Genomic DNA, 115,343 nt, shown 5'->3' with positions numbered 1-115,343 from the left:
CGTCGTCTGTGTAATGAGGCGTTTGAATACAGCTACATCCGTAGTATTGAGGTATGCTTTCGCATCATTAGCGGTCTCAAAGGATGCATCCCCAAGGCTCACCGTTGGAAAGTAGTTGTAACCAAACCACACTTTATTGATTTGGTACCGCTCTGCCATGGCAAGGTCCATATGCCCTGCCCAGGTAGGGTCAGATGTATAGGACACATTCGGTACCCCTAAGTTCGCATTCGGCCCGATGACGAGGTTGAATCCCATGTCGTGCATTTCGATAGCCGAACGGGTCGCTAAATTGATAATCCGTTCCATCGGTAATTGGCCCCAACGATTGGGCTCTGGCAAGCGCAAGAAACTTTCATTAGAACGCAACACCTTATCTCGATTGATCGCGATATATGGCGTTACCATGCTTGCCGTTGAGGCCGTTTGCATGATGTCGTTTGTGAAAGCTTTCACTTGGTTTTTATTATTTAGATTTTCATTGGTTAGCATAACGCCGCTCACACGGTATTTCCTGATGACGTCCTTTTGAGACTGTCCTACCGTACTGCCATGAAGGCTAATCATCATCAGCTGGCCTATCTTGTCCTCTTGAGACATAGCCCCGAGCCAGGTATTTACCTTCTCAGGGACAGGCTTGTCTGATTGCATGACGGCTCGATACGATACAGTTCGTACCTCTTCCTGCTCTGCCTGACTCTCATGCTGGCATCCTGCAGTGCCGATGGCGGCGACGATCAAGGCCATGCCACATAGGGCACGCCGTAAAAACAAGTTCATCTCTCCACAAAACTCCTTGTAATACTCTCTTACATGTTACCTTTCTATATATTATACACTATATAATTCATCTTTTCCTCATGTGAAAGCTAGTTTTCTATATCAATTTATCATAATAAAGTTATAAAGTAATAGTAACAATTAATATACGAGGCAATCCATTGATATGAAATAACTATGATAGTACATACAGTCACAATATCGTGTCTTATGAGATCCATACATATAACATATACAAAACTATAAGAAGGTTATACATAAAAATCCTACGAATCGCATGTAAGGTGACACTTAGTAGTCAATATCTACACAAGTATCAAGTCACTCATGACCCGTAGGATTTATTTCTATTTAGTTAGTTACCCATATACCAGTCTAACTATACTAATGTATCGATGTATTCATCGCCGAAGTACATTCGAAACGACTTGTACTGAGTAAATTAGCTAATTTGTAATGCTATTAACCCTTGTATTTAGGGGATGTTGGGCATGTTTCAGGTGTTACGTCTTTGCGATCACCAAGCACCGCGCTGCGGTCTGTGTAATGTGTATGCAAAAGTTCGTGTGCCTTATGGCCCAATGGTTCGCCTAAGAAGTCTTTGTACAATGCTTGGATTTCTGGGTTTTCATAAGAAGCAACCCATTTGTAGTTCGCATCAGCTTCGTAAAGGCCGCCGATACGAGCTTCCTTAGTTTTAACTGCTTGAGGCAATTTAGTGCGCGGTTGACCGCCACCACCGATACAGCCGCCTGGGCAAGCCATAACTTCGATGAAGTCATAGTGTTTGCCATTTTCTTTTAAAGCATTCAAGAAGTCACGAGCATTTTTACCGCCATGAACTACAGCAACGGACAATGTTACATCATCACCCAATTGTACAGTCGCTTCTTTTACGCCGTCCATACCACGAACTTCCTCAAGATGAGTCAATGCGTGTGGAGGTGGCTCATTGCCAGTCACAAGTTTGTAAGCTGTACGCATAGCTGCTTCCATAACACCACCAGTGTTACCGAAGATGATGGATGCGCCAGTTTCCATACCGATCAAGTCATCGAATTGGGAATCTTCAATAGCATTGAAGTCGAGGTTTTCCTCTTGAATCCAACGGATGAACTCACGAGTTGTGATAGAAATATCTGTATCCATACCAATGGAATCGTCGTTGTGGTAACGAGCTGCAGCGTTTTCTTCTTCCCGTTTTGTTTCTGCTTTTTTAGCAGTACAAGGGTTTACAGATACAGACACGATGTTATGAGGATCGATGCCTTTTTTCTCTGCAAAGTATGTTTTAATCATAGCCGCTTCCATAGCGATACAAGAACGTGTGGAAGACAAGTTAGGAAGCAATTCTGGGAAGTAGATTTCCGCAAAGCGTACCCACGCTGGGCAGCAGCTTGTGAACTGAGGAATTTGGCCGCCTTTGTTAAGACGATCTACAAGCTCAGATGCTTCTTCCATGATGGTTAAGTCCGCACCAAAGTTAGTGTCTACTACATAGTCTGCACCAAGTGCACGCAATGCACCAACCATTTTACCTTCAAGGAAAGTACCTGGTTCATAACCGAAGCCTTCACCGATAGCTACGCGAACCGCTGGAGCTGTTTGGATAACCACGATTTTTTCAGGATCTGCAAGAGCTGCTTTCACCTTTTCAAGCTCGGATTTAGCATGCATGGAGTCGAATGGACATGCAGCCGCACATTGACCACAGTGGATACATACAGGCACATCGCCGTTTGCATCAAGATCATAGTAATCGAGTACGCTCATTACGTCCGCACAAGCGCGACGGCATAACGTACAGTTTTTACACTTGGAAATGTCGTGATAAATGGATGGATTGTCGAGCGCAATCGGCACACGTTTATCGATAAATTCGTATTGAGACATGAGGACCTCCTCTAACAAACTAAAACTATCAAACCTTTTGGGAAATATCAGCAAAACTACGGAGCACTGTGCTCAAGGCGTACTTCCACATCTTACCTCTAGTATACGCTATGGTGAAAGTTTATACTATGTAGAAATGTTACACTTTTGTGCAAAATTATGGTCCATCATCCCTCTCTAGATAATATTGCCCATGACATTATGAGTAACATTCTACATGACATTGCGGGTGAGTATATTTCAATAAGATAGAAATTACATAAATGCGTAATAATATTCCCATTGTACCACGAATGGGTAAATAATTCACCAACTTTTCAGGAATTAAAATAAAAGAAAAACGCGCGTCAATTTAAATCAGAACCACCCGTAAAACGGGTGGTTTGCTCACGGGCTATAAGCCCGTAGTACTAGGCCAGCGTCTAAAGGCGCTGGCTTTCACTACGTTCAAGCCGCATAGCCATTGACTCGTAACGTTCCCCTTAAAGGGGATGTGTATTACTTGCTACCCTTAAAAGGGTCCTCATATTCTTTTACACTAAGCTTATCTTTCATTTGGTCATGTAACTCTTGCTCACGTATATATTTCTTTACTGTAGCCTCATTTAAACCTACTGTACTAACATAATAACCCTCGGACCAAAAGTGTCGATTTCCAAATTTATACTTTAAGTTTGCGTGTTTATCGAACATCATTAGTGCACTTTTCCCTTTTAAGTATCCCATAAAAGATGATACTGATATTTTAGGTGGGATTAATACTAGCATATGCACATGATCAGCCATAAGCTCCCCCTCGATAATCTTGACGCCCTTATATTCACATAAACGTCTCAATATTTCACGTAAACTATTTCTGTATTGATTATATATAACTTTACGTCTATACTTAGGTGTAAATACTATGTGGTATTTGCATAACCATTTTGTGTGCGCAAGGCTCTGTGTCTTTGTTGCCATATAAAATCACCTTTCTTTTGCATATAATGCGGCTTGAACACCTACATTATACTTAAGCAAGGTGATTTTTTTGTATAACTTTCGTTGCCGCACCCGCATAGCGGGTGGTTTAATGATTCGCGACTACATCGCGAACCAGTCTAAAGACAATAATAAAAAAACGCACGCCCTCTAATGAGAACGTGCGTGTGTGAAGCTTTCACAAAGAATCATAACCCTCTGCAAATCAGATTATTTGTCACCCCAGATAAGTGTGTACACAGCATATGCAGGAGTACCTTGTTCAACCTTACGAGTGGACTTATTAGGTTGTTCCTCTTTCACAACATAACCTTGAGGGTTGTAAAGAGTAACCTTAACGTCTTTTACTTCGCGTTTTTTGTGGTTGAACTCTTCAGTTACGATGTAGTGGTAACCTTCGTAATCCATAGCTTTGATGTCCAAAGTAGCTTTTTTGTCATCTTTTTTAACAGAATCATTATCAATAGACCAAGTGATACCGTTGCTATCAGTACCAACAGTGTACCAATTTGCCGCATCAACACTACCAATACCACCAATGAATAAAGCGCCTGCTGCCAAAACAGCTGCCAATGTTTTTTTCATATTTTTACCTCTCGAATTAAATACAAGAATATAAAATCTAGTATATTCAATGAAAATAAATATTTTATGAAAGACAAACGTGCTCAATTATTAGAGCTTCATAAACCAAATATTCCCTTAAACATAAAATTATTCCCTTAAATTATACCATAAAATAAGGGAATAAGTATGGGGGAAAGATTTCCTCATCAGGAAATGAGAAAACGGGTGGATATATCCCTAAGGGCGACTTAGGTCACTATTTCCCCTACGCAGTTTTGAGTAAATTTAATCATATGTGCAGAAAGGTTTCTATCTCTTTGAGACCGACTTAGGTCACTACTCCCAAACACAGATTTAGAAAGATTTCCTCATCAGGAAATGAGAAAACGGGTGGGATATATCTCTAAGGGCGACTTAGGTCACTATTTCCCCTACGCAGTTTTGAATAAATTTAATCATACGTACAGAAAGGGTTCTATCTCTTTGAGACCGACTTAGGTCACTATGGAGGTCGATAAGAGATAGAACCCTTTCTACTAGTCGAGGAAATTTACCAAATCAAGTGATACACGTGATCTAGGTTACTTCCTTCTTGTATTTGTACTTTTGTATTTGCCAATGTTTCAGAGCCAATCATATAGCCTTGTGGGTTATATGTAGTCACATCTATGAGCTGTACTGTTTTATCAGCACGGTTAAATGTCATTGTGTAAATGGAATGATCTCCATTTGGGTCTACGATCTTCAAGCGCAATGTAGCACGAGCATCGTTTTTATCAACAGAGTCATTGTCGATATAACCAGTACGACCATTTTGATCCGTATCAAGAGCATACCAACTTTCAGCATGAGACACGCCCACACCAGCGCTAAACAATAAACCGGCTACCGCTAAAAAAGCAAACCATTTTTTCATAACCATTCTCTCCTGACTATAAAATTCAAATAACTATGCAATCTGCATACCATAAATTCCCTACGACTTCATTATAACACCATAATTGCATATTCCTAATAAAAACTCTATAAACTGCATAATTAAAATAAATTCCCTAGGAACGTCTTGCAAGACTCCTATGGTATTAAATAATCCAGTACTTTTAACAGCTGATATTCGCGCTGTAAGGTCAGCAAAAACATAGAAAGCCCCGAACTGTTCTGAAAACGACTTAGGTCACTATGGAGGCTTTCAGGATAGTTCGGGGCTACATATACGTTCTGAATATCTAAATAGACAGAGCGAATATCAGCTTCTATTAAATTGTCGGATTATTTACCCCATAGGGCTTGCATAACTTCCGCACCCATGGTATCATCTTCAATTTTTGTAGGTTTTTGTGCTTCTTTGCTGGACAATAACGCTACGCCTGCAGCGCTGTATACTGTTGTATCAAGCTCTGTCCATGTTTTTTCTTTACGGTCAATGCGTACTGTGTAGATGTATGTGAAGCCTTCTACATTGTTAATTTTAACAAGTACTGTAGCCGCATCATCTGTTTTGTATACAGATGCATTATCGATGAACCATGCTGCATCGTCAGCATCAGCATCGATATAGTACCAATCAGCAGCACTAGCTTGACCAAAGCCGCCTAAGAATAAAACCCCTGCTGCAAACATAGCAGCTAACCATTTTTTCATATCTAAACTCCTTAACGCTAGAGACGACCATCTAAGATGGCCGCCCATAGTTTCTTACATATACTATTAATACAAATTATTCTGCTTCTTCGTCTTCGATTTCAGCACCTGGAATAACAGCAATACTAGCTACTTTATCACCTTCATCGAGGTTTTGTGTTTTCACACCAGAAATAGCTTTGCCTTTCTTCACAGCAATATCGTTCATGTTGAAGCGGATGATTTTGCCTTGTTCAGAGATAAGCATAACTTCATCATCATTATGAACTACTTCTACAGCAACTACGTCGCCTGTTTTGTTCGTAATCTTGAAGTTCTTAGAGCCTTTACCACCGCGTTTTTGCAATGTGTAAGCTTCCGCATCATTGCGTTTACCGAAACCTTCTTCGGAGATAGTAAACACTTGAGCTTCGCTTTCATCAGCATTAAGAACACCAGCGCCTACCACTACGTCGCCGGTATTGAGTTTAATACCGCGTACACCGTGAGCCGCACGTTTCATGAGACGTACGTCGCTTTCACTGAAACGAATAGCAATACCCAATTTAGTACCGATCAAGATATCTTGGTTGCCAGTCGTTACGTTGACGCAAATCAAGTGATCCCCTTCGTCGAGGTTGATAGCATTAAGACCAGAACGGCGGATGTTGCGGTATTCTTCGATAGCTGTACGTTTTACAACGCCGAACTCAGTAACCATGAATAAGTTTACATCTTCATGGATACGTTCAAGGTCAATCATAGTTGTAACAGATTCACCTACAGCGAGTGGCAACACGTTAACCATAGCGGTACCGCGAGAATTACGGGAACCTGCTTCTGGCACTTCGTATGCTTTGAGGCGATATGTACGGCCAGTGGACGTGAAGAACAACAATGTATTATGCGTGCGAACATGCATAATTTGCGTTACATAATCGTCTTCCTTCGTCTTCATGCCGATAACGCCAGCGCCACCTTTATGTTGGTTGCGATATACGTTCGCATTCATGCGTTTGATATAACCTTGTTTAGTCAAGGTAATAACCATCTCTTCATCAGCGATGAGGTCTTCTACATCAAGGTCGGACGTATCGATAGTGATTTCAGAACGACGAGGGTCGCCGTATTTCTTCTTCATATCTTCAAGTTCTTCTTTGATGATTTGACGTTGACGCGCTTCGCTAGCCAAGATAGCTTTCAAATCTTCGATCAATGCCAACAATTCCTTGTATTCTTCTTCGATTTTTTCGCGTTCCAAGCCTGTTAAACGGCGTAGACGCATGTCGAGGATGGCTACTGCTTGTTTTTCTGAAAGCCCGAATTTTTGCATCAATGCGTTACGCGCGATTTCGTCAGTTTGGGAACTGCGGATTGTAGCAATAACTTCATCGATGTGGTCGAGAGCGATCAACAAGCCTTCCAAGATGTGAGCACGTGCTTCTGCTTTATTAAGCTCGAATTGAGTACGGCGTACGATTACATCGAGGCGATGATCTAAGTAATAACCCAATACTTCTTTCAAATTCAATACGCGAGGATGACCATCCACGAGGGCCAACATAATTACGCCGAAAGATTCTTGAAGTTGAGTGTGTTTATATAATTTGTTAAGCACGATATCTGGTTGCACGTCAGCGCGCAATTCGATAACGATGCGCATACCTTGACGGTCAGATTCGTCGCGAAGTGCTGTGATACCATCGATAACCTTATCGCGGCTCAAGTTTGCAATCGTTTCGATAACGCGAGCCTTGTTAACTTGGTATGGAATCTCAGTCACTACGATTTTATGCTTGCCCTTGGACATTTCTTCAATGGTTGCACGAGCGCGCATTTTTACGCTGCCACGACCTGTGGAGTACGCTTTTTTAATGCCTTCCCGGCCCAAAATGAGCGCCCCAGTCGGGAAGTCTGGACCTTTGATTTGCGTCATCAATTCGTCCACAGTTACATCTGGGTTATCGATGAGCATAGTAAGACCATTACATACCTCGTTAAGGTTGTGCGGCGGAATATTTGTCGCCATCCCTACGGCGATACCGCTGGAACCATTGATGAGAAGATTTGGGATCTTCGCTGGCAATACAGTAGGTTCTTGCAAGCTTTCATCATAGTTCGGCATGAAATCAACAGTTTCCTTGTCGATATCAGCAAGCATTTCTTGAGTAATTTTTGCCATACGTACTTCGGTATAACGCATCGCAGCGGCACTATCGCCGTCGATGGAACCAAAGTTGCCGTGGCCGTCTACCAAGAGGTAGCGCGTATTGAAATCTTGCGCTAAACGAACCGTTGCGTCGTAAACGGAGCGATCACCATGTGGATGATATTTACCGAGTACGTCACCGACGATACGAGCGGATTTCTTGTATGGTTTATTTGGCGTCATGCCTGTTTCGTGCATCGCGTACAAAATACGACGATGTACTGGTTTCAAGCCGTCACGCACATCTGGAAGAGCACGCATTACGATTACGGACATCGCATAATCGATATAAGCGTTCTTCATTTCTTTATCAATCTGAACGGGATGAATATTCCCGTGGGACCATTGTTGGTCTGCCACAATCTCACCTCATTTTACTAACACTGATTATAATACATCATAATATTATAGCATTTTTAGGGGTTTAAAGCTATATTTGATAAGTTTAAAGACAATAAATCACCTAGTAACCCGCATGCTTTATCATATGATCTAAAACTTTAACAAAGTCTCGTTCTACAGCTGACGTATCCTTACCAGTACTGCCAATGCCTGTTAGCATAGTTTCTTTCCAGTCATTTCTTGCCATATACCTAAAACCTATCAAATACTGGGCTTTTGTTTTATCCGCTTCCCCTTTTGGTAAATAGTAAATACCAACGCTTCTGTCAGCACGAGGATGTAATAGTGCTGGATTATCTTGCGGTTTATACTCGCTATATATGAATTTCATAAAGGTTAGAATATCTTCACCCTTTACAGACTTATCTACAAAGATAATTTCATTGGATCTAAATAGAGGTATCTGATTAGTACCTGCTACACGTGTTGCTTCAGATTTCTTTAGCTTTAAAACTTCCTCATGTGTGGCCATCCGCAGACCATGTTGCTTAGCACGTTCCACCAAAGCAGCGTTCAAATGAATTAAATACTCTTGTGAATAGGCAAAATTAGCATTCGTGTATCTTTCACCACCTGGAACCGGCAAGGTTGGACGTTGCACCACAGAATCAGCAGTAAAGGTAAAACCATTGCTTTCATCATAAAAGACATACACATTCCGCTGGAACGGTTTTTCCTGTTCCACTACAGAGGACTGGAGAACAAGGTTAGGATGAACAACAGCGAACTCCTTTTCCACGCTAGACTTGATATCCTCTGGCGTCGCAGGATCACCATTTTCCGTGGTCCACACAAAAGAACAACCGCTCAATAAAAATGTACAAATACACACAACAACTAATGATATATACCTAATCAACTGCTTCATAGATACACCTCTCCCTGACCTATTTTCCTCGCACAGCCTGTTGTATTTCCCGATCAACAACGGTAATTATATCTCGTTCAATCTGCTCAGAACTCTTATCTTGATAACCAACACCACTCATTAAGGTATCTCGCCAATCTTCCCGCCCTCTAATTTTAAAACTTATTAGGTACAAAGCCTTGCTCTTGTCTGTTTCACCATTTGGTAAATAGTAAAAGCTAACCTTACGGCCATACACGCTACTTACTAAGGTCTCGTCACCATTAGGTCTATATAGAGAATATATGTCTCTTAACATACCCACTACACCAGCACCATTCGATGTTTGATTAAGAAATATAAAATCCCCTTCCTCAAACAAAGGAACCGTACTATTATCCTCTTTTCGCATAATCTTAGCATCCATTAGCGCTTTGCGCTCCTCATTATTAGCTACCTGAAATCTATACTTTGCAGCAAACAGTGCTACCTCACTATTCAAGCGATCTAAATAAGCCTCTGCATACCTATACTCTGCGTTCGTAACCCGTTGACCACCAGGAATAGGCAACTGAGGAACCTCAACAGAAGCATGCGCAGTAAAGACAATGCCATTATTCTCATCAAAAAACGTATATTCATAGTGCTTATAAGGCTTTGTAGTAACAACCTCAGAAGCCTGCAACACTAGACGAGGATGATACGACGCAAAACGCTTCTCAACCATTGCCTTAATATCATCCGGCGTATACGGCTCAGCATCGAGCGTCGTTAACCGCGAAGAAGTACAACCACCCAATACAACACTACAAACACACACAAAAACCAACAACACAAACCTAACAAACACAGGCATACACAACCACACCTCTCTCTTTTCCCCATTTGTATCAAGTATTCATATCAAATATGCAGACACAATCATTGATACCATCAGCTGATTGTTGATACTCTACTTCACACCCTTTCCCCATCAGGGGCCTCGCCCCATGCGAAAGGAAAAGTGCTTTTGTTGTTGGGACTAGTCCACATATAGGGTTGTAAAAAAGTTAGACACTTATGAATGAGCGACTTAGGTCACTATGGAGCGAAGGAATAAGTGTCTAACTTTTTTAACTAGTAAACCACTATGTGACGGGGCCCCAACAACAATCACTTAACTAGCGCATCCAATTTATTCATACGATAGTTTTCTATTACATCCATAAATGCTTTGTTATGAATAGGATTTTCCCTCATCCCAAATAGGTGGCTTTTGCAGTCGCAGTCAGAGCAACCAAATTTAGGCACGTCCCATTCAGCAACGCCACGGACCGCATCAGCGAGGGCGCATTCTGCATCAGCCCGGCTAGTTCGTATCGGCAGGCCTGCTATCATTTCGCAGTGACCGCGGAAGTAGTCTAAGTGCCAGTGCATTTTCTTGCGTTTCCGTTTATGGCGCTCAATGCGTTTCGTTAAGTTCGCTTTTGCAGAGCCAACGTACATATAGTATCCCGCCTTGAAATGCATCATCCCTTTAGAGCCGATTTCAAGGTCAAGATCGTGATCAAGGTGCATGACCATCACGTACACGCCGCTATCATGAGCCTCTGTATCGAGGATGGTACTCGGATAGGAACATTCTCGTGTTACATTTGGCATGGTGAAAGTCTCATCCCAGGTCACAGCAACGGCTTTCCAGTCTAAGGAAGGAGCTACCTCTTTAAAGGTACGAGCAAATTCTAAATCCGTGTGGTAATCTGGTAAGAACCACTGCGCTCTATCCCATTGCACGAGGAATAGAACCCCTGTGTGGTATCCTTCGTTTTGCAATTCTTTTAAATGTAATAAATGCTTACGGCCTCGTTCTGTTATGGCATCAGGGAACATGGCGCCCGTTTTAGAAAATAACGTACAAGACTTAACCTCTAGTAAAAACTCATCGCCCTTATCATTGGTAAGGAGCAAGTCAAAACGTGATGATGTACCATGTAGTTTAACCGTATACTCTCGTCTTACAACGCGCCATTCCTCCCAACCAGGGATCAGCTTATTTTCGATCAAATGCTGCGCTACATCGTTACTGTAATTTGTGTCGAGCATAATCACGACACCATCGCGCTCGATGCCTACAACGCGGTACTTTGTCTTTGCATCAGGCTTATCGTGAGGCACGATGTACATCGTTACACCGGCGAATAAGAGCTCCCACATGCGACCAGGATTTGGTAAATGCGCGAGTACGCTTTCACCATTTAAATCTAAGGTCACCACAAAACGGTTCGGGCGACCAGTATATGTTGCTTTCAAAATTGTATCGTAAAGGACCTTCATTGTATCTCCTATATCAGTAATATTCTATATGTCTATTATACGCTATTTTGTTACAGGATAAGAATCCTATACATCGTACTATGAAAGACCTTACGTTAATGGGAACCTCTAACAAGTGCTATAAGCCCTTAAAAACTTACAAAAAAGAGGTATTTAAAAACTTACCAAAATATGGCTCAATAATTCACCACAGTTACAGGATCATTGTTTCGGTATTTGCGATTACTACGTTGATAATCACGCTCTAACAAGTTATGTAGGGCTTCTTCTAATAAATTCCAAAAACTATCAGTATCTTCCGTTGGTATACCAAGAACAATGGAGCTCCCTTTGGAATAGGTAATACATGTTGAGGTTATGTTATCAATAATTGGCAAATACACAATAATCACACCACATGCTGCTAACATGTCCTTCAAAGGCTCTTTCACACCAATTAAAGGTTCACTAGAAAGGTCCTTAATTTTTGGTATAAATGTTCTTAGTAACTCCGCATCGTAAGGATTGACCTCTACAAAACGAGCCCTTCCTTTCGTGATTTGTACCAATGTATAAATTGCACTCTTTTTATCAGGCTCCATATCCTTAATATTTTCATATACTAAGGGCATAACCATGTCATTAGCTACATTTTTTAAAGAAGCTACCTCAAAAAACTTTTGTAGATTATTAACCTGCTCAGCTACCTTTTTTGTTTCTGGCACGATGCCTAAACGTGCGAGTTTGGCATAACCAAAAGGTTTAGCAAAGTTGATTTCTTCATCAATAGAATTCTCATACTCTACTTTTAATATCTTTTCTCTGTAATTAGCTTCTAATCCATTCCAAAAACTTGCCTCTACACCAAATACCCGTTCAAGACGCATTGCTACATCCTGTGTTAGTGGGACTTCACCATTAATGAGCTTACTGATGTGCTTCTCACTCATATCCATTCGTGTAGCTAATTCTTTTTGCGTCATATGCCTATCTTCTAAAACCTCTTTTATTGTCATTCCAGGCGGTATAGCAATAAAAGTTTTACTCTCATATATCTTCATATGTATATCTCCTATACTAATGATAATCTACAATTTCTTGAATCTCTACTACGTGAAACATTCCATCAATATGTATAAAAATAAGTCTATAAGGGTGTACTAAATCCATAGCATATTGAGTTTTGCGATCTCCAACTAACTTATGGCACCGTCCCACACCATTTAAAATCAAAGACTGAATAGATGTAGCAAAACGAAGTTGATCAATTCTTAAATGAATTTTACGTGCCATCTCACGTCCATATTCTCGCCTAGCAGTATTTGCATCTGTACAAACTGTTTCTAACTTATTATTCTTATATCGTATATCCAATATGTCACCGACTCTCTCAAATCATAGTGAATGGTTGATACAATATAAATGGCCATTTATAACAATTTACCTAGTAGGTTAATTCTATTATACTCTCTCAAATACAAATGTAAATATACAATTTACCAATTAGGTAAATTATTTTATAATATCTAGTATTATAAATCATATATGCTATTAATAATTAATATTGAAATTTTTCATTTTTGTAGCTTAGGTTACATTATTACATGTTAAAATAGTTTATACTAGGAACATCAGGTCAGTATTTAATACCCGTACTGATCGTTACGCCGGGTTTTGGTGAGGCATCGCCTAGTTGATCTCATCACGCTGTACGTATACGTGCGAAGCTTTCACAAAACCCAACGGCGTATATAGATTACATATAAAGAATTACATAGATTAACTAAGTAGTTTAGGCCACTATTCTCCGCAGAGAGGGCTCGAGAAAGGATTTACAATGGCACAAATCGCAGCAAATTTACAACGCATTAAAAACGGCCAACGCCGTTATGCAATTACACCTCGCGTTCCAGCAGGTTTCATTCAACCAGAACAATTACAAAAATATATCGACGTAGCGAATGAGTTCGGCGCTGTTCTTAAATTGACTGGTAGCCAACGCATTATGATTACGAATTTAAAAGCAGAAGACGTAGATAAAGCTTGGGAAATGCTCGGCATGGAGCCAGCGTACACTGTTTCTAACCGCGTGCGCAGCGTAAAAATCTGCCCAGGTACTACCTTCTGTAAACGCGCTAAACAAGACAGCGTACATCTTGGCATGCAAATTGAACGCAAGTATTTGTCTCAAGAAATGCCAAGCAAAATGAAAATCGGCGTGTCCGGTTGTCTTAACTCTTGTACTGAAAGCCGCATGAAAGATGTTGGTATCATCGGTACTGTAGAGGGTTGGAATGTGTACGCTGGCGGTAGCGGCGGCGCGCATCCACGCATCGGCGACCTCATCGCAGAAGTAACAACTGAAAAAGAAGCTCTTGCATTGGTAGATCGTATCATTGCATACTATAAAGAAAACGCACAAATTGAACGTATGGGCGAATTCATTGACCGCATTGGTTTAGAGGCTTTCAAAGAGGCTGTATTGGGCGACCTTGAAGGTGCTCCAGCTGAAAGCAAATCCGATGAACCAGCTGTGTTCTTGCCTGGTCATGGTAATGATCCAGAACCAGAAGCACCACGCCTCGAAGCAGGTGCTCCTATTACACCAGACACAATCATTCGCGACATCGTGGATACATATCCAAATGTTGTGCCTGTATTACAAAGCATCGGCATGGGTTGCCTTGGTTGCCCATCTTCTACAGCTGAACCATTGTGGCAAGCTGCAGAAATCCATGGTGTTAATGTATACGATTTAGTTCAAAAATTAGAAACTGCACGAAAAGGAGCTTAATATGTCCGCATTCTTAGGTCACATCCATTATTGGTTATATCGTAAAATTCAATTGCTCGTTGAGCGTGAAAACTTGATTTTAGAAAAAACAACTAAGGTTGTTGATGATTTGGCAGAGGAATTACACTCTATTTCCGTAGATACTTACGGTGAGCCAATCAATCCTAGCATCCCACTAGAAAACATCATCGACCATGGCAATATCCATGGCTGGTTGTCCAACCAAATCAACATCGCTTCCGTTCGCGAAGCAGCTTTCATCAAAGATTTGCTCGATACAAACTCCGGCGACGAAGCCGTACATGTAGTAACAGCAATTCTTGATGCATTTGCTGTCCAAGGTCAAGCTTGTGGCGTTGTGGCGCAAGACAATCTTGAGGAACACACTGCACCTGCTATTTACAATGCACTTCAAAACTTCTATGTAAACGGCATGCCTTGTGACGGTGGTGACCAAGTTGTTTCTGAAAGCCCAGATGAATTTACATGGGTTGGGGATCACAGATTACAAGCAGGCTACTGGCGTACAGCGGGCGTTGACCCTAAGTTCATGGCATTAGCGTACCAAACATGGTTCGAAGCCTTTGTAAAAGCGGTAGATCCAAACTTTGAACTTGTAACGACTGAAGAAAACGGTACACGTTTATATTCCATTCGTAAAAAATAATTAATAAATACATAACATTCCGTTTGTTTAGACACTATAAACGAACGAAAACGAGCAAAAAAACGAACGTAAAATTTTACGTTCGTTTTTTCATGTCTGAAATTTTCTATATATTTTACAAAACTGTAGCTATAGGCACAGCATTGATAAGCAATATCATTTATAATGTAAGCATAAGGTAATTACATAAGTTCATTTAATTAAGTAATAGCGTCAGCTTTCAAAACATAAAAAGCTAGAATTAGGAGGTCTATTATGGCAGGCACAGTTAATCAAGAATTAGGTTTATTATTCCAAGGTCCTAACTATGTAATCGTAAAAAAAGGCGGCAAAGCTGGTGAACAAGTTGAAAAACACAACCACCCAGAAGCAAACGTAATTTTTACAGTAGTAAAAGGTAAAGTACAAGTATTCCTTAACGAAACTGAAGAACATGTACTTGTACCAGGCCAAGTATTAGAATTCAACGGCGACAACTACATCCAAGCAACACTTGTTGAAGACAGCGAATTCGTAGTAAATCTTATTCACAAACCTGAATAAAAAAGGAGCGCTAAGCGCTCCTTTTTTATTTAATTCATCAATCAGAATTAATACCATTGATGTTTTTTATATGTTTCTGCAGTTATATGAAAAATAAGTTGCTTATAATCAGCAGCATTAACGGCAATAACATCCATGTCTCTTCCATCAAATAAGTTTATATCAAATTCATATGCCTTTGATGCACCTTCATTGGCTTCAACCCCTTTAAAGTCCATCATCTTACCATTATAAATTTTACCATCTTTTTTTATTACTATATTTCCTATATAAGAAGGCACTCCCCACATAGGATTTGAATAAGTATAAATATAAACTTTATCAGCACGTGCCTCTAATTCGGCTTTTAATTCCTTCGAAAACGGAATAAATGTCTGTTTTTCTACGTAAATACCATGCCTATATAAACTATAAGGAGTAGAGATATATGCCATAGTAGGAGCCGCATATAATTGCTTTAGCCCACCAGGCTCTTTCCTACCTAAATTATAATAATCTTTTTTCCCTTTTTTAAACTCTGCTTCCGCTTTCAATTTATCGCTCTCTGATAAGGTAGATAAAATTGTTTTACTACCAGGCTCTGCAGAATATCTCATTATATTAGTCGAATCATGATTTATATTTTGATCTAAATTTTCTGCAAAAGAGGTATTCATCATTAAAAACATCGACATAAGTAATAGTATTCTTTTTTTCATAATATTCTCCCCTACAAAATATATTATTAAAAAATTTTATTATATGCTTTTTCAAATGCATATGCGGCTGCTTTATAAAAAGGACCGGCATAAACATAATCGGCAGTAGCATAATTATTATCATCTAAACTACTAAAATCACTATCTATTCTGCCATCTAAATCATACACTTTATCAAGTTTAAAAGAACCATTAATTCCAGACTCTTTACGTTTAGCACTTATCAAATACGGTTTAGCCTCATTAAAAGATAACTCATATAATCTTTGTTTTTTAGCTATACCTTCAATAGAATAGTTATAATTATAATTAGCAATAAAATCGGATAAAGTTATTGTACTATCATTATAATCAACTAAATATGCTTGATATTTCAACGTATAATAAGGTGGATTATAACGTAGACTTTGAACAGAACTCAAATTCATATACAAATCCTGTGTATTTGTTGAATAAACTAATTTATATTGATTTGAATGTTGTAAATCATATAATGACACTGCATATGATATAAATGAAATAGAACTTAATATACATATTAAGAAGAAACACCTAACAAAAAATCGCTTAAACATAAATATCCGCTCCTTCTAAGTATTATGGTTAGTATATCAGTTATCACTAAATAATGCTTAAATCAGCTTTAAAAACTTCATTAATTTTTCATCTTCAAAAATAGTAAAAATAGAGACTAGCTGATATTTTGAATCAACTAGTCTCTATTTTTATTTGTTGAAATTATCCAACACCGTATTTCTCATAATATTTATAGCAAATTGTAGATTTCTAGTATTTAATCAAAAAAGTTATATTTAATAAGTGAAGTAAGTTCATATCGTTTTGTATGGCCCGGTGCAGGCACACAGTCTGGATGAGGGTATCCTATAGGGAAGATGGCTACAGGTATAATAGTATCCGGCAAGTTATATGCCGTGCGTACTTTAACTGGATCAAAATGAGCAATCCAGGTTGTTCCTAAGCCTATATCCGCCACGGTAAACATGAGGTGAGAACCTACAATACTAGCATCTACAACGCCTAAATCCGCATCATCGTATTCCCGTTTCCAACTCACTGTTTTATCATAACAAACAATAATCGCCAACGGCGCATTGAAGTGACCATTAGTGCAGTCTTTTAGTTTGTTAATACTATCTGTCGTATTCAGCACAAGTAAGCGTTGCGGCTGATAATTATGAGCCGTAGGTGCTAATCTCGCTGCCTCTAACAAGATATCTAATTTCTCTTGCTCAACGGGCTTCGTATCAAATTTTCGTACTGAATACCGCTCTGTGGCTAATACTTTAAAATCTTTCATTAGAACTCACTCCTTATTTGAAATAAGCTAATCTATTTTAAAGAAAACACCTATATAATGCTTACAATATGTTATCTCTAACAGACTACTTCTGTTAATATATTTCTCTATCTTACTATAAAATTCCTTTAAATCCAAAAGCCCCTTATCTGAAACCAGACAAGGGGCCATTTCATATTATTTTTTTAGCCGGTATTATTTTTTTAGACGGCTAATTACTTCGTTAGTAATGTTTTCGATTTTGCTGTTAGCGTCAGCCGCACGGATTGTGTATGGATCATCCAATACTACATCCATTTTTTTCTCAACGCGAATGGATTCAACAGCATTGTGAATTGCTTGCATCATAGGTTGTGCAATTTTGTTGATTTCTTCGTTTTCTTTTTGAAGCAATGGAGCTACGGATTTGTTGAATTCAGCTTCTGCTTGAGTTTGATCTTGAATTTTTTCAATTTCTTGTACTTTTTTCTCAATTTGTGGACGGTATTGAGCGTCTACTTGTTGCATTTTCATATCTAATGCACCATAGCCAGGGTAGCTATTTACTACTTGGCTCATATTTACTAAGCCAATGTTAGCAGCACTTGCTACTGCAGCAGTAGCAGACATAGCACCAACGATAGCTAAGGTAGTTAATTTTTTAGATAATTTCATCTGAAATCCTCCTCGAAATAAAAGTGTCACTATACAATCCAATAGTGTACTATTTTTACTATAACAAATCTCGCTAACTTTCACAAGACTATGTTACATAGCATAATAAAGCCCTATGAACTGCTTATGAAAGTCTATAGAAGTTAAAATAATACCCACAGGCACGCCCTGAAGCTATAATCGCAGTCGTTACGGACATATTCAGAGCACACATGTGGGTATTACGGCTTTCACCTAGTATTTATAATTCGTCGCCGAATTATTGTTCATCGTTCAAATAAATGTATTTATCGGATTTCAATTTGGACACGAGGTCAGGCACCAAACCGATAAGACGATCGAAGCTGCTGCTGTAAGGATTGCCTTTAATGTTGAACAACTCGATGCGTTCACCTTTAATAACGAGGATAGCGCTTGGTTCCATTTTGGCACCGCCGCCACCGCCACCACATTCGTGATTTTTGTTAGCAGTGTTGTGGTTTGTACCAGTACCGAAACCAAATGTTACGTCTACGAATGGAACAAGTGTAGTATCGCCGATTTGCACAGCTTCGCCTACTACAGTTTCCACCTTAATCATATTTTTGAATTTCTCGAATAGGACTTCCAAATTCTCTTTTACATTACTGTTCTCCATCACAGTACCTCCGCTTTTTGTGAAAGTATCATTGCTATATCAGCTCATGTACTTAGTTGACTTAATATATCCTTACGCTGTTTGACCTTGTTCGGCTTTCAGCTTTTCTAACTGCTTAGCTTCCTTCCGTTTAACCCAGAAGACGCGAGCACCTTCACCCAATAGGGAACGCATTGGTTTAGATAGTAAAAATCTTGTGCCATGCCAAGCCATGACAGCTAAAATGATGCGACCTTTAATATGACCGCTACCTTCACCGGCCCAGTTTACATAATCGAGCTCGATGTTCTCAGCTTGTTCTGGCCAAATGCTATATAGCATAGATGCTATAATCCCCATGCGATATGGGTCACCGATACCAAATCGACCTTCTATGGCCACATCGCGTGGTTTAGAGTGGTCATAGCATCGTTTTGAAACAAGGAATAACTGGTGCCATAATTCTGTATTTGTTACATGTTTCATGAACCAGAATGTAGGAATTTTAGACTTAAATGATGCCACCGGATCGTTTGGATCTGGCTTTTCAAAACGTTGTTTCACCGTCGTTTTGAGGTCATTCACCTTCGTAAATACCTTTTCCTTAATGGAACCGTCACTGTTGAAAGTAACGCGACTTACCGTTTCATCATCACTTTGAATATGGGATGTTGGGTCTTGCTGAATGGAGTCATACCGATCAGCACGAGCTTGTGCATCCATATCCTTAGAAGCTTGTTCAGGACGTTCTATGCGCTCATTCGACTTTTGAGAAGTCCCAGCCCCTGGCGCTTCTTCATCATTAAAGGTAGCGTCAGAACGCTGAGCGCTCTTCAAATCATCAAAGCTAGTACCACTAGAGCTTGCAGAAGGACCTTGTCCGCCCCCTTGCATCGCTTTGGCGAAGGCTTCCGCTTGCGACATGTCGCCATCGTCGTCCATCACCTTTTGGTATTCTTCGTCTACGCGATTTTCAAGCCATTCTTCATAGTCTTTCACAGGACCAATCTTGAGCATGCCCAAAATGTATAATTCCTTAAAAAATGGTTTGTCCTGCAAATACGCTAGATGCAGTGAAAATACACGCCACAACCATTTGACGCGCACCTCGCCACGATATGGCGATCGTCCGTTGATTTCGATGCTATATGTGATTGGTGTCAGTAGGATAATCAAGATGAGTGCTGCAATGATGGCCACAATAACGAGGGCCACAATAGCCACTGTACTCAACCACATCACCTCCTTAGGTGTACCTATGATTAGTTTTCAATACCTTTTCGAGCCATTACGCCTTGAAGGTAGTAATGTTTGACCTCTTTCATTTCCGTTACAAGGTCTGCCTCATCGATTAATTCTTGAGGAGCCCCACGGCCCGTAAATACGAGTTCCGTTTCTGGATGACGAGCATCGAGCAAAGCCTTTGTCTTATCCCATGTAATGAGTTCAAAAAAGAGTGCCATGTTGTATTCATCAAGAACGACGAGATCGTACTCACCACTGCTGATAGCAGCTAGTGCACGTTCGTAGCCTTTTTCGATGAGCGCTACATAATCCTTTGGCGGATTGCCAGATTCAAAGACAACGACTTCATCGCCCCATTTAGCGAGTTCGTCCTTGCTCTTCATCCCTTCTTTGATGATAAAGAATGGCTTGCCCACGGTTTCCAAGGTTAAATTCTTTAAGGTAGGTAAAATAGTATGTTCACTATATACTTTAGATTTCATAAATTGCAAAAAGAGGACTTTCTTGCCAGCGCCGATGGCACGGATAGCTAGACCGATAGCAGCGGTCGTTTTGCCCTTGCCTTCGCCGGTATAAACTTGTACATAGGCCTTCATAGATATACCTCCGTTCATATACTTTTATTTTACAATATATATATACAAAAGAAAAGAAAAAGAACTTGCTATTAGTGCATTTGCACGCATAACAAGTTCTTTGTCTTATGAATCATGTTTAATTTTAGTTACTAATTGGTAAGAAGATCATAGGGTCTGTAGGAGATCCATTGAGGCGTACCTCGTAGTGAACGTGAGCGCCTGTACTTTTACCAGTACTGCCCATCAAGGCAATTGTTTGACCTTGTTTTACGCTCATACCTACAGTTACCAACACAGCACTATTATGGCCATAACGCGTTACGAAGCCATTACCGTGGTCGATTTCAACGAGGTTACCATAACCGCCTTCTGTATAACCTGCAAAGGTTACAACGCCCGCAGCAGTGGCCACGATTTGTGTACCATAGTCATCCGCAATATCTACTCCTTCGTGGAATGCACCGATAGCGCCCGTTACAGGGTCCACACGGCTACCAAATGGAGAGGTAATAACGCCCTTGCTCGGCCAGATACTTGGTGTAGTGTTATTCGTAACACCACCAGAGCCAGCAGAGAAGTTAATAGATTGCATAGCCATAAGGTCTTGCGCCCCACCATCACGAAGGATATTACGCATTGTATAGAAGCTAACTAGCAATTTTTGTGCGTCCTTGTCCATTTTGGACAGACGAGCTGATAATTGTGCCGCTGTCAGCGTCTTTACTTCGCTTTCATCAGCGGCTGGCTGCTTTGGGTCGCTACCGTCCCCGCCACCTTGAGATGGTGTGCCAGATTCAGCGCCCTTCAGCATTTGCTTGTTTTCTTCGCTAATTTGATTTAAGTTTTGAATTTTCTTATCTAAAACATCTGTCTTTTGTTGTAACAATTTTAGCTGTTCAGATTGTAATTGTGTCTGTTGACGTAATTGCACTACCTCAGCTTGGCGCACGATGCCCCAAATGCCGAGAACCAATGCGGCGATAATTATAATAGAGCTTACAATAGCTGCAACCTTCGCCTGCTTGGTTGTTAATGTCAATATGCAGTTGTCACCATTTCTTTCAACTTTGTTTGAAATAAATGCCGGTACTTTCAATACAAACCTTCCTTATTTAGAAACGATGGCGCTCGTTAACGCTTCCTCATTGGTGCGTTCGCCCAACGCTTCGTTCAAACTCTCTAATTCTTCTTGTGAAAGACTTACGAGACTTTTACCTTTCACAATGGGTTTACTAAAAATACGGGATTCATTACGACCGTAAATACTGGAGATACAGATGCCGTTATTGTTGCCATCAAGCAATGTAAGCGCAAAGGACAAATCATTACCGATATTTTCAAAGGCATTATATTTAATAAAGCCAATTTTTTGTATCGTATTGCTTTGAATATTGCGGATTGCCGCTTGCTCGGTCATCATGGTCTCAAGACCCTTTGCAGCATCGCGAATTTCGCTAACCTCTACAGATAATTTACGTTCTAGGCTCGCACCATTGTCTCCTTGCATAAAGAAATCGTATTTCTTTTTAAGGCTCCCTAAGCGAATGTGCAAGATAATACAATACACTAACAACGCTATAACAAGGACGATGGTTGCCATGCCAATCCACGGTTGAATCGATTCGAACATGTATATTCCTTCCTATACAATCATTCAAACTCCAACACTTAATTATACCATTCTTATTGTGAAAGTTAAATGACTGCATGCAATTTAATTTAATATGTGTAGTTATAAATTAATTATATCTACCCTTTTATTTCGTCAATAAATGGGCTTATCGCTCGTTCTAGTATACCATGTAGAGCGGCTATGAGTACACCGTAATTTACGATTGGTGTGCCTTGTACAACAGCACATTCAATACGTCGTAATACCTCGCGGCGTGTGAGCATACAAGCACCACAGTGGATGATTAAATCATACTGAGATACGTCTTTTGGGAAGGCTCCCCCACTTGTAAATTCTAACTGTAAATCTGTATGACCTTGCTTCTTTAGCAGATTAGGAATTTTTACAGTTCCAATATCATCACATTGACGGCGATGTGTGCAACCTTCACTAATAAGCACCTTAGAACCTGGTTTTAAATTTTTAATCGCCTCTACACCAGCTACTAAGTCCTGTAATTTTCCTTTAAAGCGGGCCATCAAGATGGAAAACGACGTCAACGGAATTCTACGAGGTGTTAGCTCATCAACTCGATCAAAGGCTTGAGAGTCACAGATAACCATCTTAGGTGGGTTCTTAAGAGAATTAATCATAGCTGGTAACTCTTCTGTTTGGCACACTAGCGCCAAGCCTTTATAGTCGAGAATTTCTCGAATTGTTTGTACTTGTGGCAAAATGAGACGGCCCTTTGGCGCTGCGCTATCAATAGGACATACGAGGATGATTGTATCCCCCTCTTCTACTAAGCCCTGTAATAAAGTTTGATCACCTTCTACATCAAGTGGTGTTAATCCGCCCAGAAGATCGAGTAACTCTAAACGTTTAACCTTAGATGTAAAATCAGCAGAACCAATGACAGTAGCTAATTCAGATAATCCCTTATGAGTTTCTACATAAGTAAATGCATCTGTTTTATTTTCTATGTTGTTTTCTTTATCATTTTCTTTGTCAATTTCTGCATTGATTTCATTTATAAATAATGCAATAGGCACATTATTTTGTTTTAATAGGCTTAACCAATGCATATCATCAGCAGTTGGTTCTTCATCGGTACGAAGTACATAAACAGCAAGGTTAATCTTCTTCACAACCTCTTCTGTTTTCTCCATCCGCAATGTACCTAATTCAGTTGTATCGTCTATACCAGCTGTATCGGTAATCACCACAGGTCCTAGTGGTAAAATCTCCATAGATTTGCTCACCGGGTCTGTCGTTGTCCCTGCTACTTCAGATACAAGGGATACAGGCTGATCTGTTAACATATTGATCAATGTAGACTTACCAGCATTACAGCGGCCGAAGAAGCCGATATGTACGCGGTTTGCTTTAGGTGTTTGTTCCATAGTCTATCCTTGTTACTTAACATATATATTATTAAATATCTAACTAATATTTCTAATAATATAACTTATTATATATAATATATCGCTTATATATAATATATCACTTTATATAATTATAACCCTTAAATACAGTAAAAGCGCAGTCCGTAGACTACGCTTTCACCGTGGATTGTAAATTGTATTTATATTATACAGAATTGTTATTGATTTGTCATTACTTAATTTACATAATTCGATATCAAATTTAGTATACCGATTATGTTATTTAATAAAAAACCCACTATATATAGTTATTACGTAGTAATAAAGAGTACAAGATTATATATTACTAGTGCTTTTGCTGAGCAATTATACTCTAAATTCTACAGTTTCAGTATCATTTGTATGGTCTTGACCATCCATATAAGCAATGAGTCGTTCTAATTCTGTTTCAGAGGAGAAGGCAATTTCAATCTTACCTTGAACCTTTTTACCAGCACGGAACTTAATGTTTACAGGAGATCCCAAGCTTAGTTTTAAACGGTCCATAAGAGCACGTACCTCTGCAGTACTTTGCGGCTTAACAGCCTTTGTTTTAGGAGTTTTATTTTGCATAGACTTTACAAGAGCCTCTGCTTGACGTGCACTTAATTCGCCCTCTTTAATACGTTCAGCAGCTTCAATTTGTTGTGCAGCACTACGCAACGCCAGTAATGGACGTGCTTGACCTACTGTTAAGTCACCTTCAATAAGATCTTTTTGTACAGAATCGCACAACTTTAACAAACGAACCATATTTGCAATATAAGAACGACTGCGACCTAAACGAGCAGAAATCATTTCTTGCGTTTGTTTATAAGTATCCATTAAACCTTGGTATGCCATAGCTTCTTCAATAGGATCTAAGCCTTCACGTTGTAGATTTTCAACGAGGGCTACCTCTGTCATTTCTTCTGTATTATATTTCTTTACAATAACTGGTACTGTCTCTAGACCCGCAATAATAGCCGCACGGTAACGACGTTCACCAGCTACAATTTGGTATTTATTCTTTTGTTTACGTACTACAATCGGTTGAAAAATACCAAGATTTTTAATAGATTCAGCTAATGTAGCTAAACTATCCTCATCAAAGCTTTTACGAGGTTGCTCTGCATTGGGAACTAATTCGGAAATTGGTAGTTCATGAATCTCCTTTTCAGGTAGTACAGATTCTACAGTATCCACCTTCATTAAGTTTCCAAGGCCCTTCCCCAAGCCAGATGATTTACTTTTCTTACTTTTAACTTCTCTAGGCATAACTAACCTCTCTCACCTTACATAGTGACTATATCAATTTGTAACACTCTATTATTTAATTATTTAGCTTTTGAGGCTTTAATTACTTCTTTAGCTAATTTAGTATATACGTCAGCACCCTTAGATTTTGGATCATATACAATAATTGGTTCACCATAGCTTGGAGCTTCGCTAAGACGTACATTGCGAGGGATAATAGTCTTATATACTTTATTGCCAAAGAATTTTTTCACTTCATCAGCAACCTGAATAGATAAATTTGTACGACCATCAAACATAGTTAACAAGACACCTTCAATTTCAAGGTCTTTATTAGATGTTTGTTGTACAATTGTTATGGTTTTTACTAGTTGACTAACCCCTTCTAGTGCGTAAAATTCACTTTGAATTGGAATTAAAACGCTATCTGCTGCTGTAAAAGCATTTAATGTTAGCAAACCAAGGGATGGCGGGCAGTCAATAATAATAAAATCGTATTCGTCACGTACTGGTGCCAATGCTTTTTTCAACATTGTTTCACGTGAAACAACGGAAACGAGTTCCACTTCTGCACCAGCTAATTGAATTGTTGCAGGCGCTACAAATAGCTTTTTAAGCATTGTAGGCTGAACAATATCAGTAATAGGTTCACCATCGATTAGAACATCGTGTACACAGAGTTCTAAATCATCTTTTTCAATGCCTAAACCAGAGCTAGCATTACCTTGTGGATCCAAATCAACAAGTAATACTTTTTTACCAGCATCAGCCAAACAAGCGCTCAAATTCACGGATGTTGTTGTTTTACCAACACCGCCTTTTTGATTAGTAATAGCTATAACTTTGCCCACTTAATTCACCTCACATGTTCGTTCAAAATATTTCTTTTTAATTATAACATAAAACAACGATAATTACGGTAATTACAAATCAATTTCTCGAAAAATATCTATAATTTTATCTATTAAACACATCATTTAATAATATACATAATCAAATATTAGCAAATAATATGATATAACCTCATTTTGTATTCTCAAAATTCTTAATAAAAATCCTAATTGTTTCACGTGAAACAATTTACTTTTAATTTTTTAAAACGATTTTGAGTTAAATATATACATAAATGTTTCACGTGAAACATTTATGTATAATCAAAAATTTACAACTTGCTCCGTATATAATTCTAGCAAAAAAAATTATGTTAAAAAATTAAGCTTGGCATATAAACATATACCAACTAATTAAAATTACACAAAAATTTTTCACGAATATTTTGCTTTAAAAACAACTAAAAAAATGCAATTAAACTTATTAAATTAAATAAGCCAATAAAGATATCTAAATTATCATAACAACTGATCGCGAAATTTAATTAAACGTTTCAACTAATAATTAAAAATCAACACCAAGACACAATTTAATATACTGAGTAAAATTTACAAACAAAACGATTAAATTGTTTCACGTGAAACAATCTAATATAAAGTAGTAAGATTATTAAGTAAATATAACAGCGCAAAATCTCTATAACATTATCATTAATAACTTTTAGGATTAAAATACAATTTGATATAGCTTCAAGTTATATCAATATACAACTAAATTATATGAGAATACAGGTCTTATAAGCTTTGACAGGCATTATCGATATCTATATACTATTAATTAGATAGTAATTATATTTATAGGCGTAAAATCAGTAAACTTTAAGTTTTAACTGATCTATATACAATATACTAAAGATTAAGTACACGCTCTACGGATACGCAGAGCTTTTTATTTTTGAAGAGGAGGCGTTTCCATGCCCATTTATAACGGAATGCTTCCTGCAATCGATAAAGCAGAAGTAAAACGATACGCAGGACTTCGTCATGCAGAGGATTTTCCGCAACAATATGTGGACGAAGCATGTAAAGAAATTCAATTATTAGCTACACCTAAAGGTGTATATCAAGAATACGATTATGATGCTGAAACAAAGACAATTTTGAGCAATCCACCGCTTAAGATTGAAGGTTCCATCATTGAAAAACACTTAGAAAAGTCTACAAAAGTCTATGTATTAGGCGTAACAGTAGGCGAAGATGTAGAAATTCGCAGTGAACAGTTATTCAAACAAGGTAATTACACTGTAGGTTTGTTACTTGATGCAGCGGCTACAACAGCAGTAGAACAAGTAGCAGATCAAGTAAATGAAGTTATCAATACAATTGCAAAAAAACAAGGCTATAAACCAACATGGCGTTTTAGCCCTGGATATGGTAACTGGCCATTAGAAATTCAACCACAACTAGCTAAAATCATCAAAACAGAGATGATTGGCTTACAAGTAACAGAGAACTATTTATTGTTCCCACGTAAGTCTGTAACAGCTATCATTGGTTTGATGCCAGCTAACGAAGACATCAAAACAAAACGTGGTTGCACATCTTGTTCCCAAAAGGATTGTGCATCTCGTAAACTACCAGAAAAGGCAACTGTAACGTCTAATAACGAAGGCGAAGAGGGCTGTAACAAAACAACAGCTGAAGCCTCTGGTATCGCTATGAAAGGCCAACCAACAGAATAATGTTTCACGTGAAACATTGTAAATTTTAGGATGATAAAGGAAGATGTTTATGTATATATTTGACGGTGCTATGGGCACAATGCTTCAAGCTGCAGGCTTAGAAGAGGGCTATTGTCCAGAATTATTTAACGTAGAAAAACCAGAAGTAGTAAAGAATATTCACGCTCAATACTTACAACACGGCAGTGATGTTATCACTACAAATACATTTGGTGCTTGTGGTCTTAAATTAGAAGATTACGACTTACAAGATCGCGTAAGAGAAATTAATATTGCCGCTGTAAAGGTAGCAAAAGATGCTATTGCAGAGGTTAAACCATCTGCTCGTGTAGCTGGTTCTATGGGTCCTACAGGTCGTTTCTTACAACCATTAGGCAATATGAGTTTTGACTCTATTTATGACACATACCGTGAACAAGCAGATGCATTGATTGAAGGTGGCGTAGATTTCATTATCATTGAAACTATCATCGACGTACAAGAAATGCGTGCCGCTTTATTAGCATCTCTTGACGCTCGTGAAGCAGCAGGGAAGACAAAAGAAGATGTACAAATCATCTGTCAGTTTTCTTTCAGTGAAGACGGTCGTACCATTACAGGTACGCCACCTGCAGTAGCAACTACTATTGTAGAGGCTATGGGTGCTGATATTATCGGTATTAACTGTTCTCTTGGACCTGAACAAATTACACCACTTATTGAGGAAATCGCTAGTGTTACAAACTTGCCAATTAGCTGCCAACCAAATGCAGGCATGCCTCAATTAATTAATAAACAAACTGTATTCCCACTTACAGCAGAAGAAATGGGTCCATTGATGCTTCCAATCGTAGATGCAGGCGCAACCTATGTAGGTGGTTGCTGTGGTACAACACCAGCTCATATCCAATCTATTTCTGACGCTGTGAAAGCACATACACCTAAAGAACGTGCTCATATTGAACCTAAAACAATCATTACGAGCCGTACTAAATTGTTAGAATTAGGTCACAACACAAAACCACTTATTATTGGTGAACGTATCAATCCTACAGGCCGTAAAGTGCTTGCTCAAGAGTTACGCGATGGCTCTTTCATCCGTGTAAAACGCGATGCGTTAGACCAAGTAGAAGCAGGTGCCGACATCCTCGACGTAAACATGGGCGTAGCAGGCATGGATCAAACTCCATTGATGGAGCGTGCTATCTTCGAATTATCCATGCTTGTTGAAACTCCATTATCTATCGATACATTGGATCCAGTAGCTATGGAAGTAGCCCTTAAAAACTACCCAGGCCGTGCTCTTATCAACTCCGTAAATGGGGAAGAGGAGTCCATCACACACGTTATGCCATTGGCTAAACGCTATGGTGCTGCATTGCTTTGCTTGCCAATCTGCAGTGGTGACTTACCTGAAAAAGCAGAGGACCGCGTTGCTTTAGCTGAAAGCATCGTAAATCGTGCTTATGGTTATGGTCTTCAACCACACGACTTATTACTCGACCCATTGGTGTTAACACTTGCCAGCGGTGAAGATAGTGCACGCCAAACATTACGTACATTACAGCTATATAAAGAGAAATTTGGCTTCCCAACAGTAATGGGCTTGTCCAATATCTCCTTCGGTATGCCACAACGCCCTTACTTGAACGGCCAGTTCTTAACAATGGCTTTAGCATGTGGCTTAACAACACCAATTATGAACCCTCTAAACTATCCAGCGAAGAAAGCGTTCGTATCTAGCACTACATTATTAGGTTGGGACCCAGGTTCTGCTCAATTCATCAAAGAATATGGCTACGAAGACGAAACAAGTGCTCCTGGCAATGCTGCTCCAAAAGGTCCTGAAAAGAAATCCTTCGATAGCAATGATCCACTCGCTAATATCCGTGCTTGCGTAGAGCAAGGGGAAAAAGAGGCTATTATAGATCTTGTAAAAAAAGCCTTAGCTGATGGAATTGATCCATTAGACCTTACTAAAAAAGGTCTATCTGAAGCGATGAATGTGGTAGGGGATAAATTCGGTTCTGGTAAATTATTCTTGCCACAAGTAATGCTCGCTGCTGAAACGATGCAAGCTGCTTTCAACACCATTAAAGAAATTATTCCTGCTAGTGAAAGTTTAGATAAAGGTACAGTCGTAGTAGCAACAGTTAAAGGCGATATTCACGATTTAGGTAAAAATATCGTAGCGGCCTTACTTGAAAACAATGGTTATAAAATCGTCGACCTTGGTAAAGACGTTGATCCAGAAGTCATCGTTCAAGCTATTAAGGACAACAAAGCCGCTCTCGTTGGTATTTGTTCCTTGATGACTACAACAATGCCTCAAATCGACAATACTATCGCTGCTATCCGCGCTGCAGGCCTTAATACTAAGGTTATGGTTGGTGGTGCTGTAGTATCTCAAGACTACGCAGACCAAGCGGGCGCAGATATCTACGCTAAAGACGGTATCGCTGCCGTTAACCACGCAAATGATTACTTTGAGACATTAGAAAAATAATTTCTGATTTACATGACACAAAACAAGGTGAAGGCTCGTCTTAAAAACTTATTTTAATGGTGAAAACCACTTAAAAGATTAAACAAGATAAGCTTTCACCATATGTATAGATCAAGAGGTACATGATGACATTAAGAGAGAAACATCAACAAGGGAAATTCACCATTACTGTTGAATTAGACCCACCAAAGAGCAGTTCTGCTCAAAAAGTATTTGATCAAGCAGCGCGTTTAAAAGGGAAGGTTGATGCTATTAATATCGCTGACAGCCCTATGTCTAAGATGCGTATGAGCCCAATTTCCTTGTCCTATTTATTGCAACATAATGAAGGCATTGAAACTATTTTCCATCTCACATGTCGCGACCGCAACATCATCGGCTTGCAATCCGAATTACTTGGCGCTGCAGCACTTGGCGTAAATAATATCTTAACCCTTACTGGTGACAAACCAGATAATGGAGACCATCCATTTGCACAATCCGTTTTCGAAGTAGACTGCATGGGCTTACTAAATATCGCTAAAACTTTGAATTCTGGCAAAGACTTAGCAGGTAATGACTTAGATGAGCCTACAAACTTCTACATCGGTGCAACTGGTAACCCCGGTGCTCCAGATTTAGAAATTGAACGCCAAAAATTGGCTGCCAAAATCCATAATGGTGCGCATTTCGTACAAACACAACCAATTTACGATTTAGAACAAGCAAAACGCTACATCGATAAGATGTCTGAATTCGATGTACCTATTATGCTCGGTTTAATTCCACTTAAAAGCTTCAAAATGGCTACATATCTACACGAAAAAGTGCCTGGGATCAACCTTACTCAAGAAATCCTAGACCGCGTAGAAAAGGGCGGTAAAGAAGCGGGTACAGAAATCGCTATCGAAACATTGGAACAAATCAAAAAAATTGCTGCAGGCGTACATATTATGCCTTTAAACGATATCGATACAACATTACATATCATTGATCACGTATAAGATATCGCTTAATAGGCAATGGGAAAGAGAAAGAGAAAGAGGATGCAAATCTAAGATTTGCATCCTCTTTTGTATAGGTATCAATTGTTTTCTATTATCAGCTATAACGAGATAGCACTAATAAGTTATACTAACGGTTTGTCTTTAATTTCTTTTGGTTTACGTGGGTATTGTTTAGGTGTTTTACCTGTTTTCTTAATGTACAGGATTGCTCGTTTATCATCCAAGGTTGGAAGTGTATCAGTACGTACTTCTTCAATCTTTGCTTTTAATGTGCTAAGGGCTTTATTGGATTCTCCCACTTCTTCTTCGTAGATAGCACCTTTTAAGGCAATAACGTAGCCACCTTCTTTAACATATGGCACAGTCCATTCTAAGAGAATAGGTAAACGTGCCACTGCACGACTCGTAGCGATATCGAAGCTTTCACGGTAATCTTGATGACTAAGATCCTCTGCACGGCCATGTAAAGTAGTACAGTTCGTCAACTGTAGCTCATCCATAACGGATTCAAGGAAGGTAAGACGTTTTTTCAAAGAATCAAACAGCGTAACCTTAAGGCTACGGTCATAGATTGCCAACGGAATACCAGGGAAACCAGCACCAGTGCCAACATCGATGATAGACATGCCTGATTTAATGATATTTGGATCGTAGCAGGAGAGGGAGTCGATCATGTGCTTCACTACAACCTCTTTCATATCTGTAATACCGGTGAGGTTGAGATATTTATTTGTTTCAATCATGCGCGCGTAATACACATAAAAATCCTTCGCCTGCTCTTCCGTACAAGGCAAACCAAATTGGCTCATTTGCTCCATCATATATGAAACAAATTCAGACTCACGTGCAATAGGCACATCGTATTTTTCTTTCATAAGTACTCCTAATAAATTATCAGATATTTATATGATTGTAAAAGTAAACAACACATAGTTAGAAAATCTCATGTCATATGGTAGATCATATAAACAAATCCAGGTAATCATCAATATATAAGATAGTAGAATAGTATTTCTTATTTCAAACCCTATAAAACTCAGAAATTTGCGTTCTATGGCGTTTTTAACCTATTTTATATAAGTTTATATACGAAAACTAATAAAATGACTATATAAGCGAAATATTTAAGTCATTTTTCTTTATATTATAGCATATTCTCAATTTATTCTCATTTACAAACCAAAAATATAGGACCTGCGTAACACAAAATAGGGTAGGCGAGAAATGTTATACCTGCATTATCATTTAAAATAATTAATTGAGAAATCGGTCCATCTTTTTTTCAATTTCATCATTCATCTTTTCAGTAACCAAAACTCACGGTTTATTTCTAATTTATCATCATGAACTTTTCTTCACATATGGATTATTTTGTCTATTCTGAATGTACACTTGATGTACTTCTCTAGTGTACATATTTTAGTTATAGAATAATATATACTTTATAAATATACATATAAATATACAAATATTTACTGATATAGATCTCTATTACATATATAAAATAAAACTTGCTACTTGCTAATGAACTTATTTATAGATTACACTACCATTAATAGGGAGGTGGTACCCATGAAACAGAAATGTATGTGGCTATTATTTAAAATGGGCTTATCATTATTTACTCCAGACTATATGAGCAAAGGTCGAGAAATAGATGAACATCAAGAACGTGAAGCTCTATAACAGAAAAAAGCTAGTTAATCGTAACGATTAGCTAGCTTTTTCGATTATATGATTGCTTATCACAATTATTTACTTCGATTGTATTGTTCTAGTTGGATCAACAGTACAGATACATCCGCCGGGGATACGCCAGAGATGCGGCTTGCTTGGCCGATGGAGTGAGGGCGGATTTTATTAAGCTTTTGTTGAGCTTCAAGGGAGATGCCCTTAATTTGTGTGTAATCCCATTCTTTTGGAAGAATTTTTTCTTCTAATTTACGAACCTTGTCGACTTGGTCCATTTGCTTTTTGATATAACCTTCATACGTAATGGAGATATCAACAGCTTCTTCTACGTCAGGAGTATAGCGTTTTAAACCAAATGCATCGGCTACGATAGCGTAGGAAAGTTCATTACGTTTTACTAAATCATAAGCATGAATACCTGTTCTAATAGGTGCTGTACCTAAACTTTCAAGCAAAGCTTGCGTTTCCTTAGATGGATTTACAGGTGTATTTCGTAACATATCCATTGCTTCGTCAATAGCAGCTTTCTTTGCTGTAAATTTAGCCCAACGATCGTCTTTTACAAGACCAATAGCACGACCTTTTTCAGTAAGGCGCATGTCTGCATTATCTTGGCGAAGCAATAAACGATATTCACTGCGACTTGTCATCATGCGGTATGGTTCATTCGTACCTTTTGTTACAAGATCATCGATGAGAACACCGATATATGCTTCGGAGCGAGCAAGGATAAAAGGTTCTTTACCTTCAAGCCATAAAGCAGCATTAATACCAGCCATTAAGCCTTGTGCAGCGGCTTCTTCATAGCCAGATGTACCATTGGCTTGACCCGCAGAATAGAGGCCTTCAATATGTTTCACTTGAAGTGCTGGTGTCAATTGCGTTGGGTTCAAGCAATCGTATTCAATAGCATACGCAGGGCGCATGATTTCTACATGTTCAAGGCCTGGAATGGTGCGAAGGAATGCATATTGTACGTCCATAGGAAGGGAAGTACTCATGCCTTGCACGTACATTTCGTTTGTACTAGTACCTTCTGGTTCTACGAATAATTGATGGCGTTCTTTATCGGCAAAGCGCACTACTTTATCTTCGATAGAAGGACAGTAACGAGGGCCTACACCTTCGATTTTACCGCTATACATAGGGGCACGGTGAATATTGCTCGTAATGATTTCGTGCGTTTCTTTGTTAGTATAGGTCAACCAACATACGTCTTCATTGCGATTAATCCATTCATCCATAAAGGAGAAGGAGTGATGATGTGTATCGCCTTCTTGAACCTCCATATTTTCAAGGTTAAGCGTGCGTTTATCTACGCGAGCTGGCGTACCAGTCTTAAAGCGCATTAACTCAATGCCATTGTCGAGCAAGGATTGAGAGAAATGTTCTGCTACGCGTTGACCATTTGGGCCACCTACATAATCGATATCGCCGATGAGGATTTTACCTTTCAAATAGGTACCTGTACAAAGAATAACAGCCTTAGCGCCATAGAATTCGCCAAGTTCTGTTACGATACCTGTTACCTTGCCGTCCTCAACCTTAAGCTCCGTTACCATGATTTGCTTAACATTGAGGTTCTCTGTATTTTCAATGGTTTGTTTCATCAAATGTTGGTATTTGATTTTATCAGATTGGCAGCGCAAGGAATGCACTGCAGGGCCTTTACCCATGTTGAGCATACGCATTTGAATAGCCGTAGCATCTGCGTTAATACCCATTTGACCGCCTAAAGCGTCAAGTTCATAAACAAGATGGCTTTTACCAGGACCGCCAACGGCAGGATTACATGGCATAAGCGCAATGTTATCTAAACTGATAGTCGCCATCAACGTGCGATGACCCATGCGGGCAGCAGCAAGAGCCGCCTCACAACCAGCATGACCACCACCGATGACGATGACATCATAATTATCTACTGTGTACATATCAATTGAATTCCTTATATTTGTTACTTATTGTGAAAGTTTAAATCACTTACCAAGACAAAATCGACTGAATAGTTCGTCGATCATGCTTTCTCGGATGGTATCACCTGTGATGTCGCCTAGTAGTTCCCAGGCGCTGCGCAAATCGGTAGCGACAAAGTCCACCGGCATGCCCATGTCGATGGAGGAGAGGGCTTGTTCGACTTGAGCTTTTGCTTGTTCCATGAGGCTGATGTGGCGCACGTTACTGATCATGGCGTTGTTGTCTTGTTTTACACGACCGCCGTAGACGAGTTCTTGCACCCATTTAGAGAGAACTGCAGAGCCTTCGCCTTCTTTAGCACTGATGCGTTCGATAGCTGTAAAATTACCATGTTCTTTAATATTTTCGTCTGTAACAACTTGTGCCACATCGGACTTATTGAGGAGTACTATGGTGTTCAAACCGCTAACAGAGGTCAAAATTTCGATTTCTTCAAAGGTTAATGGAGTAGACCCGTCGATAACGCAGAGCACAATGTCTGCTTTATTAATATAATCACGAGCACGCTCCACGCCGAGGGCTTCTACCGTATCTTGAGTATCGCGAATACCTGCCGTATCGATGAGGCGTAGAGAGATGCCTTCTACGGTCATATATTCTTCAATACTATCCCGCGTCGTCCCTGGAATATCCGTTACAATAGCGCGGTTTTCACGCAAGAGAGCGTTCATAAGGCTCGATTTACCTGCATTTGGACGACCTACAATAACCGTCGTAATACCGTCGCGAATGAGGCGTCCCGTATTCGCTGTGGATAACAAATCATCCATAGCTTTCAAAATAGGCTGTAATTGATCGCGAACCTCTTGGCTCGTTACGTCCTCAATATCCTCCTCAGGATAGTCGATGGTTACCTCTAAATGAGCAATCATGGCGATGAGCTGTTCACGCACATCTTTTACAAAGGACGAAACGGTACCGTCTAGCTGAGATACAGCGAGAGAGAGGGAGTCCTCTGTTTTCGCTTCAATAATATCAATGATCGCCTCCGCTTGGGTGAGGTCGATACGTCCGTTCATAAAGGCGCGCTTCGTAAATTCGCCGGCTTCAGCCATACGCACATCGTGATTTACGAGCAATTTTAAGATTTGTCGAACCGGCACAATACCGCCGTGACACTGAATTTCTACCACATCCTCTGCGGTGTAAGAATGAGGGCCTTTCATTAATAACACAAGAACCTCGTCGATGGTCTTGTTCGTTGCAGGGTCCACAATGGTTCCGTATTGTATCGTTCTATTTTGGCGGTCCATCAAAGGAACGGTGCCAGCGCTCTTGAACAGGCTATTTACAATAGGAAAACTATCCTTGCCGCTAACACGAATAATACCAACCCCGCCGATGCCGGGCGGCGTCGCAATGGCCGCTATTGTATCATCTATATACATACATATCTCCGTATTTCGATTATCTAGTATTTGCTTTTGTATATGTTCTTCGCCTGTGAAAGTTAAACTAAACTAATCTTTGCATGCGAAGATTAACTTAGGTTAGCTTTCACCATAACCTAAAGAATAATGGGGGCAGCCCTCAAGCAACCGAGAATATCAGTCACTTGAAAGCTACACCACTATATTATTTTTTGTACGTAATCACAACGTGACGGAACGGTTCGTCCCCTTCACTGTTAGTAACAACGTTTTTATCCCCTTGAAGGGCAGTGTGAATGATTTTACGTTCAAAAGCATTCATCGGTTCTAAGGAAACCTTTTGACGGTTGCGTTTTACCTTAGAAGCCAAGCGTTTCGCGAGATTCACCAATGTTTCTTCTCGACGAGAACGGTAATTTTCCACATCTACAACGATGTGGCAGTGGCCAGATACATCCTTGTGTGCCACGAGATTTGTTAAGTATTGAATAGCATCCAATGTTTGACCATGTTTACCGATCAAAATACCTAAATCTTCGCCGTGTACTTGGAATGTAATCTTATCTTTCGTCATCATTTTTTCGATAACTACAGTGAGGCCCATTTGTGTAAACATATCATCGAGGAATTGTTTACCTTTTTCAGCAATTTCTTGTTGATCTTCTTTTGAAAGTTCCTTTTTAGAAGGTTTTTCTACGACATCATCTTCAGAAGTTTCAACTGCTGTATCTTGTACTTCTGTTTCACTTGTTGCTACTGGCTTGGAAGCAACAGCTACAGATTGTTCTTCTACATGAGCTACTTCTTCTTGCGTAGCAGTTTTAGCTACAGATGTGAAGAATAAGCGAACAACTGCTGGTTTACGACCAATGCCCAAGAAGCCATTAGAAGGTTGTTCCAAGACTTTAGTTTCTACCAATTCTTGGCCATCTTCAGCCAATTGAGCTACGCCTTTGGCAATGGCATCTTCAATGGTTTTAGCAGATACATCGATAAATTCCATAGTGTCTCCTATTTCTTAGCTTCTAAGCTTTTGTAAATGAAATGTTGTTGCACAAATTGGAATACATTGGATACGATCCAGTAAATAACTAATCCAGATGGGAAGTTAAGGGAGATGTAACCAATGAATAAAGGCATAAAGATTGTCATAATCTTTTGTTGTTGCGCAGCAGCACCAGTTGCACCGCTACTAGTTTGCTTGGACATAATCCATGTAGATAATGCACTCAATACTGGCAAAATGTACATTGGATCTGGTTCGCCAAGACTAGGAAGCCATAAGAATTGTACATAGTTTTGATCGTATGGATAGCCTTGTAAAGCATAGAAGATAGCGATCAAGAATGGCATTTGCACCAATAGAGGCAAACAACCAGCCAATGGGTTAACGCCCATTTCTTTGTACAATGCACCCATTTCCGCTTGAAGTTTTGCAGGATCGTTTTTGTATTTATCTTGCAATTCTTTCATGCGAGGCTGTAACTCTTGCATAGCCTTCATGGATTTGATTTGTTTTACAGTAAGTGGTGCCAAAACCGCTTTAATAACGATTGTTAAAAGGATAATAGCCACACCGTAGCTTGGATAGCCTACCATTTGAGTTAATTGGAACGCATAGGTTACCAATGTAGTCATCAATTCAACGATAGGGTGGAATATACTACTTAAGAATTCCATTGTTTCTCCTTTTTCTTACAGTCCGAAACCGTCCTTTGCGCATCCATATATCGTTATGGTATGGTCTAAATTTCATCCATACAGATGCTCAGGTATTTCCAAAACTATGCTAGATGTTTTTTGTGAAAGTTGCTTTCACAGAACGCAAAACCAGCCTAAACCCTCGTGGGTTAAGGAACTGGATCGTAGCCACCCTTGTGGAAAGGATGGCAGCGAAGAATGCGTTTTAAACCCATCCAGCTACCTTTCAAAGGACCATATTTTTCGATGGCCTGCAAAGTATATGTGGAACATGTCGGATAATAACGGCAACATCCAGGTTTTAAGGGAGATATGGCAAGCTGATAAAACCTAATTAAAAGTCGTAAAAGCATTGTTATACAGCGTTTCATGGAAACCTCCATATACACAAAAAAGGACCAAAGCCTTCTAACTTGTGGTCCTATTTATCATTTTGTATCAACAATTTGCTTTTTCGCAAAAGATACAAAATTTCCTTTTCCGCTTTTTCGTAGGTAGCGTTTTTCAGAGGGCCACGTCCAACAATTACGATATGATACCCTTCGCGTATGGAATGTTGATTGAGGCGATACACCTCTTTCATGAGCCGTCTAGCTCGGTTGCGCTCAACAGCACAACCAACCTTTTTGCCGGTTACAAAACCAATGCGCGTAGATTGCTTCGCCACGGGCATACGATAGAGTACACACATACGGCCTACTTCGTATTTACCGTGCTTATACACAAGGCGATATTCATTATTGTGCGTCAGTCGTCTTGCTTTATCGAGGCAATAATCCATATGCATTGTCCTTAAGTCCTAAGAATAGAAAAACTTGGCAGCAGCGCCAAGTTTTTTCTCCTGCCTAACAGCTATTATATTATGCAGATAAGCGTTTTCTGCCTTTTGCACGTCTTCTTTTTAAAACGAGACGGCCACCGATAGTTTTCATGCGTTCACGGAAACCATGGGTACGTTTTCTCCAAAGAGTATTTGGTTGGTAAGTACGTTTCATTAGTAAAACACCTCCTCGTCATTTTGTATTGTTTTACTTATACCATAACAGGGTAATTATAGAGTTAAAACGTAAATTTGTCAATCATTTAGGGCTATTCTGAAAGACTTTTATCATAGATTTTACTTAAATCCGATAGAACTTAAAACTGATACTACTTTTATAGGGGGAGGAATAGATGTGGTTTTCTCCCTCCATACTCATCGTAAGTCGGTCAAAAATCCACATCTATTCCTGCTCCTAACACACTCTAATGACTACTATAACACCTACCACCAGTATAAAAAGTAGTATCAGTTTTTATATCAAACCTAAAAGTCTTTCAGAATACGGATCTAAGATTTAACAAACCTTCCCTTTTAACCTCTTGAGGAGAAAGGGAAAATTGATGTAAACGTAACATCAATATCAGCAACACAAGAACTCACAACTCTAATATTTTTTATATAAAACAAATTTATGTTTTGATCTCTAGTTGGAGGAGGGGGAGGAATAGATGTGGTTTTCTCCCTCCATACTCATCGTTTCGGTCAAAAATCCACATCTATTCCTGCTCCTAACGCACTCTAATGACTACTATAACACCTACTATCAGTATAAAAAGTAGTATCAGTTTTTATATCAAACCTAAAAGTCTTTCAGAATACTGATCTAAGATGTAACAAATCTTACCTTTTAACCTCTTGAGGAGAAAGAGGAAAAATTGATGTTACGTTTCCAAATGATTAGGGCTCCTTCATCGATCCATACTAACCGTAAAGTCGCTCAAAAGGACCCTATATTCTCTCCCTAAGACAACCCTAATTTTACCTTACACACCACTACACGATGTAAACGTAACATCAATATCAGCAACACAAGAACTCACAATTCTAATATTTTTTATATTAGACAAATTTATGTTTTAATCTCTAGTTGGAAGGAAGAGAGGAATAGATGTGGTTTTCTCCCTTTTCCCTTTACGCCATATGAAATTACAATTTGTTTTATGAACAGGATTTTATTGTTTAGTAACGATGATTAGATAGTTTCTAGATTACTTTTCCACAGTTATTATTTATAAACATGGTTATCTATCTTTGTAAGAAAGGGGATTGATACTAATTTTTAAGCGACTTGCGTCAGAATGGAGCGAGAAAATTAGTATCAATTCCTTCCTAAAAGTAATCTAGAAACAAAGATAAAAATAAGTGGATAAAAATTAGATTTATAAATCATCGTTACTTAGTTAAAAATAGTTCATATACAAATTGTAATTCCATAAAAGTAGTTTCACTTCCTCCCCCAAAAGTAATAGATATACCCATAAAAATTTAAAATATACATTATAAACAGTTTATAAAAGTTATCCACAGATTGAATGACAAATTACTTATTTTTTGGTACAATCATAACTGAAATTAGGAAAAAGTATATATTTTTATAAGTTTTTGTTGGATAACTTTTAAGGTTATCCACATTTTTTCTCTTTTGACCTGTGTAATCTATAAAGTCAGTTATTATCTGGTTGGAAGAGAATTTTATTTTCACTTATTCACAGGTTGTGCACAGGTTATTCACAGGAATAACATGTTTTTCCACAGCTTTCACAAGAGTTATACACATTATTCCTAAAGTTATACACATTTATCGCAATAGTTATACACAAGAGGCACGTCATGCAGTCATTTGATTTGAATAATATATGGGAACATATATTGCAAGAGGCGAAAAAGAACATGCAACATTTGCCTGACGCGTTGTACTTGCGCGTCACGTCATCGTTGATTCCCATGTCTCTCGAAAGTCATTCGATCCATATTGGGGTCATGCAAACATTTGTAAAAAACTTAATCGATCAGCAGCCACAGATTAGCAAGGCTTTGCAGGATGCTATTACTACGGTTATAGGTTCTCATCGTGATATGGTGTTATTCGATTTCAATCAAGAAAGTGTAGATACTACCTTTGTTGATGAAAGTCTCATCGATGATGCACCTGTAGTGGCTCCGCCGATGCCATTACCTCCAGTAGTAGAGGAGAAAACGCATCAAGAGGAGTTCTACAAACCAATTTATCAAGAGCCGGTCTATATCGATCGTGCTCCAGCGCCTGTGGAAATCCCAGATGAACCAATGGTAGCGCCTAGTAAAACTGTTGAAACTACAACACCTACATTACAGTCTGATAATGTACCTGTAGATTTATCCTTATCTAATCTAAACCCAGCGTATCGCTTTGACAACTATGTAACAGGCAACGCGAACCGCATTCCATTTGGGGCTGCTCAAAATGTAGCCGAATATCCTGGTGGCGACTATAATCCGCTCTTTATCTATGGTCCTTCAGGCCTCGGTAAAACGCATTTGATGCACGCCATCGGCAATGCCATCAAGGAAAATCATCCACACATGAAGGTTATGTCTATTACGAGCGAAAACTTTATGAACATTTTCGTCGAAACATTACAGCGTAACCAAGGTAAATTGTTCCGCAACACGTTCCGCAATATCGACGTGCTCATGATTGATGATATTCAGTTCCTTGAAAGTCGTGAAAGTACGAAAACCGAGCTATTTAATACGTTCAATGAGTTATTAAATAACAACAAACAAATCGTACTTACTTCTGATACAATGCCAAACGATATGGAGCAATTCGAAGACCGTCTCCGTTCTCGTTTCCAAGCTGGCTACATTGCAACAATGGAAAATCCAGATTTAGAAACGCGCATTGCTATCTTTAGATCCTTACTCGAAAGAGAATATAAGAAAAATCGCGTTATCCGTATCGATAACGACTCCATCAACTACGTGGCACTTCAATTCAGCGAAAACGTCCGCGTGTTGCAAGGTGCTTTCACAAAATTAATCGGTACTGCATCTATCGATCAACGTCTTGAATCTATCGATTTAGAATACACTAAACAAGCCTTGGCTGGCCTCGTTCACACAGAAGAGGTTAACATGGTGACTATTGAAAGTATTCAGAATTTTGTAAGTTCTTATTTCAATATTAAAAAGCAAGACTTGCTCGGTAAGAAGCGTAAAGCACAGTTCGCATTCCCACGGCAAGTGGCCATGTATCTCTGCCGCGATATGATCAATGAAAGTTATCCGCAAATCGCAGCTGCGTTCTCTCGTGACCATACAACAATTCTCCATGCGTACGATAAAATTACGAAGGAAATTGAACGAAACGAAGAAACTAAGAACATGATTTCTGAAATTAAACAGAAATTAACAACCTGTGGATAACTCTGTGGATATATTGTGCGTAACTTTGTGGATATCCTAAAAACCGTACTCCGCTGTGAGTATGTGGATAAGTGGTTACAAACTATCAACATAGTTATACACAACCAAGAAATCGCACAGTTAGTAGCGCCAATTCACTTTTACACATATGAACAGGCCCCTACTATTACTACTACTAAAACTAACAAACAATCAAAAAACCAGTAGAAACAGATCTATCGCAGAATATCTATAGAGCATCTACGGTAGCAAATATAGAATATTACAAACAAGAGAAATAGTTATCAATGCTTCTACATTATATGAAAATAGTACATACAAACAATATATATATAATGTAAAGCAATCTACAAATCTAATAATACTAATAACAAACAGACAAATTATAAAGGAGTAACATATGCATATTACATTCCCAAAAGCAAATCTCCAAAAAGCAATCAACGTATTGCAAAAGGTATCTCAAAATAAAACAAGTTCCAACTTACCAGGTGCTATCTATATGACAACAAAAAATGGTCAAGTAGAATTGCAAGGTAATGACTTTGAACTAGGTATTCGTTTAACAATCGACGGCGACATTAAAGAACCTGGTACATTAGTTGTAGGTTCCCGCTACTTCCAAGAATTAATTCGCAAATTACCAGGCGATACCATCGAACTTTACAAACCAGAGGATGGTAATTCTTTAACAATCACTTCTGGCTCTTCCGAATTCAACTTAGTAACATTGCATCCAGATGATTTCTCTTTAGTTGAACAAATTCACGACCAAGATCATGTGAACATCGATAGCTTTGCTATGAAAGAACTCATCGATTTAACAAACTACGCAGCTGCTACTGACGAAGATCGTCCTGTATTTACAGGTGCTCTTCTTGAAATCAAAGAAAACGAAGTAACAATGGTTGCTACTGATACACACCGCATGGCTGTTAAGAAAATTACCATCGATGAACCAGCAACTACGCCAATGCGCGCTATCATTCCTACAAAAACATTGGCTGAAGTATCTCGTTTATTACCAACAGATAATCCAGCCATGATCAACATCATTTGGAACCGTACACAAATCGTGTTCAACTTTGAATCTATTTACATCATTTCTCGTTTGATCGAAGGTACGTACCCTGAATATGAAAAGGTAATTCCTTCCCAATTCGATTCTAGCGCTGTTATCGACCGCCGCGAATTCGCTGGTGCTGTTGACCGTGTATCCTTGTTGGCAAAAGATATCAGCTATAACGTAATTCGTTATGATTGGGCTGAAAGCAATGTAACATTGTCTACTCAAAATACTGAAATCGGTATGGCAAAAGAAGACGTAGCTGTTGAATTTAAAGGTACACCGTTTACAATTTCCTTCAACGGTCGCTACATCTCAGACATCTTGCGCCACAGCACAGGCGACAACATTCACTTGTTCTTAAAACAAAATGGTCCTGTTGTTATTCGCCAAGACAATAATCCGAACTATACATACGTAGTAACACCAGTTCGTACGAATGCATAAAGTAGGGCAGTAGTCAATGGAGGAGCTTGCGACGACAGGGACACTGCATCACTTTGTTCCGAACGTAAAATTTTCTAGGCTACAACGTAGCCTAAAGAAAATTCACAGTGAGGAACTGTACTCTGGTACTAAATAATTAATAATATTTTATGTTGATGTCTATTATTATTTAATTGATAATTTAATCAACGTATTGTATATTCTAGTGAATTAATATACATATTTTTATTAGGTAATGATGATTAAAAGTCATCGTTACCTAATTCCCATATAGTTATAAATTGTCCACTATAGGAGGACGTCATGAAAGAGCAACAGCAGGTACCCATTCATACGGAGTACATTCAAATTGATCAGTTGTTGAAGTTAGAAGGTATCATCGAAACAGGTGGTCAAATTAAATCCTTTATCGAAGAAGGTATTCTTACTTTGAATGGTCAGGTTGTCACAGAAAAGCGCAAGAAGTGCCGCGTTGGCGATGTGATTTCTTGTGAAGGTCTCGATGTAGATCTCGTAATTACCCAAGAGGAGGCATAATCGGTGAGAATTGACTCACTGCAATTATTCCAGTTTCGTAATTATAAGGATGTAACGATTCAGTTTAATCCGGAGATTATCGTTTTGCACGGCACTAATGGGGCTGGTAAGACGAATATTCTTGAATCTATCTATGTGGGTACCATTGGTAAAAGCCATCGGACCAACGATACGTCAGATATGCTCATGTTCAATGCTGAGGAAGCTGGCATTGTAGTAAAGTTCGAGAAAAAGGATACGCCACAAAAGGTAAATATTAAGTTATTCCGCCAAGGTCCTAAGGATATTCGCTTAAACGATACTAAAATATCTCAAAAGGAACTGATTGGTACATTAAATACAGTTATATTCTGTCCTGAAGATTTACAACTCATCAAGGGAACTCCGTCGGGACGTAGACGTTTCCTCGATATGGAAATCTCTCAGACTAGCGCTACGTACTATCATCAGTTGATGCAGTATAATCGATTATTACAGCAGCGCAATGCGATCCTTAAAGAATATAGAGGGAAGCAAAACATTCCTCTTGAAGAATGGGATTTACAGTTAGCTGATATGGCGAGCTTTATCGTAAAGAAACGATTAGAAAGCTTGAAGAAAATTAACCTTCTCATCGATTTGATGAATCGTAAATTAACGGGTGGTCTCGAGAATTTGACCATCGGTTATGAACAGCCTTATATGGACAATGGTTCATTAGAATATACAAAGGAAGGATTTTACGAGCGCATTAAAGCAGCGTTGCCGCAGGATCGTCATCGGATGACTACTAGCGTAGGTCCTCACCGCGATGATTTACGATTCTTCTCTGATGCGATGGATTTAAAGAAATTTGGATCCCAAGGGCAGCAACGAACTGCTGTATTATCCTTAAAGTTGAGTGAACTTGAGTTTATCAAGTCCGAGGTTGGAGAATACCCAGTTCTGTTATTGGATGATGTATTGAGCGAACTTGATGAGTCGAGACGAGCGAATTTATTGCAGTTTATTCATAAACGTATTCAAACATTTATTACTACTACAGATATTCACGATTTTAAAGATTTGAAATCTGTTCAATTTATTTCTTGTGAAGGGGGAAAGGTTCAGTATGGACAGCCTTGATCTTTGTTTACCAAAGGCCTTATCAAAACTGAATTTACTGGAACAATATAAATTAAATACCCTCGTTCACAAGTGGCGTGATGTAGTGGGCGATGTCATTGCGGATCATACGAAAATTGTATCTATCAAGCCTCCCGATATGGTTATCAGTGCAGATAACTCCATGTGGATGCAGGAATTACAGATGCAAAAACGACGTATCATTGAGGCTGTTAACAAGTATTACCATCAAGAGGTGATCAAAGATATTCGCTTCATTATGAAACGGCAGAGCTATGTGAAAGCTAATACTGATACATCTATTTCATTGCCTGATGAACAGATTATTACAAAACGTATTAATTTCGCAGACATCGTGCTTTCAAAAGAAGATGTAGATGCCATTGATAAGTCGTTAGAACAAACGGATAACGAAGAATTACGAGCTGCTTTCAGAAAAGTACAAATTACGGCTCGAAAGCGTGAAATCTATTTAGAGCAGCATGGCTATCATCGTTGTGGTCGATGTGGCATGCATATGCAATCTAAACGGGACATCTGCCCTACTTGTGAATATGAATTGCATCGAAAACATATTAAGGACATTAAGTCGGTTATTAGAAAGTACCCGTACTTTAAATATAGTGATTGTCAGCAATTCATACAATGTACATTCCCAGATTTTGCAGAAGCGATGCGAGAATCCATATACTTTTACCTAGATAAAATTTATAAAGGATCCATCAATCGCCGTCATATGTATATGGTGGCTATGCTCATCACCCATAAAAAGCCTGATGAGCTAACGGATCAACATGTTATCAATTTGTGCAATAAATATCGGTCTAAGTTCCTTGCTGAAGAAGAACAGCGCAAAATTGATGCCCTTAATGGGACATTAGAAAAGTAGAGGGGGCATTCCTATGTACGTTCATATTGGGGATACCGTTTCCGTGCCTATTGAATCCATCATTACCATGGTGCACGCCAAGGGCGGAAAGTCCCATAAAAGTCCTATTCATCACTATGAAACGCTAGAGTATATCGCCATGGTACCAGAGGAGCAAATCAAGACCTATGTGGTCACTGATGATTGCGTTTATGGATCTGGTATTAGCATTAAGACTTTAATGAGACGAATTGATGAGTTTTATAGTATAATAAAGAGATAAGATTTATTCTGTACATGTGTTGTACCAAATTTCAATCCAGTACAGTGTGATAGATTGTTAGGAGGAGTTTGTTTCATGCCTGAAGAAAATTATGGCGCTCAGAATATACAAGTTCTTGAGGGTCTTGACGCGGTACGTAAACGCCCTGGTATGTACATTGGTAGTACGTCCATTCGCGGTTTACATCACCTCGTTTATGAAGTAGTAGATAACTCTGTAGACGAAGCGCTTGCAGGTTACGCTACACATATCGAAGTATCCATTAATGAAGATAACAGCATCACTGTTGTCGATGATGGTCGTGGTATTCCTACAGGGATGCATGAATCTGGTATGTCTGCGGTAGAGTTAGTATTAACAAAATTGCATGCTGGCGGTAAATTTGGCGGTGGCGGCTACAAGGTTTCTGGTGGTCTTCACGGCGTAGGTATTTCCGTAGTAAATGCGTTGAGTGAATGGACTAAGGTTCAAGTAGCTCAAAACGGTATCATTCAAGAGATTACATTCGCTCGTGGTCATAAGACTTCCGAGTTACATGAAATCGGCAAAGCAGAAGGTACTGGTACTACAGTTATCTTCAAGCCAGATGCTGAAATCTTTGAAACTACAGTATTCAACTTTGATACATTGAAAATTCGTTTACAAGAATTGGCATTCCTTAACAAAGGTCTTCGCATTACATTGAGCGATTTGCGCCAAGAGGAACCTCGTGTTGAAAGCTTCCACTACGAAGGTGGTTTGAGTTCTTTCATTGCCTTCTTGAACGAAAATAAAGAAGTAGTAAATCCTACTGTTATCGACATTGAAAATACAAAAGACGACGTAGTAGTAGACGTAGCGTTGCAATATAACGATAGCTACAGCGAAAATTTGTTGTCCTTTGTAAATAACATCAATACTGTTGACGGTGGTACTCACCTTTCTGGTTTCCGTGCTGCCTTGACTCGTACACTCAATGATTATGGCCGTAAATCTGGCTTGATTAAGGAAAATGAGTCCAACCTTTCCGGTGAAGACGTACGTGAAGGTTTGACAGCTGTTGTATCTGTAAAAGTATTGGAACCTCAATTTGAAGGCCAAACAAAAACTAAACTTGGCAATAGCGAAGTTAAAGGTATTACAGATGTTATCGTATCTGAAGGTCTTAAGACATTCTTCGAAGAACATCCTCAAGATGCGAAGAAAATCATCGAAAAAGCAACAATGGCAAGCCGTGCTCGTGAGGCAGCTCGTAAAGCCCGCGATTTAACTCGCCGTAAAAATGCGTTGGAAGTATCTAGCCTTCCTGGTAAATTGGCAGATTGCTCCGAAAAAGATACATCTATGACTGAAATTTATCTAGTCGAAGGTGACTCTGCGGGCGGTTCTGCAAAACAAGGTCGTGACCGTCGTTACCAAGCGATTTTACCATTGCGTGGTAAGATCCTTAACGTAGAAAAGGCACGCCTTGATAAGATTTTAGCTAATAACGAAATTCGCTCCATGATTACCGCTTTCGGTACTGGTATTGGGGAAGAGTTCGATATTACAAAATCCCGTTATAACAAGATTATCATCATGACAGATGCGGACGTTGATGGCGCTCATATCCGTACCTTGTTATTAACATTCTTCTACCGTTATATGAAACCATTGGTAGAGGAAGGTCATATCTACATTGCTCAACCACCGTTGTACCAAATCAAGAAGGGTAAATCCCACTGGTATGTATACTCTGATGCAGAGCTTACAGCTAAGCTTGATGAGGTAGGTCGTGATGGTATCACAATCCAACGTTATAAAGGTTTAGGTGAAATGAACCCTGAACAATTGTGGGAAACTACCATGAACCCAGAAAACCGTACGATTTTACAAGTTAGCTTAGAGGATTCCATCGAAGCTGATAAAATCTTTACAGTTCTCATGGGCGATAAGGTAGAACCTCGTCGTAAATTTATTGAAGATAACGCAAAATATGTGCGTAATCTAGATTTATAAGAGGTGACCCATGGCTGAAAATCAAAATAATAATGTAGAGTTTACCTCTAATAAAGATCAACATTTAAAACGTTCCCTAAAAGCGCGTCATATGAATATGATCGCTTTAGGTGGCGCTATCGGTACTGGCTTATTCGTAGCCGGTGGTGAAGTGGTAAGTACAGCAGGCCCTGGTGGTGCGCTTGTAGCTTACGGCCTCATCGGTATCATGGTATACTTCCTCATGACATCTCTTGGGGAAATGGCTACGTACTTGCCAATTCCAGGTTCCTTCGGGACTTATGCAAAACGCTATGTAGACCCTGCCTTTGGTTTTGCCTTAGGTTGGAACTATTGGTTTAACTGGGCTATTACATTGGCTGCTGAAGTATTAGCAGGGGCACTGATCATGAAATATTGGTTCCCTGATGTGCCTGCCATTGTATGGTCTGCTCTGTTCTTGTTCGTTTTATTCGGCTTGAACTATTTATCCACACGTTCCTTTGGTGAAAGTGAATATGTATTCTCTAGCATCAAGGTTATTACTGTATTCGTATTCCTGTTCTGTGGCTTCATGCTCATCTTTGGCATTGGTGGCACATCTCCAGGATTTGCGAACTGGACAGTAGGGGAAGCACCATTCGTAGGTGGCTGGGAATCCATTCTCGCTATCTTCATGGTAGCTGGTTTCTCCTTCCAAGGTACTGAGCTTATCGGCGTAGCTGCTGGTGAAGCAGAAGACCCTGAAAAGAATGTACCAAAAGCGATTAATACAATCTTCTGGCGTATTCTATTGTTCTATATCGGTGCTTTCACAGTTATCGGTTTCTTAATTCCGTACACTGATCCAAATCTGTTGAATTCTAGTGTAGAGAATGTATCTATTTCTCCATTCACACTCGTATTTGACCGCTTTGGTTTTGCCTTTGCTGCTAGCTTTATCAATGCTATTATCTTAACGGCAGTACTCAGTGCTGGTAACTCTGGTCTATATTCTTCTACGCGTATGCTTTACGCACTCGCTAAAGAAGGTCAAGCACCTAAGATTTTTGCTAAGCTTAATAGCCGTGGCGTTCCAGTGCCAGCGTTAATCTTAACGACAGCAATCGGTTTATTTGCATTCCTTACAAGCTTCATCGGTGAAGGTACTGCATATACTTGGATTGTTAATATTTCCGGTCTTTGCGGTTTCATCGCTTGGGTTGGTATTGCTGTTTCTCACTATCGCTTCCGTCGTGCCTTCATTGCACAAGGTAGAGATCTTAGTGAATTACCTTACAAAGCGTGGTTGTTCCCAATTGGCCCAATCTTGGCGTTCATTCTTTGCGTCATCATCATTGCTGGTCAAAACTACTCCGCTTTCACAGGCGATACAATCGACTGGTATGGCGTATCCGTTGCGTACATCGGATTGCCAATCTTCTTCGCAGTATACTTAGGTTACAAATACATCAAGAAAACAAAACTTGTTCCATTGAAAGAGGTTAACCTAGACCGCGATTTTGATCGATAAAAACATATAATTAGACCTGTTCATTATGAATGTAGTGAATAGGTCTTTTTTTGTGATTGTATTTCTGTGAAAGCCTTGCTATAATAAATCAAAATATATTGTAGTCAATTAGAGAGGATACAATTATGATTATTACTACAACTATGCATATTGAAAATAAACCTGTACAAGAGTACAAAGGTATCGTATTTGGTGAGGTCGTAGAAGGCCGTAACTTTGTGAAAGACTTCATGTCTGGCATTCGCGACATCGTTGGTGGCCGTAGCGGTAGCTATGAAAACTCCTTGATGAATGCACGCCAAGCAGCGCTTGATGAAATGTCTCAACGGGCTTCTAAATTGGGTGCTAATGCTGTTATTGGCGTATCCTTCCAATACAGCACAGTAGGTGCAGAAAATGGTATGCTCATGGTTACATGCAATGGTACAGCTGTTGTAGTTTAATAGGTAATAGACTATAAGTTTCCATGTATTATTGTAACTAAAAACAGCAGGGTGGTAGCCCTGCTGTTTTTTTATTTTATCTTGTACCAGCTTGCATACATGACTGGTAATACGATAAGTGTTAGCACTGTTGCCACTAGTAGGCCACCGCTAAAGGCGATAGCAAGTGGGCTCCAGAATACAGATCCCATGAGAGGAATCATGCCTAAAATCGCTGCGATAGCAGTGAGCATGATAGGGCGGAAACGAAGTGTAGCGGAGTTGATAATCGCTTCACGAGGTTCTTGTCCTTCTGCCTTGTGGATTTCGATTTGGTCTAACAAGATAATGGAGTTACGAATGATCATACCCGAAAGGGCGATGATACCTAGAATAGCCATAAAGCCCAATGGCGTTCTTGTAATATTCAGAGCCAATACGACGCCGATTAATCCGAGAGGGGCTGTGAGCAAGGCCATAAACATGAGGGCGATACGCTTTAATTGGAACATGAGGATTGTCATGATCACAAAGAGCATAATCGGCATTGGTGTTAACAGATTTTGTACAGCTGTTACGCTCTTTTCTGCGGCCCCATCAAGTTCAATGGTATATCCTGTAGGCAAGGAATCGCGAATGTCTTGTAAGGATTTATAAACCTCTTTTGTTTTCGCATTGCCTAAGACACCTGCATTTACATTAGCGTGAATGCTGATGGTTGGCATCATGTTGCGATGCCAGATAATACCATCCTCTTGGGTCATGGAGATGGTTGCAATTTGGCTAAGAGGTACGTAAGAACCATTACCTGTTTGAATTGGTAAGGAGGATAGAGCACTTAAATTGTGTTGTTCATTATCTCCTAAACGGAATGTAACAGGAATTGTTTGGTTACCTTCGTAGTATTCACCAGATTTTGTACCGGATAATAAACTTTGCAAGTGTAAGGATACGGCATAGCTATCGATACCAAGTAAACGAGCCTTGTTAGGATCGATATGAACATTGGCTACTGGTTCCGTATCTGGCCAGTCAAAGGCTATGTTATGCAAATCTTTATCGCCTTGCATCTTGTCTTTTACCTTGTTGGCAATTTCTTTTACCACCTTTTGATCAGGTCCAGATACGCGGAGCATAACTGGATATTTGGATGGTGGACCAATTTGTAAGAATTGCGTATTAACAAGGGAAGATGGGAATTCTTCATTTAAGTATGGCGTCAATTCAGCATATAGTTTATCGCGATCCTCTAAGGATTTAGTAACGATAACGTACTGCAAGAAATTGTTCCGTTGCAATTCCGGTTCCAAGGTGAGGACGAAACGTGGAGAACCTTGTCCAATATAAGATGTAAAGGTTGAAATATGTTCGTTACCTTGTAAATGTTCGTCGATGATCTTCGCTTGATTTGCGGTGTACTCGATGGATGAACTTTGAGGGAATTGCATGGATACGATGATTTCATTACGCGTTGATGATGGGAAAAATTCCTGTTTTATCAATGGTAGTGAAAGTAGTGATAACACAAAGGCACCTAAGGTGATGAGTAATACTACCTTATGATGACCTAAGGCCCAATGTAACAGTCTTTCAAACTTGTCATAGAATGTAACACTAAGATTATGCATGATATGGTCTCGTTTGGTCCATTCTGATTCAGGTTTTGGAGCTTTGTTTTCGATGATTTTATAACCGAGAACAGGGCTGACGAGAACAGAGGCGAACCAAGATAGGATGAGCGCCATAAATACAACGATGGATAGAGATTTTGTAAACTCTGCTACCATGCCTTCTGCGAGTGCTAATGGTAAGAAGCCAGCACAGGTAATGAGCGTACCAGATAGCATAGGGAATGCTGTCGATTGATAAGCAAAGGTGGCAGATCTAAAGTGACCCCAACCTTCTTCGAGCTTAATGCTCATCATTTCTACAACGATGATGGCATCGTCTACGAGGAGGCCTAGAGCCAGTATTAATGCACCTAGACTAACCTTGTGCAGATAAATGCCATTTTCATACATCAAAATGAATGTGGTAGACACAACGACTGGAATAGTGAGGGCTACGACCACACCTGTACGCAAGCCAAGAGATGCAAAGCTTACGAGCAATACGATGGCGATGGCTTCAAATAAGGATTGTGAGAAGTCCCCAATGGATTCCTTAACAATATGTGGCTGGTTAGATACTTGATCGAGTTCAAGGCCTGCAGGGATGGTTTTCTTCAACTCTGCTAGCTTTTTATCGATAGCTTCACCAAATTCCACATTGTTAGCCCCAGCATCCATGGAGATGGCAATACCGATAGCTGGCTTGCCTTCATAGTAGAATTGAGGATTGCTAGGATCTTGGTAGGTCATAGTTACATCAGCCATGTCGCCAAGGCGCAAGGTTTGATTATTGATGCGAATTGGCATATCTTGTACGGCTTGCGGACTATCGAATAGGCCGTTCACGCGGAGATATACATTATTCGTATCCGTCGTAATCATACCAGCTGGAACCATCATACTTTGCTGTTTGATAGCCGTTAATAGTTGTTGTGTACTGATTTTATAGGATGCCAGTTTATCCTTATTAATCGTTACATTAAGGGTTTGTTGTTGAACCCCAATGAGGCTGATTTTCTTAACGTTTGGAACAGATAACAATTGACGTTTTAAGTCTTCTGCTTGTTGACGCTTTTCTTCATAGGAGAATTCATCGCCGCTAATGGCGTAGATAATGCCGTATACATCATCAAATCTGTCGTTGATAGTCGGTCCTTGAACACCTTGTGGTAATGACTTCCATTCATCGTTGATCATGTTCCGCGCTTCTTCCCAAGCGGGACGGATTTTATCGGATGGTAGATTTTCTTTCAGATTAATATAAATAACTGATTTGCTGCCATCTGTGAAAGATTTTGTATAATCGACGCCAGGTAGGTCGCGCAGTTTTTCTTCTAATTTGTCCGTTACCTGATCCGACATTTCTTGTGGGGAAGCCCCCGGCCAAGCAACGCCGACTACCATGGTGCGCATCGTAAAGTCTGGGTCTTCCATACGTCCCATATGGTTGTATGAAAAGATACCAAAGGTGAGGAGCACAGCCATGAAGTAGTAGATAATGGACTTGTGTTTTAAAGCCCATTCGGCTAAGTTAAATTGTTTCATTGACTCACCGCCGTCCCTTCTTGTAATTGTTGGGTACCAGCAGTGATGACAATGTCACCCTTAGCTAAGCCAGATGTGACGATAACTGAGTTTTGACCAAAATCACCAGTCTTGATTGGCACGAGATGAGCCTTTTTATCGCGGATGATGTAGACCGCATTGTTGCCGTTTGAGTCTTTTACAAGAGCCGTCAACGGAATGGTGATATTGCTTGTATCCGTCGTAGTTAGATTTACGTTAACTGTCATACCTAGCTGTACTTCACTAGGTGCATTTTGCAAGGCAATTTTTACTGTATACGTTCTTGCTACTGGATCTGGAACTGGTGAAATCTCACGCACAACGCCTTGAACCTTTACATCTGGTAACGCCCAGAAGGTAATCGTAGCAGGGCTACCGACGTGAATCTTGCTCATTTCCTGTTCTGGAAGAGCGATGACCGCTTCTGGATCACGACCAACTGCTAAGGTGCCTACATTTTGACCAGCCGCTACGACTTGGCCAGATTCAAGAGTAAGAGCCGTAATAATGCCCGTATCTGGAGCCGTTAAGCTAGTGTAGCTATTTTGATTGCTACTCAAATTAAGGCTTGCTTGAGCCTGTTGTAATTGAGCAGCTGTGGCATTTAATTGGTTTTCCGCTTGGTCTAATTGCAATTTACTAATCGCTTGTTGCGCATAGAGTTCGCGGTATCGATTAGCATTAGTTTCTGCTAATTCATAAGCCGATTGAGCTGCTTTTACGGCGCCTTCTGCATTTTGCATTTGTGCTGCCGTATCAGAACCATTGATTTGAGCGATAACTTGGCCTGCTTCCACCACATCACCAACATTTACAAATTTGTTGATAACGCGGCCTCCAATTTGAAAGGCTAGTTTAGTTTCCGTTTTATTATGGATAGTACCTGCATAGCCAGCACTCGTAGTGCCTGATTCTTCACCGATGGTGATGGTCCGTACCTTGAGAGTAGTATCCTCAGGTGGCTTTTCTGATCCGCAACCACTTATGATAGAGGTCCCGATTAAGAGGGCTCCTATGGTTGCCATGACTCTTTGATTCATAGAATCTCTCCTTTTACTACACACATAAGCCCTATGACACATAACTACACAATGAAATGATCATAGGACTTTATATTTTAATGGACCTATTTTAGAATAATGACTAGTTTTAAATTAGATGTTATTTCTAGATTAGGTCTAAATATATATTTTATACAATTTAATAATACTATATTTAAATATATAATTCTAGTGTATTTGTAGAAATTTGTAGGAAATAAGAGAATTATATAGTTATTTCATATATTTGTTAGTATATTTTGAAAGTATGCCTATTTATTTTAAAATCACTGGTTGTTAGGTTGTAATAAAAAAGTGAGTCCTCCTTAGAGAACTCACTCTTTTTGTATATAATCTAGTATGTACTAATATCTATTTACTTATCCGTAATTATTAAAGAACAATCATTAATAATGGTAAGCTAATAAATCTTAATTTTTTTCTTCTTCTTGTTCTACAATAGGTTCTTCGTAGGTAACAAGGATTTTATCGATACGGGTATTATCCATGTCGATGACTTCAAAGGTATAGCCATTCCATTTTGCTTTGTCTAATTCTTTTGGAATGCGACCAAAGAGAACATTTAAGAGACCACCCATTGTTTTGTACAAGTCTTTTTCTTCGCCTGGTAATTCTTCATCGATGTGGAAGAATTCTTTAAACTCATCTACGTCGAGGAGGCCATCTACAAGCCAAGATCCGTCTTCACGTTCGACGATTTTGTTTTCTTCTTCCTTAATTTCTTCTTCACCGGAAGGCATGAGGCCTACGATTTCTTCCATAATGTCATGTAAGGTTACAAGACCGCTGAAACCGCCGTATTCATCGAGAACGATGGTTTCATGAACGCCTTCTGTACGGAGTACGTTCAACAATTTCATGAGTGTAATGGATTCTGGAATGAGTAATGGTTCTTTCAAACAAGATTCAATAATATCATGAATGGAACGTTCGCTAGGACGTTGCATGATTTGAACTAATACGTCAGATACGGTAACGAGACCTTTTAATTCGTCCAAGGAATCGGTACCTACAGGAATACGGTAATGGTTGGCATTTTTGAGGACTTCCATAATTTCGTCCTCTGTACCGTTAAGGTCGATCCATTTGAGCTGCGTACGAGGTGTCATGATGTCACCAGCGTTCATATCTGCCAAGTGGAAGATATTTTCTACGAGGATAGGTTCCTCTTCTTCGTAAGCACCCATGGCAACACCTTCGGTAAGCATTTTGTTGATTTCAGACTCTGTAACAGGCGCCTCTTCTTTCACAGTAACGCCTAGTAATTTTAAAAGGAATTCTGTGGAAATGCCGAGGAAGCTAACGATAGGTTTTAATGCTACCGATAACCAGTAAATAGGTTTAGATACTACAACGGCAATGCTTTCAGGACTATTTAATGCTAAACGTTTCGGCACGAGCTCGCCAATAACGAGGGATAAATAGGTGATGATAGCAACGATGAGGAAGGAGCTAATAGATGCAGCATAGGGTTCGATGCTTGGAATGCTTGCCACTAAGATATCCTCTAAAGGACCAGAGAAGGTAGCACCAGAATATAAACCTGTTAAGATACCAACGAGGGTAATACCAATTTGAATGGTAGAGAACATCTCGTTTGGATTTTCTGCTAATTCAAAGGCCTTTTTAGCACGATCATTGCCTGCTTCGGCCATTTCCTCTAATTTTCGTTTCTTTGCATTGACGATGGCCAGTTCCGTCATAGAGAACAAGCCATTCGCGATGATTAATACGACGATAATTATAAAATCTAAGGTCAGATCACTGTCCATGTAAATAGATACTCCTTTTTAATGACATATAATTCTGCACATGAGAATAATAGAAATATTACTCTTTAGTATACCATATTAGAATCAATAAATGTTTGACATAATAAAAGCACCCTAATGGGTGCTTTTATTATGTCACTACATCTGCAAGTGGCTAGATGGTTACTTCCGTCAGTAACTAGCACAAAAAAAAGGAGGGCCACCACCCTCCTTTTTTGTTTGCGTGAAAACGTGTCTCACATTGACTTCCTTTGTCATATATTATAATACATGATTGCCTTTAATTTGTAAATATGGCGCTAATAAGGGTATAGTATGTATATAAATTAAGATTAGTATTAATTATTAGGCCATATAAATTGGACCTCATGATAGGATTAGGTATATGACAAGTGAACAGGAATGGGAACAGGTTTTACAAATAAAGACAGCTGGCCGTGATGATAGTCGGTCTGATACGGAGCATCATCCGTATGAGCCGACGGATTATTGTGTGCTTGAACGCTTGGCGAATAGTGGTCATATTCGCAAGAAAAATACCCTCATTGATTATGGTAGTGGCAAGGGCCGTGTTAGTATTTTTATGGCGTACCAAACGGGTTGTCATTCCATCGGCATCGAATACGATGAACGGCTCTATGAAAAGGCTCTAATTAATGGTGAAAGCCCAGCAGCCCGCAATCGTGTGAGCTTTGTTCATGGTGATGCGGCGCTTTATGAATTGCCAGATCAAGCAGATCATTGCTTTTTCTTTAATCCCTTTGCGCTCCATACGATTAAGCGGGTATTAGGAAATATCTTTGATTCTCTGTATCATCATCCTCGTGAAATTAAGCTATTTTTCTACTACGTAAACGAAGAGGTAGAAAACTTCTTGAATAACCATGTGCGATTGGAACAGGAAGAACCCATTGATTGCAGTGATCTCTTTGAAGAACGTGATGTAAAAGAACGAATTTTAGTGTATTCAGTCAATTTATTTTAGGGGTCTTTCACCTAGATTATTAAGGAAAAAGCAGATAAATTCTGATATAATAATATATTAGAGATTATAAAATCAAATTATTTTTTATGGTTCTATACATTGATTCGTATGCACTAATGTAGTGGATAGGGCTGAGTGTATTGAAGACTGGAGGTACCCGTGGAAATCATCGATACAGCATTGATTGAACGTATTCGCAAGGCCTTAATTAAACGATATGATCGAGATCAACAAATTCAACAAATGATTGAAGAAATTGGTGCCGAAGAGGGACTCAATGAGTCTGAATTAGCTATCGTTTACCAAGCTTATTTAGAGGTTAAGGAACGCGTATACTACACATCCTCTCTCGTGGATTTGTGGAATCAAATTGAAGAGGTTCAAAAACGGATGTCCATGTTGCATACCTACGATTCTCTTGAAGAGGATTTGTTTGGTAATGTGTTAGGCGACGATCAAGAAGATATCATCATTGCTGATAAATCGTATCTTGGCAAGGGTGTTAGCCATACTAACGATGTGTACGCTATGGAACAGGTCCAATTGTCCGATATTCCTGCACAGCACGATTCTACAGTGGGCATGAACCATATTAAATTGAGCGAATTACATTCTATGGGTGGTCTTTTTACAGGTTCTGGTGAAAGCTCCAAACATGAGATGTCTGACCTTGATGAAGCACTTGTAGAGCATATGGATGTAAATTCACTAGATGGTGTGGAAAGTTTAGAAGTCCGTCACTTAGATGAAGAAAATCCATTTGATGAGGAAAACTCTGTATTACTTTCAAAATCTAAAGATACAGAAATATCCCATACAAATAAGGATGCATCTAGTAAAAAAGATGATATAAATGAAAATGATATGTCCTCTATTGATCCATATACAGCAGTAAATGCTTTGTTATTCGGCAAAGCTGGCCTAGATTCTGATAAAGCCAATAAGAAGATGGAAAAGCTTCTTAAAAAGCAATTGAAACGCGTAGATGATGAATGGGCGCGTATCAATGGGACTGACGAAAAGTCTAAAAAATCCAAAGAAGATAAGAAATCTAAGGATGACAAGAAATCCAAAGATGATAAAAAGTCTAAAGAGGATAAAAAGGATAAAAAACATAAAAAGTCTAAAAAAGATAAACATTCTAAATCCGAAGATAAGTTAAAGAAAAAGAAAGACAAGGCTGAAAAGAAGCTTAAGGTCTTAAATGACAAGTTAAAAACAGTCTTCTTATCTGATACTTTCAGTAAAAAAGATAAGAAAAAAGACAAGAAAAAGGATAAAAAATCCAAAAAGGATGGATCCGAAAAAAAGTAGAAACGATAGTTTCTGTATGGAATAGTAAAGCCTCTAAGAAGGCTCAGGAGAGTACTAGTGCTGAGAAATCAGCCAGTACTGGGACTATCGACCGCGGATGCGGTAAATGTAAAAAATGTAAGGGGCCGAAGTGTAAAAAGTATTGTTAGTAGTATTTAGATATTACTAATGGAATTGAATAGTTAATAGTTATAGAAAGTTTTTAATAATATATGGGCGAACAATTCTTTTTATCTCTTCAGCAGAATATAAAATTATTTTTATGGCTTCCAATTCTTTGTGCTATATTTAGAGCTATTTTTATCTATGTATATCATCCTTATGAAAATCTTAATGGAAAAGGAAAAATCATAAGTAAATGCTTTACCTTTGGATTTTGGTGGGGCATGGATATCAACGCGTATCAGCTATTGATTTTGCTTGTGCTCGGTACATTGCCATTCTTGGCCTTTCCAGATTACTACATGACGGCAGCCATCGTCCTCAATACGGTGTTGAGTTGCATTATTTATGCTGCCTTTGCCGGTAAGATGCAGTTCTACAAGCACTTTAATGATACGTACAACTACATGTTGCACTATGGTAAACATGCAGATAAGAAAAACCTCATCGATATCTTCTTTAATCAAGACAAGGGTTGGTGGGTGCTCGCCGGATTCATTCCTGTGGCGGCCATTAGCTATGGTGCTAGCACATTGTTATCTGCGATTCCGTCCATTCCGTATCCTTATTTTGAAAGCAACATCGCAGCCGGCGCGAGTGCCTTTGGGTTCTTGGTAATCTATGTGGTGATTTACTACTGGCTTCATTATGGTGGTACATTGAATCACCGCAATAAACCGGAATGGGATGTAGTGCCAACCATCGTTAAGGAGGATATCTTCTTTGCGAAGGCCACCATCGACGATTTAGAGGCTCTCAAATTGGTTCGTAAAACGCCGTTGACGGCGGCCCAAATGAAATCGGATGAGGAACTCGTAGAGGATGTGAATCATCTCATGCCGCGCAGCGATTGGCAAATGTTGGACAATCCATTACATGCCTTTAAACGCGTAGCAAAAGGTGCTCGCATTACTAAACCTAAGCATATCTTTTTGATTGTTGGTGAAAGCATCCCTCAGTGGTCCATGGATCCGTTGTATATGAATTTTAATATCTGTCCAGGTTTGCGTCGTTTTGCAGCAGATACACATACGGCTCGTGTGCCTAATTTCTTACCTGCTGGTAATGTGTCGCGCCCTTCTATTTCAAGTCTCATGAGCGGTATCTACGATAGCGGCATGGAATTGAATGAAAAGGAAATTTTCTGGAACAATACATTGCCTACGGCTCTGGCAGCACAAATGAAACGATTAGGATACCAAACCATTTACTGGTATGGTGGTAACTCATCGAGTGGTAACTTTACGAAATACGGCAAGGCTCAAGGCTTTGACCGCATTGAAAATGCTACCGAATTCTGTGGTCCTAATGTACCACAAACATGGCTTGGCGTATACGATCATGTATTCCTCGAAGAGGCGGCAAAACGTATTGTGGATATGGACGAACCGACATTCCATTTTGTATATACTACGACTAATCATGGTCCCTATAAATTGGAAGATAAGTACCTTGATTTTGATGCCCATCGTGATTTGCCTGGCGTTGGCGATGATATTTTGAATCGCAAGGATGGCAATAAGGGCTTAGCTACTTACAAATATTGCGATAAGGCTATTTTTAATTTCGTTGACGATATGAAAGTGAAGTTCCCAGATAGTTTGTTCATCGTAACGGGTGACCATTCCAATCTATTTGGTCAGTTTAATAATACATCCTTCTTGCATCGGGATTATACGATGCGTGAAATTCGCAATACCGTGTTTTACATGCAACATCCAGAGCTTTCACAAACATCATTATCCGCATCTATCGGCACGCATCTAAGCATTATGCCAACCATCATAGAGGCCATCGCGCCGAAAGGGTTCGAATATTATGCAGCGGTGCCATCCGCATTCAATGAACAACCAGATGTGCACGTAACGCCATACCAATGGATCACAAGCGACATGGTAGGGGACGTGCACGGCGACTATGGACAATACCAAACATACACGGCGGAACCATCCGAATACATCCGCCCAATCGACAATCACGCACAGGACGCAGAATATTGGCGCTCCTTATCGGCGTGGATGATGAAATTTTATGCTAATGTACAATAGGGGAGACATACATGGCAACACTAACGGTCATTATTTTGGCTAAAAATGAAGAACAACATATGAAAGACTGTATCGCATCTGCACAATTTGCTGACGAGGTCCTTCTTATCGATGACGGCAGTACGGATAAAACGGTAGAGATTGCTGAATCTATGGGGGCTCGCGTCGTACATCACGCAATGAACGGCGATTGGTCCCAACAACGACGCTTTGCCGTCGAAGAGGCTCGGTCCGAATGGATTTTCTTCCTCGATGCGGATGAACGCATTTCGCCAGAATTGCAACGAGAAGTACAAGAGGTATTGGCTAAGGATGAGAAAAAAGCATACTGGATTGAACGGTCTAATGTGTTCCATCACAACAAGGCCACTCATGGCGTGTTGCGTCCCGATTATGTGTTGCGATTTATGCCAAAAGAAGGCACGAATATAGAAGGATTTGTACACGAAACCATATCTAGTACCTATCCAGAGGCTAAACTACGTGGCAAAATGTACCATTATACCTATGATAATTGGCACCAGTACTTCAATAAATTCAATAACTATACGACATTAGCGGCTAAGAAATATAAGGAAAATGGGAAATCCTGTTCCTTTGTAAAGGATATTCTTATCCGTCCAAGCTGGGCTTTTTTCAAGGTGTACATTTTAGATAGAGGTTTTTTAGATGGAAAAATAGGATTTATCCTATCCGCGAACCATTATTTCTACACCATGATTAAGTATGTAAAACTATACTATTTATTGAAATCTAATGGGAAATTATAATTTCTGAATAATAGACGAGTGTGAGTATGAGAAAGGAAGGACCACAATGCGCGTAGCCATTTTGGAAAGTATCATTATGCCTGCCGGTCATGAGGTGGAATTTGACCGCATGATCATCAATGAATTAAAACGCCAAGGTCATGAACCGGTATTGATGGTGCCGGAGAACTTTACCTTTAAGGTTGATTATGGCGTTGAGGTTATCTATCTTGAGGGCGGAGAGGTAGTGACCTATGCAGGTGCATCGAAATGGAAAAAGCCGTTCTTGTCTCTATTGCGTGAACGACGCCGTCGTGCATGGTTTACTTCGGCTGCTAAAAAGTTAGAGGAACATAATTGTGATGCATTGATTATTCCAACCTCTACATATCGCTATATAAAGGCTCTATTGGATACGCCTCTCAAAAATGCAAAGGTTCCTGTTCATTTTATTTTCCATGGTATTGGCAAGGGTGAAAACGTACGGTTCTTGAAACAAGCGGAACGTGCCAATCGATATCCAAATATTTACCTAGATGTTATCACCTTGCGCGACGATATGCTGCGTAGTGATCTATCTCGCGTACGTCCTATCTTGCCTCCTGTGTTTACGCCATCCACGGGCGAAACGCCAACCTTCTCTACACATACGCCACTTCGTCTTGGATTTTTCGGACAATTCCGTAAGGAAAAGAATATTATTCCTCTATTGGATGCTTTCAAAATGGCTACCTTTACAGGTCCCGTAGAACTCTTGGTACAAGGGGCAACCGCAAAACCTGAGGACGGCGAACTATTTGATGCCATCGCTGACGAATATAAGGATGTGCCAGGGCTTTCATTCCTACATGCGAACCTCATCGGCCCCGATTGGGACAAGGCTCTACTCGATGTAGATGCCATCTTGATGCCTTACGGTGCCGAACGGTATCGCTATCACTGGAGCGCCATGCTCTACACGGCTATTGGGTTTTATAAACCCGCTTTGGTGTCGCCTGAAATTAACCCTGAGGTGCTTCGCGATTACCATGTTGGTGAAAGCTTAGACATATCCTCGGTAGATACGATTCGCGCTGGATTAGAACAATTCGTAAACAAAATGATTGAACATCCAGATATATATGAGGCAGGTTTGGTACAAGCCAATGAAGACTTTGGACATAAACGGATGATCGATTCGATTATTAATGTATAGAATAAGTAAGGAGAGTGTATGTTTCAATATATAAAGGACCAATGGGCTAATGGTCGAGCTATTTATGGGAAAAAATCGTGGCGTGAAACACGTCGCGTAATCTTGCATTTCTTGCGAACTGTAGGCCACAAGCAAGAGATGATGGAATACAAGGCTTTTTTTGAAAGCTACGTACCAGATCAACATATTTTAGATAAACAAGAAGGTCTGTATGAGTTGATGAGCCGTATTTTCTTGTTTAAAGAATCAACATTGCGTGAACGCATTGATGCGGTAAAGAATCACTTTACAGCATTAGAAGATGTATTTACGCCTGAGACCATCGAAATGCTATATAATCCTGAGGAACTAAAACCGGAAGGATTAAAACAAGGCATTCTACTTTGGGAAGATGCTGATTTAAACATGACGGCACACCTTAACTTTATGACCGGTCAACGTAAGGAAGGTTTATTTACCATTCTGTTACAACTAGGAGACCAAGGCGTATACCATGCGAATATCCGCCTTGGCAAAGGTCTAGAAGGGGAACCAGCATTGTGGATTGGTACCATCCAAGGGTATAAAGATGGTCTCGATAACGCAAAACATATTACAAAGAAAATGTTTGGCTATCGTCCAAAAAACTTTATTGTATTTTTGATTCGGGAACTCGTTAAATACTGTAAAGTGCAATCTATGTACACCGTATCTGACGAAGGTTTCTACGCTAATACACACATAGTGCGTGGCCATAAGGCAAAGGTAGCTGAACTCGATCCATTGTGGGAAGACATTGGCGGTACAGTTACACAAGATCCACGATTCTTTAAAATACCATTGGAAGAGTACAGAAAACCGATTGAAGAAATCAAATCACAAAAACGTAGTCAGTATCGGAAGAGATATGAACTATTGGATCAGTACGAAGAACAAATTAAAGAAAATTTAAAGGCGTATTTAAAATAGAATATTGTAATGTATAAAACTTCTACTATTAAATGAAATTGATTATATAGTAGAAGTTTTTTTATAGGATTAAAATTTAAGTGATTAGATACATTTTAATAAATGAATAAAGTATGAGTTTATGCGTAATTAAAGGTCCATATATGCTATAATAAATGTAATTATTATAGTCAGTAAACACCTTTTAATTGCTATACATATGGGGTTTGATAATGAATATTTTACTAGTAAATACGACTAAGATGGTTGGAGATACAGGCGGATTAGCAAAAGTAACCAGTGCTTTTGCTAATGAAATGTATAAACGAGGACATACTGTATCAGTTATTTATGCTGATGAACGTAGTGGTGATTTTTTCTTTCCTATAGATGAGGATATAAAGTGTTATGATGTACGATTACAGAATGGAAAACGAATCAAATATCCGATTTCATTACGTTTAAAACGTGAGTTTTATCGATTATTTAGTAAACAAAAAGCTCGTACTGTAAACAGTGATTTCTTTTATAAATATATTTGCCCTTATATGGGAAAGATAATAAAAGGTATTCAGCCAGATATTATTGTTTCATTCACGCCAGGTACTTCTAAAAGTTTAATCATTGATTTAAATTTACAAGATAAAGTTCCTATTATTACTATGAGTCATGGTAATCCAGAAGATTATTTTGATTTTTATCCTGTTTTGTCTTTAGAAGCTGTAAAGAAATCTGATGTAAATCAAGTGCTATTACCATCATTTAAAAAAGTATTAGAAGGACATCTTCCTAATAATAAAATTGTGGTTATAGGAAATGTAGTACCACAATTTAATAATCAAGTAGACTTAACAAAACCAAAAGATGTACATAAAATTTTATTTATAGGTCGTTTGGCAAAGGGACATAAGCGACCTCACTTATTAATTGAAGCTTTTTCTAAAGTGGCAGATCAATTTCCAAATTGGATTGTTGAATTGTGGGGGGCTGATGAAAATAAAGCCTATAAAGCACAATTAGAATTGATGATAAAACAGGCAAATTTATCAGATAGAATTCTATTTAAAGGTATTACTAAGGATGTGGAATCTGTTTTATCAACAGGGGATATATATGCCATGATGAGTGCATCAGAAGGTTTTGGTTTATCTATGGCTGAAGCGATGGCTAAAGGGTTACCGGTGATAGCTTGTGATACATGGCTTGGTGTATCAGATATGGTACAAGATGGATATAATGGAATCTTAGTAAAAGATAATCCTACAGATATAGCGCTAGGTTTAGAAAAGCTTATGGGGAATTCTGAATTATGTTCTGCATTGGGAAGACAAGCAGTAGATTCGATGAAACGATTTGCACCAGATATTATATGGTCTCAATGGGAAAATCTATTATTCAGTATGATAAAAAAATAGGAGTTGCTTAGTATAATGAATGAACCAATAAAGGGGAAAGAACTCAAATCTGTATTATTGAAAACTTTATTACGATTTAATGAGTTTTGTACAAAGAATAATATTAAATATACGATTGCTTATGGAACAGCATTGGGGGCTATTCGACATAAAGGCTTTATCCCTTGGGACGATGATATTGATGTTATCATGATGCGCCCAGAATATGAAAAATTTGAAAAAGCTTGGAAACAATATATATTAAATAGTACAGATCGTTATAAACTATGGCCTGAAATGGATGAAGAGAATTACTTTATGGCATTTTGTGCTAAGTTTTTTGATACGGAAACTGTTTTATATGAACATTTTTCAAAGGGAAAAGTAGTTGAATATGGTGTGTATATTGATATTTTTGTATTAGATCATATTCCTGTTGAAAAAAATGAACAACGTAAATTATTTATGGATGTTAGATTCTATTGGAAATGGATTCAACACTTTCAACGGCACTTTAAAAAGTGGAATAGATTCGTACGTAAATACCATTTACCATTACCTAATTTAGATACGATGGCAAAAAAGTTGATGGAATGTAAGAACAAATATAATAGACAATTAACACCTGTTGTATCATTGACACAAGATTATCAAAAGAAAACTGATTTTAATAAATCTATTTATAAATATGATTGGTTTAAAGAATTTATAGAAGTAGAGTTTGAAAATAATAAAGTACCTATTATTAAAGAATATGATGATATGCTAAAGCAAACATACGGTGATTATATGAAGTTACCGTCAAAGGAACAACAAGTAGGTCATAATGTTGAAGCGTATTGGAAGTAATATTATATATTGGTTATATTAATTAGGGAAAATAAATGAATATTTGTATTGTAACTAATCATAGAAATAGTGCTATGTTTTCTAATAATTTGATAGAGGCAAATCATCAGTTAAGTAATAATACTTATATATTTGAATTAAATTATAATAAAAATATACAAGATGAAAGAAAACGTTTATTGGAGTTTATAGATAGAAATAATATAGAATTAGCATTATTTCTTAATGATTTTCGTTTTCCAAATAAGTTATATTTTATTAATGAAGATATAGCTAAAAAGGTTGATTGTCGTTTATGGGTTTGGGATTCTATTCATGATGTACAATCATTGGGTAATCATATTAATTTATATTCAAATATTTATTCTATTGAGATTAATGATGTAATTCAATTAGAAAAATATTGTTCTATTACTGCACATTATTTACCTTTATATGCAGGTCCAGAATTTTATTCTTCGCCTAGAGAGGTAACAGATGTACAAGATTTGGATATCTTTTTTATAGGAACTATTGCAGGATCTAAAAAAAGATTAGAACTATTAGAAGCAGCTGCTAAGGTAGCTTATGAGAATAATTATAAGATGTTAGTTTTAGGTCGTGTATGGCATAGTCATCATTGGTATCAGGAAATTATAGGTAAATTTAAATTTGGTCTTAAATACCCTTACTTATCTAAAGTAGTCAAAAATAAGGTGCTATCTCCAGAAGAGGTTATTAAATATTATAAACGAACCAAAATTAATCTGAATATTCATATAGAAGGTCATACTTGTTATAATTGTCGAACCTTTGAGGTAATGGGTAATAATAATTTTCTATTAAGTGATATCCAAAATAAGTATGATTTACAGTTAGAGGAATTAGTACATTTTGATTGTTATAGTGATACTAATGAATTAGTTGAGAAGATAAAATATTATCTTGAACATGAACTTGAAAGAAATAAAATAGCTTATTCGGGTGGTTGTATTATAAGAGAAAAATATAATTTGACAAATGCATTAAAATTAATTTTTTCTTAGAAGAAAAGAGAAGGGTTAGTATGAAGGGGATTATTTTAGCTGGTGGATCAGGGACACGTCTATATCCACTAACATTAGTAACATCTAAGCAATTATTGCCTGTTTATGATAAACCAATGATATTTTATCCATTATCTATACTTATGTTAGCAGAGATTAAGGATATCTTGATTATATCAACACCGCAGGATTTACCTAATTTTGAACGCTTATTAGGTGATGGTTCTAGATATGGCATTAATTTACAATATAAAGAGCAACCATCCCCAGATGGATTAGCACAAGCTTTTATTATTGGTGAAGAATTTATTGATGGTGATTCTTGTGCCATGATTTTGGGCGATAATATTTTTTATGGTGCAGGGATGAGAAAACAATTGCAAGAAGCTGCACAGGCCACGAGTGGTGCGACTGTATTTGGTTATCATGTAGAAGATCCAGAACGATTTGGTGTTGTTGAATTTGATGAAAATGGATTAGTAAAATCTATTGAAGAAAAACCAAAACATCCTAAATCAAATTATGCCGTTACAGGGTTATATTTTTATGATAAAGACGTTTGTAAATTGGCTAAAAAGGTAACACCATCTGATCGTGGAGAATTAGAAATTACAGATTTAAATAAGATGTACTTAGAACGTGGTGATTTACGTGTTCACACACTTGGTAGAGGATATTCTTGGTTAGATACAGGAACTGTGGATTCTCTTAGTGATGCATCCGAATTTGTTCGAGTTATTCAAACACGGTCTGGTATTGAAATATCTGCATTAGAGGAAATTGCGTATCGTAATAAATGGATTAGTAAAGAACAATTACTAGAAAGTGCAAAGCTATATGGCAAATCACCATATGGTAAACATTTACGGCGTGTAGCAGAGGGGCAAATACAAGGATAGGGGTTGTATAGTATGGGAATTAAGATTACCGAAACAGGTATCCCAGGACTTGTGATTATTGAACCACAAGTCTTTGGCGATCACCGAGGATTCTTTATGGAATCATGGAATAAGCGAATTATGGAAGAAGCTGGCTTATTTTATAATTTCGTACAAGATAATCATTCATCATCTACTGTAAAAGGCACATTGCGTGGTATTCATTTCCAATATGGGGATAAGGCACAAGCAAAATTAGTACGATGTGTCCGTGGTGCAGTACTTGATGTAGCAGTTGATCTTCGCAAGGATAGTCCTACCTATAAGCAATGGTTTGCTATTGAACTTAGTGAAGAAAATCAAAAACAATTTCTAATCCCTCGAGGCTTTGGACATGGTTTTGTAACCCTAACAGATCATGTTGAGTTTATGTATAAAGCAGATAACTATTACGCTCCAGAATCAGATGGTGGTATTCGATGGAATGATCCTATATTAGCCATTAATTGGGGTATAGAAAATCCTATCCTATCTGAGAAGGATACCAAATCTCCATTCTTTGATGAATTAGAAAATAAGATATCCTTTACAATGGCAGATAGTAGACAATAGGGTGGTGTGCATATGAATATTATTGTAACTGGTGGTGCTGGATTTATCGGTGGTAACTTTGTACATATGATGGTAGCGAAGTATCCAGAAGACCATATTATATGCGTTGATGCACTAACCTATGCAGGTAATTTAGAAACGTTAGAACCCGTAAAAGATAAGTCTAATTTTTCTTTCGTGAAAGCAGACATTGCAGATAGACAAGCTATTTATAAAATATTTGAGCAATATAAGCCAGATATAGTTATTAATTTTGCAGCAGAATCTCATGTGGATAGAAGTATTGAGAATCCGGAAATATTCTTACGTACGAATATTATGGGAACTGCTGTATTAATGGATGCTTGTCGTAAATATGGAATTCAGCGATATCATCAAGTATCCACAGATGAAGTGTATGGTGATTTACCACTGGATCGACCAGATTTATTCTTTACAGAAGAAACACCGATTCATACATCGAGTCCATATTCATCATCTAAAGCATCTGCTGATTTATTAGTATTGGCCTACCATAGAACGTATGGTTTACCTGTAACAATCTCACGTTGTTCGAATAACTATGGACCATATCACTTTCCAGAAAAATTGATTCCATTGATGATTATTAATGCTTTCAATAATAAACAATTACCTGTATATGGGGATGGAATGAATGTACGCGATTGGTTATATGTAGAAGATCATTGTGAGGCCATTGATTTAATCGTTAGAAAAGGTCGTGTAGGAGAGGTTTATAATATTGGTGGACATAATGAACGTGCTAATATTGATGTAGTAAAAACAATTTTATCTACATTAGGAAAAGATGAATCGTTAATTACTTATGTCACAGACCGACCAGGGCATGACCAACGGTATGCTATAGATCCTACTAAAATCAATGATGAATTAGGATGGTTGCCAAAAACATCTTTTGATGAGGGAATAAAGAGAACTATTCAATGGTATATGGATAATCAAGACTGGTGGAAACATATAATTAGTGGGGAATATAAAAGAATAAATTAAGGGTAAGATGTTATTATGAAAAAAGTTATTACATATGGAACATTTGATTTGCTACATTATGGGCATATTAACTTATTAAAGAGAGCAAAACAAATGGGAGATTATTTAGTTGTTTGCCTTTCTACAGATGAGTTTAATAAGAATAGTAAAAATAAAGAATGTTATTTTAGTTATGAGATTCGAAAACAATTGTTGGAGTCAATTCGCTATGTTGATTTAGTTATTCCTGAGAATAATTGGGATCAGAAAATTGATGATATTAAAGAATTTGGAATTGATACGTTTGTCATGGGAGATGATTGGAAGGGAAAATTTGATTTTCTAAAAGATTATTGTGAGGTAATTTATTTGCCTAGAACAAAAGAAATATCGACTACAAAGATAAAGAAAGATTTGGAAAAAAATAGAGTATAGATAAATAGTAAGATAGATACTATTATTAAGTTTAAATAGTAAAAACTGTTAATAATCATAATATTTATAGAGGAGTAGTAATCATGACAATTCAAGTATTAAAACCTAAATATCATGTAGAAGAATGTTTAAATGAAATCAGAGAATGTCTTGAAATAGGTTGGACTGGTCTTGGTTTCAAAACAGTAGAATTTGAAAATAAATGGAAAGAATATACTGGTCATGAGAATGCTCATTTCTTAAACTCTGCTACTGTTGGATTACATTTAGCAGTAGAAATCTTAAAAAAAGAAAATGGTTGGGAAAATGGTGATGAAATCATAACTACACCAATTACTTTTGTATCTACGAATCATGCTGTTTTATATGAAAAATTAGTACCTCGTTTTGCTGATGTAGATGAATATCTTTGTTTAGATCCTGAAGATGTAAAACGAAAAATTAATGATAAAACTAGAGCTGTTATTTTCGTTGGTTATGGTGGTCGTGTTGGTCAATTAGATAAAATTATTGAAATTTGTAAAGAACATAATCTTAAGTTAATACTTGATGCGGCTCACATGGCTGGTACTCGTGTGAATGGACAAATGCCAGGTACATGGAATGGTGTAGATGTAACTGTCTATTCATTTCAAGCTGTTAAAAATTTACCAACTGCTGATAGTGGCATGATTTGTTTCCATAATAAAAAATATGATGAAATTTGCCGTAAATTGACATGGTTAGGTATTAATAAGGATACGTATGCTCGTAATAGTGGTACAAAGGGTTCTTATAAATGGAAATATGATGTAGAGTACCTTGGTTATAAAGATCATGGTAATTCGATTATGGCTGCTATTGGATTAGTGGAACTTAAGTATTTGGACGAAACAAATAAATATCGCCGTGAATTAGCTAGATACTATGATGAGATATTTAAAAACGAGCCTAAAATCCAAATTATAGGTGCACCACATGCTGATGAATGTTCTTATCATATCTATGAAATTGCTGTAGATAATCGAGATGGTTTACTTGAATATTTACAAGAAAATGATATCTATCCAGGTGTTCATTATCGTGATAATACAGAGTATGAAATGTACTCTTATGATAATGGTAAATGTCCTAATGCGCATAGAATGTCTAATAGAATTATTACAATGCCACTTCATATGTATTTAACAAAAGATGATGTGAAAATGATTGCTAATAAAGTTATTGAGTTTGTGAATGCATAAATAAGGAAATCATGGATGAGTTAGTAGAAAAATATGGGATTACGGAATGGGAAAAACTCTATTTGGAAGGTATACGAAAAATTAGAGGGACAAGTAATCCTCCTGAATGGTTATATAAATATTCAAAAAAGAAATATGGCTGGAAAGATAATTTAGCTAGATATTGGTTTGATAAATATATTGGTATACCAATTGGAAAATTCACATATGGCTATCGTTCTTATCATGAAAGAGAAATGCATTCAATAGGCAGTTTTTGTTCGATAGGTATTGATCAACATCTTGTTCAAAATGGTCATAATATTAATTATGTAAGTACATATGGAAATTTTCTTGATTATAAGAAAGATATGCCTAATGCGGATAGAAGTATTAGAATTGGTAATGATGTATGGATTGGAGCTCATAGTATTATTAGAAGTGGTGTAACTATCGGTGATGGATCCGTTATAGGAGCAGGTAGTGTTATTACAAAGGATGTAGAGCCATACACAGTTGTTGTAGGTAGTAATCGAGTTATAAAACAACGATTTTCTGATAGTATAGTCGAATCTTTATTATCCATGAAATGGTGGAAATGGGATGATGATAAAATCTTTGAAAGTATGAAGTATTGGTCTAAAATTGAAGAGTTTATAGCAAGGTATAAATAAAAGGTGAAGCCCTCTATATTTACATAATAAGTAAATGTAGAGGGCTTTATTAGTATTTTATTAATTAAAAATGATTTATCTAGCAGATTATGTAAATATCAAAAGACATTATATTCATCAGAATTTGATAAATTAGTGCGATTTAATTTGTATAATATAGATTATAGAAAGAATGAGACTGTTCAGTATATATTAGATTGTTGTAAATAACATCTTAGAAATGTGCTAAATGATAATACAAGAAATATGATAATATGATTTGTTGAGTGTTTGAATTTATAATTATAAAATATCAACTATATTATAATTACGTAAATGCAACTAGGGTTCAATATATTTCTTAAATGCAAGGTGGTGATATAGTGCTAATAGATTTTACTTTCAAAAATATTCGATCATTCAAAGACGAAGTCACCTTTTCTATGGAGGTAGGTGAAGGTATTACGGAGTGTGTAGAGGTGAATACAGTCTGATTAGGAAATACAGAGGTTGTTAAGTCATCATTTATATTGGGTGGCAATGCATCTGGAAAATCTAATGTGATTAGAGCTTTTCAACTACTTAGAGATATTATTGTTTATGGTACATCTTCTGAGTTAGAGACTTTACCTATTGATACTTTTGCTAATGGAGCAGGTAATATCTATTTCAAAATTTGATTTATTAAAAATGGAAATCTATATTCTTATGAATTAAACTATGATGCTAATAATATTAATGAAGAGTGCTTAGTTGTAAATGATGATATCATTTTTAATAGAACTATAGATAATATCATTATGCCGTCATCAATAAAGAGCTTAAATGGTGTATTAAGAGCTAATCAGCCTTTACTATACTTTGCTAAAAGTAATAATGTTTCAGAAGTTAAAGAGGCATATGAATGGTTTGCACAAGATATTCTTGTACTTAGTTTAAGGAATACTGATTTATGTAACCAACATCTATTTTTGCCATTATATACTAATCCTGATTTAAAAGAAAAAGTATTGTATTTTATGAAGGCTGCAGATTTTCATATAAAAGATATTAAAATACAAGATTTTGTTATGCCTGTACAAGGAAATAATCTAAATGTAGCCCCCATGTTATTACTTCAATTTGAATATGAAGGTAAGGATGAGGGAAGCTTTGTTATTGATTATGAAGCAGAAAGTATAGGTACGCAGATATTTTTGTTTTTAGCAATGATGATTTTGAACAATTATCATAATTCTAAGCTATTTCTAATTGATGATTTTGATTGTTTTTTGCATCCTAAATTAGTTAATATTCTATTTTAAACAAAATAAATGTTTTAAATCTATCAAATATGTTATAATAATAAAAAAAGGAGGTGTTATAGTGCGGTTATTAGGATTTGAAATACACAATACGAATTTGTTTGGTAAAAATTTACATATTGATTTAGTGGCAACAGATAAAGTAAGCCAATTACTTACTGATAATGACAACATAGAAAGAGCTTATAGGATTGATAGTGGAGCGTCTATTTATTCCCAAAATTTAATAGCTTTCACAGGTCTTAATGCGACAGGTAAGACAACGATTTTAGAGGTTATTCAGATATTGTTACAGATTGTTGCTAATGATGCTAGGTTGAATGATCCTCATATTAAACTAATTATTCAGAAAATTATAGGAAGTACTGATGGTACAAAAGAGAAACCAATAGTTTTTGTTATGTGGTTTGAAATTGGTAAACAAATATTAGAATTAACATCTTCAATCATAAAACGATATATATTGGACGATGAATATGATTTTGTTTATAAGAATGAGATATTGAAAGTACGATCGTTCTCAAAACTAACTAAAAAGAATCTATTTAATTTTGTACGCTCTAAGGTTGTTAATCAACGTACCGATTTTGAAGATGCTAAGTTTTTACTTGATGACATGAGTATTGCGAGCATGTTTAAGGATAAGGCAACAAAGGTACTTTGTTCGTTTGAAAAATATAATACCGTTCGGAATATACGACCTACGATTCCTGATGTGTCGATTATACAGTGTTTTGATAGTGCAATTAGTTGTATTGAACAGTCAGAGGGCAAAGATAAATATAAATTGAAATTCAAAAAAGATGGTGATTCTGAGTACGATTTATCCTATGATGAGTTGGAGTCTATCTTATCTTCTGGTACTGTAAAAGCATTGCACTTTTTTCCAGCTCTCCAATCCGTATTAAAAGCAGGCGGGTATATTCTATTCGACGAGATAGAAAATCATATTAATAAACGTCTTGTAGAATGGATTCTATCTTTATTTGAAAATCGCGATTATAACCCTCATGGGGCCTGCTTGATTTTTACAACTCATTACCCAGAACTGTTAGATACTTTTGTAAGAAAAGATAATATTTATATTACTCGTAAACGTAATGATGGAACATTAGAGGCTGTCAAATACAGTGATGAAATTGAACGTAATGAATTACTCAAATCAAACGTTATTTTAGGTAATTCAATTAAAGGAACAGTGCCTAAATATGCATCTATGAAAGCAGCAGAACAGGCGTTAGCGGATACTGTTAAATAGGTGTTGTATGTCTACATTAACAGATATACGTATAGATCATTATATTATTTTCTTCTGTGAAGGCTGGAATGAAGAAGATGCTTTAAAGTAGTTAAAAATTTATAGTAATAAAGCTGTACCAAAATGTGATTTAATCATATTTTGGTACAGCTTTATTATTCCATAATTGCTTAAAAATGAAAATAATATGAATATTTTATGTTCTGCTTATCGATTATTTATCTCTCATTGTTATACTAGACAGGAATTGTATAGTTGTATGTTTTTTATATAGAGGAAACGAGGGTACTTATATACTGATTCATGCGACTATAGCGTGTAACATATAGTTTCTGTATAAGAGAGGTATATTATGAAACATCAATTGGCTGCTGTGTTGGCAGCGACGGCTGTGTTAGGTGTAACGACTGCATTCGCAGCGAATCCATTTTCTGATGTAACGCCAGATTCTTGGGCGTATCAATCCGTGTCTCAATTGGCGAGTGCGGGCATTATCAATGGCTATCCAGATGGGACTTTCAAAGGCCAAAAGGACATTACTCGTTTTGAAATGGCGCAAATGATTGCGAAGGCCATGGCGAATCAAGATCGCGCGAATGCAGAGCAACAAGCGATGATTAATCGTTTAACTGATGAATTTTCCAATGAGTTGAATAATTTGGGCGTTCGCGTCAATCGCTTAGAGGACCGCGTGGGTAATGTGAAAGTAAATGGTGATGTGCGTTTGCGGTATCTTGGTACTAAAGCGATGGGGCCTGACTTTATAAGAACTCAAGGGGAGTATAGCCAAAAGTCCCAATTTGATATGCGTGCACGTGTCCAATTCAATGCGAAGATTAATGACAAGACGGATGCGGTAGTGCGTATGACGACCGATTCTATTGAATTTGGTAATACTTACGATGATAATACAGGTGAAATGACTGGGGCAGCTTACATCGACCGTGCTTATGTGGATCATCGATTCGGCAAATATGTATCTGCAAAGGTAGGGCGCTTTAACCAAGTTATCGGCAATGGTTACTTCTATGACGATGTGTTTGACGGTGCTCAAATTAATATCGGCAACGATAAAATCCAATTCCAAGGGGCCCATGGCTATTTCTTAAAAGGGATGTTTAATGGTACCTCCGCAGATATGAATGATACCGTTAGTTATGCTAGCCTTAAAGGTCAGCCAAACAAACATATCAGCATGGGCGGTTTCTATGCTCGCATGAACTCACCATATAATATGGGCTTTATATTTAGAACGTTTTATGGTTTCCATACTGATATTAATTTTGATAAGGTTTGGATTGGTGGCGAATGGTTGAAAGCGGCCCATACGGAATATGGTACAGGCTGGACTGCCGGTGCAGGCTATGGTCATTATGATATTGCTAAAAAGGGCAGTTGGGATGTGAAAGCCCAATACTTCAATATTGATGAGAAGATGGGCGCTGTGTCTTCTAAATGGAACCTTGCTTATGATTCTACACAAACTGAAAGTAGTGGACATTTATGGTTCCACGGGTATAAAGGCTGGCTTGGTACTGTGGACTATGCATTGCAAGACAATCTAGGTCTTAGCGTATATGCTGGATTCAAAGGTAAAACAAAACCTGAATTTGCTAACTATAATCGTTCCTTGGCTAATTATTACCGCGTGGAGCTTAACTACCAATTCTAATGTGATGTTTTGATATATATTTGTTGTGTTTGTGGAGAGGGTTAGATTATGAAAAAACACTTGGCAACGATGTTGGCAGCAATGGCTGTGTTAGGTACGACGACGGTATTCGCAGCGAATCCGTTTTCTGATGTAACGCCAGATTCTTGGGCGTATCAATCCGTGTCTCAATTGGCGGATGCGGGCATCATTAATGGCTATCCAGATGGGACTTTCAAAGGCCAAAAAGATATTACCCGTTTTGAAATGGCCCAAATGATTGCGAAGGCCATGGCGAATCAGGACCGCGCCAATGCGGAACAGCAAGCGATGATTAATCGCTTAGCCGATGAATTTTCCAATGAATTGAACAATTTAGGCGTTCGCGTGGCTCGTTTAGAGGACCGCACAGGTAATGTGAAAGTATCCGGTGATGTGCAGTTTTTATTGCGTCATTCCTCTAGGAAAAATGGCGTATTAATAGGGCAAGCCGGTCAATATTATAAACCATCTAAATTTGATGTTCGTGGTCGTGTGCAATTTAATGCAAAGGTAAATGACCGTACCGATGTAGTGGCTCGTTTTAGAATCTATCAAATGGAATTTGGCGACGGCGGTGAATTCGAATCCACTCCTACCCTCGATCGTGGCTATGTAAATCATCAATTTGGTAAATATACGTCTGTGAAGGTGGGCCGTTTTAATCAAGTCATCGGTAATGGTTTATTGTATGATGATACCTTCGATGGTATTCAATTCAACACGGGGAATGATAGAGTTCAACTTCAATTAGCCCATGGCTATGCGACGGCAGAGCATAATGAAACCCGTTTCTTGCCAGACCGTGATCAATATAATTATGCAGGCCTCAAAGGCACATTAAATAAGCATATCGATGTGGGTGCGTTCTACTCTCGTCATAGAAGAGATAAAACCGGTTATTATAATACATACGGTAATTTGTATGGTGTAAGCACGGATATGAATTTTAATAAACTTTGGATTGGTGGCGAATGGGCGAAAGCGGTTGGCACCGCACATAGCCATGCTTGGACTGCTGGTATCGGTTATGGTAATTACAACGCTGCGAAAAAAGGTACCTGGGATGTAAAAGCGCAATACTTTAGCTTTGATCAAAACTTAGCGCCTTATGGATCAAAATGGAACTTCCCATTTGATGCCAATAATTACCATTGGGATTATAATGCAACACCACCATCTGTTACCACTACATACCGTGGCTTTAGAGGCTGGATGGCCACTGTTGACTACGCGTTGCAAGACAACGTGAGCTTCAATGCATACTATGGATTCAAGAATAGAACATATCGTATCGATGGTTCCCTTAATGAATACTTACCAAACTACTACCGCGTAGAGCTAAACTACCAATTCTAATCTGATGATTGGTATCGTTCATAACTAAAACAATCCCCTTGATGAGTATTTCGGTACCTATCAAGGGGATTTTAAATTAGAACAGGCATGTAGTAATTTTTAAGATGAGTATGATATAGTGTCTCCAGAATTAGAACAGGCCTGTTCTAATTTTTAGGAGAGGTATAAAGGTCCCAGGCAATACTGCAGGCCTGTAGTAACTAGTAAGATGAACCTAATATAGTGTCTTTAGAAATAGAACAGGCCTGTTCTAATTTTTAAGAGAGGTGTTAAAGATCCCAGACAATACTACAGTCCTGTACTAATTTTATTTCTCTCATATTTACAAACAACAAATTGTAAATTATAATTTAAGATAATTTATAGTTTATTTACATTGTGAGAGTGAGAGGACTATTATGAGACATGTAAGTAAAACAAAGCTATCGTTAGCTGTGGCACTGGCGATTGCTGGATCTGTAATGCCTAATATGATGGTAGATGCGGCCTATACTGCTCCGTATACTGATAATACAGACTTCGTAGCTAACAGTGATGATATGATACGTGTATTCCCAGAATACGATAAAAATATATCTTCTATAGTAGCGAATGGTGGTATGGTTATTATTGAAGACGGGTATTCTAATATTGGCTATGGTCATAGTGCATTTGCTACCAGTAAAAATGGTGGAGACATTAAATTGAAAAAAGGTGTATATAATTCTGGTAGAGTGAGTACACCTGTTGCCCTTGCTCAAGGCGGCACAATTAATATAGGCGTCCATGATCATCACGGTGAATTTACGGGTGATAAAATATTCGTTGAAGGCGATGTTATAGTTAAACATGATCCAATTCATAGCTCAACCATTAATATCGGTATAGATGGTGAGGAATCCAATTGGTCTGGGCTAGCTTTCAATTTAGCTGATGAAAATGACAGAAAATATAATCATATCAATGTGTTCCTTGGTGAAAGAGGGGATTGGGAGCTATTATATCAAGGTGGCCTTGATGGTACTAGCTTTGATAGCAGTACTATGCCTAGTCGTGTACATCGACTCGTTGGCTCTACGAATCGTAATTTTCAAAACATGGTAGAGCAAAATGAGCATAATAAACTCTATATTGATAAGCTCGAAGGACATGTGAATTTTATTTATGATCCTAATGATGAATATGCAGATACCGAGGATCCAGAATATACGCCGCCAACTACAACATATAATGGTTTAACGGCTGATTCTTTCTGGGGTGGTGACATTCATATTACAAGTGCGGCCCCTAATTCTGGCGCTCATCTATACACCAGCCGCAAGGGATTGGACTTGTCTACTGAGGATAATGTAAACAAGGTTTTAGACAATCTTGCACACAAGGTGTATTACCATGATTATGTGACTGGTGAAAGAAACCTTGAAGGCACAGTAGCCATTGCTTCTGAAGGTGCTGAATCTGGACGTTTTAAGGTATTAACATCTGGATATGCTAAAGAAGGCGCTATTACATGGCAAGCCGACCAAAATGGTCAAGGTAAATACGTGTACGGCAATACAACAGTAACCCCAGCACCACAACCGGCTCCGACACCGCAGCCAGCACCAACACCGACTCCGACACCACAGCCGGCACCAACACCGCAGCCAGCACCAACACCGGCTCCGACACCAGCGCCACAGCCGGCACCAACACCAACCCCAGCGCCACAACCAGCACCAACACCTGCGCCACAACCGGCGCCAACCCCATCACCTGCTCAAACAACGGCATATGATACTCCTCATATGCGTGGCGCTCGTTCCGCGATTATGAGCAATATCAACGGCTGGCGCACATTAACTAATTCGTATCGTCCTCGTGCATTGCAACAAGGAGCAACAACAGGTATTTGGGCCCATATCGGTGGCGGTCAATACAGCTATGATGCACAAGGTATTGATACCGACACAACCTATACACGCATTCAAGGTGGTTACGACGCTAAAACTGGTAGCGGCTGGACCGTAGGCGGTCAAGTATCCTATCTTCGTGGCCATGATGATTATGTATTCAATGGCTCTGGCAAAGAAAAGGCCTTTTCTGTTGGTGCCTATGGTTTGAAAGACCTCGGCCGAGATCAATACATTCAACTTGAATCCCAAGTTGGTCGCGTAACGAATACTTTCACAGCTCGCAATGAAATTGGTGAAAGCCTATCTGGCGAAACGAAGGCTAATGCATACACTATCGGCGCTCGCTATGGTAAAACTGTGAAATTACAAAATGGCTTATACATCGAGCCACAAGCGCAATTGAGCTATACCCGCTTTGGTGGAGATAGCTTTAATGCAGGCACCATGCATGTAGACCAAGCTGGCGTAAGCAGCACTGCTGGCGGTCTTGGCCTTGAAATCGGGAAGACCTTTGGCGCCGGTAGCATCTATACTCGTGTAGGTGTTAACCATGCCTTCTCCGGCTTGGTGAAAACTACATACACAAGTGGTTCCACTGTAAAATCTACAGAACAAGATCTTAAAGGTACATGGACTGACCTTGCATTCGGTGGCCGTTATGGTATCAATGCTAACAACAGCCTTTATGCTGATATTAGCACAGGTTTATCTGGCGACTATAAACCAGGCTGGTCTGTAAACGCTGGATTTACACATAAGTTCTAAACTAAGTTTACCTAAAATAATCTGAAAATATAGTCTATATATAAAATAGCCCCAGAGTACTAATAGCGGTGTATATTAGCTGTTAGTACTCTGGGGCTTTTATGAATATGGTCTCTCCGGAATTAGAACAGGCGTGTTCTAATTTTTAGGAGCAGTATCAAAGGGGCCTACCGATACTACAGGCGTGTACTAATTTTTAGAAGAGCTATTAAGGGGCTTGGATAATGCTACCGGACTGTACTAATTTCTAAGAAGGACTATCAAGGTGTGCTTCATTGATTCTACATTCTATATTCATGAAAATGCTATGAAAAACATTTTGATGATAATAACCTGTATATAATGACTTATGGTGGTTATTAATTGTTAATTTTAATCGTGTATAGTTAGTGTTTTTATGGGGTAAGATTATGAAAAAACAAATTACCGCAATGTTAGCAGCAACTGCTGTATTGGGCGCAACAACTGCATTTGCTAACAATCCATTTTCTGATGTGAGCACAGATTCTTGGGCGTATCAAGCGGTGTCTCAATTGGCTGCAGCAGGTGTTGTGAATGGCTATCCAGATGGGACTTTCAAAGGGCAAAATGAAATTACTCGTTTTGAAATGGCTCAAATGATTGCTAAAGCAATGGCTAATCAAGACCGTGCTAATGCGGAACAACAAGTGATGATCAATCGCTTGGCTGATGAGTTCTCTAATGAGTTGAACAATTTGGGTGTTCGTGTAGCTCGTTTAGAAGACCGCGTAGGTAATGTGAAGGTAACTGGTGACGTACGTCTTCGCTATCTTGGTTCCCAAGAAAAAGATGGTAAATTCGTAAATGATGGTACGAATATGCGTGGCCTAGATTATAGTAAAGGTTCCCAATTCGATGTGCGCGCTCGTTTACAATTCAATGCAAAGGTTAATAATCGCACCGACGTTGTAGTCCGTATTACAACAGGAAATATGGAACTAGGTGATTCTTTCCAAACATCCTCTTCTGGTTCATCCCTTCGCGATAGACCAACAAATATTCATTTTGACCGCGCTTATGTAAATCATAAATTTGGTGAACGCGTATCTGTGAAAGCAGGCCGTTTCAATCAAATGATCGGTAATGGCTTGATTTATGATGATGGCTTTGACGGTGTTCAATTCAATGCAAGCAATCATAAGCTTAACTTCCAAGCAGCGTATGGTTATGGTATTGAGGGCGGTTTTGCTACCGATATGTATGGCCAAAACTCCATCGATAAAAACGGAAACTTTACCATGGTATATACAGGCTTAAAAGGTCAACTTAACGACCATGTAAACCTAGGTGGTTTCTATACACGTGTTAACAAACGTGTAAATGGGGAAGCTAAAAATATGTATGGCTTTAGCTCTGACTTGAACTTTGATAAAGTTTGGGTTGGCGGCGAATGGGTGAAAGCAACTAGCGTATCTAATGGTACAGCTTGGTCTGCTGGCCTTGGCTATGGTGATTACAAAATCTCTAAACGTGGTACATGGGATGTAAAAGCGCAATACTTCAACTTTGGTGATAACATTGCCCTTCAATCTTCTCGTTGGGAAGTACCATATGATGCAACAAACCGTTATTATGATCCTAACTTCCATGGTGGTCCAGCATATGTTACTAGCTACCGTGGTTACAGAGGTTGGTTGGCAACAGCTCACTATGCATTGCAAGACAATGTAGGTATAACAGGTTACTATGGCTTCAACAATAAAACAAATAAGAGCATCGGTGACAACGATAAACTTCCTAACTACTACCGTGTAGACCTTAACTATCAATTCTAATACATGAGTAAGTAGAAAGCGCCATTTTAATGCGAATTTCACCGTTTTTTGGTATAATAAATAAGTATTCCAACGATAAAACGGAGGTAATTCTAATGCGTAAATTTTTATATATGTTAGCAGCTCTACTCGTATTGATCGGTATTAATACATATGATGTAGAAGCTCGTACAGATGTGTATGCTACTACTTATAATGGTAATAGCTGGTACGTAGATCAAGACTCTGTGAAGAAAGTAGGGGATGTACTTAACTTTACGGTGTACACTACATCTGGCCTTAGCTATAAGGTAACATCTAGCGATAGTAACTATTACAATGCAGATGTATTCTACTATAACAATAAACTCGTTTCAGACAATGGCCAATCCGTTTGGAAATCTCCAGGTATGATGGCCGCTATGAGTGTGGCACGTAAGTAAAGGGTAAATAAAAAGGCAGCAATTTTATTGCTGCCTTTTAGTCTGTATAAGTGTACTATAGTATCGTTTATCCATATTTGACGATATATAAGATTAACCCTATAATATAAATAGATAGCCAAGCGAGTAGATCCGTCGGGCTCATCTCAAGAGAATAAATAATTGATGAAATGGCCTTTCAGTTACCTAATTATCTAGGGATAACGAAGGGCTATTTTTATGTGGCAAATTTCCCTCATATTTACAGGAATATAAATATAAATTATAATTAAATTATTTAATAATAGTTTATAGTATGTAAATGAGAGAGGGTTCTTATGAAACGTTTGTGTAAAGCGAACTTATCTTTAGCGATTGCGTTGACGATTGCTAGCTCTGTAGTACCGTATGCGATGGCAGACTATCCTGTTTTTAGTTTGACTAAGGGTGAAACTGTAGACTTGGGAACACCGCAAGGTACAATGTATGGGCTTGATGCAGATAATTTGAGTACCATTAATGCAGATTACGTAACCGGTAGATTAATCGATGAACGTAATACTATCATTACTAGCCAAAATGGCAGTACTGTGAATATTAAAAATGGGGATCTTCAAGTTGGTCGTAGCAGTAATCCAGTTGTTATTTCTAAAGGTGGTACTGTAAATCTTGGTGTAGATGGTAATACAGGTGATTTTACTGGGCATAATATGTCTATTGAAGGTGATGTTCGTATCGATGGCAACCCTAATTATGCATCTGTAATTAATATCGGTTTAGATAGTGATGAAGTATTTTGGACTGGCTTTGCTCTTAACTTAGCAGATAAAAATTCAAAACAAGCAAACCATATTAATGTATACCTTGGTCAACGTGGGTATTGGGATCATCTCTACGAAGGTGGTTTAAATGGCACTAGCTACAGCTCAATGACAACCCCAAGCCATGTACATCGATTAGTAGGATCTAAAAATCGCAGTTTTGAAAATGCTGTAGTGCAAAATGAGCACAATGAAATCCACATTGATAAGTTAGTCGGTCATGTAAATTTCTTTTATGATATTAATGGTGAGTACGACGATACAGAAGATCCAGAATACACACCACCAACGAAAACCTATAATGGTTTGACTTCAGAATCCTTCTGGGGTGGAGATATTCATATTACAAGTGCAGAGTCTAATGCAGCTGCTCATTTATATACGTCTCAAAAAGGTCTTGATGTATCTAGTGAGGACAATGTAAATAAGATTTTAGATAACTTGGCTCACAAGGTGTATTACCATAATTATGTAAATGGTGAAAGAAACCTTCAAGGTACAGTAGCTATTGCATCCAATGGTGCTGAATCTGCACGCTTTAAGGTGTTGACTGAAGGGTATGCCAAAGAAGGTGCTATTACATGGCAAGCCGATAAGGATGGTCAAGGTAAATACGTATATGGTGAAAATAAACCAACACCAAAACCAATACCAAAACCTGAGGTAAAACCAACTCCTAAACCAGAGGTAAAACCGACTCCAAAACCTGAGGTTAAGCCAGCACCAAAACCAACTCCTAAACCAGAAGTGAAACCAGCTCCAGCACCAGACCGTAATTCTCATATTCACGTTAACATGGGTGATTTTGATACACCTCATATGCGCGGTGCCCGTTCTGCTATTATGAGCAATATTAATGGTTGGAGAACATTGTCAGATAATATGTACCGTACCCGCATTTTACAACAAGGTGAACCGACAGGTATTTGGGCTCGCGTTGGGGGCGGTAAATATAGTTATGACGCAAAAGGTATTGATACAGAGACAATATATACACGCATTCAAGGCGGTTACGATGCTAAAACTGGTAGCGGCTGGACTGTAGGTGGTCAAGTTTCTTACCTTCGTGGCAACGATGACTATGTATTCAATGGCACTGGTAAGGAAAAAGCCTTTGCTGTAGGTGCGTATGGCGTGAAAGATCTTGGTAAAGATCAATATATTCACCTTGAATCCCAAGTAGGTCGCGTTTCTAATACTTTCACAGCTCGCAATGAAATTGGTGAAAGCCTTTCTGGTGATGCTAAAGCAAATGCCTATACAATTGGTGCACGCTATGGTAAAACTGTGAAATTCCAAAATGGCACATACATTGAACCACAAGCGCAATTGAGCTACACTCACTTCGGTGGAGATAGCTTTAATGCAGGTAGTATGCATGTCAACGAATCTGGTGTGAGCATCACAGCAGGTGGCCTTGGCCTTGAAATCGGTAAAACATTCGGCGCAGGTAATATCTATACTCGCGTTGGTGTAAACCATGCCTTCTCTGGCACTGTAAATACAGCGTACACAACTGGCAATACTACAAAATATACAAAACAAGACCTTAAAGGCACTTGGACAGATCTAGCATTCGGTGGTCGTTATGGATTCAATGCTAATAACAGCATCTTTGCAGACCTTAGTACAGGCTTATCCGGTGACTATAAAGCAGGCTGGTCTGTAAATGCAGGATTTACACATAAATTCTAATATACTGGTCAACATTTAAACCTATACGGTAATAATAGAATAAAAAGAGCCTCACGTATTGGATATAATTATCTAATACATGGGGCTTTTATACTCTTACTTTATAACTCATTTATTAATATTTTAAATAATTTTAAATAAAATTCACAAAATTCATTTACAATTCACAAAAAATAGTGTAATATTTTAAACATATTTTAAAAATGTTGGATATGAGTTCTTAATAAAGCGAGTATATATCTATTTTTTCTGTCTATTTAGACTAATAAATCAAATTACAGATATATATTCGTTTATGAAGGGACTTTCACAAATGTGATTGTAATTGTATTTATAGTTGAGGTGTAAGAGGATGAGAGCAAGAAATAAATTTTTATTATCTGCTGTTATGATGACGTTATTGTCATCTACAATGGCCATGCCAAGTACATGGGCCGCAGCAGGTCTTAATTCAGATGGACAAATTTTTTCGAATGCGCCAGATAGTAAATTTGAAAGTACTGGGAATACGACTGTTAATGGTGTAGTAGCATCTAATGGTGGTAAAGTTACAATTGGTTCCTTGGATACTCCTGATGCAAATCAATTGCCTAAACGCTATCGTCAACCAGCTTTCATTACAGGCATGCTAGATAATAGCTCCATTCAAATTGATGGTGGTGTTATGGACGTGAGTACTGCGCCATGGCAGTCTCCGTATCCAGTTGCATTTGCATATAATAGTAAAATTAATCTCGGCATTGATGATGCGGGTACTGTAAAGCACAAAGTGTTCAATATGCAAGGTGATGTGCTCGTATCTGATAACACGATGCCTCCATACCAAGATCAACAACCATCTGTAATCAACATCGGTCTAGGTCGTGCTCATAATAGCCCTAACCAATTCTCTGGTAAAGCAGTGAATACTTTAGAAGATAAAGGTGGCGAGATCGACATGACCTTTGATGGAGGCATGTGGAGCCACGATAGTATGGGTGGCTTAGAGCCGTTCATGATCGATGGTAAAGAAGCTCGTAGTAGCATTAATACCCTCACAGGCACTCGTACTCGCGAAGGTTTCAGCCGTATTTCTCAAGATTCTCGCAGCGATATTCATGTTAACAAGCTAGATGGTCATATCAATGTTATTTATGATATGAGCGCAAGTACTGGACTAAATTTCGGTAAACCAGCTTCTCAAAAAAATGGTCTTGATGCGGCTGACATCGAGGGCGGTAACTTTATCGTGAAATCTGCTGCAGCTGGCTCTGGCGTGCATGGCTATGTAACAGGTGACAATCTTGATACATCTTCTGAAAGCAATGTAAACAAGATTTTAGATAATTTGGCACATAAATTCTATTATGAAAATTATGTAAAAGGTGAAAGAAACCTTTCTGGTACTGTATCCATCGCTTCTAAAGGCATCGTGTCTAGCTACAAAAAAGCATTGACTACAGATCAAAAAGAAGGGGATATTACTTGGAAAGACGGTAATGGTCAAGGCTCCTACGTGGCGCCAGAACCAAAACCTACACCGACTCCAGATCCTAAACCAGTTACACCAGTAACTCCAGACCCTAAACCAGTTACACCAGTAACTCCAGACCCTAAACCAGTTACGCCAGTAACTCCAGATCCTAAACCAGTTACACCAGTAACTCCAGATCCTAAGCCAGTTACACCGGTAACTCCAGATCCTAAACCTCAAGTTCCAGCACCTACACCAGTAAATCCTAATCCTGTTGTTCGTGGTGCGTATGATACACCGCATATGCGTGGCATTCGTTCTGCTGTAGTAGGCAATATCAACGCATGGCGTACAGTAGCTGACGATATGTATCGTCCTCGTGTATTACAACAAGGTGAACCTACAGGTATTTGGGCTCGCATTGGTGGTGGTAAATACAGCTATTCTGGTAGCGGTATTGATACAGCTACAGACTACACACGTATCCAAGGTGGTTATGATGCTAAAATCAGCCGTGGTTGGACTGTAGGTGGTCAAGTATCCTACCTTCGTGGTTCTGAAGACTATGTATTCGATGGCTCCGGTAAGGTTAAATCCTTCTCCATTGGTGCCTATGGTTTGAAAGATCTTGGTAAAGATCAATATATACATGTGGAAACTCAAGTAGGCCGTGTATCCAATGACTTTACAGCTCGTAATGAAATCGGTGAACCTATGTCTAGTGATGTAAAATCCAATGCATACAGCATCGGTGTTCGCTATGGTAAAACATTGAAATACGCTAATGGCTTCTATGTAGAACCACAAGCACAATTGAACTTTATACACTTTGGTGGCCGCAACTTTACTGTAGATAATGTATCTGTTAACCAATCTGGCGTAAACAGTACTACTGGTAAGCTTGGTCTTGAATTGGGTAAACAATTCGGTAACGGCAACCTATATACACGCTTTGCAGCAGGTCATGCTTTCACAGGCAATGTGAAAACTGCATTCGCTAGCGGCACAGCTGTGAAATTAACAGAACAAGACCTTAAAGGTACTTGGACTGAATTGGCATTTGGTGGCCGCTATGGCTTCAATAGCAACAATAGTGTATTTGCTGACGTTGCCACAGGATTGTCTGGTGATTACCAAGCAGACTGGGGCGTAAACGCTGGCTTCACACACAAATTCTAATATACAGGTAATCATGCATGAGGTCCCGAGACCTTGTGCATGCCTATCTATGGCCATATAGCTGTATGTCTGTATAGATATATATTTCCTTAACATATATTACCCCTTACATATATACAACGTATGTATCTATACTTATATGTAGCATCCATATGCAACTTCCCCTTTTATTATGCAATTACAATCCCTACGGATGCTATAATCCCCCCTATATCACATAAGTGTATGGCCATACTTAAAAATACAATACTAACCATAAAATCCCGCTATCTTTATAGAGGAGAGCTGTTAGCTGTAGATAATCTATTGCTAAAGGTCCGTACACTCTCATGAGATAGCGGGATTTTATTATGTGCGTTAAAAAGTTATATAGTTGTTATTTTGTAAAATAGCCAAGGTATTCTAAGTGGACTAATACTTCATTTAAATATTGCTCACTAGGAACTTTATAGGTGTAACCATCTTTTGTGGTGCGATTGACTGTTAAATCAGATTCTACTAATTCAAGTAATTTAGCACGAGAGGTCGGTTGTGCTAATTGATTCATTACGTACAGTACACCGTTATCAACTTCATTATCCAGTTGGTTGTACATGTTACCTAAGGCCATGTACTTATTTCCGTCTTTCATAATTAGCGTATTCACATAATTGATAAAACGCTGTGGGATATAGCTTTCATTTTCAACAAATGGAGTCATAGGATAGGATTCACCAAAGATATTGATTTGACCCACAATGGTTAACAATAATAGGCGTTGATAGAGTTGAGCCATATTGATGTTATAGCCAGGGTATTGACTATTAATATGGTTGATAATACCTTGTACATTAAACTGTTTATGGGTGTCCATTAACTCTTTGATGGCAATGTTTACAGTATCAGTCCAGTCTTCTGGAATCCCTTTTTCATTTCTGGAATTGCCTACATAATACAAGCTATTTAGAATATCTTGCGTTACAGTTTCTTCGTGATTGATTTTGTCCTCGTTTGAAAGTTTTGTTAATAAACTCATGCGGAATTGTGTATCGTACACGTAGTCATAGAATTGCTCCTTATCTACATAGTTGTCATGAGATAAGGTTCTAATATTATTCGTAACATCGTCTGCAAGCCAAGTGATAAAAGAACGCTGTAATACTTCATCACCGATATAGGCACAACCCTGTTTGCGTGCTCGTTCAATGAAATCGGATACATATACAGGATCGTTGAAGGCTTCTAAATATTCGTGAGCTACATAGTAGTCATTGGAATTCAATACATTATGAATATTGTTAATCTTATAGGCCGATTGTGCACGGGATCGATCATCAATATTCATAGTGTCTGCTACCATTTTGAGTACGCTTTTAGTATATAAGGTACGTTCTAATAAATCCTGGTCTTTTGCTCGTTTTTCGGAGTATAACATGATATCTCGTAATTGTTCGAGACGTTTCCAACCTGGATACGTATTATACGATACATAGGCGATACCGTTATCCGATAAATTCACATTGCAAATACTTAGGATTTTGTCTTTCACCACATCTGGAACCCAGGACCAAATACCGTGAACGATAATATAGTCGAAGGTCCCGAAACTTTCATCGATATCGAGAATGTCCTTTTCTAATAAGGTCACATTTTTGAGGCCGATGGAGTTAATAATATCATTGCCGTGTTTTACTTGTACGCCGGATAGGTCGATGCCTGTGAAAGTAGTCTCAGGATAGTACAGTGCTTGTGGAACGATATTACCACCACAAGAGGCACCTAGTTCCAGTACGCGCGCCCCTTTTAGCGGCACTGGGTTAAGGCCGTACATTTTAGCCTTTGCCTGTAAGTTGTTAATATTTGTACTGGAAAACGGCTTAGATACGTAAAGGAAAGAGTCGTATGAGTTTTTTAACTCATCAATATCCCCTTGCAACTGTTCCGATATAACAGAACTAGTTGAAACGACTTGCTTTTCCTCTGCATTAGTTTTAGCTTTTTTATTTTTCTTATTCTTATTCATATATTTCCCCAATGATTACATGCATAGTATTAAATCATGAGATTAGTATAGCACATAATTGGAAACCATATCCAAAAAATTGGACATAATTTGAGCTGTTATTAAGGCTGAAGAGCAAAATAGGTTGGCGTTATAACATATCTAACGTAAGGGGTGATTAAATTAGTATTACTATATATATACTATTATAAAAACACTACCCCTTTGTAGAAGCTTGACAGTATACGTTTATATTCGTTACACTTATATATATTTCATTTTTAATTCATGAATTGTATGTGTAGAGAGATATGAAACGTATTGTGTGTATAGCCTTAGGGTGGTTGTTGTGTTATGGGACCACAGCAGCACAGGATAAGGTACAAGGAGAACAATTACATAAGGCGGCACAATTAGATACGTCGGCAGTGGAGATGGCGGATTTCCATATTACGCCATCTGCAACACCAGATCATGTCATTGGTCAAGGTGGACCTCTGGTTATGGATCGACAAGATACAAAGACGGTTCAGTATACTGATGTTGATGCGGTGAACCGTGCCATTAATGCGCTGGCCATGACAAACGTATCTAATGCGATGCATGGATCTAAGGGAAAACCATGGATGCGTCGGACCACATTGAGCTTTCAATTTCAACAAGACTGGAAACCTCTGTACTCTGTAGAGACCGTGCAGCCATTGGGGCATTATGACGATACGTCTCGTCAGGTGTGGTTTACGCAACAGCGTTTGTCACGAGCGACGGATATTGGTACCACGGTGAATGTAGGTGTTGGTTATCGTCGTATTTCAAAGGATGATCGTCATGTATATGGTGCCCATCTATTCTATGACCATCGATTCTTGCGGCATCATGACCGCCTTAGTGCGGGCCTTGAATATATGTCTGGTGAAAGCGAATTTAGATTTAATTGGTATGGATCGGCATCTGATGAGAGAATTCTTGATGCTAATCTTCATACATTAGAACGCGTATCGGATGGATATACCGTTGAGTATGGTAAGACCTTTACGAATGCAAGATGGGCTCGGATATATGTAGAAGGATATCATTGGAAACAAGTGCGACAAGCGGATAAGAATGGTTTGCGCATTGGCTCAGAATTACAACTCACACCGCGTGTGTCTGTTGATATGGGGTACAATAAACCTGAACATAGTTCTGGCAGTCCTTACGGTAAGATTACCTTCCGTCTAGCCGGTTCACCTATTGCTTGGTATGGTGGACAGCACCGTCTTAGTGAAAGCATAACGGTGCGAGCTAAAATGCTAGAACTAGTAAGGAGACAAAATACAATATGGGTAGAATAATCTAAAGATTGAATTATATATATAAAATAATATATGAATTTGATCCTATATAGATGTACCTAATATTTATATCGATAAATTTGGAATAATCTAAACAATGTATCTGAGGTTACATTCATAATATATTCATTTATAATAAACTGTGTTAAGTGCACAGTTAATAGGCCATGAGCGCTATAGTATGTAGTGCTCATGGCCTATTATTATTTAATTTTATATGAATATAAAATTAATATATCGATAAAAATTGAACTACATAAACATCTTAACTAAAGATTTATGAGAATTCCTAATAAATAAACTCAATTTTATTGAACTAAATCGAAAATAATAGAAAAATAAATTATAAATGTACAAAAAAATACGCAATATACAGAAAAAGTATTAATAATTTCTAAAATTATAAATAAGTTTGAAATTTTCATGATGAAAACATGAAGAAAACTATTTACAAAGTTTTCATTTTTTGTTATTCTATTCATGACACAAAATGAAGAGTAAATGAAAGTTACTCAGAATAACGTAAAAGTGTGTAAATATCTAACTTTCAGCTTATTAAACGTATTATATAAGGATTGTAATTGTGTCTAGTTTAAGAAAGGGGTTCATAGAAATATGAATAAGATCTTTAAAGTTGTTTGGAGCAAAACAAAAGAATGCTACGTTGTAGTATCTGAAGTAGCGAAAAACAATGGTGGTAAGAAAAAAGTGTTGGCTACTGTATTTGCAGCATTAGTTGCGACAGGTAGTATGGTGCCTGATTATGTAGACGCTGCTAATAATACTAGTGGTGGGGGGGTATCAACCGCTGATGCCTCTATTGCGATTGGTAGTGGTTGGGGTAACTCAGCGTATGCTAATAATAATTTCTCTATCGCAATTGGTGACCAAACCCATGCTAATGGCAAAGCAGCTATCGCTTTGGGGCGTCAAGCTAAAACAGATGGTGAAGAAGCATCTATTGCTATTGGTAACGAAACAGAAGCAACCGCCAAAGATAGTACAGCTGTTGGTTCTGGTTCTAAGTCAAGTGGTGAATATGCGGCTGCTTTGGGTTTCCAAACTAAGGCTACTGCAAACTATGCGACAGCTATTGGTTCTGGTGCAAGAGGCTATGCTGAAGATTCTCAAGCTATTGGCCGTGAAGCTGAAACATCAGCTGGTGCAACGCGTGCTATCGCCATTGGTACGTTATCAAAATCTTCTGGGAATTATGCAACATCTTTAGGGTCCTCTGCAGAAGCAACTGCTGAAAGAGCTATAGCTGTTGGTTATAAATCTAAAGCGGAAGCAGAAAGAGCGATTTCTGTTGGTAATTTAGCAAATGCTACTAAAAACGATTCTATTGCTGTTGGTAATAACTCTGCAGCCTCTGGACTAAATGCCTCTGCTGTTGGTAAAAACTCTAAAGCAAGTGGTCAAAGTGCTGCTGCATTTGGTGATACTGCACAAGCAACAAATACGAATGCAACTGCTGTTGGTAATCAAGCGAATGCATCTAATACTAATACAACAGCAATTGGTAATCAAACAGTTGCTTCTGGCGGTAATGCAACTGCTGTAGGTCATTTATCTCAAGCAACAGCTGATGGTGCTACAGCTATTGGTACAAATAACAAAGCTGGTTATGAAGGTACTGCAGTTGGTCTATCTAATACAGTAACTGGTCGTACATCTGCTGCATTTGGTCGTTCCAATACAGTATCTGGTAAGGAATCTCTTGCGGCTGGTGTTCGTTCCACTGCATCTGGTGAACACAACGTTGCAATTGGTTACCAAGCTGCAACTGATGGTAAAGCTACTGTTGCAATTGGTGAAGGTAGCAAAGCTGATATTGCAGACGGTGTAGCTCTTGGCTCTAACTCTGCGACTACTGCAGCTGCAGGTATTCAAGGCTTCAATCCAGCTGATTCTCGCACAAATACATATAGTGGTTTAACTGGTACAGCTCAAACCTCTACTCTTGGTGCTGTAGCTGTTGGTAATGGCGCTACAGCAACTCGTCAAATCACAGGTCTTGCAGCAGGTAAAGAAGATACTGATGCTGTTAACGTAGCTCAATTAAGAAGCGTTAACTTAAAATATGCTGGTAATAGTGGCAATAGCGATGTGCGATTAGAAAATGGTACATTGAATATTAAAGGTGAAGGTTTACTTTCTACATCTGCTGATTCAACTGGTATTACCGTAAAACTCACTAAAGGTGATGATATCGCTAAAGATAATGGTAAGGCGAAAGAACCTGCTAACAATGGCGTAGCTACAACACAAAACGTTGTACAAGCTATTAATAACTCCTACTGGAAAGCGACTGCTGGTGGTAACACAGATGGTACTCCAACTGTAGGAAATGTTAAACCTGGTACACAAGTTACTTATAGTGCAGGCGATAATCTAAAAGTAAAACAAACTATTGCTGCAAATGGTGATCAAGAATATAAATACTCCTTAAATGCAGATTTAAAAGGTATTAACTCTATTTCTAATACTACAACTGGTCCTACAATGACATTTGGTGGTAACTCCATCAATATCACTGGTGGTTCCTTAAATATGGGAAATTCTAAGATCACAAATCTTGCTCCTGGTACAGATGATAAAGATGCAGTTAACTATAGCCAAATTAAAGGCTTAAGAACTGAAGTTGTACAAGGTACTGGTGTTACTGTTGCGAAGACTCAAGGTGCTGATGGTCATGATATCTATACAGTATCTGCTAATGCAACAGGTGGCACAGCTTCCACTGAAAGCGTAGTTAAAAAAGCTGCTGCATCTGGCGATACAAACATTGCTGATGTTTCTGTTGCAGGTGGTAAAGCTGTAAATGATCCTGGTGCTCAATACGAAGTGTCCGTTTCTAAAAATGCGGTTAAAGATGCGGCTCGTGAAGCGGTGACAATCAATAATGGTGGTAATACTAATAATCCTATTACTGTAACACCAACTAAAGATGATCCTAATCACAACACATCTTATGCAGTTACATTCGATGGTGCTAAAGCAGCAAAAGTTATTCCTTTAACATACAAAGCTAATGGTGCTGGAGATAAAACAGTTACATTAGAAAAAGGTTTAGACTTTACAAATGGTACAAATACAACAGCAGAAATCGGTAATGATGGCGTTGTTAAGTACAATTTGAACAAAGATGTTGATTTGTCTGATACTGGTTCCTTAACAGTTGGTGGTACTACAGTTAATAATGGTGGTATTACAATTAAGGCACCTACAACTTCTGGTGCAACTACAACTGATGTTAAATTGACTAATACTGGCTTAGATAATGGCGGTAACAAAATCGTTAATGTTAAAGCTGGTGATGTAAGTTCCACATCAACAGATGCTGTTAATGGTAGCCAATTACATGCAGTAAAAGCTGCTGAACGTCATATTACACCTACTACAGCAACTCATCCTGCGTACACAGTAGATAATAATGGCGATGTAACATTGGATTATGTTGATGGTGATGGCAAGGCTACAACTGAAAAAGCTGTTATTAAAGGTATTGCTAACCGTGATCTTTCCAATATCTCTAATGCTGGCGAAACTAAGATTAAAAACTTAGCTAAGTCTGCTATTAATATGGAAGATGGTAAAAATACAAAAGCATCTAAACGTGATGTGAGTGGTGTAGATACATATAAAGTAGATGTTGAGGGCGATTTAACGGGCATTTCCTCCATCACAAATGGTGGTACAAACAACGGCAAAATTTCCTTTGGTCCAAATAAAACTGTTACTGTAGATGGTGATCATAGCATTACGCTTAATGCAAGCACAGGTAAGATTGGTGGTTTACAAAACTTAACATTTGATCCAACAAACTTCACATCTGGCCAAGCAGCTACAGAAGACCAATTGAAATCTGTGAATGATAAATTCAACAATAAAATTAATTTAGGCGCAGATGGTAACACAGAAACTACTAAACTTGCTTTAGATAATAACGGTGGTATTAAGTTCAACATTAAAGGTGACGGTTCTGGTACTGGTGGTGCTAATCAATACATCAGCACAACTGCTAATGGCTCTGATATCAAAGTAGATTTAACTGATGATGCAAAAGCGAAGTTAAATAAGTCATATGATGTAACTTCAACTGATAATTCAGTAACAGTAAAATCTACAACAACTAATGGTGTAACAACATTCGATTTGAAAGTGGCACCTGCTACTGGTACAACTTCTACTTGGGATATTAAATCCTCTGCAGATACTGCTAATGGTGGTGCAACTGCAACAGGTCATGAAGTAAACGCTAAAACGATTGAAAATACAAAAACCGTAGAAATGATCGCTGGTAAAAACTTAACTGTTAAACAAACTAGCGATACTAATGGTGCAAAAGTTGAATTTGCTCTATCCGATGAAATCACAGTTGGTAAAGATGGTGCTAATGGTGTTGACGGCAAAATTGGCGTAAATGGTAAAGATGGTGCATCCGTAGTTATCAATGGTAAAGACGGTTCTATCGGTCTAACAGGTCCTCGAGGTGCTAGTGCAACATTGAACGTAAAAGATGGTGTTCCTGGTGTCAATGGCGCTCCTGGTACTAATTTAACTCGTATCGTTTACACAGACAAAAATAACGTTGAACATGAAGTGGCAACACATGATGACGGTATGAAATTCGCTGGTGATGATGGTCAAGCAAATCAAGCAACAAATGCTAATGTTATTAAAAAGAAACTAAATAATGTTGTAGACATTATCGGTGGTGCTACTAAAGCTGATTTAACTGATAATAACATCGGTGTAAACAACGATGGTAATGGCAAATTGCTCGTTCAATTGTCTAAAAACCTTAATGGCATTAATACTATTAAAAATGGCAATACAACAATTACATTGAATAATGCTCCTGGTGGTGCTACTAATACACCTGCAGTAACAATCAGTGGTGGTGACTTATCCGTTGGCGGTAACAAGGTTACTAATGTGGATGATGGTACAGATAATAATGATGCAGTTAACGTAAAACAATTAAAAGCTGCCAAAACAGAAGTAGAAGCTGGTAAGAATGTAGTTGTTACATCTAAAACTAGTACAGCAGATGGTCATATTACATATACAGTAAGTGCTTCCACACCTGCTGTTTACACAAAACCAAATGGTGATAAGTTGGTTAAACAACCAGATGGCACTTTCAAAGAAGAAAATGGTACTGCATATAATGGTCCTGTAATCGCATCCTTCGAAGATGGCGCTGGTGCTACAACTGGTGGCAACATGATCGTTAACAACGTTGGTTCTGCTATTAAAAATCAAACTGGTGGCGATTTCTTAGCAAAATTGGATGCTGCTGCTAATACAACTACTGGTACTCCAAATGCAGCTGTTAATGTATCTGATTTGAAATCTACTGCTGATGCGTTGAAATCAAACGAATTGCACATTCGTCCAACTACATCTGGTCGTACAGGCGAAACTGTAAACCAAGGTGCTGGTGGTACAGCTGAAAGCTATAAATATGATGCTGCTACTAAATCTGTAACATTGAAATACAATGATGGTACAGGTGCTGGCGTAACTGGTACAGAAGCTAAGATCGATTTGTCCGATTTGGCTAACCAAATTACAAGCGGTTATACTTTCAAAGCGAATGCAACTGCAAACGGTGGTACTGTAGCTAATGATGCTACAACTCCAGCTGTTGCAACAACTGTTGAAAATAGTGGCACAATCAATTACGCAGCAGGTAAAAACTTGACTGTAAAACAAGATATTGATGCAACTGCAAAAACACATACATATACTTATAGCCTAAATAAAGATTTAACTAACTTAGATAAAGTTGTTGTTAATGGCGAAAATGGTACTAATGGTAAAGATGGTGTAACAATCATTGGACCACAAGGTGCAACTGGTGCTACTGGTACAAACGGTATCGACGGTAAAGTTGGTATCTCTGGTAAAGACGGTAAAGATGCAGTGGCTATTTCTGGTAAAGATGGCATTGGTACAATTGGTTTGACAGGTCCTCAAGGCCCTGCAGGTGCAGATGGTCGTGGTGTAGATATTACAACAGATCATGGTACACAAACACTTAATAAACCAGAAGCTAATAATGGTGGTAAATCTGAACGTATCGTATACGTACCAAAAGATAAAGATGGCAATCCATTAAAAGATGATGCTGGCAACACAATTAAACGTGAAGTTGCTACGATGGATGATGGTTTGAAATTCACTGGTAACAATGAATCTACTGAAAATAAACATAAGTTAGGTTCCTTGGTAAAAGTACAAGGTGAAGGCGTTACAGAAAATACAACGACTAATAAACTTGAAGCTAATGGTGAAGAATTTAAATCTGCATCTGGTAACATCGCTGTAGTTGCTGATAGCATTGATAAATTAACTGTTAAGTTGAACAAAAACTTAGCTGGTATCAATAAAATCTCCAATGGTGGTTCTTCCATTACATTGAATGATGCTCCTAGTGCAACAACACCTGCAGTAACAATCAAGGGTGGCAACTTATCCATGGGTGACGGCACAACTAACAATAAGATTGTGAACGTAGCTCCTGGTACAGAAGATACTGATGCTGTTAATTACAAACAATTGAAAGCAGCTAAAACAGTAGTAGAAGCTGGTAAGAATGTTGTTGTTACATCTGATACTACTGCAGCCGATGGTCATACTACTTATACAGTAAACGCTTCTACACCTGCTGTTTACACAAAACCAAATGGTGATAAGTTGATTAAACAACCAGATGGTACTTTCAAAGAAGAAAATGGTACTGCATATACTGGTCCTGTAATCGCATCCTTTGAAGATGGCACTGGTGCTACAACTGGTGGCAACATGATTGTTAATAACGTTGGTTCTGCTATTAAAAATCAAACTGGTGGCGATTTCTTAGCAAAATTGGATGCTGCTGCTAATACAACTACTGGTACTCCAAATGCAGCTGTTAACGTATCTGATTTGAAATCTACTGCTGATGCGTTGAAAGCAAATGAACGTCATATTGCTCCTACAACTGTGGCAGCTGGCTCTACTGAAACTAAAGGTGGTACAGCTAATGCTGCGGGTACTAATGTATATAAATATGATGCAGCTAGTAAAACTGTTACATTGACATACAATGATGGTAATGGCAATGCAGTAACTGATACTAAAGCAGTTATCGACCTCTCCAACTTGAGTACTGGTGGTACAGGTGCTTCTTCTTGGAATGTTAAATCCTCTGCTAACACTACAGATGGTGGTGCTGTTGGCGACAATCACAATGCAAATGTTCAAAATATCGCTGACACTAAAACTGTAGAGTTCCAATCCGGTAAAAACTTAGTAGTGAAACAAACTAATGATACTACTAATGGTAATGCTACTGTAGAATTCTCCTTAGCCGACAATATCGTGGCGGGTAAAGATGGAGCTAATGGTAAAGATGGCTCTGTTGGCGCAACTGGTAAAGATGGTTCTTCCGTAGTTCTTAACGGTAAAGATGGCTCCATTGGTATGACTGGTCCTAAAGGCCAAGATGGTAAAGATGGTATCAACGGCCGTGATGGTGCTGATATTTCTATTACATCTGCTAAAGGTGAACAAGTTCTTGTAAACCGTGATCCAGCTCATAATTCCGATACAGATAAAGCTGAACGTATTGTTTATGTACCGAAAGATGCTAGTGGCAATCCAATTCAAGATGCTAATGGTAAGAATATCGTACGTGAAGTTGCTACGATGGATGATGGCTTGAGATTCACTGGTAACAACACTGGTACAGAAAACAAACGTAAACTTGGTTCTCTAGTAAAAGTACAAGGTGAAGATGTATCTGCTGCCGATGAAGCTGCATTCCAATCTGCTGGTGGTAATATCGCAGTTACTGCTGATGGTACTGATACATTAACTATTCGCTTGAACAAAAACCTCAAAGGTTTAAACAGCATTCAACTTGGTGATAACACTATTAAGAGCAATGGTGATAACATCGAATTCACTACAAAAGGTGGCGATACTAAGACTGTAGCTACTACAGATCAATTATGGACTATCCAAGCTAATGGTGTAGATGTTCCTGCTAAATCTGGCAAGGTAAATCTTGTAGCTGGTGATCATATCACAATTACTCCTGATGCAGCTAATGGCAAAATGACAATCAGTGCAACTGGCTTTGGTTCTATGGATGGCTTCAATGTGAAAACATCTGCTGATGCAAATGGCACACACGCTGGTGATACAACAGAAAACATCAAAAATGGCAAAACTGTAGATATGCAAGCTGGTAAAAACTTGGTTGTTACTCAATCCAATGATGGTAATGGCAATACAACTGTTAACTATGCATTGAATAAAGATGTTGATCTTGGTACTAATGGTTCCTTAAAAACTGGCGATACTACTATCAACAACGACGGTTTCAAAAATGGTAACACTACAGTTGGTGGTAATGGCATGACTATCAATAACCCAACTGATCCAGCTAAGACTGTATCCTTAACTAAAGATGGTCTTAACAATGGTGGTAACCAAATTACTAATGTAGCATCTGGTGGCAATACGGATACAAACGGTGCTAACATCGGTGATGTTAAACGTATTGCTAAAGCTGGCGATACTCGTATCAAAGATGATACATACACAGTAGATAATACAGGTACTGTTGAATTAACGTATGTTGATGGCGCTGGTAAACAAGTAACAGACGCAGCTGGTAATCCATTGAAAGCAAAAATCACTGGTATTACAACACTTGATTCTACTCGTGTAAATGTTGCGGTTAATAAAACAGGCACTGGTGAAGTAGCTGGTTCCACAGCTCCTGTGAAAGTTACAAAAGGTACAGAGTTCGTAGCTGGTAACAACTTGATCGTTGAACGTAAAGCACATACTGGTAATGATTTAGACAACTCTGTTGTTTACTCCTTGAATAGCAACTTGACTGGTATTAACTCCATCTCTAATACAACTACTGGTCCTAAAATGACATTCGGTGGTAACTCCATCAATGTAACAAATGGCGATCTTAACATGGGTGGTAATAAAATTACTAACCTTGCTCCTGGTAAAGATAAAACTGATGCTGCTACCGTAGGTCAATTGACTAAAGTAACATCTAACAATCACTCTGTTGTAATTAATCAAACTACAGATGCTAATGGTGCTCCAGTTTATGACTTAGCTGTAACAGGTACTCCAGGTGCTCCTGCAGCTGACCCTCGTGTAGATATGCTTGGTGAAGAAATCGGTCGTGTAGGTGCTCAAGGTGCTGCTCTCTCCGCGTTGAAACCTATCCAATACGATCCATTGGAACCAACTCAAATCATGGCTGGTTACGGTAACTACCGTGGTAACTCCGCATTGGCTCTTGGCGTAGCTCATTACAAAAATGAATCTACATTAATCCATGGTGGTGTATCCTGGGCTGGTGGTTCTAGCCACATGATGGCGAACGCTGGTGTAACTTGGAAAGTTGGCAACCGTGATAGCGAAGCTGCTGTAGCAGATCGTTACCGCAAAGGCCCTATCAGCTCCGCTTATGCAATGCAACAAGAAATGGCTTCTGTAAAAGCTCAAAACGCTGGATTAAAGAGCGAAGTATCTGATTTGAAAGCTGAAAACGAACAAATGAAAGCTCAAATTGCTGCAATGATGGCAAAACTTGGTATGTAATCATTTGAGCGTGTAAGAACTAAGCAAACTATGGATGGTATGCGCTACCTTGTGTAGCGCTTGCCTCTCCATTCTATTTGTGAAAGCCTAGCTTTCAGAGAGAAACACTGTGTAACACATGTGAAAGATACTTTCACCATAATCTAACGACAGAAAAGAGGAATATAGAATGAAAAAATCTACATTACTTGCTTGTGCAGCTGCCCTTGTTATTTCTTCAGGCGTTGTAGGTGCACAATCAGCTCCAACATATGATGATAATTTGATTTTACCTAATCCTGTATCTGCTCCTAAATTGAGCAATGTAGTATTAGTTCCAGTGGCTAGCCCACAAACAGTGTCTGCTGTTCATGACTATGTGAAAGCTTGGCAAAATGCGGAAATCAACATCGCAAAAGCTAAAGTGAAATACGACAAACATGAGCAAATGACTAAAGCTGAAAAAATCTGGTTACATTCCTATGACAAACACAACTATGCTGACTATTTCCGTACACATTCCATCGGTCGTGTACATGGTCAAGAAGTGTTCTTGAACTGGAATGGTGAAAACCGCAACAAAAACGAATACGAATATTTCGAAATGCCTAAATACAATGAAAAAGATGGCTTCACTAACAGCTATGGTTACAATGTATTGCGTGGCATGGTAGATCAAATCAACGAAATCGTTCAAAAACAAAAAGAAGTTGGCGGTCCTATGACTGACGACGAAGCTCAAGCATTGGAAGATGCTATTTTGGATGTAATGGCTAAAGACCAAGAAAACGTTTCTAATGAAGAACTTCGTTACTACATGAACGAAACAATCTGGTTCGCAGCTAAACAAACAGTTAAAAACAAAGCAAGTGAAGAACCTATTGTTCAAGATGAACACACTGTAGATCTTCGCGAAGCGATTAACAAACCATTGGGTAATGCTCAAACTTACAAAAAAGTAGATTTGCGTACTGCGATTCAATAATTATTTAATAGTAAACTACATTTCTAAGATTAAGTTTTCTAAGAACTCCTAGATGCGTATACAGATAAAATATCTGTATAATAATAACACAATATATATGGCCCTTATAAAGGACATGTAAGGGCCTTATGTACCCTAGAACCCCTACTAGGGCACACAATCCTTATACAAATAACGCCATCCGTTTGGATGGCGTTATTTTTTATCCTTTTTATATTGATCCTTTAGTTATCGGTATTATTATATGAGATTTAAGAGCCTCCTTATTGTATAAGGAGGCTCTTTTTATAAACAAATATAAAATAATTTAATAAAGTAAAGGCAAGCGTTTATCTATTCTTGTTCTTAAAATACATTATATATACGATAAATACTGCATTATCTATATAATTCGATTTAAAAAGTTTATATTTATAAATATGAAGATAGCATGGATGTTTCTATAGATTGTTAACATATTATAAACTGATTAGATAAAAATAGAGTAGTCTCAAATATAAATGTTTTATATTGTATATAATAACTATATTATAATAGCTTGATTTATAGAGTGTATGTATATAATTCCTTGTAGCATAAACTCAATTTTATTAAATTTATAATTCTAAAATTTTCTTTAATAATTTTAAGAGATTCTATTTACATTTAGTTTATAAATTGGTATTATATAAATATCTTAATGAAGAGTATGTGAACGTGTGTCATAAACAATTCATGAAACAAAAAGTGTATATAAGGCATTTAGTGTTTTCTTATAAGAGAGAAAGGGGTTCATAGTTTCTATGAATAAGGTTTTTAAAGTCGTTTATAGCAAATCTAAAGGCTGCTACGTAGTAGTACCTGAAGCTGCGAAAAACAATAACGGCAAGAAAAAAGTATTAGCTAGTGTATTGGCTGGCTTGGCACTTGTTGGTGCAGGCGCTCATTTGGGTACTCCTGTTGAAGCGTACAGAAGTCCAGATGGCAGTGTAAATACACAAAATAGCCGTATCGATATCGCGGCTAACGCTAAACCAAATAACAGTGTTGGCGTTAACTCCATTGTTGTAGGTTACCAAAATACAACTGATAATGAAGATGGTACTACAGCTTTGGGTGCTAATAACCAAGCTCTAGGTAATTCTGGTTTAGCTGTAGGTAATGAAAACTATGCTAATGGTGGTGCAGCTACAGCGATTGGTGCAGGTAACGAAGCGCGTGCTGCTGCAACTGTAGCATTAGGTAATAAAAATAATGCTAATGCAACATCTGCTGTTGCTATTGGTAACTATAATAACCAAAACTACACAAAAGGCTCTACAACAACAACACCTAAACAAGCAGGTAACTACTCTACAGCAGTAGGTTCTTACAATGCAGCTTTGGGTGATAATTCTGTTTCTGTTGGTGCTATGAATACATCCCATGTAGCTGATACAGTGACTATTGGTCAATATAATGAAGCTAAAACTATGGGTGGTATCTCCATTGGTAAAAATAACTTAACTGACTCTGCAAATGGTGACCGTAACGATACACGTAGAAATCATGAGAACTCCCAAATTGCTATCGGTCGTGATAATGAAGCAACTAATTTAGATGCAATCGCTATCGGTCGTGAAACTAAAGCATCTGGATCTGGTGCTACTGTAATCGGTGCTCGTGCAGAGGCTTCTGGCAATAATGCTATTGCAATTGGTCAAAGTGGCGAAGGTTCCCCTAAAGTTATTGCATCTGGTGTAAACGCTATTGCTATCGGTATGCAATCTCAAGCAACTGGTGAATCTGCTATCGCTGAAGGTCCTGGCTCTCGTGCAGCTGGCAAATATGGCGTTGCATTAGGTCGTACAACTAAAGCAAATGCTGAGGCTGCTACAGCTTTAGGTAATGCTGCTGAAGCTAATATTGCTAATGGTGTAGCTCTTGGTTCTTCTTCTGTTACAACAACAGATAAAGGTGTTGTAGGTTATAACCCATCTGATCCTCATGAACGTAAATATACTCGTTTGACTGGCAACGTACAAACAGCTACTACAGCTGCTGTATCTATCGGTAATGGTAGCACTTTGACTCGTCAATTGACTGGTCTTGCTGCAGGTACTGCAGACACTGATGCTGTTAACGTGGCTCAATTGAAAAACGTTGGTGTTGCTGTGACTGGTAATACTGGTTCCAGTGATTTCTTGGCTGATGGCGGTAAATTAAACGTGATTGGCGAAGGTCGTGTATCTACTGTAGCGGCTCATGATGGTCAAAAAGATTCCAAAATCACTGTAAGCTTTGATGACAAAGGCATGGTGAAAGCTGGTAAAAATGTTACAGTTGATGAAAAAACTGTAGATGGTCGTACTACTTACACAATCAACGCTGCTGACACAGCAGCTAAATATGACTTCTTAACAAACGCTACAGCGAACGGTGGTAAATTAGATGGTACTGCTACAGCAACTAAAGTTGAAAGCGGTCAAACTGTTAACTACGCAGCTGGTAAGAACTTAACAGTTAAACAAGATATTGAAACATCTCTTGGCCAACAAACATACACATATTCCTTGAACAAGGATCTTAAAGAAATTACATCCATCACTAACAATGGTGGCCCTACAATGCACTTTGGTGGTGACAATATCAGCATCACTGGTGGCAACCTAGATCTTGGTGATAACAACATCACTAACCTTAAATCTGGTGGCGATGTAATCAACAATGCTGCTAACATTGGCGACGTTATCCGTATTTCTAAAGCGAATGACTTGCACGTAGCTCCTACAGCAGGCACTAATAACAATGTGGCTGAATACACTGTAGATGCTAACAAAAAAGTTACATTAACTTACCAAGATGGTAATGGTAAAACTGTAAATGGCCCTAAAGCAGTTATCGACTTGAGCGGATTGAAAACTGGTGATATGAGCTCCTTCAACGTTAAATCTTCTGCTACAGAAGGTAAAGTTGCACAAGGTTCCGCTGGCGTTCAAGAAATCAAAGACGGCAAAACTGTTGAAATGCAAGCCGGCAAAAACATGACCATCAAACAAACCAACAAAGATGGTAATGCACAAGTAGAATTTGCATTAGATAAAAATGTTGATTTGACTCCAGATGGTTCTTTAAAAATCGGTGATACAAACATTACAGATAATGGTTTGACTATCAACGGTGGTCCATCCATTACAAAAACTGGTATCAACGCTGGCGATTTGAATATTACAAATGTAAAAGCTGGTGTAAACGATAATGATGCTGTTAATGTTAGCCAATTGAAACAAGTTCGTGCTGACGAACGTCATATCAAACCAGGTGAATACGCAGTTGATAACAACGGCAAAGTAACAATGACTTACCTTGATGGTAACAACAAAGACGTTCCTAACGAAACTGCTGTTATCACAGGTATTGCTAAACAAGATCTTTCCAATATCAACAATGGTGGTAAGACTGTAATTAAAAACCTTGCTAAAGAAGCTATCGACATGGAAAACGGTAAGAACACAACTGCTTCTCACCGTGACGTGAATGGCGTTAAAACTTTCAAAGTAGACGTTGAAGGTGATTTAACTGACATTACATCCATCACAAACAAAGATGGCGACGGCAAAGTTGTATTCGGTGGTAACCAAACTGTAAACGTAGCAGGCGATCACAACATTAACTTGAATGCTAAAGTTGGTGACATCACTGGTTTAACTAACGTAACTTTGGATGCTCCTGACTTCGCTAAAAAAGGTCGTGCTGCAACTGAAGAACAATTGAGTATCGTTAACAACGGTTTCAATAACACAGTTGGTTTGACTGGTAACACAGGCGCTACTGAATTACAAAAATTGAACAAACAAGGTGGCTTGAGTTTCGGCGTTGTAGGTGCTAACAATGGTGAGTACATTAAAACAACTGCTTCTGGTAGCAATGTAGTAGCTGACTTGTCCGACAACGCTAAAAACAAATTGAACAGCACTGTTGTAGTAGAAGGTAAAAATGCTGCGAAAGTAACAAGCAATGTAATTCAAAATGCAGATGGCAGCACAAAAACTGTATATACTGTAGATGTTAACAACGTAAAACCTACTGCAGCTTCTACTGAAAAAGTACAAGCTAAAGCAGACGTAGCTGGCTCTAGTGACAAAAACATCGCAAAAGTATCCCCTAAAGCAGGCGATCAATTCGGTGAAGCTGGCGCAACTTACGAAGTAAACGTATCCCGTAACGACGTAAAAGACGCAGCTCGTGAAGCAGTGACTGTAAACAATGCAAACAACAGCAACAACCCTATCACTGTTACACCTGTACAAGATGAAACAAACCATAATACTACATATCAAGTAACATTCGATGGCGACAAAGCTGCTAAACAAATTCCTTTGACATACAAAGCGAATGGCACAAACGAACAAAAGGTTACATTGGATAAAGGTTTGAACTTCACAAACGGTAGAAATACAACAGCTTCCGTAGATGCTGAAGGCGTTGTTAAATACGATGTGAACAAAGATTTAGTAGACATCCATTCCATTTCCAACACTACAAATGGTCCAAAAATGGAATTTGGTCCTAACTCCATCAATGTTACTGGTGGCCCTATCAACATGGGTGACCTAAACATCACTAACCTTAAATCTGGTGGCGATGTAAATAACAATGCAGCTAACATTGGCGATGTAAAACGTATTTCTAAAGCTAACGACTTGCACATTGCTCCAACATCCTCTGATCGTCAAGGTGAAACTACTACATCTTACGCTTACGATGCAGCAAGCAAATCCGTAACATTGAAATACAATGATGGTAACGGTGCTAACCAAGCTGGTACAGTTGCGAAAATCGACTTGTCCGGTTTGGCTGATCAAATCAAAGATGGTTACTCCTTCTCCACTGACGCTAAAGGCAATGTAGTTGGTAACCACGCTGTTACAGCTGTTGGCAATGGTAAAACTGTTTCCTATGCTGCAGGCGATAACTTGACTGTAAAACAAGATATCGATGCTGCAACTGGCGAACACACTTACACATATGCATTGTCCAACAACATCGACTTGACTCCAAATGGTTCCTTGAAAATTGGCGACACTATTCTTAATAATGGTGGCTTAACAATTACAGGTGGCCCATCCGTTACTAAAACTGGTATCAACGCTGGTAACTTAAACATTACTAATGTGAAAGCTGGTGTAAACGATACTGACGCAGTTAACGTAAAACAATTGAAAGATGCTCGTACAGTAGTAACTTCTAACGATAACTCCGTAACAGTTAACAAAACTGAAAACGGCAACCAAGTTACTTATGACTTGCATGTAGCTCCAGGTGCTGCACAATCCGTATGGAATGTAAAATCCACTGGTAATACAACTGCTGATTCCGCAACAACTGCAAAAACTATCACTGATGGTAAAACAGTTGAAATGGCAGCAGGTAAAAACTTGACTGTAAAACAATCTAACACTGAAGACGGCGCTAAAGTTGAATTCGGTTTAGCTGGTGACTTGACTAACATCAAGACTATTAAAAACGAAGGCCCTGCTACTTTCACAATCGGCGGCAACGAATTCAAATTCGATGGCGGTAATGTGAATATGGGCGATAACAACATCACTAACCTTAAATCTGGTGGCGATGTTATCAACAACGCAGCAAACATTGGCGACGTTAACCGTATCTCCAAAGCTAACGACATTCATATCAAAGACAAAACATACACAGTGAACGCTGATAAAACAGTTACATTGGAATATGTTGATGGCAATGATAATGCAGTAAGCAAAACAGCTAAGATCGACTTGAGCAACTTGCCTACAGGCGATAAAGCTGCTGTTGAAAGCGTAGTTAAAAAATCTGCTGCAGCAGGCGACACTAACATTGCTGACATTACTGTAGCTGACGGTAAACAAACTGGTGATGCAAACGCTAAATACGAAGTGAATGTTTCCCGTAATGCTGTTAAAGACGCAGCTCGTGAAGCAGTGACTGTAAACAATGCAAACAATAGCAATAACCCAATCACTGTTACACCTGTACAAGACGAAGCAAACCACAACACAACTTACCAAGTAACATTCGATGGCGATAAAGCTGCTAAACAAATTCCTTTGACATATAAAGCGAATGGCTCTAATGACCAAAAAGTTACATTGGATAAAGGTTTGAACTTCACAAATGGTTCCAACACAACAGCTTCCGTAGCTGCTGATGGCGTAGTTAAATACGATCTTAACAACAACGTAAACTTGACTCCATCTGGTTCCTTAACTATTGGTGATACTGTTGTTAACAACGGTGGCTTGACTATCTCTGGTGGTCCATCCATTACTAAAACTGGTATCAACGCTGGTGACTTGAACATTACTAATGTAAAAGCAGGCGTAAACGATACTGATGCAGTTAACGTTAAACAGTTGAAAGACTCCCGTACAGTAGTAACTTCTAACGATAACTCTGTAACAATTAATAAAACAGAAAACGGTAACCAAGTTACTTACGACTTGCATGTAGCTCCAGGTGCTGCACAATCCACATGGAATGTGAAATCCTCTGGTAATACAACTGCTGATTCCGAAACAGCTGCAAAAACTATCTCTGATGGTAAAACAGTTGAAATGGTAGCAGGTAAAAACTTGACTGTTAAACAAACTAGCAACAATGACGGCGCTAAAGTTGAATACGCATTGTCCGATGACATCAAAGTTGGTAACGACGGTAAAGATGGCAAAGACGGCGTTGACGGCAAAATCGGCGTAAACGGTAAAGACGGCTCTGCTGTTGTGATCAACGGTAAAGACGGTTCTATCGGCTTGAATGGTAAAGACGGTAAAGATGGTCTTACTATTAAAGGCGCTAACGGTCAAGACGGCGTAGACGGTAAAAATGGTACTAACGGTATCACTCGTATCGTATACGAAGACAAAAACAACAATACACACGAAGTGGCTACTACTGATGACGGCTTGAAATTCACTGGTAATAACACTGACGTTGTAAACAAAAACAAATTGAACAGCCTTGTTAAAGTTCAAGGTGAAGGCGTAGATAAAACAACTTCTGCATCCTTCAAGAGCGCTTCTGGTAACATCAACGTAAAAGCTGATGGTACTGATACTCTCGAAGTTCAATTGAACAAAGATTTGAAAAACATCACTTCCATTAAAAACGATGGCCCTGCTACTTTCACAATCGGCGGCAACGAATTCAAATTCGATGGCGGCAACGTGAACATGGGCGACAACAACATCACTAACCTTAAATCTGGCGGCGATGTAATCGATAACGCAGCTAACATTGGCGACGTAACTCGTATTTCCAAAGCTAACGACTTACACATTGCACCAACTCAATCCAACCGTGCAGGTGAAACTACTACATCTTACTCTTATGATGCAGCAGACAAATCCGTTACATTGAAATACAACGATGGCAATGGTGCTAACCAAGCTGGTACAATCGCGAAAATCGACTTGTCTGGTTTGGCAGATCAAATTAAAGATGGCTACTCCTTCTCCACAGATGCGAAAGGCAATGTAGTTGGTAACCACGCTGTAACAGCAGTAGGCAACGGTAAAACTGTATCCTACGCAGCAGGCGATAATTTGACAATTACTCAAAATATCGATAATGCAACTGGTGAACAAACTTATACATATGCATTGTCTAATGACATCAAAGTTGGTAAAGATGGCAAAGACGGTGTTGATGGTAAAATCGGCGTAAACGGTAAAGATGGTTCCGCTGTTGTAATCAACGGTAAAGATGGTTCCATCGGCTTAAATGGTAAAGACGGTAAAGATGGTCTTACTATGAAAGCTAAAGATGGTCAACCTGGTGTAAACGGTAAAGATGGTATCACTCGTATCGTATACGAAGATAACAGCAAGAATACACACGAAGTGGCTACATTGGATGATGGCATGAAATATGCTGGTGACGATGCACAAGGTGCTGATAAATCCAAAGTTATCGCTAAGAAATTGAACGAAACTATGGACGTTGTTGGTGGTGCAGATAAGTCCAAATTGACTGACAACAACATCGGCGTGAACAACGTAGATGGCAAGTTGAAAGTTCAATTGTCCAAAGAAGTTAACTTGACTCCATCTGGTTCCTTAACAATTGGTGATACTAAGATCACTGATGGTGGTTTAGTAATCAACAATGGTCCTTCCATCACTAAAGGTGGCATTAATGCTGGTAACTTGAACATTACTAATGTGAAAGCTGGCGTAAATGACACTGATGCAGTTAACGTAAAACAATTGAAATCTGCTAAAACTGAAGTTGAAGCTGGTGACAACGTAACTGTAACATCTCGTGAAGGCGATAATGGCCAAACAATCTACAAAGTAAGCGCAACAGGTGTTAACCTTGGCGATGCTGAACTTAACTACACAGCTAACGGCGGTGCTAAACAAAAAGTTAAATTGTCTGAAGGCTTGAACTTCGTTGACGGCAACTACACTAAAGCTTCCGTTGATGCAAACGGTGTTGTTAAATACGACGTAACACTTGGTAAAGTGAAAGACGGCGAAGATGGCAAACCAGGCGTAGATGGTGACAATGGTATCGCAACAGTTAAAACTGTAGTAGATACAATCAACAACTCCGGTTGGAAAGGTGATGTTACTGGTAACACAGTAGGTAATCACACTGCTACAATCGTTAAACCTGGCACAACTGTAAACTTTGGTGCTGGTAAAAACTTAACTGTTGAACAAATCGTTGATAAAGTAACTGGCAACCACACTTATAACTATGCATTGTCCGACGATATCAAAGTTGGTAATGACGGTAAAGATGGTAAACCAGGTGTTGACGGTAAGATCGGTGTAAACGGTAAAGACGGTTCTGCTGTTGTAATTAACGGTAAAGACGGCTCTATCGGCTTGAATGGTAAAGACGGTAAAGATGGTCTTACTATCCGTGGTGCTAACGGTCAAGACGGTGTAAATGGTACAAACGGTACTAATGGTATCACTCGTATCGTATACGAAGATAGCAACAACAACAAACACGAAGTGGCTACTACTGATGACGGCTTGAAATTCACTGGTAATAACGAAAGCGTTGTAAACAAAAACAAACTTAACTCCACAGTTAAAGTTAAAGGTGAAGGCGTTACTGAAGAGCAAGAAAAAACATTCGAATCTGCTGCAGGTAACATCGCTGTAACTGCTGATGGTCACGATACTTTGAACATTCGCTTGAATAAAAACATCAAAGGTATCGACTCTATCCAAACTAAGGAAATCCACTTAGGTACACCTGATAATTACACAACAATTAAGAAAGATGGGGACCGCATTAAATACGGCGACAAAACATTTGCTAACACTGACGATATCTGGACAATCCAAGCTAACGGCACAGATGTTCCAGCTAACGGCGGTAAAGTAAATGTTAAAGGTGTTGACGGTATCACAGTATCCAAATCTGCTAATGGCGAAATGACAATTAGCGGTGCTGGCCTTGGTACAATGAGTAGCTTCAACGTTAAATCCTCTGGTAATACTACTTCTGATTCTGAAACAGCAGCTAAGAAAATTACTGATGGTAAAACTGTTGAATTCTCCGGCGGTAAAAACCTTACTGTAAAACAAACTAGCGACGAAAACGGCGCTAAAGTAGAATATGCATTGAGCAACAATGTAAATCTTACTAACGAAGGTTCCTTAACAGTTGGCGATACTAAGATCACTGATGGTGGTTTAGTAATCAACAATGGCCCATCCGTAACTAAAGACGGTATCAACGCTGGTAATAAACAAATTACTAACGTTCAAGACGGTGTAAACGATACTGATGCGGTTAACGTACGTCAATTGAAAGAAGCTAAAACTAACCTTACTGACGGTCAAAACACTAAAGTGACTGGCGATGGTTCTAAAAACAACCCTTATAAAGTTAATGTTGAAGGCGATTTGAACAAAATCACTTCCATCACTAACAAAGAAGGCGACGGTAAATTAGAATTCAAAGGTGACCAAGTAGTTAACGTAGCTGGCGACAACACAATCAAGCTTGATGGTAAAACTGGTGACATCACTGGCTTAACTAACAAAACTCTTGATTCTGCTGACTTCGCAACTAAAGGTCGTGCAGCAACTGAAGAACAATTGAAACTTGTTCAACAAGAAGCAGCTAAAAAATCTACTGAAAAAGTACAAGCTAAAGCTGATGCTAATAACATCGCTAAAGTAGCTCCTAAAGCTGGCGATACATTCGGTGCAGCTGGTGCAACATACGAAGTATCTGTAGATAAAAACGACGTGAAAGACGCAGCTCGTGAAGCAGTTACTGTAACAGGTGACAACAAAGCGATCACTGTAGATGTTCAACCAAATGCTACTAACCATACAACTAACTACCAAGTTAACTTCAATGGTAAGGAAGCAGCTAAACAAATTCCATTGACTTACAAAGAAAATGGTGGCAACGCTAGAACAGTAATGTTATCTGAAGGTTTAGACTTCTCCAACGGCGTGAATACTACTGCTCACACTGATGCGAACGGTAAAGTATCCTTCGACGTGAAAGGCGACCTCACTAACATCACTTCCATTTCCAACAACTCCAATGGTCCTAAAGTATCCTTCGGTGGCGATACTGTAAATATCACTGGTGGCAACCTCAACATGGGTGGTAACAAAATCACTAATGTTCAAAAAGGCACTAATGATACAGATGCAGTAAACGTTAAACAATTGAAAGATTCCCGTACTACATTGACATCTGATGATCATTCCGTAGTATTGAAGAAAACTGAATCTGCTGATGGCGGCTTGAACTATGACCTTTCCGTAAAAGGCGCAGTTGACCCACGCGTTGATCAATTGAACGAAGAAATCGGCCGTGTAGGCGCTCAAGGTGCAGCATTGTCCGCATTGAAACCTATGCAATACGATCCATTGGAACCAACTCAAATCATGGCTGGTTATGGTAACTACCGTGGTAATTCCGCGATTGCAGTGGGCGTAGCTCATTACAAAAACGAATCCACAATGTTCCATGGTGGCTTGTCCTGGGCTGGCGGCTCTAGCCATATGATGGCAAACGCTGGTGTAACTTGGAAAGTTGGTAATAGAGATGCTGAAGCAGCTGTAGCAGACCGCTACCGCAAAGGCCCTATCAGTTCTGCATACGCAGTTCAAACTGAAATGGCTGCAATGAAAGCTCAAAATGCCGGATTAAAAGGTGAAGTATCCGACTTGAAATATGAAAACGAACAAATTAAAGCTCAAAACGCTGGTCTACAAAGTGAAGTAGAAGTATTGAAAGCTCAAATGGCTGCAATGATGGCGAAAATGGGTATGTAATTAGTTACACTTTCAGAAAACTTTCAAAAAAACTAGGAATCTAATCCTAGGTATGGATATGACTGGTAAGGGTTCCTTCGGGAGCCCTCATCCAGCACATTAATTCGACTATGAAAAGAGGAATAGATATGAAAAAATCTACAATGCTTGCTTTCACAGCAGCAGTTTTATTGAGCGCAGCATCCTTCACTGGTCACGCAGCAAGCGCTCCAACATATGATGACAACTTGATCTTACCTAACCCTGCATCCGCACCTGGTTTGAGCAATGTTGTATTGGTACCTGTGGCTAGCCCACAAGTAGTACAATCTCTTCATGATTATGTGAAAGCATGGGAAAATGCGGAACAAAAAATCGCCTTAGCAGAGGCTAAACGCAACAATCATGAACAATTGACTAAAGCTGATAAAAAATGGTTACATTCCAAAGATAAACATAACTATGCTGATTACTTCCGTACGCATTCCTTAGGTCGCGTACACGGTTTTGAAACAGCTTTAAATTGGAACGGTGAGAACCGTAACAAAAACGAATACGAATACTTTGAAACACCTAAATACAATGAAAAAGATGGCTTCGTAAATAGCTATGGCTTCAATGTATTGCGTGGCATGGTAGATCGTGTTAACGAAGTTGTACAAAAACAAAAGCAAGTTGGCGGTCCTATGACTGACGACGAAGCACAAGCATTAGAAGATGCAATCTTGGATATCCTTGCTCAAGAGCAAGAACATGTATCTAACGAAGAACTTCGTCACTACATGAACGAAACAATTTGGTTCGCTACTAAACAAACAGTTAAAAATAAAGCAAGCGAAGAACCAACTGCTGCTGATGAACACGTAGTAGACCTTCGCAAAGCTATCAACGAACCAATGGGTAGCAACGACTACAACAAAGTTGATTTACGTAGTGCAATCCAACAATAATTGGTATCTATAGTGATGTAGATATTAAAGCCTTGTCTTCTCTCGTTTAAAGGCTTAGTTGATCTCTAATACATACTGATGATATACGTGTATCCCTTACATACACGCGTATCTACAATGACACAATGGCCCTTATAATGAGTTTGTGAGGGCCCCCGTACCCTGGACCCCCGACTAGGGAACACAAATCCTTATTAAACAACGCCATCCGGTTGGATGGCGTTGTTTTTATTTATATATACTATATAATGACAAAATTATGCTAATGATACATGTAGCTTAAGAGGTGATTAGTAAAAGAGTCTGAATGCGAATTACTACCTATAAAAATAACGGTATAGATAAAGCAAGAATAGCGTATATAGTAAGGCAATTTAAGTTCATTATTGATATTATTAATAAGTACTATATATAGTATGACAAATACAAGAATCTACCATATAAAGAGAGGTAGAAAAAAGTTTGCAAAATTTTAAAATTAGGGGTTGCGTACCTCAGATCTTTGTACTATAATAGCTATACAGTCGTTCGAAGCGACTGTTTATTAGTTAGCAAACACTAGATAAAATCTATGTTTGTTGATAATCGTTTTAGAATAAAAATGTAATTCCTGGTTAAAACAGAAATTACAAAATTCTAAAAAAGATTATAAAAAGATGTTGACATGAAAGTGACGACATGTTATTATAATCTAGTCGCCAGTTGGTGAAACACTTCGAAAGAAAGTGCTTCGAAGCTAGATGAAATCTGGTTTAACTGGTACAGATCTTTGAAAACTGAACAATGATAGGTAATCAATCATATGATTGAACATATGCCAGAGTGCGGGTTTTGACAAAGTCAAAACCAACCATAATTCAAAGTTACTTAAATGTAACGACAACAAATAATGAGCTATTCAAATAGCTTCAAGATATCTTGGAGAGTTTGATCCTGGCTCAGGACGAACGCTGGCGGCGTGCTTAACACATGCAAGTCGAACGAAGAGCGATGGAAGCTTGCTTCTATCAATCTTAGTGGCGAACGGGTGAGTAACGCGTAATCAACCTGCCCTTCAGAGGGGGACAACAGTTGGAAACGACTGCTAATACCGCATACGATCCAATCTCGGCATCGAGGATGGATGAAAGGTGGCCTCTATTTATAAGCTATCACTGAAGGAGGGGATTGCGTCTGATTAGCTAGTTGGAGGGGTAACGGCCCACCAAGGCGATGATCAGTAGCCGGTCTGAGAGGATGAACGGCCACATTGGGACTGAGACACGGCCCAGACTCCTACGGGAGGCAGCAGTGGGGAATCTTCCGCAATGGACGAAAGTCTGACGGAGCAACGCCGCGTGAGTGATGACGGCCTTCGGGTTGTAAAGCTCTGTTAATCGGGACGAAAGGCCTTCTTGCGAATAGTTAGAAGGATTGACGGTACCGGAATAGAAAGCCACGGCTAACTACGTGCCAGCAGCCGCGGTAATACGTAGGTGGCAAGCGTTGTCCGGAATTATTGGGCGTAAAGCGCGCGCAGGCGGATTGGTCAGTCTGTCTTAAAAGTTCGGGGCTTAACCCCGTGATGGGATGGAAACTGCCAATCTAGAGTATCGGAGAGGAAAGTGGAATTCCTAGTGTAGCGGTGAAATGCGTAGATATTAGGAAGAACACCAGTGGCGAAGGCGACTTTCTGGACGAAAACTGACGCTGAGGCGCGAAAGCCAGGGGAGCGAACGGGATTAGATACCCCGGTAGTCCTGGCCGTAAACGATGGGTACTAGGTGTAGGAGGTATCGACCCCTTCTGTGCCGGAGTTAACGCAATAAGTACCCCGCCTGGGGAGTACGACCGCAAGGTTGAAACTCAAAGGAATTGACGGGGGCCCGCACAAGCGGTGGAGTATGTGGTTTAATTCGACGCAACGCGAAGAACCTTACCAGGTCTTGACATTGATGGACAGAACCAGAGATGGTTCCTCTTCTTCGGAAGCCAGAAAACAGGTGGTGCACGGTTGTCGTCAGCTCGTGTCGTGAGATGTT

79 protein-coding genes, 1 rRNA gene and 1 pseudogene (2 of these 81 only partly in view) are annotated in these 115,343 nt (G+C 38.7%); 45 read left to right on the top strand and 36 right to left on the bottom strand.

The features are described 5' to 3' along the window. The 12 genes from ACDF53_RS03520 to ACDF53_RS03465 form a co-directional block, all read right to left on the bottom strand. A protein-coding gene (locus ACDF53_RS03520; protein ID WP_370815499.1) for a glycoside hydrolase family 3 N-terminal domain-containing protein crosses the window boundary here: on the bottom strand, positions 1–780 show its 5' portion. Its footprint begins 369 nt before the window's first position; the window shows 780 of its 1,149 coding nt (coding positions 1–780); it begins with the start codon at positions 778–780; its stop codon lies off the left edge, out of view. Positions 781–1,242: 462 nt separating this feature from the next. Continuing rightward, a complete protein-coding gene (locus tag ACDF53_RS03515) occupies positions 1,243–2,673 on the bottom strand; it encodes a [FeFe] hydrogenase, group A (RefSeq protein WP_370815498.1) in 1,431 nt (476 codons plus the stop codon). A gap of 498 nt (positions 2,674–3,171) precedes the next feature. Continuing rightward, positions 3,172–3,633, bottom strand: a complete 462-nt coding sequence (tnpA, locus tag ACDF53_RS03510; RefSeq protein WP_005380067.1) for an IS200/IS605 family transposase — start codon at positions 3,631–3,633, stop codon at positions 3,172–3,174. Between the two features lie 231 nt (positions 3,634–3,864). Next, entirely contained in the window at positions 3,865–4,239 is a 375-nt protein-coding gene (locus ACDF53_RS03505; RefSeq protein ID WP_005384879.1) for a hypothetical protein, read from the bottom strand. Between the two features lie 532 nt (positions 4,240–4,771). Further along, a complete protein-coding gene (locus tag ACDF53_RS03500; protein WP_370815497.1) occupies positions 4,772–5,137 on the bottom strand; it encodes a hypothetical protein in 366 nt (121 codons plus the stop codon). A gap of 353 nt (positions 5,138–5,490) precedes the next feature. Beyond that, the gene (locus ACDF53_RS03495) at positions 5,491–5,862 is read right to left on the bottom strand and encodes a hypothetical protein (RefSeq protein WP_227720868.1); all 372 of its coding nucleotides are present in this window, start codon (positions 5,860–5,862) and stop codon (positions 5,491–5,493) included. Positions 5,863–5,938: 76 nt separating this feature from the next. After that, the gene (gene gyrA, locus ACDF53_RS03490) at positions 5,939–8,410 is read right to left on the bottom strand and encodes a DNA gyrase subunit A (protein ID WP_370815496.1); all 2,472 of its coding nucleotides are present in this window, start codon (positions 8,408–8,410) and stop codon (positions 5,939–5,941) included. Between the two features lie 103 nt (positions 8,411–8,513). Next, complete coding sequence (locus tag ACDF53_RS03485) at positions 8,514–9,320, bottom strand: hypothetical protein (protein ID WP_370815495.1); 807 nt, start codon at positions 9,318–9,320, stop codon at positions 8,514–8,516. A 19-nt stretch (positions 9,321–9,339) separates the two neighbouring features. Continuing rightward, complete coding sequence (locus tag ACDF53_RS03480) at positions 9,340–10,119, bottom strand: hypothetical protein (protein WP_370815494.1); 780 nt, start codon at positions 10,117–10,119, stop codon at positions 9,340–9,342. Positions 10,120–10,451: 332 nt separating this feature from the next. Continuing rightward, positions 10,452–11,612 (bottom strand): DNA/RNA nuclease SfsA, encoded by a 1,161-nt coding sequence (gene sfsA / locus ACDF53_RS03475; protein ID WP_370815493.1) that lies wholly within the window; start codon positions 11,610–11,612, stop codon positions 10,452–10,454. A 176-nt stretch (positions 11,613–11,788) separates the two neighbouring features. Beyond that, entirely contained in the window at positions 11,789–12,652 is an 864-nt protein-coding gene (locus ACDF53_RS03470; RefSeq protein ID WP_370815492.1) for a HigA family addiction module antitoxin, read from the bottom strand. A gap of 16 nt (positions 12,653–12,668) precedes the next feature. Further along, a complete protein-coding gene (locus tag ACDF53_RS03465) occupies positions 12,669–12,884 on the bottom strand; it encodes a type II toxin-antitoxin system RelE/ParE family toxin (protein ID WP_322353403.1) in 216 nt (71 codons plus the stop codon). A gap of 544 nt (positions 12,885–13,428) precedes the next feature. On the opposite strand from ACDF53_RS03465, the gene ACDF53_RS03460 reads away from it, so the two are divergent. The 3 genes from ACDF53_RS03460 to ACDF53_RS03450 all read left to right on the top strand — a co-directional run bounded on the left by ACDF53_RS03460 (position 13,429) and on the right by ACDF53_RS03450 (position 15,595). Beyond that, positions 13,429–14,385, top strand: a complete 957-nt coding sequence (locus ACDF53_RS03460) for a DUF1858 domain-containing protein (RefSeq protein WP_005384870.1) — start codon at positions 13,429–13,431, stop codon at positions 14,383–14,385. 1 nt (position 14,386) lies between these two features. Beyond that, positions 14,387–15,052 carry a hypothetical protein gene (locus ACDF53_RS03455; RefSeq protein ID WP_370815491.1) on the top strand — a complete coding sequence of 222 codons (666 nt, stop codon included), beginning with the start codon at positions 14,387–14,389 and terminating at the stop codon, positions 15,050–15,052. Between the two features lie 255 nt (positions 15,053–15,307). Further along, positions 15,308–15,595, top strand: a complete 288-nt coding sequence (locus ACDF53_RS03450) for a cupin domain-containing protein (RefSeq protein WP_009351598.1) — start codon at positions 15,308–15,310, stop codon at positions 15,593–15,595. Between the two features lie 47 nt (positions 15,596–15,642). Here the strand turns inward: ACDF53_RS03450 and ACDF53_RS03445 are convergent, their stop codons facing one another. The 12 genes from ACDF53_RS03445 to ACDF53_RS03390 form a co-directional block, all read right to left on the bottom strand. Then, complete coding sequence (locus ACDF53_RS03445; protein WP_370815490.1) at positions 15,643–16,293, bottom strand: hypothetical protein; 651 nt, start codon at positions 16,291–16,293, stop codon at positions 15,643–15,645. Between the two features lie 26 nt (positions 16,294–16,319). Then, positions 16,320–16,868 carry a hypothetical protein gene (locus ACDF53_RS03440; RefSeq protein WP_024063717.1) on the bottom strand — a complete coding sequence of 183 codons (549 nt, stop codon included), beginning with the start codon at positions 16,866–16,868 and terminating at the stop codon, positions 16,320–16,322. A 218-nt stretch (positions 16,869–17,086) separates the two neighbouring features. Continuing rightward, positions 17,087–17,611, bottom strand: coding sequence for a nitroreductase family protein (locus ACDF53_RS03435; RefSeq protein WP_370815489.1), 525 nt, complete (start codon positions 17,609–17,611; stop codon positions 17,087–17,089). Between the two features lie 195 nt (positions 17,612–17,806). Further along, the gene (locus ACDF53_RS03430; RefSeq protein WP_039968825.1) at positions 17,807–18,265 is read right to left on the bottom strand and encodes an OmpH family outer membrane protein; all 459 of its coding nucleotides are present in this window, start codon (positions 18,263–18,265) and stop codon (positions 17,807–17,809) included. A 259-nt stretch (positions 18,266–18,524) separates the two neighbouring features. Further along, positions 18,525–18,902, bottom strand: a complete 378-nt coding sequence (locus ACDF53_RS03425; RefSeq protein WP_005384862.1) for a GerW family sporulation protein — start codon at positions 18,900–18,902, stop codon at positions 18,525–18,527. Between the two features lie 72 nt (positions 18,903–18,974). Next, positions 18,975–20,114, bottom strand: coding sequence for a hypothetical protein (locus ACDF53_RS03420; RefSeq protein WP_370816186.1), 1,140 nt, complete (start codon positions 20,112–20,114; stop codon positions 18,975–18,977). A gap of 29 nt (positions 20,115–20,143) precedes the next feature. Next, positions 20,144–20,722, bottom strand: a complete 579-nt coding sequence (locus ACDF53_RS03415; RefSeq protein ID WP_039968824.1) for a cob(I)yrinic acid a,c-diamide adenosyltransferase — start codon at positions 20,720–20,722, stop codon at positions 20,144–20,146. Between the two features lie 124 nt (positions 20,723–20,846). Then, positions 20,847–21,800 (bottom strand): M23 family metallopeptidase, encoded by a 954-nt coding sequence (locus ACDF53_RS03410; RefSeq protein ID WP_295794449.1) that lies wholly within the window; start codon positions 21,798–21,800, stop codon positions 20,847–20,849. Positions 21,801–21,812: 12 nt separating this feature from the next. Further along, positions 21,813–22,334: a DUF4446 family protein gene (locus tag ACDF53_RS03405; protein ID WP_295205485.1), complete on the bottom strand. Its 522-nt coding sequence runs from the start codon at positions 22,332–22,334 to the stop codon at positions 21,813–21,815. A gap of 119 nt (positions 22,335–22,453) precedes the next feature. Further along, positions 22,454–23,719, bottom strand: a complete 1,266-nt coding sequence (gene hydF / locus ACDF53_RS03400) for a [FeFe] hydrogenase H-cluster maturation GTPase HydF (RefSeq protein ID WP_370815488.1) — start codon at positions 23,717–23,719, stop codon at positions 22,454–22,456. A gap of 348 nt (positions 23,720–24,067) precedes the next feature. Beyond that, positions 24,068–24,997 carry a ParB/RepB/Spo0J family partition protein gene (locus ACDF53_RS03395; RefSeq protein ID WP_370815487.1) on the bottom strand — a complete coding sequence of 310 codons (930 nt, stop codon included), beginning with the start codon at positions 24,995–24,997 and terminating at the stop codon, positions 24,068–24,070. Positions 24,998–25,056: 59 nt separating this feature from the next. Further along, entirely contained in the window at positions 25,057–25,827 is a 771-nt protein-coding gene (locus ACDF53_RS03390) for a ParA family protein (protein ID WP_060924859.1), read from the bottom strand. Positions 25,828–26,780: 953 nt separating this feature from the next. Between ACDF53_RS03390 and ACDF53_RS03385 the strand changes: the two genes are divergently transcribed. From ACDF53_RS03385 to ACDF53_RS03375, 3 genes are all read left to right on the top strand, one after another. Next, the gene (locus ACDF53_RS03385) at positions 26,781–27,548 is read left to right on the top strand and encodes a methionine synthase (RefSeq protein WP_370815486.1); all 768 of its coding nucleotides are present in this window, start codon (positions 26,781–26,783) and stop codon (positions 27,546–27,548) included. 49 nt (positions 27,549–27,597) lie between these two features. Continuing rightward, entirely contained in the window at positions 27,598–30,033 is a 2,436-nt protein-coding gene (locus ACDF53_RS03380; RefSeq protein WP_370815485.1) for a homocysteine S-methyltransferase family protein, read from the top strand. Positions 30,034–30,158: 125 nt separating this feature from the next. Further along, the gene (locus ACDF53_RS03375) at positions 30,159–31,016 is read left to right on the top strand and encodes a methylenetetrahydrofolate reductase (protein WP_370816185.1); all 858 of its coding nucleotides are present in this window, start codon (positions 30,159–30,161) and stop codon (positions 31,014–31,016) included. A gap of 125 nt (positions 31,017–31,141) precedes the next feature. Here ACDF53_RS03375 and rsmG read toward each other — a convergent pair whose 3' ends face one another. From rsmG to rpmH, 8 genes are all read right to left on the bottom strand, one after another. Then, the gene (rsmG, locus tag ACDF53_RS03370; protein WP_370815484.1) at positions 31,142–31,894 is read right to left on the bottom strand and encodes a 16S rRNA (guanine(527)-N(7))-methyltransferase RsmG; all 753 of its coding nucleotides are present in this window, start codon (positions 31,892–31,894) and stop codon (positions 31,142–31,144) included. An 876-nt stretch (positions 31,895–32,770) separates the two neighbouring features. Next, positions 32,771–34,642, bottom strand: coding sequence for a tRNA uridine-5-carboxymethylaminomethyl(34) synthesis enzyme MnmG (mnmG, locus tag ACDF53_RS03365; RefSeq protein ID WP_370815483.1), 1,872 nt, complete (start codon positions 34,640–34,642; stop codon positions 32,771–32,773). A gap of 45 nt (positions 34,643–34,687) precedes the next feature. After that, on the bottom strand, positions 34,688–36,073 hold the full coding sequence (mnmE, locus tag ACDF53_RS03360) for a tRNA uridine-5-carboxymethylaminomethyl(34) synthesis GTPase MnmE (RefSeq protein WP_370815482.1): 1,386 nt from the start codon (positions 36,071–36,073) through the stop codon (positions 34,688–34,690). 187 nt (positions 36,074–36,260) lie between these two features. Then, positions 36,261–37,058, bottom strand: a complete 798-nt coding sequence (gene jag / locus ACDF53_RS03355; RefSeq protein ID WP_285364845.1) for an RNA-binding cell elongation regulator Jag/EloR — start codon at positions 37,056–37,058, stop codon at positions 36,261–36,263. A gap of 8 nt (positions 37,059–37,066) precedes the next feature. After that, a complete protein-coding gene (locus ACDF53_RS03350) occupies positions 37,067–37,735 on the bottom strand; it encodes a YidC/Oxa1 family membrane protein insertase (RefSeq protein WP_024066050.1) in 669 nt (222 codons plus the stop codon). A gap of 170 nt (positions 37,736–37,905) precedes the next feature. Further along, positions 37,906–38,127, bottom strand: coding sequence for a membrane protein insertion efficiency factor YidD (gene yidD / locus ACDF53_RS03345; protein ID WP_012865047.1), 222 nt, complete (start codon positions 38,125–38,127; stop codon positions 37,906–37,908). Positions 38,128–38,177: 50 nt separating this feature from the next. Further along, positions 38,178–38,537: a ribonuclease P protein component gene (rnpA, locus tag ACDF53_RS03340; RefSeq protein ID WP_105089992.1), complete on the bottom strand. Its 360-nt coding sequence runs from the start codon at positions 38,535–38,537 to the stop codon at positions 38,178–38,180. A 79-nt stretch (positions 38,538–38,616) separates the two neighbouring features. Next, positions 38,617–38,751: a 50S ribosomal protein L34 gene (rpmH, locus tag ACDF53_RS03335; protein WP_004692946.1), complete on the bottom strand. Its 135-nt coding sequence runs from the start codon at positions 38,749–38,751 to the stop codon at positions 38,617–38,619. A 1,658-nt stretch (positions 38,752–40,409) separates the two neighbouring features. On the opposite strand from rpmH, the gene dnaA reads away from it, so the two are divergent. The 9 genes from dnaA to ACDF53_RS03290 all read left to right on the top strand — a co-directional run bounded on the left by dnaA (position 40,410) and on the right by ACDF53_RS03290 (position 50,204). Then, entirely contained in the window at positions 40,410–41,987 is a 1,578-nt protein-coding gene (dnaA, locus tag ACDF53_RS03330) for a chromosomal replication initiator protein DnaA (protein ID WP_005384825.1), read from the top strand. Between the two features lie 400 nt (positions 41,988–42,387). Beyond that, positions 42,388–43,500, top strand: a complete 1,113-nt coding sequence (dnaN, locus tag ACDF53_RS03325) for a DNA polymerase III subunit beta (RefSeq protein WP_054747902.1) — start codon at positions 42,388–42,390, stop codon at positions 43,498–43,500. A gap of 303 nt (positions 43,501–43,803) precedes the next feature. Continuing rightward, entirely contained in the window at positions 43,804–44,037 is a 234-nt protein-coding gene (locus ACDF53_RS03320) for an RNA-binding S4 domain-containing protein (protein ID WP_119206598.1), read from the top strand. A 3-nt stretch (positions 44,038–44,040) separates the two neighbouring features. Further along, positions 44,041–45,141 (top strand): DNA replication/repair protein RecF, encoded by a 1,101-nt coding sequence (gene recF, locus ACDF53_RS03315; protein WP_005384817.1) that lies wholly within the window; start codon positions 44,041–44,043, stop codon positions 45,139–45,141. Further along, positions 45,128–46,030 (top strand): DUF721 domain-containing protein, encoded by a 903-nt coding sequence (locus ACDF53_RS03310; RefSeq protein WP_370815481.1) that lies wholly within the window; start codon positions 45,128–45,130, stop codon positions 46,028–46,030. The genes recF and ACDF53_RS03310 overlap by 14 nt, the downstream gene beginning before the upstream one ends. Before the next feature lie 13 nt (positions 46,031–46,043). Then, positions 46,044–46,292 (top strand): DUF370 domain-containing protein, encoded by a 249-nt coding sequence (locus ACDF53_RS03305; protein WP_105086251.1) that lies wholly within the window; start codon positions 46,044–46,046, stop codon positions 46,290–46,292. A 75-nt stretch (positions 46,293–46,367) separates the two neighbouring features. Further along, positions 46,368–48,269, top strand: coding sequence for a DNA topoisomerase (ATP-hydrolyzing) subunit B (gyrB, locus tag ACDF53_RS03300; RefSeq protein WP_295782543.1), 1,902 nt, complete (start codon positions 46,368–46,370; stop codon positions 48,267–48,269). 10 nt (positions 48,270–48,279) lie between these two features. Continuing rightward, complete coding sequence (locus tag ACDF53_RS03295; protein WP_370815480.1) at positions 48,280–49,761, top strand: amino acid permease; 1,482 nt, start codon at positions 48,280–48,282, stop codon at positions 49,759–49,761. A 125-nt stretch (positions 49,762–49,886) separates the two neighbouring features. After that, positions 49,887–50,204, top strand: coding sequence for a YbjQ family protein (locus ACDF53_RS03290; protein ID WP_105094815.1), 318 nt, complete (start codon positions 49,887–49,889; stop codon positions 50,202–50,204). A 71-nt stretch (positions 50,205–50,275) separates the two neighbouring features. Here the strand turns inward: ACDF53_RS03290 and ACDF53_RS03285 are convergent, their stop codons facing one another. The 3 genes from ACDF53_RS03285 to ACDF53_RS03275 all read right to left on the bottom strand — a co-directional run bounded on the left by ACDF53_RS03285 (position 50,276) and on the right by ACDF53_RS03275 (position 56,192). Continuing rightward, complete coding sequence (locus tag ACDF53_RS03285; RefSeq protein WP_370815478.1) at positions 50,276–53,338, bottom strand: efflux RND transporter permease subunit; 3,063 nt, start codon at positions 53,336–53,338, stop codon at positions 50,276–50,278. Beyond that, the gene (locus tag ACDF53_RS03280) at positions 53,335–54,399 is read right to left on the bottom strand and encodes an efflux RND transporter periplasmic adaptor subunit (RefSeq protein WP_370815477.1); all 1,065 of its coding nucleotides are present in this window, start codon (positions 54,397–54,399) and stop codon (positions 53,335–53,337) included. The genes ACDF53_RS03285 and ACDF53_RS03280 overlap by 4 nt, the downstream gene beginning before the upstream one ends. A gap of 431 nt (positions 54,400–54,830) precedes the next feature. Continuing rightward, positions 54,831–56,192, bottom strand: coding sequence for a hemolysin family protein (locus ACDF53_RS03275; protein WP_370815476.1), 1,362 nt, complete (start codon positions 56,190–56,192; stop codon positions 54,831–54,833). Between the two features lie 385 nt (positions 56,193–56,577). Here ACDF53_RS03275 and ACDF53_RS03270 point away from each other — a divergent pair, with 385 nt between their 5' ends. From ACDF53_RS03270 to ACDF53_RS03155, 24 genes and pseudogenes are all read left to right on the top strand, one after another. Beyond that, on the top strand, positions 56,578–57,177 hold the full coding sequence (locus tag ACDF53_RS03270; protein ID WP_370815475.1) for a methyltransferase domain-containing protein: 600 nt from the start codon (positions 56,578–56,580) through the stop codon (positions 57,175–57,177). Positions 57,178–57,336: 159 nt separating this feature from the next. Further along, positions 57,337–58,491 carry a transcriptional regulator gene (locus ACDF53_RS03265; protein ID WP_370815474.1) on the top strand — a complete coding sequence of 385 codons (1,155 nt, stop codon included), beginning with the start codon at positions 57,337–57,339 and terminating at the stop codon, positions 58,489–58,491. A gap of 212 nt (positions 58,492–58,703) precedes the next feature. After that, positions 58,704–60,701 (top strand): LTA synthase family protein, encoded by a 1,998-nt coding sequence (locus ACDF53_RS03260; RefSeq protein ID WP_370815473.1) that lies wholly within the window; start codon positions 58,704–58,706, stop codon positions 60,699–60,701. Positions 60,702–60,712: 11 nt separating this feature from the next. Next, entirely contained in the window at positions 60,713–61,471 is a 759-nt protein-coding gene (locus ACDF53_RS03255; protein WP_370815472.1) for a glycosyltransferase family 2 protein, read from the top strand. Between the two features lie 46 nt (positions 61,472–61,517). Continuing rightward, complete coding sequence (locus tag ACDF53_RS03250) at positions 61,518–62,645, top strand: glycosyltransferase family 1 protein (protein ID WP_370815471.1); 1,128 nt, start codon at positions 61,518–61,520, stop codon at positions 62,643–62,645. 18 nt (positions 62,646–62,663) lie between these two features. Continuing rightward, the gene (locus ACDF53_RS03245; RefSeq protein WP_370815470.1) at positions 62,664–63,593 is read left to right on the top strand and encodes a VirK/YbjX family protein; all 930 of its coding nucleotides are present in this window, start codon (positions 62,664–62,666) and stop codon (positions 63,591–63,593) included. A 212-nt stretch (positions 63,594–63,805) separates the two neighbouring features. Beyond that, the gene (locus ACDF53_RS03240) at positions 63,806–64,987 is read left to right on the top strand and encodes a glycosyltransferase (protein ID WP_370815469.1); all 1,182 of its coding nucleotides are present in this window, start codon (positions 63,806–63,808) and stop codon (positions 64,985–64,987) included. Positions 64,988–65,002: 15 nt separating this feature from the next. Beyond that, entirely contained in the window at positions 65,003–65,815 is an 813-nt protein-coding gene (locus ACDF53_RS03235) for a phosphorylcholine transferase LicD (protein WP_370815468.1), read from the top strand. 35 nt (positions 65,816–65,850) lie between these two features. Further along, positions 65,851–66,840, top strand: a complete 990-nt coding sequence (locus ACDF53_RS03230; RefSeq protein WP_370815467.1) for a glycosyltransferase — start codon at positions 65,851–65,853, stop codon at positions 66,838–66,840. Positions 66,841–66,860: 20 nt separating this feature from the next. After that, complete coding sequence (gene rfbA / locus ACDF53_RS03225) at positions 66,861–67,739, top strand: glucose-1-phosphate thymidylyltransferase RfbA (protein ID WP_370815466.1); 879 nt, start codon at positions 66,861–66,863, stop codon at positions 67,737–67,739. A 12-nt stretch (positions 67,740–67,751) separates the two neighbouring features. Then, positions 67,752–68,330, top strand: coding sequence for a dTDP-4-dehydrorhamnose 3,5-epimerase (rfbC, locus tag ACDF53_RS03220; protein ID WP_370815465.1), 579 nt, complete (start codon positions 67,752–67,754; stop codon positions 68,328–68,330). A gap of 12 nt (positions 68,331–68,342) precedes the next feature. Further along, on the top strand, positions 68,343–69,341 hold the full coding sequence (gene rfbB / locus ACDF53_RS03215) for a dTDP-glucose 4,6-dehydratase (RefSeq protein ID WP_370815464.1): 999 nt from the start codon (positions 68,343–68,345) through the stop codon (positions 69,339–69,341). A gap of 15 nt (positions 69,342–69,356) precedes the next feature. Continuing rightward, entirely contained in the window at positions 69,357–69,755 is a 399-nt protein-coding gene (tagD, locus tag ACDF53_RS03210; RefSeq protein ID WP_370815463.1) for a glycerol-3-phosphate cytidylyltransferase, read from the top strand. Between the two features lie 83 nt (positions 69,756–69,838). Continuing rightward, positions 69,839–70,978, top strand: a complete 1,140-nt coding sequence (locus ACDF53_RS03205) for a DegT/DnrJ/EryC1/StrS family aminotransferase (protein ID WP_370815462.1) — start codon at positions 69,839–69,841, stop codon at positions 70,976–70,978. An 11-nt stretch (positions 70,979–70,989) separates the two neighbouring features. Then, positions 70,990–71,631, top strand: coding sequence for a CatB-related O-acetyltransferase (locus ACDF53_RS03200; RefSeq protein ID WP_370815461.1), 642 nt, complete (start codon positions 70,990–70,992; stop codon positions 71,629–71,631). A gap of 509 nt (positions 71,632–72,140) precedes the next feature. After that, positions 72,141–72,914, top strand: a pseudogene (locus tag ACDF53_RS03195) (ATP/GTP-binding protein). 61 nt (positions 72,915–72,975) lie between these two features. Beyond that, positions 72,976–74,172 carry an ATP/GTP-binding protein gene (locus tag ACDF53_RS03190; RefSeq protein ID WP_370815460.1) on the top strand — a complete coding sequence of 399 codons (1,197 nt, stop codon included), beginning with the start codon at positions 72,976–72,978 and terminating at the stop codon, positions 74,170–74,172. A gap of 352 nt (positions 74,173–74,524) precedes the next feature. Continuing rightward, a complete protein-coding gene (locus tag ACDF53_RS03185) occupies positions 74,525–75,844 on the top strand; it encodes a putative porin (protein WP_370815458.1) in 1,320 nt (439 codons plus the stop codon). A gap of 48 nt (positions 75,845–75,892) precedes the next feature. Further along, complete coding sequence (locus ACDF53_RS03180) at positions 75,893–77,221, top strand: S-layer homology domain-containing protein (protein WP_370815457.1); 1,329 nt, start codon at positions 75,893–75,895, stop codon at positions 77,219–77,221. A 398-nt stretch (positions 77,222–77,619) separates the two neighbouring features. Continuing rightward, complete coding sequence (locus ACDF53_RS03175) at positions 77,620–79,860, top strand: autotransporter outer membrane beta-barrel domain-containing protein (protein WP_370815456.1); 2,241 nt, start codon at positions 77,620–77,622, stop codon at positions 79,858–79,860. Between the two features lie 410 nt (positions 79,861–80,270). Then, positions 80,271–81,656, top strand: coding sequence for a putative porin (locus tag ACDF53_RS03170; protein WP_370815455.1), 1,386 nt, complete (start codon positions 80,271–80,273; stop codon positions 81,654–81,656). A 95-nt stretch (positions 81,657–81,751) separates the two neighbouring features. After that, the gene (locus tag ACDF53_RS03165) at positions 81,752–82,078 is read left to right on the top strand and encodes a Tat pathway signal protein (protein WP_370815454.1); all 327 of its coding nucleotides are present in this window, start codon (positions 81,752–81,754) and stop codon (positions 82,076–82,078) included. Between the two features lie 317 nt (positions 82,079–82,395). Then, positions 82,396–84,573 (top strand): autotransporter outer membrane beta-barrel domain-containing protein, encoded by a 2,178-nt coding sequence (locus tag ACDF53_RS03160; protein WP_370815453.1) that lies wholly within the window; start codon positions 82,396–82,398, stop codon positions 84,571–84,573. 352 nt (positions 84,574–84,925) lie between these two features. Beyond that, positions 84,926–87,205, top strand: coding sequence for an autotransporter outer membrane beta-barrel domain-containing protein (locus ACDF53_RS03155; protein WP_370815452.1), 2,280 nt, complete (start codon positions 84,926–84,928; stop codon positions 87,203–87,205). A 376-nt stretch (positions 87,206–87,581) separates the two neighbouring features. On the opposite strand, the gene ACDF53_RS03150 is transcribed toward ACDF53_RS03155, so the two are convergent. Beyond that, positions 87,582–89,207, bottom strand: a complete 1,626-nt coding sequence (locus ACDF53_RS03150; protein ID WP_370815451.1) for a methyltransferase regulatory domain-containing protein — start codon at positions 89,205–89,207, stop codon at positions 87,582–87,584. 290 nt (positions 89,208–89,497) lie between these two features. On the opposite strand from ACDF53_RS03150, the gene ACDF53_RS03145 reads away from it, so the two are divergent. From ACDF53_RS03145 to ACDF53_RS03120, 6 genes are all read left to right on the top strand, one after another. After that, positions 89,498–90,520 carry an inverse autotransporter beta domain-containing protein gene (locus ACDF53_RS03145; RefSeq protein ID WP_370815450.1) on the top strand — a complete coding sequence of 341 codons (1,023 nt, stop codon included), beginning with the start codon at positions 89,498–89,500 and terminating at the stop codon, positions 90,518–90,520. A 615-nt stretch (positions 90,521–91,135) separates the two neighbouring features. Then, positions 91,136–100,153 carry an ESPR-type extended signal peptide-containing protein gene (locus ACDF53_RS03140; protein WP_370815449.1) on the top strand — a complete coding sequence of 3,006 codons (9,018 nt, stop codon included), beginning with the start codon at positions 91,136–91,138 and terminating at the stop codon, positions 100,151–100,153. A gap of 169 nt (positions 100,154–100,322) precedes the next feature. After that, positions 100,323–101,117 carry a hypothetical protein gene (locus ACDF53_RS03135; RefSeq protein WP_316120413.1) on the top strand — a complete coding sequence of 265 codons (795 nt, stop codon included), beginning with the start codon at positions 100,323–100,325 and terminating at the stop codon, positions 101,115–101,117. Positions 101,118–101,899: 782 nt separating this feature from the next. Beyond that, the gene (locus ACDF53_RS03130; protein WP_370815448.1) at positions 101,900–112,393 is read left to right on the top strand and encodes an ESPR-type extended signal peptide-containing protein; all 10,494 of its coding nucleotides are present in this window, start codon (positions 101,900–101,902) and stop codon (positions 112,391–112,393) included. A 128-nt stretch (positions 112,394–112,521) separates the two neighbouring features. Then, on the top strand, positions 112,522–113,322 hold the full coding sequence (locus ACDF53_RS03125; protein WP_370815447.1) for a hypothetical protein: 801 nt from the start codon (positions 112,522–112,524) through the stop codon (positions 113,320–113,322). Between the two features lie 915 nt (positions 113,323–114,237). Then, a 16S ribosomal RNA gene (locus ACDF53_RS03120) occupies positions 114,238–115,343 on the top strand (it continues 457 nt past the right edge of the window).

The sequence above is a fragment of the Veillonella sp. genome (assembly GCF_041333735.1).
Lineage (GTDB): Bacteria > Bacillota > Negativicutes > Veillonellales > Veillonellaceae > Veillonella.
Note: the sequence above shows the minus strand (reverse complement) of the source record. Positions and strands in the feature narration are given on the sequence as shown.

Excerpts from the sequence above, each read along its gene's own strand:
- ACDF53_RS03505 (WP_005384879.1), bottom strand. The coding sequence starts at position 4,239 with ATGAAAAAAACATTGGCAGCTGTTTTGGCAGCAGGCGCTTTATTCATT.
- rsmG (WP_370815484.1), bottom strand. The coding sequence starts at position 31,894 with ATGAAAGAAAAATACGATGTGCCTATTGCACGTGAGTCTGAATTTGTT.
- ACDF53_RS03205 (WP_370815462.1), top strand. The coding sequence starts at position 69,839 with ATGACAATTCAAGTATTAAAACCTAAATATCATGTAGAAGAATGTTTA.
- ACDF53_RS03155 (WP_370815452.1), top strand. The coding sequence starts at position 84,926 with ATGAGAGCAAGAAATAAATTTTTATTATCTGCTGTTATGATGACGTTA.
- ACDF53_RS03380 (WP_370815485.1), top strand. The coding sequence starts at position 27,598 with ATGTATATATTTGACGGTGCTATGGGCACAATGCTTCAAGCTGCAGGC.
- yidD (WP_012865047.1), bottom strand. The coding sequence starts at position 38,127 with ATGAAACGCTGTATAACAATGCTTTTACGACTTTTAATTAGGTTTTAT.
- ACDF53_RS03320 (WP_119206598.1), top strand. The coding sequence starts at position 43,804 with ATGAAAGAGCAACAGCAGGTACCCATTCATACGGAGTACATTCAAATT.
- tagD (WP_370815463.1), top strand. The coding sequence starts at position 69,357 with ATGAAAAAAGTTATTACATATGGAACATTTGATTTGCTACATTATGGG.
- ACDF53_RS03235 (WP_370815468.1), top strand. The coding sequence starts at position 65,003 with ATGAATGAACCAATAAAGGGGAAAGAACTCAAATCTGTATTATTGAAA.
- ACDF53_RS03470 (WP_370815492.1), bottom strand. The coding sequence starts at position 12,652 with ATGAAGATATATGAGAGTAAAACTTTTATTGCTATACCGCCTGGAATG.
- mnmE (WP_370815482.1), bottom strand. The coding sequence starts at position 36,073 with ATGTATATAGATGATACAATAGCGGCCATTGCGACGCCGCCCGGCATC.
- ACDF53_RS03185 (WP_370815458.1), top strand. The coding sequence starts at position 74,525 with ATGAAACATCAATTGGCTGCTGTGTTGGCAGCGACGGCTGTGTTAGGT.
- jag (WP_285364845.1), bottom strand. The coding sequence starts at position 37,058 with ATGGAATTTATCGATGTATCTGCTAAAACCATTGAAGATGCCATTGCC.
- ACDF53_RS03435 (WP_370815489.1), bottom strand. The coding sequence starts at position 17,611 with ATGAAAGATTTTAAAGTATTAGCCACAGAGCGGTATTCAGTACGAAAA.
- dnaN (WP_054747902.1), top strand. The coding sequence starts at position 42,388 with ATGCATATTACATTCCCAAAAGCAAATCTCCAAAAAGCAATCAACGTA.
- ACDF53_RS03130 (WP_370815448.1), top strand. The coding sequence starts at position 101,900 with ATGAATAAGGTTTTTAAAGTCGTTTATAGCAAATCTAAAGGCTGCTAC.
- ACDF53_RS03285 (WP_370815478.1), bottom strand. The coding sequence starts at position 53,338 with ATGAAACAATTTAACTTAGCCGAATGGGCTTTAAAACACAAGTCCATT.
- rnpA (WP_105089992.1), bottom strand. The coding sequence starts at position 38,537 with ATGGATTATTGCCTCGATAAAGCAAGACGACTGACGCACAATAATGAA.
- mnmG (WP_370815483.1), bottom strand. The coding sequence starts at position 34,642 with ATGTACACAGTAGATAATTATGATGTCATCGTCATCGGTGGTGGTCAT.
- ACDF53_RS03440 (WP_024063717.1), bottom strand. The coding sequence starts at position 16,868 with ATGTTTAAGCGATTTTTTGTTAGGTGTTTCTTCTTAATATGTATATTA.
- ACDF53_RS03455 (WP_370815491.1), top strand. The coding sequence starts at position 14,387 with ATGTCCGCATTCTTAGGTCACATCCATTATTGGTTATATCGTAAAATT.
- ACDF53_RS03415 (WP_039968824.1), bottom strand. The coding sequence starts at position 20,722 with ATGAAGGCCTATGTACAAGTTTATACCGGCGAAGGCAAGGGCAAAACG.
- ACDF53_RS03250 (WP_370815471.1), top strand. The coding sequence starts at position 61,518 with ATGCGCGTAGCCATTTTGGAAAGTATCATTATGCCTGCCGGTCATGAG.
- ACDF53_RS03405 (WP_295205485.1), bottom strand. The coding sequence starts at position 22,334 with ATGTTCGAATCGATTCAACCGTGGATTGGCATGGCAACCATCGTCCTT.
- ACDF53_RS03460 (WP_005384870.1), top strand. The coding sequence starts at position 13,429 with ATGGCACAAATCGCAGCAAATTTACAACGCATTAAAAACGGCCAACGC.
- ACDF53_RS03270 (WP_370815475.1), top strand. The coding sequence starts at position 56,578 with ATGACAAGTGAACAGGAATGGGAACAGGTTTTACAAATAAAGACAGCT.
- ACDF53_RS03275 (WP_370815476.1), bottom strand. The coding sequence starts at position 56,192 with ATGGACAGTGATCTGACCTTAGATTTTATAATTATCGTCGTATTAATC.
- ACDF53_RS03375 (WP_370816185.1), top strand. The coding sequence starts at position 30,159 with ATGACATTAAGAGAGAAACATCAACAAGGGAAATTCACCATTACTGTT.
- ACDF53_RS03425 (WP_005384862.1), bottom strand. The coding sequence starts at position 18,902 with ATGGAGAACAGTAATGTAAAAGAGAATTTGGAAGTCCTATTCGAGAAA.
- ACDF53_RS03495 (WP_227720868.1), bottom strand. The coding sequence starts at position 5,862 with ATGAAAAAATGGTTAGCTGCTATGTTTGCAGCAGGGGTTTTATTCTTA.
- ACDF53_RS03515 (WP_370815498.1), bottom strand. The coding sequence starts at position 2,673 with ATGTCTCAATACGAATTTATCGATAAACGTGTGCCGATTGCGCTCGAC.
- rfbB (WP_370815464.1), top strand. The coding sequence starts at position 68,343 with ATGAATATTATTGTAACTGGTGGTGCTGGATTTATCGGTGGTAACTTT.
- ACDF53_RS03240 (WP_370815469.1), top strand. The coding sequence starts at position 63,806 with ATGAATATTTTACTAGTAAATACGACTAAGATGGTTGGAGATACAGGC.
- hydF (WP_370815488.1), bottom strand. The coding sequence starts at position 23,719 with ATGGAACAAACACCTAAAGCAAACCGCGTACATATCGGCTTCTTCGGC.
- gyrB (WP_295782543.1), top strand. The coding sequence starts at position 46,368 with ATGCCTGAAGAAAATTATGGCGCTCAGAATATACAAGTTCTTGAGGGT.
- sfsA (WP_370815493.1), bottom strand. The coding sequence starts at position 11,612 with ATGAAGGTCCTTTACGATACAATTTTGAAAGCAACATATACTGGTCGC.
- ACDF53_RS03160 (WP_370815453.1), top strand. The coding sequence starts at position 82,396 with ATGAAACGTTTGTGTAAAGCGAACTTATCTTTAGCGATTGCGTTGACG.
- ACDF53_RS03430 (WP_039968825.1), bottom strand. The coding sequence starts at position 18,265 with ATGAAATTATCTAAAAAATTAACTACCTTAGCTATCGTTGGTGCTATG.
- ACDF53_RS03200 (WP_370815461.1), top strand. The coding sequence starts at position 70,990 with ATGGATGAGTTAGTAGAAAAATATGGGATTACGGAATGGGAAAAACTC.
- ACDF53_RS03145 (WP_370815450.1), top strand. The coding sequence starts at position 89,498 with ATGAAACGTATTGTGTGTATAGCCTTAGGGTGGTTGTTGTGTTATGGG.
- ACDF53_RS03465 (WP_322353403.1), bottom strand. The coding sequence starts at position 12,884 with ATGGCACGTAAAATTCATTTAAGAATTGATCAACTTCGTTTTGCTACA.
- ACDF53_RS03485 (WP_370815495.1), bottom strand. The coding sequence starts at position 9,320 with ATGAAGCAGTTGATTAGGTATATATCATTAGTTGTTGTGTGTATTTGT.
- ACDF53_RS03165 (WP_370815454.1), top strand. The coding sequence starts at position 81,752 with ATGCGTAAATTTTTATATATGTTAGCAGCTCTACTCGTATTGATCGGT.
- ACDF53_RS03135 (WP_316120413.1), top strand. The coding sequence starts at position 100,323 with ATGAAAAAATCTACATTACTTGCTTGTGCAGCTGCCCTTGTTATTTCT.
- ACDF53_RS03350 (WP_024066050.1), bottom strand. The coding sequence starts at position 37,735 with ATGGAATTCTTAAGTAGTATATTCCACCCTATCGTTGAATTGATGACT.
- ACDF53_RS03230 (WP_370815467.1), top strand. The coding sequence starts at position 65,851 with ATGAATATTTGTATTGTAACTAATCATAGAAATAGTGCTATGTTTTCT.
- ACDF53_RS03245 (WP_370815470.1), top strand. The coding sequence starts at position 62,664 with ATGTTTCAATATATAAAGGACCAATGGGCTAATGGTCGAGCTATTTAT.
- ACDF53_RS03280 (WP_370815477.1), bottom strand. The coding sequence starts at position 54,399 with ATGAATCAAAGAGTCATGGCAACCATAGGAGCCCTCTTAATCGGGACC.
- ACDF53_RS03260 (WP_370815473.1), top strand. The coding sequence starts at position 58,704 with ATGGGCGAACAATTCTTTTTATCTCTTCAGCAGAATATAAAATTATTT.
- ACDF53_RS03125 (WP_370815447.1), top strand. The coding sequence starts at position 112,522 with ATGAAAAAATCTACAATGCTTGCTTTCACAGCAGCAGTTTTATTGAGC.
- ACDF53_RS03290 (WP_105094815.1), top strand. The coding sequence starts at position 49,887 with ATGATTATTACTACAACTATGCATATTGAAAATAAACCTGTACAAGAG.
- ACDF53_RS03170 (WP_370815455.1), top strand. The coding sequence starts at position 80,271 with ATGAAAAAACAAATTACCGCAATGTTAGCAGCAACTGCTGTATTGGGC.
- ACDF53_RS03450 (WP_009351598.1), top strand. The coding sequence starts at position 15,308 with ATGGCAGGCACAGTTAATCAAGAATTAGGTTTATTATTCCAAGGTCCT.
- ACDF53_RS03395 (WP_370815487.1), bottom strand. The coding sequence starts at position 24,997 with ATGCCTAGAGAAGTTAAAAGTAAGAAAAGTAAATCATCTGGCTTGGGG.
- ACDF53_RS03310 (WP_370815481.1), top strand. The coding sequence starts at position 45,128 with ATGGACAGCCTTGATCTTTGTTTACCAAAGGCCTTATCAAAACTGAAT.
- ACDF53_RS03180 (WP_370815457.1), top strand. The coding sequence starts at position 75,893 with ATGAAAAAACACTTGGCAACGATGTTGGCAGCAATGGCTGTGTTAGGT.
- rfbC (WP_370815465.1), top strand. The coding sequence starts at position 67,752 with ATGGGAATTAAGATTACCGAAACAGGTATCCCAGGACTTGTGATTATT.
- ACDF53_RS03295 (WP_370815480.1), top strand. The coding sequence starts at position 48,280 with ATGGCTGAAAATCAAAATAATAATGTAGAGTTTACCTCTAATAAAGAT.
- ACDF53_RS03140 (WP_370815449.1), top strand. The coding sequence starts at position 91,136 with ATGAATAAGATCTTTAAAGTTGTTTGGAGCAAAACAAAAGAATGCTAC.
- dnaA (WP_005384825.1), top strand. The coding sequence starts at position 40,410 with ATGCAGTCATTTGATTTGAATAATATATGGGAACATATATTGCAAGAG.
- ACDF53_RS03150 (WP_370815451.1), bottom strand. The coding sequence starts at position 89,207 with ATGAATAAGAATAAGAAAAATAAAAAAGCTAAAACTAATGCAGAGGAA.
- ACDF53_RS03385 (WP_370815486.1), top strand. The coding sequence starts at position 26,781 with ATGCCCATTTATAACGGAATGCTTCCTGCAATCGATAAAGCAGAAGTA.
- rpmH (WP_004692946.1), bottom strand. The coding sequence starts at position 38,751 with ATGAAACGTACTTACCAACCAAATACTCTTTGGAGAAAACGTACCCAT.
- ACDF53_RS03445 (WP_370815490.1), bottom strand. The coding sequence starts at position 16,293 with ATGAAAAAAAGAATACTATTACTTATGTCGATGTTTTTAATGATGAAT.
- tnpA (WP_005380067.1), bottom strand. The coding sequence starts at position 3,633 with ATGGCAACAAAGACACAGAGCCTTGCGCACACAAAATGGTTATGCAAA.
- ACDF53_RS03175 (WP_370815456.1), top strand. The coding sequence starts at position 77,620 with ATGAGACATGTAAGTAAAACAAAGCTATCGTTAGCTGTGGCACTGGCG.
- ACDF53_RS03500 (WP_370815497.1), bottom strand. The coding sequence starts at position 5,137 with ATGAAAAAATGGTTTGCTTTTTTAGCGGTAGCCGGTTTATTGTTTAGC.
- ACDF53_RS03305 (WP_105086251.1), top strand. The coding sequence starts at position 46,044 with ATGTACGTTCATATTGGGGATACCGTTTCCGTGCCTATTGAATCCATC.
- ACDF53_RS03255 (WP_370815472.1), top strand. The coding sequence starts at position 60,713 with ATGGCAACACTAACGGTCATTATTTTGGCTAAAAATGAAGAACAACAT.
- rfbA (WP_370815466.1), top strand. The coding sequence starts at position 66,861 with ATGAAGGGGATTATTTTAGCTGGTGGATCAGGGACACGTCTATATCCA.